At 39.2% G+C, this 115,343-nt stretch carries 88 protein-coding genes and 2 pseudogenes (2 of these 90 only partly in view); 31 read left to right on the top strand and 59 right to left on the bottom strand.

The window, feature by feature from the left end; genetic code table 11:
• The 3 genes from CEF22_RS02560 to CEF22_RS02550 form a co-directional block, all read left to right on the top strand.
• Positions 1-246 carry the 3' end of a hypothetical protein gene (locus tag CEF22_RS02560; protein ID WP_157843143.1) on the top strand. It extends 420 nt beyond the left edge of the window, so 246 of the gene's 666 nt are visible here — the last part of the coding sequence; the start codon falls outside the window, past its left edge; the stop codon is at positions 244-246.
• 21 nt (positions 247-267) lie between these two features.
• Positions 268-1,518: an efflux RND transporter periplasmic adaptor subunit gene (locus CEF22_RS02555; RefSeq protein ID WP_100401629.1), complete on the top strand. Its 1,251-nt coding sequence runs from the start codon at positions 268-270 to the stop codon at positions 1,516-1,518.
• 120 nt (positions 1,519-1,638) lie between these two features.
• A complete protein-coding gene (locus tag CEF22_RS02550; RefSeq protein WP_100401628.1) occupies positions 1,639-3,267 on the top strand; it encodes a M14 family metallocarboxypeptidase in 1,629 nt (542 codons plus the stop codon).
• Positions 3,268-3,336: 69 nt separating this feature from the next.
• Here the strand turns inward: CEF22_RS02550 and CEF22_RS02545 are convergent, their stop codons facing one another.
• The 3 genes from CEF22_RS02545 to serC all read right to left on the bottom strand — a co-directional run bounded on the left by CEF22_RS02545 (position 3,337) and on the right by serC (position 9,310).
• Complete coding sequence (locus tag CEF22_RS02545) at positions 3,337-6,828, bottom strand: S8 family peptidase (RefSeq protein WP_157843142.1); 3,492 nt, start codon at positions 6,826-6,828, stop codon at positions 3,337-3,339.
• A gap of 206 nt (positions 6,829-7,034) precedes the next feature.
• Positions 7,035-8,216 (bottom strand): phosphoglycerate dehydrogenase, encoded by a 1,182-nt coding sequence (locus tag CEF22_RS02540; RefSeq protein WP_095480287.1) that lies wholly within the window; start codon positions 8,214-8,216, stop codon positions 7,035-7,037.
• Positions 8,217-8,227: 11 nt separating this feature from the next.
• A complete protein-coding gene (gene serC, locus CEF22_RS02535; protein ID WP_100401626.1) occupies positions 8,228-9,310 on the bottom strand; it encodes a 3-phosphoserine/phosphohydroxythreonine transaminase in 1,083 nt (360 codons plus the stop codon).
• A gap of 568 nt (positions 9,311-9,878) precedes the next feature.
• Here serC and CEF22_RS02530 point away from each other — a divergent pair.
• Positions 9,879-11,282, top strand: coding sequence for an alanine/glycine:cation symporter family protein (locus tag CEF22_RS02530; protein WP_100401625.1), 1,404 nt, complete (start codon positions 9,879-9,881; stop codon positions 11,280-11,282).
• 221 nt (positions 11,283-11,503) lie between these two features.
• Positions 11,504-12,772: a uracil permease gene (gene uraA / locus CEF22_RS02525; RefSeq protein ID WP_095480284.1), complete on the top strand. Its 1,269-nt coding sequence runs from the start codon at positions 11,504-11,506 to the stop codon at positions 12,770-12,772.
• A gap of 99 nt (positions 12,773-12,871) precedes the next feature.
• Here the strand turns inward: uraA and CEF22_RS02520 are convergent, their stop codons facing one another.
• Positions 12,872-13,732, bottom strand: coding sequence for a CvfB family protein (locus CEF22_RS02520; RefSeq protein WP_100401624.1), 861 nt, complete (start codon positions 13,730-13,732; stop codon positions 12,872-12,874).
• A 286-nt stretch (positions 13,733-14,018) separates the two neighbouring features.
• Positions 14,019-15,512, bottom strand: a complete 1,494-nt coding sequence (locus CEF22_RS02515; RefSeq protein WP_100401623.1) for a S8 family serine peptidase — start codon at positions 15,510-15,512, stop codon at positions 14,019-14,021.
• A 279-nt stretch (positions 15,513-15,791) separates the two neighbouring features.
• Here CEF22_RS02515 and CEF22_RS18405 point away from each other — a divergent pair, with 279 nt between their 5' ends.
• From CEF22_RS18405 to CEF22_RS02500, 4 genes are all read left to right on the top strand, one after another.
• Entirely contained in the window at positions 15,792-15,950 is a 159-nt protein-coding gene (locus tag CEF22_RS18405) for a hypothetical protein (protein WP_157843141.1), read from the top strand.
• Positions 15,951-16,102: 152 nt separating this feature from the next.
• A complete protein-coding gene (locus tag CEF22_RS02510; RefSeq protein ID WP_100401622.1) occupies positions 16,103-16,783 on the top strand; it encodes a response regulator transcription factor in 681 nt (226 codons plus the stop codon).
• Entirely contained in the window at positions 16,780-18,786 is a 2,007-nt protein-coding gene (locus CEF22_RS02505; RefSeq protein ID WP_100401621.1) for a sensor histidine kinase, read from the top strand. The genes CEF22_RS02510 and CEF22_RS02505 overlap by 4 nt, the downstream gene beginning before the upstream one ends.
• A 162-nt stretch (positions 18,787-18,948) precedes the next feature.
• On the top strand, positions 18,949-19,233 hold the full coding sequence (locus CEF22_RS02500; protein ID WP_100401620.1) for a late competence development ComFB family protein: 285 nt from the start codon (positions 18,949-18,951) through the stop codon (positions 19,231-19,233).
• 53 nt (positions 19,234-19,286) lie between these two features.
• Here CEF22_RS02500 and CEF22_RS02495 read toward each other — a convergent pair whose 3' ends face one another.
• Positions 19,287-20,657 (bottom strand): aspartate kinase, encoded by a 1,371-nt coding sequence (locus CEF22_RS02495; protein WP_100401619.1) that lies wholly within the window; start codon positions 20,655-20,657, stop codon positions 19,287-19,289.
• Positions 20,658-20,917: 260 nt separating this feature from the next.
• On the opposite strand from CEF22_RS02495, the gene CEF22_RS02490 reads away from it, so the two are divergent.
• The 3 genes from CEF22_RS02490 to CEF22_RS02480 are packed head-to-tail and all read left to right on the top strand — an operon-like array spanning position 20,918 to position 22,950.
• A complete protein-coding gene (locus CEF22_RS02490; RefSeq protein WP_100401618.1) occupies positions 20,918-21,643 on the top strand; it encodes a hypothetical protein in 726 nt (241 codons plus the stop codon).
• 15 nt (positions 21,644-21,658) lie between these two features.
• Positions 21,659-22,045 (top strand): GntR family transcriptional regulator, encoded by a 387-nt coding sequence (locus CEF22_RS02485; RefSeq protein WP_100401617.1) that lies wholly within the window; start codon positions 21,659-21,661, stop codon positions 22,043-22,045.
• A 2-nt stretch (positions 22,046-22,047) separates the two neighbouring features.
• On the top strand, positions 22,048-22,950 hold the full coding sequence (locus CEF22_RS02480) for an ATP-binding cassette domain-containing protein (RefSeq protein WP_100401616.1): 903 nt from the start codon (positions 22,048-22,050) through the stop codon (positions 22,948-22,950).
• 99 nt (positions 22,951-23,049) lie between these two features.
• Here CEF22_RS02480 and CEF22_RS02475 read toward each other — a convergent pair whose 3' ends face one another.
• Entirely contained in the window at positions 23,050-24,681 is a 1,632-nt protein-coding gene (locus CEF22_RS02475; protein ID WP_332849158.1) for an amidohydrolase, read from the bottom strand.
• A gap of 15 nt (positions 24,682-24,696) precedes the next feature.
• Entirely contained in the window at positions 24,697-26,040 is a 1,344-nt protein-coding gene (locus CEF22_RS02470) for an APC family permease (RefSeq protein WP_100401615.1), read from the bottom strand.
• Positions 26,041-26,420: 380 nt separating this feature from the next.
• Here CEF22_RS02470 and CEF22_RS02465 point away from each other — a divergent pair, with 380 nt between their 5' ends.
• On the top strand, positions 26,421-26,897 hold the full coding sequence (locus CEF22_RS02465) for a competence protein ComK (protein WP_232726167.1): 477 nt from the start codon (positions 26,421-26,423) through the stop codon (positions 26,895-26,897).
• 264 nt (positions 26,898-27,161) lie between these two features.
• On the top strand, positions 27,162-28,145 hold the full coding sequence (locus CEF22_RS02460) for an S-layer homology domain-containing protein (protein WP_198508010.1): 984 nt from the start codon (positions 27,162-27,164) through the stop codon (positions 28,143-28,145).
• A gap of 19 nt (positions 28,146-28,164) precedes the next feature.
• Here the strand turns inward: CEF22_RS02460 and CEF22_RS02455 are convergent, their stop codons facing one another.
• The 3 genes from CEF22_RS02455 to CEF22_RS02445 form a co-directional block, all read right to left on the bottom strand.
• Positions 28,165-28,983 (bottom strand): YihY/virulence factor BrkB family protein, encoded by an 819-nt coding sequence (locus CEF22_RS02455; protein WP_232726044.1) that lies wholly within the window; start codon positions 28,981-28,983, stop codon positions 28,165-28,167.
• 48 nt (positions 28,984-29,031) lie between these two features.
• The gene (locus tag CEF22_RS02450) at positions 29,032-29,955 is read right to left on the bottom strand and encodes an alpha/beta hydrolase (protein WP_232726043.1); all 924 of its coding nucleotides are present in this window, start codon (positions 29,953-29,955) and stop codon (positions 29,032-29,034) included.
• Between the two features lie 83 nt (positions 29,956-30,038).
• The gene (locus tag CEF22_RS02445; RefSeq protein ID WP_100401611.1) at positions 30,039-31,490 is read right to left on the bottom strand and encodes an O-antigen ligase family protein; all 1,452 of its coding nucleotides are present in this window, start codon (positions 31,488-31,490) and stop codon (positions 30,039-30,041) included.
• Positions 31,491-31,748: 258 nt separating this feature from the next.
• Between CEF22_RS02445 and CEF22_RS02440 the strand changes: the two genes are divergently transcribed.
• On the top strand, positions 31,749-33,026 hold the full coding sequence (locus CEF22_RS02440; protein WP_100401610.1) for an AAA family ATPase: 1,278 nt from the start codon (positions 31,749-31,751) through the stop codon (positions 33,024-33,026).
• Between the two features lie 140 nt (positions 33,027-33,166).
• Complete coding sequence (locus CEF22_RS02435) at positions 33,167-33,493, top strand: helix-turn-helix domain-containing protein (protein ID WP_100401609.1); 327 nt, start codon at positions 33,167-33,169, stop codon at positions 33,491-33,493.
• An 88-nt stretch (positions 33,494-33,581) separates the two neighbouring features.
• Here CEF22_RS02435 and CEF22_RS02430 read toward each other — a convergent pair whose 3' ends face one another.
• Positions 33,582-33,713 carry an anti-repressor SinI family protein gene (locus tag CEF22_RS02430; RefSeq protein ID WP_095480267.1) on the bottom strand — a complete coding sequence of 44 codons (132 nt, stop codon included), beginning with the start codon at positions 33,711-33,713 and terminating at the stop codon, positions 33,582-33,584.
• A 392-nt stretch (positions 33,714-34,105) separates the two neighbouring features.
• Between CEF22_RS02430 and CEF22_RS02425 the strand changes: the two genes are divergently transcribed.
• Both CEF22_RS02425 and CEF22_RS02420 read left to right on the top strand, forming a co-directional pair.
• Complete coding sequence (locus CEF22_RS02425; RefSeq protein WP_100401608.1) at positions 34,106-34,432, top strand: helix-turn-helix domain-containing protein; 327 nt, start codon at positions 34,106-34,108, stop codon at positions 34,430-34,432.
• Between the two features lie 576 nt (positions 34,433-35,008).
• Positions 35,009-36,154 carry a response regulator gene (locus tag CEF22_RS02420; protein ID WP_100401607.1) on the top strand — a complete coding sequence of 382 codons (1,146 nt, stop codon included), beginning with the start codon at positions 35,009-35,011 and terminating at the stop codon, positions 36,152-36,154.
• 66 nt (positions 36,155-36,220) lie between these two features.
• On the opposite strand, the gene CEF22_RS02415 is transcribed toward CEF22_RS02420, so the two are convergent.
• From CEF22_RS02415 to CEF22_RS02385, 7 genes are all read right to left on the bottom strand, one after another.
• Positions 36,221-39,256: a hybrid sensor histidine kinase/response regulator gene (locus CEF22_RS02415; RefSeq protein WP_100401606.1), complete on the bottom strand. Its 3,036-nt coding sequence runs from the start codon at positions 39,254-39,256 to the stop codon at positions 36,221-36,223.
• 112 nt (positions 39,257-39,368) lie between these two features.
• Complete coding sequence (locus CEF22_RS02410; RefSeq protein ID WP_100401605.1) at positions 39,369-39,836, bottom strand: hypothetical protein; 468 nt, start codon at positions 39,834-39,836, stop codon at positions 39,369-39,371.
• 144 nt (positions 39,837-39,980) lie between these two features.
• On the bottom strand, positions 39,981-40,943 hold the full coding sequence (locus CEF22_RS02405) for an S-layer homology domain-containing protein (protein WP_100401604.1): 963 nt from the start codon (positions 40,941-40,943) through the stop codon (positions 39,981-39,983).
• A 328-nt stretch (positions 40,944-41,271) separates the two neighbouring features.
• The gene (locus CEF22_RS02400) at positions 41,272-41,484 is read right to left on the bottom strand and encodes a hypothetical protein (protein ID WP_100401603.1); all 213 of its coding nucleotides are present in this window, start codon (positions 41,482-41,484) and stop codon (positions 41,272-41,274) included.
• A gap of 108 nt (positions 41,485-41,592) precedes the next feature.
• Entirely contained in the window at positions 41,593-42,114 is a 522-nt protein-coding gene (locus CEF22_RS02395) for a VanZ family protein (RefSeq protein ID WP_232726042.1), read from the bottom strand.
• A gap of 193 nt (positions 42,115-42,307) precedes the next feature.
• Positions 42,308-43,591: a beta-N-acetylhexosaminidase gene (nagZ, locus tag CEF22_RS02390; RefSeq protein WP_232726041.1), complete on the bottom strand. Its 1,284-nt coding sequence runs from the start codon at positions 43,589-43,591 to the stop codon at positions 42,308-42,310.
• A gap of 41 nt (positions 43,592-43,632) precedes the next feature.
• Positions 43,633-45,012 carry a zinc ribbon domain-containing protein gene (locus CEF22_RS02385; RefSeq protein WP_100401602.1) on the bottom strand — a complete coding sequence of 460 codons (1,380 nt, stop codon included), beginning with the start codon at positions 45,010-45,012 and terminating at the stop codon, positions 43,633-43,635.
• 145 nt (positions 45,013-45,157) lie between these two features.
• Between CEF22_RS02385 and CEF22_RS02380 the strand changes: the two genes are divergently transcribed.
• Both CEF22_RS02380 and CEF22_RS02375 read left to right on the top strand, forming a co-directional pair.
• Positions 45,158-45,646, top strand: coding sequence for a zinc ribbon domain-containing protein (locus tag CEF22_RS02380; protein ID WP_100401601.1), 489 nt, complete (start codon positions 45,158-45,160; stop codon positions 45,644-45,646).
• 24 nt (positions 45,647-45,670) lie between these two features.
• Positions 45,671-47,290, top strand: coding sequence for a zinc ribbon domain-containing protein (locus CEF22_RS02375; protein WP_100401600.1), 1,620 nt, complete (start codon positions 45,671-45,673; stop codon positions 47,288-47,290).
• Between the two features lie 186 nt (positions 47,291-47,476).
• Here CEF22_RS02375 and CEF22_RS02370 read toward each other — a convergent pair whose 3' ends face one another.
• The 19 genes from CEF22_RS02370 to CEF22_RS02275 all read right to left on the bottom strand — a co-directional run bounded on the left by CEF22_RS02370 (position 47,477) and on the right by CEF22_RS02275 (position 69,109).
• The gene (locus CEF22_RS02370; RefSeq protein WP_100401599.1) at positions 47,477-48,499 is read right to left on the bottom strand and encodes a sugar kinase; all 1,023 of its coding nucleotides are present in this window, start codon (positions 48,497-48,499) and stop codon (positions 47,477-47,479) included.
• Positions 48,492-50,117, bottom strand: a complete 1,626-nt coding sequence (locus CEF22_RS02365) for an aldolase catalytic domain-containing protein (RefSeq protein WP_157843139.1) — start codon at positions 50,115-50,117, stop codon at positions 48,492-48,494. Before CEF22_RS02365 ends, CEF22_RS02370 begins: the two co-directional genes overlap by 8 nt.
• 40 nt (positions 50,118-50,157) lie before the next feature.
• Positions 50,158-50,895, bottom strand: coding sequence for a 3-deoxy-manno-octulosonate cytidylyltransferase (locus CEF22_RS02360; RefSeq protein WP_100401597.1), 738 nt, complete (start codon positions 50,893-50,895; stop codon positions 50,158-50,160).
• Positions 50,896-50,915: 20 nt separating this feature from the next.
• On the bottom strand, positions 50,916-52,304 hold the full coding sequence (locus CEF22_RS02355) for a hypothetical protein (RefSeq protein ID WP_100401596.1): 1,389 nt from the start codon (positions 52,302-52,304) through the stop codon (positions 50,916-50,918).
• A complete protein-coding gene (galE, locus tag CEF22_RS02350; RefSeq protein ID WP_100401595.1) occupies positions 52,291-53,319 on the bottom strand; it encodes a UDP-glucose 4-epimerase GalE in 1,029 nt (342 codons plus the stop codon). The genes CEF22_RS02355 and galE overlap by 14 nt, the downstream gene beginning before the upstream one ends.
• Entirely contained in the window at positions 53,316-54,359 is a 1,044-nt protein-coding gene (rfbB, locus tag CEF22_RS02345; RefSeq protein ID WP_100401594.1) for a dTDP-glucose 4,6-dehydratase, read from the bottom strand. Before rfbB ends, galE begins: the two co-directional genes overlap by 4 nt.
• Positions 54,360-55,433: a DegT/DnrJ/EryC1/StrS family aminotransferase gene (locus CEF22_RS02340; protein ID WP_100401593.1), complete on the bottom strand. Its 1,074-nt coding sequence runs from the start codon at positions 55,431-55,433 to the stop codon at positions 54,360-54,362.
• Positions 55,434-55,439: 6 nt separating this feature from the next.
• The gene (gene rfbA, locus CEF22_RS02335) at positions 55,440-56,309 is read right to left on the bottom strand and encodes a glucose-1-phosphate thymidylyltransferase RfbA (RefSeq protein ID WP_100401592.1); all 870 of its coding nucleotides are present in this window, start codon (positions 56,307-56,309) and stop codon (positions 55,440-55,442) included.
• A 25-nt stretch (positions 56,310-56,334) separates the two neighbouring features.
• Positions 56,335-57,840, bottom strand: coding sequence for a lipopolysaccharide biosynthesis protein (locus CEF22_RS02330; RefSeq protein WP_100403879.1), 1,506 nt, complete (start codon positions 57,838-57,840; stop codon positions 56,335-56,337).
• Positions 57,841-57,845: 5 nt separating this feature from the next.
• Entirely contained in the window at positions 57,846-58,814 is a 969-nt protein-coding gene (locus CEF22_RS02325) for a glycosyltransferase (RefSeq protein ID WP_157843138.1), read from the bottom strand.
• Positions 58,777-60,078 carry a glycosyltransferase family 4 protein gene (locus tag CEF22_RS02320; protein WP_100401590.1) on the bottom strand — a complete coding sequence of 434 codons (1,302 nt, stop codon included), beginning with the start codon at positions 60,076-60,078 and terminating at the stop codon, positions 58,777-58,779. The genes CEF22_RS02325 and CEF22_RS02320 overlap by 38 nt, the downstream gene beginning before the upstream one ends.
• A 79-nt stretch (positions 60,079-60,157) precedes the next feature.
• Complete coding sequence (locus CEF22_RS02315; RefSeq protein WP_100401589.1) at positions 60,158-61,405, bottom strand: O-antigen ligase family protein; 1,248 nt, start codon at positions 61,403-61,405, stop codon at positions 60,158-60,160.
• Between the two features lie 20 nt (positions 61,406-61,425).
• Positions 61,426-62,640, bottom strand: a complete 1,215-nt coding sequence (locus CEF22_RS02310; protein ID WP_100401588.1) for a glycosyltransferase — start codon at positions 62,638-62,640, stop codon at positions 61,426-61,428.
• A 1-nt stretch (position 62,641) separates the two neighbouring features.
• On the bottom strand, positions 62,642-63,769 hold the full coding sequence (gene wecB, locus CEF22_RS02305; RefSeq protein ID WP_100401587.1) for a non-hydrolyzing UDP-N-acetylglucosamine 2-epimerase: 1,128 nt from the start codon (positions 63,767-63,769) through the stop codon (positions 62,642-62,644).
• A gap of 2 nt (positions 63,770-63,771) precedes the next feature.
• The gene (locus tag CEF22_RS02300; RefSeq protein WP_100401586.1) at positions 63,772-64,881 is read right to left on the bottom strand and encodes a capsular polysaccharide biosynthesis protein CapF; all 1,110 of its coding nucleotides are present in this window, start codon (positions 64,879-64,881) and stop codon (positions 63,772-63,774) included.
• On the bottom strand, positions 64,814-65,899 hold the full coding sequence (locus CEF22_RS02295; RefSeq protein WP_100401585.1) for a polysaccharide biosynthesis protein: 1,086 nt from the start codon (positions 65,897-65,899) through the stop codon (positions 64,814-64,816). Before CEF22_RS02295 ends, CEF22_RS02300 begins: the two co-directional genes overlap by 68 nt.
• Before the next feature lies 1 nt (position 65,900).
• Positions 65,901-67,106, bottom strand: a complete 1,206-nt coding sequence (locus CEF22_RS02290) for a glycosyltransferase family 4 protein (protein WP_100401584.1) — start codon at positions 67,104-67,106, stop codon at positions 65,901-65,903.
• A gap of 565 nt (positions 67,107-67,671) precedes the next feature.
• Positions 67,672-68,376 carry a CpsD/CapB family tyrosine-protein kinase gene (locus CEF22_RS02280; protein WP_269799363.1) on the bottom strand — a complete coding sequence of 235 codons (705 nt, stop codon included), beginning with the start codon at positions 68,374-68,376 and terminating at the stop codon, positions 67,672-67,674.
• Positions 68,366-69,109 (bottom strand): YveK family protein, encoded by a 744-nt coding sequence (locus CEF22_RS02275; protein ID WP_100401582.1) that lies wholly within the window; start codon positions 69,107-69,109, stop codon positions 68,366-68,368. The genes CEF22_RS02280 and CEF22_RS02275 overlap by 11 nt, the downstream gene beginning before the upstream one ends.
• Positions 69,110-69,352: 243 nt before the next feature.
• Between CEF22_RS02275 and CEF22_RS02270 the strand changes: the two genes are divergently transcribed.
• Both CEF22_RS02270 and ptsP read left to right on the top strand, forming a co-directional pair.
• Positions 69,353-69,997, top strand: coding sequence for a Bax inhibitor-1/YccA family protein (locus CEF22_RS02270; RefSeq protein WP_232726040.1), 645 nt, complete (start codon positions 69,353-69,355; stop codon positions 69,995-69,997).
• A 182-nt stretch (positions 69,998-70,179) separates the two neighbouring features.
• Positions 70,180-71,895, top strand: coding sequence for a phosphoenolpyruvate--protein phosphotransferase (ptsP, locus tag CEF22_RS02265; RefSeq protein ID WP_100401581.1), 1,716 nt, complete (start codon positions 70,180-70,182; stop codon positions 71,893-71,895).
• Between the two features lie 126 nt (positions 71,896-72,021).
• On the opposite strand, the gene CEF22_RS02260 is transcribed toward ptsP, so the two are convergent.
• The 12 genes from CEF22_RS02260 to CEF22_RS02205 form a co-directional block, all read right to left on the bottom strand.
• On the bottom strand, positions 72,022-73,674 hold the full coding sequence (locus tag CEF22_RS02260; protein ID WP_100401580.1) for an SLC13 family permease: 1,653 nt from the start codon (positions 73,672-73,674) through the stop codon (positions 72,022-72,024).
• A gap of 106 nt (positions 73,675-73,780) precedes the next feature.
• Positions 73,781-74,491, bottom strand: coding sequence for a response regulator (locus CEF22_RS02255; protein WP_100401579.1), 711 nt, complete (start codon positions 74,489-74,491; stop codon positions 73,781-73,783).
• Positions 74,488-76,083 (bottom strand): DcuS/MalK family sensor histidine kinase, encoded by a 1,596-nt coding sequence (gene dcuS / locus CEF22_RS02250; protein ID WP_157843137.1) that lies wholly within the window; start codon positions 76,081-76,083, stop codon positions 74,488-74,490. Before dcuS ends, CEF22_RS02255 begins: the two co-directional genes overlap by 4 nt.
• 306 nt (positions 76,084-76,389) lie before the next feature.
• The gene (locus CEF22_RS02245; protein ID WP_100401577.1) at positions 76,390-77,154 is read right to left on the bottom strand and encodes a tyrosine-protein phosphatase; all 765 of its coding nucleotides are present in this window, start codon (positions 77,152-77,154) and stop codon (positions 76,390-76,392) included.
• Positions 77,155-77,268: 114 nt separating this feature from the next.
• The gene (locus CEF22_RS02240; protein WP_100401576.1) at positions 77,269-78,201 is read right to left on the bottom strand and encodes an LCP family glycopolymer transferase; all 933 of its coding nucleotides are present in this window, start codon (positions 78,199-78,201) and stop codon (positions 77,269-77,271) included.
• Positions 78,202-78,365: 164 nt separating this feature from the next.
• Positions 78,366-79,580, bottom strand: coding sequence for an ATP-grasp domain-containing protein (locus CEF22_RS02235; RefSeq protein ID WP_100401575.1), 1,215 nt, complete (start codon positions 79,578-79,580; stop codon positions 78,366-78,368).
• A 17-nt stretch (positions 79,581-79,597) separates the two neighbouring features.
• On the bottom strand, positions 79,598-80,821 hold the full coding sequence (locus CEF22_RS02230) for an ATP-grasp domain-containing protein (RefSeq protein WP_100401574.1): 1,224 nt from the start codon (positions 80,819-80,821) through the stop codon (positions 79,598-79,600).
• A gap of 56 nt (positions 80,822-80,877) precedes the next feature.
• The gene (locus CEF22_RS02225) at positions 80,878-81,987 is read right to left on the bottom strand and encodes a GNAT family N-acetyltransferase (protein ID WP_100401573.1); all 1,110 of its coding nucleotides are present in this window, start codon (positions 81,985-81,987) and stop codon (positions 80,878-80,880) included.
• Positions 81,984-82,604, bottom strand: coding sequence for a sugar transferase (locus CEF22_RS02220; RefSeq protein WP_100401572.1), 621 nt, complete (start codon positions 82,602-82,604; stop codon positions 81,984-81,986). Before CEF22_RS02220 ends, CEF22_RS02225 begins: the two co-directional genes overlap by 4 nt.
• A complete protein-coding gene (locus CEF22_RS02215) occupies positions 82,604-83,761 on the bottom strand; it encodes an aminotransferase class I/II-fold pyridoxal phosphate-dependent enzyme (RefSeq protein WP_100401571.1) in 1,158 nt (385 codons plus the stop codon). The genes CEF22_RS02220 and CEF22_RS02215 overlap by 1 nt, the downstream gene beginning before the upstream one ends.
• Before the next feature lie 19 nt (positions 83,762-83,780).
• On the bottom strand, positions 83,781-85,607 hold the full coding sequence (locus tag CEF22_RS02210; protein WP_100401570.1) for a polysaccharide biosynthesis protein: 1,827 nt from the start codon (positions 85,605-85,607) through the stop codon (positions 83,781-83,783).
• A 327-nt stretch (positions 85,608-85,934) separates the two neighbouring features.
• Positions 85,935-86,396 carry a YaiI/YqxD family protein gene (locus CEF22_RS02205; protein ID WP_100401569.1) on the bottom strand — a complete coding sequence of 154 codons (462 nt, stop codon included), beginning with the start codon at positions 86,394-86,396 and terminating at the stop codon, positions 85,935-85,937.
• A 122-nt stretch (positions 86,397-86,518) separates the two neighbouring features.
• On the opposite strand from CEF22_RS02205, the gene murB reads away from it, so the two are divergent.
• The 3 genes from murB (at position 86,519) to CEF22_RS02190 (ending at position 89,622) form a co-directional block, all read left to right on the top strand.
• Entirely contained in the window at positions 86,519-87,445 is a 927-nt protein-coding gene (murB, locus tag CEF22_RS02200) for a UDP-N-acetylmuramate dehydrogenase (protein ID WP_198508009.1), read from the top strand.
• A gap of 654 nt (positions 87,446-88,099) precedes the next feature.
• Positions 88,100-89,254 carry an RNA-guided endonuclease InsQ/TnpB family protein gene (locus CEF22_RS02195; RefSeq protein WP_100401568.1) on the top strand — a complete coding sequence of 385 codons (1,155 nt, stop codon included), beginning with the start codon at positions 88,100-88,102 and terminating at the stop codon, positions 89,252-89,254.
• 158 nt (positions 89,255-89,412) lie between these two features.
• A complete protein-coding gene (locus CEF22_RS02190) occupies positions 89,413-89,622 on the top strand; it encodes a hypothetical protein (protein WP_100401567.1) in 210 nt (69 codons plus the stop codon).
• Between the two features lie 48 nt (positions 89,623-89,670).
• Here CEF22_RS02190 and CEF22_RS02185 read toward each other — a convergent pair whose 3' ends face one another.
• Together CEF22_RS02185 and CEF22_RS02180 are read right to left on the bottom strand one after the other, a co-directional pair.
• On the bottom strand, positions 89,671-90,051 hold the full coding sequence (locus CEF22_RS02185; protein WP_095481007.1) for a cbb3-type cytochrome c oxidase subunit I: 381 nt from the start codon (positions 90,049-90,051) through the stop codon (positions 89,671-89,673).
• Between the two features lie 190 nt (positions 90,052-90,241).
• Complete coding sequence (locus CEF22_RS02180) at positions 90,242-91,627, bottom strand: purine-cytosine permease family protein (protein WP_100401566.1); 1,386 nt, start codon at positions 91,625-91,627, stop codon at positions 90,242-90,244.
• Between the two features lie 427 nt (positions 91,628-92,054).
• On the opposite strand from CEF22_RS02180, the pseudogene CEF22_RS19030 reads away from it, so the two are divergent.
• The 5 genes and pseudogenes from CEF22_RS19030 to CEF22_RS02160 form a co-directional block, all read left to right on the top strand.
• Positions 92,055-93,161, top strand: a pseudogene (locus CEF22_RS19030) (cache domain-containing sensor histidine kinase); the annotation flags it as partial.
• Positions 93,135-94,103 (top strand): methyl-accepting chemotaxis protein, encoded by a 969-nt coding sequence (locus CEF22_RS19025; protein ID WP_442857385.1) that lies wholly within the window; start codon positions 93,135-93,137, stop codon positions 94,101-94,103. The pseudogene CEF22_RS19030 and the gene CEF22_RS19025, both read left to right, overlap by 27 nt.
• 214 nt (positions 94,104-94,317) lie before the next feature.
• Complete coding sequence (locus CEF22_RS02170) at positions 94,318-96,012, top strand: DUF4855 domain-containing protein (RefSeq protein WP_157843136.1); 1,695 nt, start codon at positions 94,318-94,320, stop codon at positions 96,010-96,012.
• Positions 96,013-96,166: 154 nt separating this feature from the next.
• Positions 96,167-96,583, top strand: a complete 417-nt coding sequence (locus CEF22_RS02165) for a hypothetical protein (RefSeq protein ID WP_095480965.1) — start codon at positions 96,167-96,169, stop codon at positions 96,581-96,583.
• A gap of 343 nt (positions 96,584-96,926) precedes the next feature.
• The gene (locus CEF22_RS02160; protein WP_100401563.1) at positions 96,927-98,579 is read left to right on the top strand and encodes a DUF4855 domain-containing protein; all 1,653 of its coding nucleotides are present in this window, start codon (positions 96,927-96,929) and stop codon (positions 98,577-98,579) included.
• Positions 98,580-98,631: 52 nt separating this feature from the next.
• On the opposite strand, the gene CEF22_RS02155 is transcribed toward CEF22_RS02160, so the two are convergent.
• Positions 98,632-100,794 (bottom strand): 5'-nucleotidase C-terminal domain-containing protein, encoded by a 2,163-nt coding sequence (locus CEF22_RS02155; protein ID WP_100401562.1) that lies wholly within the window; start codon positions 100,792-100,794, stop codon positions 98,632-98,634.
• A gap of 284 nt (positions 100,795-101,078) precedes the next feature.
• Here CEF22_RS02155 and CEF22_RS02150 point away from each other — a divergent pair, with 284 nt between their 5' ends.
• Positions 101,079-102,764, top strand: a complete 1,686-nt coding sequence (locus CEF22_RS02150) for a methyl-accepting chemotaxis protein (protein WP_198508007.1) — start codon at positions 101,079-101,081, stop codon at positions 102,762-102,764.
• A 96-nt stretch (positions 102,765-102,860) separates the two neighbouring features.
• Here CEF22_RS02150 and CEF22_RS02145 read toward each other — a convergent pair whose 3' ends face one another.
• From CEF22_RS02145 to CEF22_RS02120, 6 genes and pseudogenes are all read right to left on the bottom strand, one after another.
• The gene (locus CEF22_RS02145; RefSeq protein ID WP_100401560.1) at positions 102,861-104,078 is read right to left on the bottom strand and encodes an S-layer homology domain-containing protein; all 1,218 of its coding nucleotides are present in this window, start codon (positions 104,076-104,078) and stop codon (positions 102,861-102,863) included.
• A 316-nt stretch (positions 104,079-104,394) separates the two neighbouring features.
• Positions 104,395-105,213 (bottom strand): methyl-accepting chemotaxis protein, encoded by an 819-nt coding sequence (locus CEF22_RS19020; RefSeq protein WP_442857384.1) that lies wholly within the window; start codon positions 105,211-105,213, stop codon positions 104,395-104,397.
• Between the two features lie 126 nt (positions 105,214-105,339).
• Positions 105,340-106,089, bottom strand: a pseudogene (locus CEF22_RS19015) (MCP four helix bundle domain-containing protein); the annotation flags it as partial.
• A 693-nt stretch (positions 106,090-106,782) separates the two neighbouring features.
• Positions 106,783-111,204 (bottom strand): S-layer homology domain-containing protein, encoded by a 4,422-nt coding sequence (locus CEF22_RS02130; RefSeq protein ID WP_198508006.1) that lies wholly within the window; start codon positions 111,202-111,204, stop codon positions 106,783-106,785.
• A gap of 650 nt (positions 111,205-111,854) precedes the next feature.
• Entirely contained in the window at positions 111,855-113,705 is a 1,851-nt protein-coding gene (locus CEF22_RS02125; protein WP_100401556.1) for an Ig-like domain-containing domain, read from the bottom strand.
• Between the two features lie 177 nt (positions 113,706-113,882).
• On the bottom strand, positions 113,883-115,343 hold the 3' portion of the coding sequence (locus CEF22_RS02120) for a VWA domain-containing protein (protein ID WP_100401555.1). It continues 1,407 nt past the right edge of the window; 1,461 of the gene's 2,868 nt are visible here — the last part of the coding sequence; the start codon falls outside the window, past its right edge — the gene reads right to left on this strand; its stop codon occupies positions 113,883-113,885.

The following is a 115,343-nucleotide window of genomic DNA, read 5'->3' as shown; positions in this document are numbered from 1 at the left end:
AGAACGTCGTCACCATTCACTTTAGGCGTACTTGCTCAATATGTCACGGATAATCAAATTGTCATTAGTTTCTTTAGTTTCATTTCATTATTTCAATTATGGGCCATCGCCTTGCAGTACCGCTTTTTAAAGAGCGTATCTACAAAAAGTTCGAGCTACGTTTTTTTATTAATCATCATCATTACATTAGTTTTTTGGGTATTCTCAGCACTATTTACGTCGATTCATATCGAGCGATTATTTTAACATGCGAGGAGGTGTCAAAGCATGAACATGAAACGACTCAAACGCAATGCTTTTATTATAGGAAGCATACTATTCATTGTTGGCAACTTATATTTAACATTTAAAGAAGATAGTAAAGCGGAACGCACACAGTGGGTCACTGAATGGAACCCCTCGGCTGTGAAGGACATTACTGAGTCCTTTCAAACGGCAGGTGTGATCACTACTGCTGAAGTGACCCCCGTCTATTTCAATCGCGATCAAGGAAGCTTTCAAAAATTTTTAGTCGAAGAAGGACAAGTCATTAACTCAGGCGATCCGCTATTTGAATACTCCTCTGTCGACCTTGAACGCCAATTAACAAAGCTTGAAGCAGAAAAAGCCGAAGCCCAACAAAAAATTAGATTCGTTGAACAACAAATCTCGCAATTTGAAGGGATTTTAAGTGATTTAGAAAGAGAAACACGAAGAACGAGCAAGAAGGACAAAGATAATAAAGACGAAGACAGTAGCTTAAGCGCCATTACGATGATGGAAAAGGAAATCATCGAGCAAGAAACCAAGAAGAAAAATCTCGAAGAAGAAGTTCGTAAGTATGAGAAGCTCGTTTCACAGCTGGAATCAAATAAAAGCAACTTAGTCGTAAAAAGTGAAGTTGAGGGCGTTGTTAAAAACATTGACGAACAGCTAAACAATCCACTGATCACGCTTCATTCGCCAAACCTAGCTGTCCAAGGCGTACTTACTGAACAGCAAATGAGAAAAGTATCGGAAGGGTTGCAAATAAAAGCGACTGTTGCTCCGGAAGCATTACAGTTAGAGGGATCGATCTCAAGTCTGCAGAAATTCCCGGAAAAAGAACCATCCGTGAACCGAAAAAGCCTATATCCATTTATGGGGCAGCTCAATCAAACAGGCAATGCCCAAACCGCTGACTTGCTTCCAGGAATGAAGTCAAACGTCACGATCATTACAAACGAAGCTCTTCAAGCGATCACGGTACCGAAGTCTAGCGTCGTCAAAACGAAGAAAAAATCCTATGTATATGTCCTAAACAAAAAAGGACTAATCGAAAAGAGAAACATTCAAACAGGACTGCTCGTGAACGGTGTCCAAGAAGTACAAAGCGGCTTACAAAAAGATGAAATTGTCATCACAGACCCGAGCAAACTACAAACAACAAAAGCCCACTTTACCACACCAGTCCAAAAAGATTTACTCAAAAAGAAGCCCTTTAAACAACTATCAACAAAAGAAAGAATCAAATTCATCCTCATGGGGGCATTGTCTTAAAAAAACAGAGCAAAATCGCTCTGTTTTTTTGTTTAGCTCCACTTTTCTTTTTTATTCCAACATATAAATATCATGGTAATATTATACTAGATTCATATTCTTTTAGCGGAGGTTACATATATGAACACAGGAATGAAACTGGTCATCGGCCCCCTTGCTCTACTTTTTTTATTGTGTTGTTACACCATTTCTTCAGCTACCACCATTGAAGAACGCTACATGAAGACGACGGCGCCAACCGATTTTTCACAGGTAGATGAAGCGACAGGAGAAACGGTGACTCAGCCTATTCCCATCGACACGATCGTCCGATTTTTATCTATTGACAATGATCGAACCCAAGTAGAATGGAATGGGCAAACAGGCTATATTCCTAGCCAATTTTTACAAGATATTAGCTTATGGGACGTACACCCAGATGCGAACCAGTTGCAAACAACAACAGATAGTGCACTTTATAAGAAAACAACCGGGGGCTACAAAAAAATGGCTCGTGTGTTATCAGGGGAAACCCTGCAAACAACGGGAGAAGAAGCCGGCTATATGATCATCGATTTCAACGGCCAACCCGCTTATATCGCTAAAAGCGAAACAATCCCTGTCATAGATGGTCAGCTTCCAGGCGGCGTTCAACCAGGATCTCCCATGAATAAACGTGGCGTGACGAAATATACTACAAATCTTCTATACTCTAAAAATGGACAATTAACACCAATGGCTCGCATACAATCTAATGAACCACTTTTATTTATTGCTAGCTATAGAGACTATTTCATCACAAAAATCGGTGGTAGAACCGCTTATGTGAATAAAAAAGATGTGCTCTTGCCATCAGGAAATTACGTCAATCCTCTCAAAGTGTATACATATGAACAAATGACTGCAGACTTAAAGGAAATCGTTCAGTGGTATCCAGGGCTTGCGTCTTTAGAAGTGATCGGCAAATCGGTTGACGGACGAAACCTTTATGCGTTAAAGCTAGGCAAAGGTCGAGAAGAAGTATTTATCAATGCTTCTCATCATGCTCGTGAACATATTACAACGAATGTCACCATGGAAATGATTGACCAATATGCCTATGCCTACGAAACAAATAAAAAAATTGATGGCTACGCGGTGAAAAATCTCCTTGATCGAGTGTCGATCTACTTTGTACCTATGGTGAATCCAGACGGTGTATCACTTGTACAAAAAGGAGCAAACAGCGCCAAGAATCCAGCAGCAGCCCTGAAAATCAATCGCAATCAACGGAGCTTTGCCGCTTGGAAAGCTAATGTACGTGGCGTCGACTTAAATCGCCAATATCCAGCTGGCTGGCCAACAATTTGCTGTGACCCAGGTAAGCCTCACCCGCAAAACTATAAAGGACCAAAGCCGCTAAGTGAACCAGAAACGAAAGCACTGTACGACTTTACACTGAAACATCGCTTTAAAGCTTCTGCTGCTTATCATAGCTCAGGACAAATTATTTTCTGGCACTTCTATCAATCAGGTGCCCAAAAAACACGAGATTACAATATTGCTAAAAAAATCAATCGAAAAACCGGCTATCAACTCGTGCCGCCGAAGAAGAAATATAGTGGCGGCGGATATACGGACTGGTTTATCCAATCACAGAAAAAACCAGGCTTCACGATTGAAGTCGCTCCTTATGTAGGTCACCGACCGGTCCCGATGACTTATTTCTCAAGAATTTGGAAGCAAAATCACTCCATCGGGCTGTTATTGGCTAACGAGAGAATAAAGTAAAGTTTTCCTCTCCACGACACACAAAAAACAGGTTCCGTCATCATTCCGGAACCTGTTTTTTAAATAACCTTACTTTACTGTTAATTTATACGATTGTGCCGAAGCTCTTCCTTGTGTTTCACTTACTTCGATAAAGTATTTGCCTTTTTTCAAGTTAATGGAGGCAATTTCTTCATCACCGCTTCCGTAGTGATCAAAACTCGCCACACGAGCACCTTTCTCATTGTAAATTTCCACTTTGCCATCGAGGCCACTTTCCATTTGGAGCGTAATGTCATAGCGTTTGTCTTTCGCTACATTTAAAGCAAAATGATCTACGTCACCAAATGGGATTTCAGCATTCATATAGCCATTTACATATAAATGATCCTTCGCCTTTTTCAAAGCAATTGGCTTTTGCGGCACATGGTTAACTACTTTTCCATCGCCATCTCTTAAGCTACTTTTCATTTCTGATAGCTTCACTTCATAAGGGAGTAAATTCGGTTGGGCAGACATAAGAGATCTAACCTCTACAAAGTAGCCTGTATGTTTCTTTGCTTTAAACGCCAGATCAACAGTTGGTTCAAAGTTCATTTCAAACAAGCTTGGGCCAAATGGAACTTGCTTTAATGCTTCCTCTTCATCAATCATTTTATCGCCGTTTGTATCCTCTATTAACATCCCGCTGAAAATCATTGGCTGGCGTAAATCATAAGGGATCGTCGCTTTTTGTGCAGCTGTGACATTGGACGGCTTAATACTTAAACGATGAATTTTCTCTGCTTCACCATTTTTAAAGTAGTAATAATCGACATCCCCAGTATGAATGAAGTAGTTTTTATACGTTGTTCCTTGTTTAATGTTTGCTGCTTTTTCTTGACTATTTTGATCTGTGTCAGACTCTTTAGGAACATCCGCGATCTTTTTTGTACGAATCGTGTACGGATCACCAGAAATATTATACGTCGAATTCGCCACGCGCAAGACATATTCCTCTCCTGCCTTCAATGCGACCGTCGTTTTATTCGTTTGCTGACCTCCACCTAACAACGCTAAAATCATGCCTAGGATGTCATCTCCACCCTCCGTAACCGGAAGTAAAGCATCGATGTCTTCATTATATTGTAAAATTGTGCCCATTGGCATCTGACTAGAGCCTTTCACAATATCTAATTCATACACACCACTCGTTGTTGGGACGAATTTGTAATAATCTTCATCTCCCTCGACTTGGAAGTATCCACTCTGCTCTTTTCCAAGTGTATAAGGAATCGACTTTTCTAAAATTTCTTTATCTATGTTATATTCTTCATCAATCATGTTTTCTGTAAAATCCGCTTGATCTTCAGCTTTTTCTTCCGCATACGTTTGTGGATCAATCGTGCCATTTTCTAAGCTTTCTTCTAAATCCTCTGCTATTGGCCAACCATCCTCATCAGCCGGAAGCTGTCTTTCCTCTACCTTGAATTGATACGGAAAGGCTGATGTTGTAGCAGGTCCAAGATCAATACTACCACCGCCCATTCCAAGCAGAGCTAATATAGAACCCATGTCTCCATCCATCATCGCTGCTTCGTTTGTAACGGTGATTTTATAATCAACTCCTGGTACGGCTTTAAACGACAGCACCTCACCTTTACTCGGTCCGTTGTCATTAGCCATCACCACTTCTTCTTCTCCGCCATCTTCATCTACCACCATCGATACACTTAATGCCGCATTCACACCTGGTATGTCTGATAATGAAATTGAAAGAACTTTCGGCTCGTCAACAGCAAAAGTGAAATAATCATGATCCGGCATTTCTGGTTCCGCTGGGAATAAAGTGAAATCACCTTTTGCGTATGGGAAAGAAGTAATTTCCACTGGATTCTCAGACGTATCAGCATCTGCTTGTAACGCGGTAATGGTGTTCGCCGTCAATGTGTATGTCGACTGACCCGCACGATGGTAATTGTCGTTAACATCCTTCACGCCAATCACAAGCGTCCCTTTTTCTGCAGCTGTATATAAATAGGCTTCTTTCTCACCTGCACGGCTTTTATTATGCTCGATGAACACGCCTTCTTCCGCACCTTCAGGGATAAAATAAAACTCCATGCCGTAATCGTAAGAATCAGCGCCTTCTAGCACTGTTTGTACATGTTCATTTTCATTTAAATCAACCTTGTACCAATGCACTTCACCTGGTGATTGAATATTACCTGTAAAACTATTCTCGCCATTCTTCAAAGGCTTCGCTGTTTTTAATACCGCTTCTTCTGAGTAATCAGGTTGTGCTGGAAGGCTCTTCGGATCTAGCTTCAAAGCAGCCACCGGATTAATCAGTCCGTTCGCGAATTTTGTGTCGTATCCTTTTGCTCCAAGGTCTGTCGCTGTTTTTTCTAATATATTCTCAACGTCATAAGACGTAAGATTTGGATATTTTGATTTTAATAGTGAGGCAACCCCTGCGACCATCGGAGAAGCCATTGATGTTCCTGTTAACGTTGCATAGCTAGAGCCCTTCCCTAACTCATAACCTGTGTTGTAAATGTCTTCACCGGGTGCAACGACATCAACCGATGGACCGAAGTTAGAGCTATCAGACAGCATTTTATCACGATCAACATTTCCCACACTAATAACACCAGGATAAGCAGCAGGATAAGCATACACATCTGTTGATTCATTTCCAGCGGCTGCCACAACAACGATCCCCGCATCAATTGCTTGCTGAATCGCGTCTTCCACTAGCGGAGAGGAGCCAAAGCCACCAAGGCTTAAATTAATGACATCAACTTTTTTAGAGACCGCATAAAGAATCCCTTCTGCGATCGTGTAATCATTGGCGCCTGCTTTCCCGTTAAACACATCAACAGGTAAAATTTTGGCATTCGGATTGACGCCATATCCGCCAAGTCCATTATTTGCTTTAGAAGCAATGATGCCGGCAACATGCGTTCCATGCATATCACGTGCTGGCGTTTTCGATGGGTCTGCTGCGTTATAAGGTGGAAGTAGCTGGCCTTGTAAGTCAGGATGTTTATAATCAACGCCTCCATCAACAACTGCCACGGTTACTTTATGTTTACCAGCTTGCTTGATTGCTTGATCAATATTTAACATTGGCAAATGATACATTTTAGATTTTTTCGGATCACCGAGTGCTGGAGCGAATTGCTTATATTTCACACTTGGGCTGATGGATTCAACCGTTTTCTCGTTTTGATAAACTTTTAACACATCATTGAATTTTTTTGATTTCGGTATGTAGATGACATCATAACCAAGCCGTGGCAGCGAGCGTACAAGCTTCACTCCTGCTTTTTTATGTACTTGCTTGGCGATTGGCTTATTGTACTTAATCACAAATGTATTAGAATTAATAAATTCTTCCATTTCTTTATTCGCTTTGTACATTTCAACCTTCTTCTTCGCTTCATTTCCTGGAAGAGAGGCTGATTTAGCCGCTTGCTGAAATTGCTTTACATCCTCCGCATGGATCGATGTGCTTGAACTCGAAGCCATCGCTCCTGCTGGAAATACCATAACTGCAGATATTCCCAATGCTAATGCGCGTTTCCAACTGTTTTTCATGAACATAACCCTCCTGCTGTTTTTGCTTACCTTTATCTTAACGTATGAGTTACAAAAAAGTTTCATTTTTTTAATATTTTTGTAATAAATTTAATCAAAAGTTAAACAATAGTAACATTTCAAAAATAAAAAGCCTGACTCTTATCCACCCAATCTACTTAAAGATTGAATAGTTAGAGTCAGGCCTTTACATGATATAACAGCGATTAAATCACGCGGAACGTTACCATTCCATCGATTTTGCTCATTTTTTCTTGTAAGCCAGGGATGACGTCGCCGTTTACTTTATTATCAATATCAATAATCGTATAAGCGTAGTCGCCTCTACTTCTATTTACCATGTCAGCAATGTTTAAGTTGTATTCAGATAAAGCGCCCGTAATTTGTCCTACCATGTTCGGTACGTTTTTATGGAACGCTGTTACGCGACGTTTGCCTGCGAAAGGTAGGGACGCGTTCGGTAAGTTAACAGAGTTTTTGATATTTCCTGTTTCCAAATATTCCTTCACTTGACGAGAAGCCATAATCGCACAATTCTCTTCTGATTCCTTAGTAGATGCTCCAAGGTGAGGAATTGGTACGACATTGTTCATTTTTAAGATATTTTCGTTCGGGAAGTCTGTAATATATTTGCCTACAATACCTTTTTCAATTGCTACAGCCATATCTTCTTCGTTCACTAGCTCACCGCGAGAGAAGTTCAAAATATGAACACCTGGCTTCATCATACCGAAAGATTCTTCATTGAACATGCCTTTCGTATTTTCTGTTAATGGCACGTGCACAGTAATGTAGTCAGCTACTGCAAACAACTGATCCATCGTCATCGCACGTTGCACGTTACGAGAAAGATTCCAAGCTGTATCAACAGAGATGAATGGATCAAACCCAATAACATCCATATCAAGATCAAGTGCATCATTAGCTACAAGTGCTCCAATCGCACCTAATCCGATGACACCTAATGTTTTTCCTTTAATTTCTTTTCCGGCAAATTGCTTCTTGCCTGCTTCAACAAGCTTCGGCACTTCATCGCCCTTGCCAGCTAATGTTTTCGTCCATTCTACACCAGCAAATAAGTTACGAGAAGATGCCATTAACGTCGTAAGAACTAGCTCTTTTACCGCATTGGCATTAGCGCCTGGCGTGTTAAATACAACGATTCCGCGCTCTGTGCAAGCTTCTACTGGAATATTGTTAACACCAGCTCCGGCACGAGCGATTGCTTTCGTGTTTTCGTCAATCTCCATGTTGTGCATATTGAAGCTGCGAAGTACAATCGCATCTGGATTTACACTATCGTTATCAATCGTAAAAGCGTCTTTATTGAATACATTTAAGCCACATTCGGCGATATTGTTTAATGTTTTAATTGTATACACGGTTATGGTCTCCCCTTTTACTTATGTTTGCTTTCGAATTGTTTCATAAAGTCTACAAGTGCTTGCACGCCCTCAACTGGCATCGCATTATAAATACTTGCTCTCATCCCACCGACAGAGCGATGGCCTTTTAACGTTTCTAAACCTGCTGCTTTTGCTTCCTTCACAAACGCCGCATCTAATTCTGCTGATGGTGAAACGAAAGGAATATTCATGATTGAACGGCTATCTTTTTTCACAGGAGAAGCAAACATTTCAGATTCCTCTAAGAAGCTGTATAAAATCTCCGCCTTTTCACGGTTGATCTTCTCCATTGCTTTCAAACCGCCAAGCTCTGTTAACCATTCAAATACAAGCTTTGCCATATAAATGCCATAAGTCGGAGGTGTGTTGTATAAAGAGCCGCTCTCACTATGCGTTTTGTAATCAAGCATCGTTGGAACGTCTTCTTTCGCAAAGCCAATTAAATCTTCGCGAATAATAACAACCGTTAATCCAGCCGGGCCGATGTTCTTTTGCGCGCCCGCATAAATCAAACCAAACTTCGACACATCAATTTCTTCCGATAAAATGTTAGAAGACATATCCGCGACAAGAGGAACATTTCCTGTATCAGGAATTTGCGTGAAAGCTGTTCCTTCTATTGTGTTATTAGTTGTGATATGTACATAATCAGCTTCTGGATCGATCATGCTTGCATCAATCGCTGGAATGTAGCTGAAGTTTTCGTCTTCGGAGGAAGCGATGACGCGAACTTCACCGTACTTCTTCGCTTCTTTAATCGCCTTTTTAGACCAAGATCCTGTATTCACATAATCTGCTTTTCCACTGTTGCGTAATAAGTTCATTGGAATCATCGCAAATTGTTGAGAAGCTCCACCTTGGATAAATAGCACCTTATAATTCTCTGGAATGTTCATTAGTTCACGAAGCAATTGCTCCGCTTTCGTAATAATATCTGTAAATAAGCCCGAACGATGGCTTAACTCCATTACAGACATGCCAGAATCAGCATAATTGACCAATTCCTTTTGAGCTTTTTCCAACACTGGTAGCGGAAGCATAGAAGGGCCCGCTGAAAAATTATACACTCTTTCCATGTTAACACCCTCATTCGTTTCTTATTTGTATATCAGAAAATTTACACGTATTAATATCAATGAATTATAAATTATAAACACCTACTTATCAAGAGGAAGAAAACCAAGACCAAAGCCGGATTCCACCTTGTTAACGCTTACAAAACTGATTTTATCGCATTCTTCAAAAGCGAACATTTTTTTATCTTTTTTATTTTTCGTTCGCATTTAAGGTTTTTTCTTGGGTTTTATCGAGAGAATATTTATTGTTTGAATAATATTATGTGAAATAGTGATCAAATTCTTCGAGATAAAAAAATTTACTTTCTCCCCAGCAGTAGCAAAGTTTTCTTCAATATTGAATCTTTCCAATTTTATAACTTCTATAGTTTTAGTGGCGGATTTTTAACATTTTGATATAATAAAAGAGCTTTAGTTGTTAATTTCGACAAAGTAAAATGTTTTCTTTTTTGTTTTTCGACAATTGTCTAGTTTTTTCGAAATGTTAAAATATATTTACCAACATACTGAAAACGTTTTCAATTATCGTAATATTAGAAAAATATCTCAACAAAGGGGGAGATGAAAGGTGTTAGAAGTTTTACAAAAGATTAATAGCGTGCTCTGGGGAACACCAAGTTTAATACTGCTAGTCGGTACCGGTGTCTTTCTTACTTTTCTTCTGAAAGGATTACAGTTTCACCGCTTGCTTTACGCTTTCAAGCTAGCGTTTTCTAAAGAAAAAGAAGAGGATGCAAAGGCAGAAGGTGATGTAAGTAACTTCAAAGCCTTAATGACGGCACTTGCTGCGACCATTGGAAACGGGAATATCGCTGGGGTAGCTACTGCCGTTACACTTGGTGGACCTGGGGCAATTTTTTGGATGTGGGTCGTTGGCCTCTTAGGAATGGCGACGAAGTATGCGGAAGCTTTACTAGCAATGAAATACCGTGTCAAAAACGCCAATGGGGAATACTCCGGCGGGCCGATGTACTATATCGAGCGAGGGCTCGGCCGTAAATGGAAATGGTTAGCGATGGCATTCGCAATGTTTGGGGCATTCGCTGCATTAGGGATCGGGAACAGTGTACAATCCAATACAATTGCTGATGTCATGCTGAAAAATTTCCATATCAATGGATGGATCACCGGAATCATCCTTGTCGTATTAACGGCTTTAATCATTTTCGGTGGAATTCAACGCATTAGTACAGTAGCTGGATTTTTTGTCCCCATTATGGCGGCGCTTTATATCGGTGGATCTTTACTAATTATCAGCATCAACTACGATCAAATTATTCCTTCTTTTCAATTAATCTTCCATCATGCTTTCAACCCAATTTCTGCTGTTGGCGGTTTTGCAGGAGTCGTTGTAGCTGAAGCGATTCGCAATGGAGTATCAAAAGGGATTTTCTCGAACGAAGCAGGTCTTGGTACCGCTGCCTTAATCGCTGGAAATGCTCGTGCTGATCACCCAGTGAAACAAGCACTCGTTGCGATGACAGGGACATTTATTGTGACGATTATCGTTTGTACCATGACAGGTCTCGTTCTTTTAATGACAGGTTTTTGGGACCCCACAGGTGGAACGCTTTCCGGTGTCACTCACAATGCGAACCTTGAAGGTGGGGCATTAACAACCGCAGCCTTTGGTTCTGTTCTTGGTACGGCTGGTGAATGGATCGTTTCTCTATCCGTTATCTTCTTCGGATTCTCAACTATCGTTGGCTGGTACATGTACGGAGAAAAATGCTTCGAATACATCGCTGGATTAAAATACATCTCTGCTTACCGTATCGTATACGTAACAGCCACAGGGATCGGGGCTATTGCAAGCTTAACAACCGTTTGGGCATTCGCCGACATGGCCAACGCTCTTATGATGATTCCAAACTTAGTCGGCATCTTACTCCTTTCCAAAGTCATCGTCAAAGAAACAAACGACTTTTTTCAAACAAAAGCGTACAAAGGAGAAAACAAAAAAGTAAGTTAAATGGAAAAGCGAAAGTCGCTAGCGCCTGTAGCTGGACAAAGAAAAGCAGAAGCAGCCGTTTCTGAATATTAACCAATAACAAAAACAGCGTTGTAGAGCTTTAGCTTTCGCAACGCTGTTTTTGTTTTTTAAAAATAAATAAATTTATGTAGAAAGCTGTCGGACGTTGCTGTATAATATGATCAATTTGTGTTCAATATTATGTTTAAAGGAGAGTTTGTATGCGCACTTATCAAGTTGATGAACGGCCACCAGCGTTAGCAATGATTCCGCTTAGTTTGCAGCATTTGTTTGCGATGTTCGGTTCGACGGTTCTTGTACCGATTCTTTTCGGTGTGAATCCAGCGACGATTTTATTAATGAACGGCATTGGAACGCTGATTTATCTCGCGTTATGTAAAGGACAAATCCCTGCTTATCTCGGTTCTAGCTTTGCCTTTATCTCCCCAGTTACGATTGTGTTAGCGGATAAAGGATATGGTGCCGCTCTTGGTGGATTTATCGCTGTCGGAATTATTTTTATTCTTGTTGCTTTACTCATTCGCTTTGTCGGGACGAAATGGATTGATGTCGTGTTCCCTCCTGCAGCAATGGGAGCGATTGTTGCTGTTATCGGGCTTGAGCTTGTCCCAGTAGCTGCTCAAATGGCAGGCCTCATTAACCCAGACCCAACAAAACCGTGGACACCTGATTCAGCTACAATTACCGTGTCACTATTGACACTCGGGATTACGATTATCGGAAATGTAATGTTTAGAGGCTTTATGAAAATTATCCCCATTTTGATTGGGATTGTTTCCGGCTATATTATTGCTTATTTTTATGGATTGGTTGATTTTCAACCGGTTCGTGACGCTAAATGGTTCGCCCTACCGGATTTTTACAAACCTGAGTTCGACTTAGCTAGCATGGCGATTATTATTCCAGCAGCACTTGTAGTCATTGCTGAACATATCGGTCATCTAGTCGTAACAGAAAATATTGTCAAGCGCGACTTAATGAAAAAACCAGGACTTGGCGTTTCGCTCCTAGGTAACGGGATTTCGACCGTCATTTCCGGATTTGTCGGCTCAACACCGAATACAACATACGGTGAAAATATCGGAGTCCTCGCCTTAACGAAAGTATATTCCACATGGGTCATCGGTGGCGCCGCTGTCATGGCGATCATTTTATCTTTCGTCGGCAAGCTAGCAGCGCTGATCTCTACGATTCCAACAGCTGTCATGGGCGGCATCTCACTCCTATTGTTTGGTGTCATTGCCGTTTCAGGTCTACGCATGCTCGTTGAATCCAAAGTAGATTATTCAAAAGCGACAAACATGATTTTAACAACGGTTGTACTCGTAATCGGTTTAAGTGGTGCCTCTCTAACATTTGGCGAAAGCTTTGCCTTAAAAGGAATGGCGTTAGCGACCGTAGTTGCCATTTTACTAAGTGTATTCTTCACGATTATTGATAAACTCAAACTCTCTAATGACTATGAATAAAAGGCTGCCCTCGGGCGGCTTTTTTGTTTAGTAAATGATGACACCCCCCATGCTAGGCACAAAAAACTGCCGAGGATTTCCCCGACAGCCCGCTTGCTATTATTCTTTTACGATACGAGTCCAACCGTCCTCTTGATACACTCTTCTTTCTTTCATTAGCTTACCAAGGGCTCTTTTGAAGGCGCCTTTGCTTAGGCCGAAGCGACTTTCAATTTCTTCTGGCAAGCTTTTGTCGCTATACGGCATGGAACCGCCGCGTTGCACAAGATACTCATAGATGTCTTCGGCGTCATCCTGTTGTACTTCTTGTCGACGCCCTAGAAGAGACACGTTAACAGAACCGTCTTCTTTGACGTCAACGATTCGACCATCAACTTTTTGACCGAGGCGTGGCTCTACTTTACGCTGAGAATCGTGAATGAAGCCACGATAGCCTTCAGCGGTAATGATAAATGTACCCGCTTTTGTTGCGCGGTACACAATACCAGTAATATCTTTATTGAAATCCTTTTTAGAAGCGGTTGCGAATTGCTCCTGCATCACTTCTTCTGTTGCTGGTTTCGCAAATAAACGGTCGTTACGATCAAGCTTCAGCGTACAGTAGAGAAGATCGCCAACCATCGGGCGAACCGAGAACATAAATGGCAAATCATCTACTGATACAAGCATGTCTTTTGTAATCCCAATTGAGACGAATACGCCAAGCTTTTCTTCGACACCAACGACTTCAACCCAAGCGTAGTTGTCTAAAGTGATTAGTGGCTTCTTCATCGTAGCGGCAAGTCGCCCTTGATGATCTTGGAATAAAAACACCTCGATTAAGGCATCCGGATCAAAGTCATCCGTCATTTCCGAGTGATGTAACAATACACTTTCCTCGCCATCTGTTAAAAACCAGCCAAATGGCGCTTCGTTTTTCACCTCAAGCGTACGAATCGTTCCAGCTTGTAAGTTCGTCATATATAATAAATCCTTCCTTTACCTTTAATTAATAATAAATTTACCCGAATCTGCCTTCATTATAACAGGAATTAAGAATACTATGCTCGAATTTTATTGTTTAGAGCCGTCCTATTCAGGGAAAATAGTAGTGAGGTGACGAAAAAGTGAAAATAAAGTCGATTGTGAAAGCTGCGATTAAATTTGCCCCTGTTGTTTATCCGATCGTTAAAAAAGTACTCAACAAACGCAAAATAGCAAAATAAACTAAAGGGCTGTCTCCAAACAAAGGAGACAGCCCAAACTATTAATTCTGAACTACTGTGACTGCCGCCTTCTTCATCATCGATTGACGGTTATCAGATACTCGGAACACGATTTTATACTCACCTGGTGGAGCATAAGAGCCGTCTTGAAGCTTGCCGTTCCAGTAAACAGCGAAGCCTCCTTTTTGCGGTGGCTGGCTACTAATTAACGTGTTCACATTATTTCCAGCCGCATCCTCCACATACACTGTTCCTCGCATATTTCCATAGACCGCTACACCTGCTCTAACATTCTTTTGGCCCGTGTATTCTTTAGAGGAAAGAACGATCGTTCCCATTGGCTCCTTCGTCATTTTAAGTGCTTGATAAGTGTCAATTCGACCGATTCCATAGTATGAGTCCCACCCTTTTTTCCCTAAATCACGTGTGGATGAGTAGATCATTTTTTTCACTTGACTTGGCGTTAAAAACGGGTTTTTCGATAAAATCAGTGCTGCTTCTCCCGATACCACTGGTGCGGCCATGGACGTGCCATCCATATAGGCATATGAATCATCAATAACCGTAGAAAGGATGTCTTCTCCAGGTGCCGACACATCAATGTAGCGACCATAGTTAGAAAAATAAGCGATTTTATCCTTAGAATTTGTCGCACTTACTGAAATGGCGTTCGAATGGGAAGCTGGATAAAGTGGTTTACTCGTCGATTCATTTCCAGCAGCAGCAACAACAACTGCTCCCTTCTTATAAGCGTAATTGACTGCATATTCCACGATGCTACTGTAGTCATAAGTACCAAAACTTAAATTCAACACATCTGCACCTTGATCAGCTGCATACATAATCGCTCTCGATACGTCATAGCTTTCAGCGTATTCTCCTTCAAATACATTGATCGGCATAATTTTCACACCTGGAGCAACACCAGTTGTACCGGCACCGTCCATAGCGGCTCCAATAATCCCTGCTACATGCGTACCATGGTCATCCGGTGGAAACGTTGTACTGTTTGTGACCGCATTATACGGCTTTACTAGTCGTCCTTTAAATTCCGGATGCCCCATATCGACTCCACCATCAATCACCGCGACTGTTAATTGCGAGCTTCCACGCGTCCGGTTCCAAGCATGAGGCGCATTGATTTTTGAATGAAACCATTGGCGACCATAATAAGAGTCATTTGGTTTATATTCAGATGCCATATGATAATTCGGCTCCGCACTAGCAATCTCTGTCTCTTGCACTAACGCTTGCGCTACCGCTTTTAGCTGGTGATAATCTTCAATCGTCACATTAGCAAAGAGTCCATTTTGCAACGTCGACTTCTCTGTTAATCCATATTTTTGATAAATCACTTCTCGCTCAGTTTTTGTCAGCAAGCGGTGAAATTGAATGTTAAGCTCGCCTTTTTCATAACTTCCTTGAATAGCTTGCGAGCTTAATTGTTCGGTAGCTTGTACGTGAACTGAACTGAATAATGTAAAAGCCATTGCTGCACTTGTCAAGATGGATGTTGCTAATCTTTTTTTCCCCATAAAGATCCCCCTGATTATTAAGCCTTTCTGAAAATTATAAAAGGAATATGTACGAGTGTATAGAGTGTTTTAAAAAGTGGTGTGATTTATTTGACTCACAACCTCATTTTACAGTCAATCCCAGTATTTCAATTTCATTAGGTCATTTAGTATGTTATAATAATATAGGATATCTTTTTGGTTCTATTGTGAATAACATAGTGCCTCTCTGTTGTTTTTTCTTAATTATTATCGGGTATATCAAAATATACCTACTATTTAGAACGGGGATGAAGAAAGATGAATGCAAAGAAAATCATTACTTATGGCGTACTGCTAGCAATTGTGTTACCAAAATTAAAAGAGCGTTTACAAACAAAGGAATTGCGCAAATCTTATCAAGAGTCACATCGAGTGCATCGCAACCATACGAGCATTTTAGACAAGCTATCTCAATAAGCTCGCCTTTCCTTCAGCAACGAAATTAGAAGAAGGCTGACCTCTATTTTTAGGTTAGCCTTCTTCTTTTTTAGTTCAAATGTATCATTCGATAATTCACGAAAAATTGGTAATATTATAGTAGAACTTTAATCAGAGAGGAAGTAACCAAAATGGAGCGCAAGCGCATCCTACTAATAGAAGACGAAGCAACGCTTGCTGAAGTAGGTCTTATGTATTTAGAAGCTGCTGGATACGAAGCTCGTTGGGCGGAAAATGCAGAAAAGGGTTGGGAGGAGATACAGCTTTTTCAACCTGATTTAATCTTGCTTGATATTCAACTTCCAGGAGAGAGTGGCCTTGCTTTAGCCAAGCGATATCGCAAGCAATATGACGGTGTATTAATATTCATCTCCGGATTCAGTGAAACATCAATCAAATTGCAAGGATTTGATAGCGGAGCCGATGATTATATTACAAAACCTTTTGACCCTCAAGAATTACTCGCACGGATCAAAGTTCACTTACGAAGACGTACCGACGAAACAGAAAATAACAAGTTGGTGTTTGGTACGCTCACGCTCGATTTAGAAAGTATGGAAGTTACCAAAAACGGGCAACCGATCGAATTATATGTGAAAGAAAGACAATTACTATTTTTCTTAGCGCAACATCCGAATAAAGTTTTTAGTTCGGAGCATTTGTTTAACTCCATTTGGGGGATTGATTCTGAAAGCGATGCTAACACAATATTTGTACACATTAGCAATTTACGAAAAAAAATTGAAGACATCCCGAAAAAGCCACATCATATTCAAACAGTTAGAGGTTTCGGATACAAATTCGTGCCATGAAAAGACGAGGAACCTATATTTCTGTCACGCTAGGCTTATTGCTTTTATTATTCATGTACAGCCACTTCACTAAACCTGCTCATATTTCTTTTGAAGCACAGCAAGGCACCTTGAATCTTCAACAACACTCCTTTGAAGCTACGCCGATCATCGGGTTAAATGGAGAATGGGCTTTTTCATGGAAGGATTTCAGTGGACAGTCTCCGATCTATGTAGACGTACCAAATGAATGGACGAATTATAAGTTGAACGGTCAAAATGTATCTCCAAATGGTTATGCGAACTATCGTCTAATTATGAAGCTAAACCCAGAATACGTTGGAAAACGTCTCGGATTTTACCTCCCAGAAATCGGATCAAGTTATATTTTCAAAGTGAACGGGGAAACACTTTATGAAAATGGTGTCGTTGGCACAACAAAAGAAGACTATGTCCCAGCCAACCGACCATCTTTTATTGCTTATCAACCAGATCAAGAAGTGTTGCAGATTGATATTTTAACCTCTAATTATATGTTCTATCATACAGGCTTGTGGCAAACGATTGAGTTTGGTAAAGAAACCGTATTACTCCCCCAATATAGTTTACGCCTGATGAAGGAATCATTTATTATTGGTGGAATGTTGATTCTAGCAATTTATCACATTGTTTTTTATATGAAACGTCGCAATGATTTGTCTTCGCTCTACTTTGGCCTTGTTTGCTTGGCAGTAGCGATTCGAACGTCCTCCGCTGGCACAATTCAACTTGACCTGCTATTCCCGTTTTTAAGTTGGACAACCATTTTAAGAATTGAACATGTTAGTACCTTTCTTCTTTTTATCGCTTGGTACAAATATTTTCATTATATGTTAATACAACCTTTAAAACCTCTTTATCTTAAAGTAGTCATTTTCATTTGTGTAACGAGCGCATGTATGTCGTTATTTCTGCCATCAAGTATCTTTACATACACGAAATTGCCTTTCGCCTTTTTCGTGCTTTGTGTGTTTATTTATATGACCATTTTATCCATTCGTTCCATTAAGAAAGGCGTAGTTGAAGCGTATTGGAATCTCGTTGGTTTAGTGTTAATCATCTATGGTGTCTTCAATGACATATTGATTCGACTAGATCTATTAGACGGAATGTACATCGCACTAATAAGTGTCCTCTTTTATGTGATCATTCATGTGGCTCTAAACGCAGCGAAATATGCTCGTTCCTACGCAATGGCCGAGCGCCTATCGAACCAGTTGAATATTTTAAATAAACAATTAGAGAAAAAGGTACAGGAACGAACAATGAAGTTAGAAAAGGCTTATCAAGAACTAGAGGAAGCAGAAAGTGCTAGAACTCATTTGATCTCAACGATTTCCCACGACCTTTCTTCTCCGTTATCGGTGCTGAAAATGATAGCTAAAGGAATATTAGACGGCATTCTTCCTTTAGGTGAAAGAAAATATATCGATAACCTTTATAAACAAGTGGGATTTATGGAGAAATTATTAGCTGATTTGAAGCAGCTCGTACTAATGGAAGAGAAACAGCTTTCTTTTGAGTTTCAACTCGTTGATTTTGAGGAATATATGTATAAGTTATTTCAATCGTATGAAACGAAAATCAAAGCTGAACAATTAACATTTGTTTATCAATCTTCGTTAGAGAAAGAGAAGCGACATGAAGTATGGCTTGATCCGATCCGAATTGAACAAATCTTTTCAAACTTATTATCTAATGCGGTGAAATTCACTCCACCTGGTGGAATAATAGAAGTGTCTGTTTGGAGAAATGAAGATATAATCTCCTTTCAAGTCAAAGACAATGGAATCGGCTTTTCAGAAGAGCATGCAGAAAAACTATTTGAACGTATGTATCGTACCACCCCGGTTCGAATTGAAAAAAACAGCACTGGCTTAGGTTTAGCCATCGCTAAAGAAATCATTAAAGCTCATAAAGGAACTATCACTGCTCACAGCCAACTACAAAAAGGGGCTCAATTCACTGTGACTTTACCAGGTTGAAAAGAAACATATTGATTGAAGAGATGCTTTATCCAGCATCTCTTTATCTCAAATTTAACCATTTAAAGAAAATATAGTAATATAATTAAAGTTTTTTTATTTTTATCCGATATAGCAAATAGTATATTTTTTTATATTCACTAAGGAAATGGAGGTCGCTGTATGACCGTCAAAAACGCCATGGAAGATATCGTTAAAGCGATCATCATAGAGCATAAAGACAACTTAAAGTTAACCTGCACATGCGATCGTTGTCTAGCAGATTTATTAGCTCTTTCACTCAATCATCTTCCACCAATGTATGTAGTCGATGATAAACATAAACCGTATGTCGCAGCAAAATATATGGTCAACACGCAAGAACACGCCAACATTTTAACAACTATTACTCGAGCAGGCGCTAAAATAGCTGCCAATCCCCACTGCCAAAATTATAAAAACCAGTGATGAAAGGTCCTTCCTTTCTCACTGGTTTCTTTTACAGTCGATATTTAATTAAGTCAAACACCTAGTACAGCGCTTGTGCTGAAAAATTCTTTGTATAGTTCTTTTAAAACATTATCTGTATCTTTTTCTTGAATACCAAATACAAGACTGACTTCCGATGATCCTTGGTTAATCATTTCGATATTAGCGCCAACACGAGAAATGGCTGTTGTTGCTCTTGCTGTCAGACCGCGTGTGTTATGCATTCCCTCTCCTACAAGTACAACCATCGCAAAATGATGTTCAATATACACATCATCCACTAACAACTCTTCCCGGCATCTCGAAATAATCCGTGCTTCTTTCTCCGGCGTTAATTGATGGCTACGCACAATGACAGATAAATCATCAATGCCAGATGGAGTATGCTCATAAGAAATATGTTCGTCTTCTAATATTTGCAATAAGCGACGACCGAATCCAAGCTCGCGGTTCATTAAGTATTTGCTGACATAAATCGTTGAAAATCCACCATCTGCCGCAATGCCACTCACTGGGCTATTCGAATATTCACGCTCAGCAACAATCATTGTTCCTTCTGCTGACGGGTTATTTGTATTTTTAATACAAACCGGCACAGAACGCTGGAAAGCTGGCATTAATGCTTCATCGTGAAAAACGGAAAAACCAGCATAAGAAAGTTCACGCATTTCTCGATACGTCATTCGCTTAATTTCAATTGGGTTGTCCACCACTTTCGGGTTAGCTGCGAACACCGAATCCACGTCTGTAAAGTTTTCATATAGTTCCGCACCGATCGCAGCGGCTAAAATCGAACCTGTAATGTCAGAGCCACCACGAGCAAATGTCATCATCACACCGTCACGTGAATAGCCGAAGAAACCTGGGAATACAACAACCCCTTTACGATCACGCAAATTACTTAAATTTTCATATGCTTCTGGTAAGGCACGAGCCCGACCTGGTTCATCGCTAACAATTAGTCCTGCCTCTTTCGGATTGACATATTCCGCTTCCATACCAATGCTTGAAAAATAAGCAGCAATTAACTTTGCATTGTTGTCTTCCCCACTCGCTTTGAGCTGATCAACGAATAAATCGCGATTCTCGCGATTAACCGTTACCCGCCCACGAAGGTCTTCTTCAATCACTTTGACAATTTGCTCATCTAAACCGAGTTCCTTAGCGATATCAGCATAGCGGTCCACAACCGCTTGTAATTCCTTCTCTGCTTCCCCTGTTGAAAGAGAAGCCTCTGCTAAATTAATGAGTAAATCCGTTACTTTAATATCATCACTAAAACGCTTTCCTGGAGCAGATACAACGACAATTTTACGCTTTGCATCTTCCCCAACGATCGCAGCCACTTTTTTGATCTGCTCAGCACTCGCTACAGACGTTCCACCAAATTTACAAACTTTCATCCAAATTCCACTCCTTGCTCACTGTTTAACTTTCATGATGAAAAAGATTTATTTGAAAGATTATACCACTCATACACAAAAAAAAGAAGAAATAATCTGATATTTCCCAAATTGAAAGAAATAAAGAAAACTTTGGCTTCCTTAGCACATGAACGTAATAAGAATTAGATGCCGGAAATTAATGGTTGCATTTTTTGTAAAGACCACTTATGATGTGTATATAAACACATATACACATTAACACTAGGAGGTTGACTAATATGAATTCTGTTTGGCGTGATGCTTGGTGGTTGAGTAAGTTTGAGTTCGTGAAAACAAGAGGATTATTCAAACTCATCATGTTTGCCCTCATTTTTTTATTTCTGCTAACAGCACTCTCCAATGGCTCTGTTAACTTGGCAACAAAAATAATTTTCGATTGGCTCTTTATTGTGGCTGTAACCTCTCTACCGTATTCCTTCCGCTCAAAAGAAGACCAATTAATAAGGGTGTCAGGAGATTTTTGGGGCTGCAGTTCTTTCAATTTTTTACAGGAGCAGCCCATTTCAGAAGAAGTGTTGCTAAAAAGCCGTTTTCTTTCTAACTCTTTTCAATCGCTCATCACAAATATGATTTTAATTGGATTATTGCTCGTTTTACCGTCGAAACTGAATTCTACCCTGTCATTAGGTGAATCTATCACTTTCCTATTTTTTTGGCTTCTGATTAGTTTAATGATGAGCTCGCTCCTCTCAGCTAGTGACGTGGGCGATATAATATCCATGACAAAAATAATCGTCTTTTCAATTATTATCTATGGATCGATCTTAGCAATGACGATAACTTACTATTTTTATGTAAAAACTAGCTTAGTCGAAGGCTCCATTTTTCTGATCAAAAATTACCCAGTAGTTACATTAGTATGTGCAGCACTTTTAACAATCGGAAGTTATCTTTACTGGTATCAGTACGCCGTAAAAAAAGTCCAGACCATAGATTATTTGTAAAGGGGAGAAATTACCATGACATTACCAATTCATATCTCCCAAGACAGTCGGGAACCAATTTATCATCAAATTGAAGCTCAAATAAAGGCTCTGATCTCTGGAGGCCAATTATCAGCTGGAACCGCTCTACCTTCCATAAGAGTACTAGCGAAAGAATTGGGATGTAGCGTGATTACTACGAAAAGAGCCTATAATGATTTGGAACAAAAAGGATTCATTGAAACGATTCGAGGGAGAGGAACTTTTGTGGCAAATGTAGCACTAGCAATCAAAGAAGAAGTAAAAGAAAAAACCGTCCATCAAGCAATTGAACGGGCTGTTGAAGTAGGATTGCAGCATGATTATTCCTTGCAGGATATCGAAAAAATGTTCACCCTCATAATCAATAAAAGGAGAGATTAACCATGAGTGTGATTAAATTCGAACAAGTATGTAAACAAATTGGAGAATTCGAACTCGGACCTGTTAACGTCGCCATTCCCGCTGGAAGTTCTGTCGCCATTATTGGTGATAACGGCGCTGGCAAAAGTACGCTGCTCAAAATGATCATGGGATTAGCAAAAGAAGACAGTGGCCATATCCAACTTTTTGATCAGAATCGAGTGTTAGGGGATAACAGTTGGAAAAAGCGAATCGCTTATCAGCCTCAAACAACATCTGGTTGTAGCAGCTTAAAAGGATCGGAAATGAAAAAGCTCATTGCCCATTTTTCTTCTTCCTTTGATGAAGAACGGTTCTCTCGTTATGTCCGTGAATTAAATATCCCACTTAATAAACGATTTGATAAGCTATCACAAGGGGTACAAAAAAAATTAATACTTGCTTTAACTTTAGCTCAACCACAGGATGTAATGATTTTTGACGAACCGATGGCAGCTATTGATTTAATGGCACAAAAATTAGTGATTGATGAGATGGTGCAGTTAATGGATGAAGATTTGGAAAGAACGATCTTATTCACGAGCCATCAGCTTCACGACATTCGTAAATTCGCCGATTACCTTTTAGTGATTCGCCAAGGGGAATTTTTAGGCATGTTTGAAAAAGACGACTTAGCCTCTAAGTTCACTCGGTTCTGGTTAGATCAACCTTTGCAACAGCCCATTTCATGTGTCATTCATACAAGCGGTGATGGACGAGAAGTCATTTCCTACAAGGAAAACATCACGGAACAAGAACTAAATAAAAGTAATACTCACATTATCCGCAAAGCTAACGTTGGACTTGACGAGATTCTTCCCGCCATTTTATCCGGAGAATTCGACTTGAAAAATTGCCATAACCAACATTATGCTGGCATCATCTAACAGCGCCCACCATGAAATACTAAATTTGAAAAGCCAACCAAATTATTCATATCCAAAGGTTGGCTTTTTCCATCTGATCTTTTTATTCAATCACTCTCTTCAGCAGTTCTCCATAGCTACTTGCGACTGACTCCAAACAATTTCTCCATCTACTAATGTCAGCTCGACTTTCGTTTCCAGAATTTCGTCTTCTGGTACCGCAAATAAGTTCCGGTCTAAGACGATAACGTCCGCTAGTTTTCCTTTTTCTATTGTTCCAAGCTCATGTTCACGAAAAACGCTATAAGCAGAAGCAATAGTATACGCTTTTAACGCCTCCGCCATCGTTACTTTTTCCTGCTCATTCCATGTGTCCTTCAGTGTAAAATCTTTACGCGTCACCGCATGATAAATCTCAAGCATCGGTTCAAGCGGCACAATCGGGTAATCGCTACTGTATGACACATCAGCCCCAGAGCGAACTAAAGAAGCATTCGGGTAAATATACGCTTGTTTTTCCTCACTCACTTGTGTCGTGTGACTTTCACGAGGCATTAACGCCATATGAAATGGCTGAATAGAAGGCATCACGCCAAGCTCTTCGAAACGCGGAATATCTTCAGGCGCAACCACTTCAATATGCTCAAGGGCATGGCGGGCATCACGCTTGCCATTTTTCTGCTGTGCCTGTTCATATAAATCCAATCCGAGCCGAACAGCACCATCGCCAATCGAGTGAAAACGGATTTGAAACCCCTCCTTGTCCGCTTCTTCCACCCATTGTCCCAATTGCTCTTTTCTATAAGCTGTCTCCCCTCTCGTTTCAGGACGCTGTTCATAAGGATCAAGCATAAAAGCGGTATAGCCCGTCACGACCCCATCAATAAATTGCTTTAATCCAGCCAACTGCAATTTATCAGAATGATACTGTTCACGTAATTTCTTCGCTTGTTCGATGTCCCCATTTAGCGGCGGATAAAGATGAAATCTTGCCGTCAAACGGCCTTCTTCCTCAATCTTTTGATACACATCATACGCTTCCAATTTTTCATGAGCCCGGCTGGCATACAAATCATTCACAGAAGTGACTCCTAATCTCGCTGCATGTTGTAAAAATTGCTCCACCATATCACGTAGTCTCTCTTTTGAGAAATCATAGGCATAATCCGTCGCTAAAGAAATCGCCGTTTCAATTAAAATTCCTGTTGGCTCCCCAGCTTCATCTTTATAAATAATTCCGTAATCCGGATTCTCTGTATCTTTCGTAACCCCTGCTTGTTCAAGAGCAAGAGAATTCACCCAGCCGTAATGCCCTTCCGCATGCAGAAGAATAACTGGACGATCAGCAAGCACTTGATCCAATTCATAACGAGTAGGGAAATTCTTTTCTCCCCAAGCGGTATGATCCCAGCCAGTACCGACAATCCATGCTTCTTCTAGATGCTCATCCGCATATGCTTTTACTTTCGCAAGCGCCTCTTCTTTACACTTCGCATCCACTAAAGACACACTATAATGACTGAACAAACTGCCGAGCATAATATGCAGATGTGCATCATGAAAACCAGGCATAATCAGTTGATCCCCAGCATCTACGACTTCTGTATGCTCTCCTTTGAAGGCTATCACCTCTTCTTTAGGACCAACCTCTATAATTTTATTTCCTTTAATCGCCACAGCTAATGGCTCTGGCTGATCACTTATTCCTGTAAAAACAGCCTCACTAATTAAAATCATATCTGCTTTCATCATGTTCCCTCTCCTCCCTTATGAATGATCCAATGATAGTTTTAATTCAGGCGGCTTTTGCTTAAATCCTTTCGTTAAAAAGAGCATATAAATAAAGCCAATCACAAACCAAATGCTACCTAGTACCTTAGAATGAATATCGAGATTAATGAGCAACCATAAATCTAGCCCAGCCCCAATCAACGGAATAATCAAATACATAATCGTCCCCTTCAATGAACGCTCTTTTTTTCGGACAAAATAATAAGCAATCACCGCAATGTTTACGCATGTAAATGCAAGAAACGCTCCAAAGTTAATAAATGAAGCAACAAGCGTTAAACTTAAAAACAAAGCAAGCAATGAAAAGCCGCTAATGACTAAAATATTATTGACTGGCGTTTCATATTTGGAGTGGAGCGCTCCAAAGAATTTTTTCGGTAGTTGACCATCACGTCCCATCGCATAAAGAACACGAGAAGCACTCGCCTGCGACGACATTGCTGAACCAAACGCGGCTACAGCATACACAGCAAGGAACAAGGAAGTAAATACCTTTCCTCCAACAAGAGCAATGATTTCATGAGCAGCCGAGTCTGCATTAGTGAATGTACTAAAATCTGGCCACACAAGGTGAGCAAAATAGGAAACGCTTACAAAAACAATCCCTCCAGCTAACGTAATAATAAATACGGCACGTGGAATGGTCTTTCTCGGATTGACTGTCTCCTCTGCAAACGTCGTCGCTGAATCAAATCCGAGAAACGAGAAGCACAGAAGAGCCGCTCCCGCTACAACAAAAGAAAAAGGCTGCTCTGAATTGTAGAACGGTTCTAGCGATAACAGTGTGCCACTACCTGTTCCACTGAGAATTTCTTTAATTGATAAACCGATAAACAGTACAATGAATAAAAGAGAAAAAATTGTGATGAAAGCATTCGCTTTTGCAGCCAGTTTTACTCCTTTAACATTGATAAATGTAACTAATGACAACATCCCTAACACCCACACATACGGCGGAACTGCTGGAAAAGCCGCCGAGAAAAAAATGCTGAACAACAAATAATTGACCATTGGAATAAACAAATAATCCATCAAAATCGCCCAACCAACCATAAATCCAACGTAAGGGTTAATCGATTTTTGCGTATATGCATAAGCAGAGCCTGCTGATGGAATAGCCTTTGACATTTGCCCATAACTATAAGCGGTAAACATCATGACGACCATCGCCAGCACATAAGCTCCTGGAACCATTCCGTTCGAAATCTCAGCTGCAATACCATACGTACTAAACACCGTTGCTAACGCCATAAACGAAAAACCAAACAATACCACTGGAACAAGCGTTAACGACCTATTCATTTCTTTTGAACCTGACATATAACAACCCCCTTAAGAATATCAAAAACACGCTTCGGTAAAATAATGCAAAAATTATACCATTCAGAATTTTCTGATTAATAAAGGGTTAAACCTCTACAAAAACATTACAAAATGCATAAATTATTCATATTTGCATATTGTAAGGAATCTGCGCCTTCTGCATTTTCATGATTTTTTCTGCGAGGTGGGTAATGGTTTCTAGTTGAGGATGATCACTCAATGAACCTCCCCCCCACCTACATCTCTGTTCTCCTTCCGTTAATTCAGAGTAAATAACAAAACATTAAAAAAATTTACATATTTTTAATATCATCCATTGGAATAATTTACATATAATGATTACTATAGTATTGATTACAAAGGAGGGGGAATTTTTGATGGTTTTTGTTGAGAGTTATCTGCCTTCTACAAGTACAATGGGGCTTGTAGAGCATCGTCAAAAGGGTTTTCATACGATTATTTACGACGAGAAAGGAACGTACTACACCCACGAGACAGCGAAACAACTGTTAAACAAAGCATGTTTACACCGTCTATTTACCTACGAAGGCCGTCTACAAGCAACTCGTAAGCAATTAAACTATTACAAAAAAACGCCATTGTTAATCTGCCATGAAGAACTAATCTATACCTTTCCTACGATTTCACCTGAAGAACCCGGCTGCTGCTGGATATTCCCACGCCATGTACAATCTCATTCTTCAATCAAAGGAAAAATGGTGGTCTGTTTTAAAAATGGCGTCAAATTACCCTTAAACTGCTCTCCTCATGTCTATTACAAACAATTAGACCGTGCCACAAATTGTATTACATACATGTTGAAGAATAAAGAGAGTAGCAAGATTGATTCATAAAGCCAGAACATTGTTATTAATTATTTCATAAAGAAAGTCTTGTTCATTGAATAGAACGAGGCTTTTTTTATGTTTATCTTTAGCCCTTCTTGACTGTCCTATTCAACATTTACTGCTTTTTTATAAAAAAGAAAGTTTCATATTCCTTATCACGCTATCAAACTAGTTAAAAATTACTATTTTGAAAATTTTTGTAGATAAAACTTCCATCTATTTGTTAAAGTAATTATGATTACAATTCTGAAAATTGAGAGGTGTTTACAATTGAAGGCAAGGTTTAAATCTTTATTAATAGCCCTTTTAGCCGTTATACTTTTCATTCCAGTAGCTACTCCATCCGCAGCAACTCTAGAAGGTAGTTTAAGCGGAAAGTACACTTACAATGATGGTCAAATGACCTACCAAGCGGCAAACTCTACTACTTTTAGAGATGTACCAAGTACATATTGGGCAAAACAAGAAATTGATTTTCTTGTTAAACATGGCATTATCCAAGGCTACAAAAATGGAAATTTCGGTGTGAAGGATCCTGTAAATCGTTGGCAAGCAGCCGTTATGTTAGCAAGAGCTTTAGGGATAGATAAGGAAACGGCTCCAAACCCTGGATTCCGTGATGTTCCAACATCTCACTACGCTTATAATGCCATTGCTGTATTAACTAAATACGGTATTTTCAGCAAAGCGACTTATTTCAAACCGAACGATAAATTAACAAGAGCTCAAATGGCGAAAATCTTAACAGAAAGCTTCGGTTTAAGCTATTCTTCGCCTACTAATTTCAAAGATGTGAAAAGCAACACTTGGTACTATAAATATGTTCAAGCGGTAGCATTCAACGGAATAGCTAACGGGGATAACAAAGGTAACTTTCTTCCAAGCAAAGCGACGAACCGTACAGAATTTGCTGTTTTTATCGCTCGCACGCTGAATGAACAATTCCGTTCAGGCGTTCAAGTTACCGTTACAGGCACACAATTACAGTCGGACGGACGCTTGAAAATGAACGTTGTGCTTTTCAACAATACGAACAATGAAGTATTCGATATTCAAGGAAAATATACACTTTACATCAATAACACACTCGTCGCTCAATCGACGTCATTGCGCAAATATCAAAATATAACATTAGCACCAAAACAGAAAAAAGCAACAGCTTTCTACTTCTCTCCTAGCGAAGTGAAAAATCGCATCAACTTTAATGACACAGCAGAGCTTGAATTCGAGCATAAGTGGTACTACTATCAATAAAATAAAAGCGTAGTCCTGATCATGATCGGGGCCACGCTTTTATTTTATTCATTTTTTCATACTCCGCATTGATCAAGCCTCCAAGCAATAACACTACAGAGGATAAATAAAACCACAGCATTAAAATAATGATCCCAGCTAACTGACCATAAATGCGCGTGTAGTTAACAGAACTGGCATATTCTCCAAACATGACAGATGCTACCTGCCAGCAAATAGCAGCGAATAAGGCGCCTGGAATAACATATCGAAGCGCCTGTTTACCATTCGGCAAAATTTTATAAAATAAGAGAAAAAAGAGAAACAAAAACAGCGTACCCAATCCCCATTTCACTACCGTCCAAATTTTAAAATACGGTGTCAGCACTTCAATCGTGCCGATTACTTCCGTAGAAATTAATAAATGAAGCAAGCGCTCTAGAAGAGGGATCATAAAGGAGACTGGAACAAGAAACATAAAGATTAAGGTCACTCCTAAATCTCGAAACAACCCGGTGAAAAAAGAGAGGCGCCGCTGAATACTATAGGCGTCGTTCAACGAACGAACGAGTGATTGAATCGCCATCGAAGATAACCAAAATGTAGAAAGAAAACTAATCGACATCGTCTGTCCTTGGCCTCCTGCCACAATCGCTTGAACGTTTTCCTTAATCAAGCTGTATGAGTTCCCTGGTGCGTAAGGTTCAAGAAACCCTAAGATATCGCCCTCCTTGATCGGAAAAAAACTCATTAAAGACAACATAAAAATCAAAAAAGGAACGACAGACACCAACAAATAATAAGCTGTTTGCGCCGCCTGATCAAAAAAACGCTCTGCAAAAAAACGGCGTACTACCACTCGAACTAGCCTCATGACCTCCCACTACCTTTCTCTTACAGCCCTCCCCTACAACCGCTCTTGAAGCCAATTCGCAATGTCTTCAATCACTTGTTGACGATTGGTTTCGTTGATCATTTCGTGTCGACCTTCTTTATATAGCTTGTAATCAATAGTAGTGAACCCTTGCTGCTTATATTGATCGATTACACGAAGAACTCCTTTAGAGTACTCACCAACGGGGTCTTGGTCGCCGCTAATGAAGAAAAAAGGTATGTCTTTTTCCATGCGGCTCACTTCGCCCGGCTGATGAATTGTCTCTAAACCGGTGAATAAATCATAAAAGAACCCCGAGGTCGGAATGAACCCACAATAAGGATCAGCCACATATATTTGCACTTGCTCACGATCTCTAGAAAGCCAATCAAACTTAGTTTGCACATCTGTGAACTTTTTATTAAAATCTCCAAATGATAACTTATCTAATAACGGACTTTTCGTTCTTTTTCCACGTATTTTCATTTCAGCTTTAGCTAACATTCTTCCCATCTTTCCTAACAGTCCACGATCACTTCCCGTTCCGGAAATAATCACACCATTGACCGTTCCAGAAAAGCGCTGTAAATAGCGACGAACTAAAAAAGAGCCCATGCTATGCCCCATTATAAATATGGGAAGGTCAGGATGTGTACAATGAATCTCATCATTAATCTCTTTTAAATCATCCACGACCCGCTCAAACCCATTTTCCTCAGCGAAAAAGCCGAGTAAGCCATTTTTCTCCCCTGTTCGTCCATGCCCTCGATGGTCATTGCCATAGACGACAAACCCCATCGATACTAAATGTTCAGCTAGCTCACGATACCGCTTACTATGCTCCGTCATACCATGAGCAATTTGCAACACCGCTTTAGGCTTCACTTCATCATTCATCCACTCCGTCAAAAACACTTCATGTCCATCTGACATCGTTAACCAATGTTCCTTTTCCAAAATCCCACTCCCTTTCTCCAAATTTCAAAACGCCATCTTAGAAAGAAAGCACCTCCAACAAGTTTCCTGGAGGTGCCTAGCGATCAATATTTATAGCGAACGTCTCGCTGATGATGTAACACATAGGCTAACATCATAAAATAATAAGTAGTAAATGTTTTATCTTCCCATATATTATACAACGTACCGAGGGCAAAAATGCCGAGTAAGATAGAAATCATCAAGAAAGAACCTTCTTTATTAACATGACGATTTTTCCACAGTGCGCCTAACATTCCTAGTAAAAATACAGCAAATGTAATGACACCTAATATACCCGTTTGCGCCATTACTTGAATGTATTGATTATCCGCATAGATATGGGAAGGTATTTCATATTTTTCATAAATCGGTGAAAGGTATGACTTCGTCGCTGAGTCACCAAATGTGGCAAAGCCTGTACCAATAATTAAGTGATCACGGAAAATCTCCAATCCTTTTGTCACAATAAATAATCTTCCAGAGGTTTTACTTAATTCAACTGTATTTTGATCAAACGTTTCTTTAAAACGCTCGCTTTGATCAACTCCCTCTTTTGGCACTTCAGTATTAGTTCCTGGAGTCTCCGGTCCCAAATCAAAGTTTGAATTGGCTACCCATTGAGTGATTTGATTCACCGGATATAAAACGACGACGAAACTGATCGCCACCATAGCCGCGATCCGAATGACCGTTTTCGTATAACGTGTCAACAGCCAATAAATCACTAGCCCGATGAAAAAAGCAATCGCCGTTCCTCTTGAATATGTTAATAGCGCGGTACCAGCAAAGAATACCGATAAGACAGCGAGGGATATTTTTTTGCCTTTAGACACACGGTCATAAAGATATAACACTGCTATGATCGCAAAAGATAAATACACCGCTAATCGATTCGGGTTATTGACCAAGCCATAAATGCGAGGGCGGTTTGTAGGAGATAACACCGTATTGACCCAAGTATCAGGCATTAGTAATGTTCTACCTGACATCTTTTCTACAAGACCTTGAACCACAACGACAGTTGCAACCACAATCGTGATCCAAAAGAACTTCTTAACATCCTCTTTATCAATATCTAAACGCTTTACGATATAGTATAAGAAATACGTGATCATAAATGCTCTAAGTTGAAAAATAATGGCGGGTATACTAACATCTGAAAAAAGCGCCGAAATCGAACCAAGTGCAAGAAACAAAAAGAAAGCCCATTCATAGATAGCAAATTGAAATAAAGACTTCACATCTTTTCGACCTAACCAAACAACGTGAAACAACGCTGCTAAAACTATAATATCGCCAGCAATCTTCATTGCAGGATTCACTTCTATAATAAACGAACGAAGAGGAAAATAGATGAGTAATAACGAAAGACCTACTTTAGGCCGGATGAAAGCAACTAAGGCAAGCATCGCAGATACAGCCAAACCAATTAATGATTGTTGAAGCAACAAACTAGTAAACATTAAACAAACAGAGAAAACAAATAAAATATTATTTCTGAAAAAATCTGCCATTCAACTAAACCTTCCTTTAGGTACTATAAACTAGAAGAATTATAGCATAATAATTAAGTCCCTCCAAAACATAACGGGATAAAAATTCACAGTTATCTTCCAAGTATAAAATATGTTAAAAGCCGCGTCAATTTTTCAATAAGGTTCTTCTCTCCACCTAAGTAGAGAAAAAACAATGCTTCTTTTTACTAATGAAAATAATGTTATAATATGGTTAAATTTTCTTATAGTACTACGATAGACGAAAGGACGTTATTTATGAAAACACCTCAAACATTAATTCCATTTGATAAAGTGTCAAAAGAGACGATGCCTCATTATTACGATTATGCCATTAACATTCATGAAATAAAAACATTATTGTTAGATAAAGCCGGACACAACTTTCATATGTATTCACATAAGGGAGAGGATGATCTTTGGGAAATTGTAGAGCAACTAATGATCCGTCAACCTGACGATATCCAAATTCTTGCCCATGTCTTTGATTGCTTAGAAACGAAGAATATTCAATACTCTACCATAACAGGTGAAAATAAGCATATGATTCAACCATCTCTTAACAACTCAATTTTGTATTTCCCTGCATACGAGGTAGCACTAGCGAAGCTTCCTATTTACCAAAGCCATGAGGATTATGAAGAGGATTTTATTTTTGCTGAAAGTGACGAGCGCTTACTTACATTTATTGATTATCTATATAAACAACAAAAAGAATTTATGAAAGGCTACATCAACATTTTTACTGATACAGAAGATGGCGTCGAAAAGCTCCACGAGAAAATCACTCATCAAGTGAGCCGCGAAGATGTCCTGCTAGAAGAGGAAATGAAAACGGAAATCTTTCGCTCCATTGATGAGTTCTTTCTGAACAGTGGCAGCTTCTTTAAAAAATATAATATTCCATACAAACGAGGGGTATTGCTTTACGGAGCACCCGGAAACGGAAAAACAACTCTTGTGAAGTCGATTGCTGGCAGCACCTCTGCACCTGTCGTTTACTGGCAAATTACCGAATACACGACGAGCTATTCGATTAAAGAAGTATTCTCTACGATTACGAAAATGGCCCCAATGATTCTTGTCATTGAAGACATTGATTCCATGCCTGAAGAATCTCGCTCCGTCTTTTTGAATACGTTAGATGGTGCGGTTTCAAAAGAAGGAATCTTCTTAATTGGGACGACGAACTACCCGGAGAAAATTGATCCGGCGTTGATTAACCGTGCCGGCCGCTTTGATCGCGCCTATGAAATTAAACTACCAAATGAACAAGCACGTAGCCAATATTTAAGAAAAAGAAAGATCGATCAATTCATGTCTGAAGCAGAAATGGAACGACTAGTAAAAAACACAGCTGGTCTCTCTATCGCTCAGCTGAACGAACTATATATGTCGATCGCCTTGCAATGGCATTACGAAGAAAAAATCGACATCGATAAAATTAGCAAGGACTTACTAACGAATAACAAAAAAACATGGCGCCAAGACTGGGATATCGATCCCCACAAGCCAACGATGGGCTTCGGTCGATAAGCCCCACATCTCTTTAAAGCGATAAAGCAACAAAAGAAATTTTCTCACCGTCACTAGTTTTTTTTGTAGTTTCTTGTCGTGTTGTGATAAAATAAAGTACAAGTATTTACTTTTATAAGTAAGCGGTAAGGGTGATATATATGGCTATCGGTAAGCGTATTCGAGCATTACGGATGGAACGAGGGCTATCATTAACGGAATTAGCCAACCGCGCGGGAGTAGCTAAATCCTATATCTCTTCTGTCGAGCGCGAAATCCAACTAAATCCATCCATTCAATTTTTAAGCAAAATCTCTACCGTATTAGACGTTAGTGTAGAGAAGCTAATAAACGATGACAACAATTCGATTGAAGTCGTTGATTCAGAATGGCTAGCATTAGCGAAAGAAGCGATGGACTCGGGCATTAGCAAAGAGCAATTTAAACAATTTTTAGAGTTTCAAAAATGGCAAAAAGCACATAAATAATACACTGCCTTACTGATTGAAATAAGATGATCTTCCATGCGAACAGTTTCCCCATCGTTCGCATGGAATTTCTTAAATAAAAGCAAACTTATTTGGCCTGTTGCAAACTAAACTTTTCCTCTTCTATAAACTGCTTCACTTCTTCAAGTGTCAATCCTAATTTTTTGGCTTCTAACATTAAATCAATCCACTCTTGGTCAATGAATCGAACATTTCCCATGAAAAAATCCTCCTAATTCTAGGGGGCTTAGCCCTCCTAACAGATTTCACTTAGACTGGTAGCTTTTCATCCGTATGACTCCATAAGTTTGCGATTTTCATGCTTCTCGATACTCCATCAACACCTGAAAAATTTTAATATTCTATTTTTTCAGATTTATATAACCAATCATTTTTCCTCAAACTTTATTAGACGATCGTTTACTCTTTAAGCACTTAAAAGGTAAACATTTCATAATTAGCATAACATATACTTCTTATTTAAATAATAGGAAATACTAACTAATAATCCTTTATAATGAACAAAAAATAAAAAATTTTATAAAAAAAACATACATTTCGACCTTTAGTGCGTTATAATGAACAAAAAGGAGCTGAAGGGAGCAATAATAGATGATCGGAGTTCGCATCAAACAATTAAGAGAGCAAAAAGGTTATTCCCTCACTAAGCTGGCAAAAGAAGCCCAAATTTCTAAATCTTATTTATCTAACTTAGAAAGGCAAACAAATACGAATCCCTCCTTATCCGTACTGTCAAAAATCGCTACAGCTTTAGACGTCACAACCAATGAATTAATTGAACCATCATCACCAAAAGAGGACGGACATGAACCATTATTAAAAGAAACACCCCACAAGAAAGTTAGAAAAGCAGATCTGCTAGAATTCCAGCAATTCATGCAGTCTCGAAAACACCAAAGAAGAAACACCTCTGATTAAACCGCAACTAGCGAGGGCTCTCCTCGCTTATTTTTATGTCATCATTCTTTAATGTTTATACTGATCTGTACACTGCTTTATTTCATCCATAAAAAGGCCGATCTTCTTAGCCTCTAACATCATCAAGATCCTAATCTACCTCTACCCCTATATCCCTATTATAGATCCTTATTTTACAGAATATTTCTTAAAAACAGTTTAAAAAAGTGGAATCTTCTTAAATTAATACTATTGTCATAGTTTAAATGGAAGATAAAAGTCTTTAAAAATAAAAAAGACCTACATGATTTTAGTCTTTTTAACATATATATATCTATTTTCCACTAACAATTCAGCACTTCTTTTTAGGAATACGGCAATATACACGAAATCCATTTAGTACATTTTATCCAATCTAGAAAAGTAATATGCATAACGAATAGCACATCCAAATTTTTAAATGGTTATATAAACAATATACACTATAAATCTCAACAAATTTTCAACATTTCGATTCATGTTTTTTTAAAAAATCATTAGTATAATGAACTATAAATGGTTGATATTAACTTATATATATCAATAGCAGGAGGATTCATGAATATTATTCTTGTAGACGATGAAAGCTTGGCACTGGACTATTTAGAAAGCCTGTTGAGGAAAGTTGGTAGCTTCAAAACGATTAAAAAATTTGATAACCCTCTCCTAGCAAAAGAAGCAATTGTACACGAGGATGTAGATGTTGTTTTCTTAGACATTAATTTACCAGAGATCAACGGGATTGAACTGGCTGAAATGCTAATCGCAAAAAAGCCAAATTTAACGATTATCTTTTGTACAGCTTATGAAGAGTATGCGGTACAAGCATTTGAAATCAATGCACTTGATTATATTGTTAAACCTGTGTCGATCGAACGATTAACAAAGACGATGAACCGAATACAAAAACAAGTACCCGTTGAAACAAACAATAGCAAAGTTGATGACGACGGCTTTATTTACATGAACATGTTTCAGACCGTATCTATTCAATCGAAAGATCGTTCTTTCCTTACAATCTCTTGGCGTACGAAAAAAGCAGAAGAGCTCTTTTTATATTTATTGCAGCATCGGAATCAACTTATCCACAAGTCTATACTTGTAGATACTCTTTGGCCTGAACATGATGAAGAAAAAGTGTACAATCAACTTTATACAGCGGTTTATTATGTAAGAAAAAAACTAAAAGATTTCGGAGAGCATTTTCAGCTAAAGAACACTTCAGATGGATACATACTCACATTAATTAATGTTACTTTAGATGTGGAAGAGTGGGAAACACGATATCAAGCTGCTCCACCATTACAAGAGGAAACAATCAACTATTATACTGATTTACTCACCTTGTATAATGGTGATTTTTTACAAGAATATGATTATTGGTGGGCAGAAAGCAAGCGTGAAAAATATAAGCAATGGTGGCTCTTGACGATCTATAAGCTTGCTCACTGGCATGAGGAGCATCAACAGTTCGATAAAGCTGTATTGTACTTTTCACAGATTGTACGTAAATATCCTGAAGAAGAGGTTGCCTACTTCCATTTAATGAAGCTATACGATGCTAACGGTCATCACTTACTCGTTAATCAACACTATGAGACATTGGCTACTTTTTTACAAGCTGAATTGAACACACAGCCGAGCTCTTACATTACTGAATGGTACCTCGACTTTAAAAAAGAACAAAAGAAAACCTTAGCATGAACGAAGGCAAATAGAAAAGATAAGCTAATCACTGCTCTATGTAGCGGATTAGCTTATCTTTTTCATTCATTTTCTAGGAATCGTGAAGCAGACCTCTGTTCCCTCATTTACAACGCTACGGATTTGTAATCCTTCCCCATAAAGTTGCTGTAGCCGCCTATTCGTATTAAATAAGCCGATCCCTCTTGATGAATCATTTTGTCCGCTAAGCACTTGCTCTACTCTCTTCTCACTCATTCCAACTCCATCGTCTTTTATACTTATTTCAGTATAAGCTACATAGTCAACAATTTTAATCCAAACCGTTCCACCTCGTGCTCTTTGCAACACACCATGCTTAACTGCATTTTCGACGAGTGGTTGAATGGATAAGGGAGGAATCTCCACTTTTAACTGTTCGTCAACCTCCCAATGAACTTGCAACCGATTACCAAATCGCTCCTTTTCAATATAAAGGTATGAGCGCAACAACTGTAGCTCATTCTCCAATGGCACAAACTTTTGTAAATTTTTCAGATCAAAACTAGCTCGTAAATACTGACCGAAGTGTTCGAGTAGCGACACCATTCGAGAGGTGTCTAGCGTACTTAATGACGCAATTGTGTTTAATGCATTAAATAAAAAATGCGGTTGAATTTGCGCTTGAAGCAAGGCCGCCTCCATGCGTAACCGATCACCGATAGCTAATTTAAAATCAATGAGGGCTTGCGTCCGTGCTTTTAACTCCAAAGCGTTCAGTGGCTTCATTACGTAGTCATTCGCTCCTGCTGCAAAGCCGGTCGCCACATCTTCTGGCTGACTTCTTGCTGTTAATAATAAGATCGGTAATTCTAAAATGGAGTAGCGTTTCCGAATGTTTTCTGTTAATTCATACCCAGACATATTTGGCATCATCACGTCAGTAATAACTAAATCATATTCTAGCTGATCTAATAATGACAACGCTTCTTTCCCGCTCATTGCCGTCACAACCTCATATTGTCTAGATGATAAAACACTACTTAACACTTTCAAATTGATCGGATCATCATCTACAGCTAATATCCGTGCCTTTTCTCCAGTGATCGGTTGGATGTTGCTGGAGCTAACACGATCACCCTTGCGCTCATCAGCTAAACAAAGCTCGCCTATCCCTTCTTCCTTGACCTGCTCTTCAATTGAATTCTCGGCAAGTGGTAACGTAAAATAGAAGTCCGACCCTTGATGAGGAACAGAATGAACAGCGATAGTACCTCCATGTAAAGCTACTAATTGCTGACAAATGCTCAGACCAAGCCCTAGTCCCCCTCCGATATCTAGAGAATTCAAATCTCCTCGTTCGTAAGGGTCAAATACTTTCTTTTGCATCTCTTCATCGATGCCAATTCCTGAATCCTTCACATGAATAACAGCCATCTCGTTCTCCATGCGAGCTTGAACCACAATCGTTCCTTCATTTGTATATTTAACTGCATTATGCAATAAATTAAAAAGAATTTGAACAAGTCGGTCTTTATCTGCCCACACAGGGGGAAACGAATCAGGTATATCAGATACCATTTGAATTGGCTTTCCTTCCATTAAAAACTTTAACATATCAATTACGCCAACTGTCACCGCTTGCACCTTCACACTTTTAGGCTGTATACGCATGCCATTCTCTTTTAAACGAGTCACATCAAGAAGATCATTGAGCATAAAGGACATCCGCCGGCCAACTGTGATCAATAATTCTAGATTTTTTTTATTTTCTTGACCTAATGAAGCTTTATCGCTGTCTAATACTGTTTGAGCAATATTGATAATTGCATTCAAAGGGTTTCTTAATTCATGAGAACTATTCGCTAGAAAATCATCCTTTGCCTTATCCGCTTTCTTCAATTCAGCGACCAATTCCTCTACCCGAGTTGTCGTCATAAAGAAACACTTAAACCAGAAAGCAGCTACACCGAAAAAGGAAAGAATAATATCAAATGGATAATAGGGCAGAGTTGGCCAAACGTATGTCTTGATTAACCCCCACGTTGCACTTGAGAGCATACATAGTGAAGAAAATACCAGCCAAGGCCCTTCCCCCTTCTCATGAAAACCTGGTGAGAAGACGAGCAAAGATACGAAAATTACGATATACAATACAAGAAAGCTCAGAAAGATCAGAACTAACATATTAGACTGTGGGGGCATTATTAACACCAATAATGCATAAACCCCATAAAAAATTGCCGTTCCCTTCACGACTTTATCCTTTTTATCAACTGATAAAAATTCTTTTACAAATTGCAGTAAAAAAAAGGCTACACCTAAATAACTTAATTTAATTAATCTCATAAACCATTCGTAGTTCAGCGGTAACCATTGAAGCAAAACTTTACTATCTTCAACTAATGTAGCTAATGTCATACAAAACAGGACAGCGGTAAAATAAGATACATCTTTTTTGCTTTTAAAGAAAAAGTAAATATAAACAGTACCAAAACCATGTAGGACTAACACAACCGCAACAATCACTTGCAATGCTTCATCGAATTTTTGCTCGTTGATAACAGAGTCAGCAAAACCAAATTTTATAGATTTTTCAATGCCCACTGTGCTAAGACTTTGAAAATTGGATACTTGTAACACGATGTCAATAGCCTCTTGATCGGCTGAGAATAAAGCAGTATAAGGTAATACTTGCCCTTGATGCGTTGCTTGGCCTGTGTCTACTATTTGACGACCATTAATAAACAACTTTGACACCATCTCAGATGATTGCACTCGAATCCCATATACTCGTTCTATATCTGATGGGAGTAAGATTTTCAACCGATACGTACCGAATGGATAAGGTACATCTTCATGTCCTTTTTTAGGAACTGACACTAGCATCCTTCGATCCTGTGATGGTTCCTCTAACTGAGGCGTCCACAACGTGTCAGAAAAGAACTCCCATTCCCCATCCAAAACAATCGTTTGATTCTCAGATAACTCGTAATTTCGAAGATCTAACACTCCTTGATGAGCTGTAGGTTGATCTGGCCCCATTTGATAAGCAATCCATATCATCCGAATCCCTGTTAACATAAGCAAGATGATAAAAACAAATAATAATTTCTTTATTTTCACGTATTGGAAATTAAACAATGTATTTTTTCATCCCTTATCCACACCTAGTATTTCCCTCTATTTTAACATGAATGTTTGTTTTTAACAGAAATAAAAAAGCTGACTCCTTGATCGAGACAGCTTACTCCATCTACTCATAATCCCATAAAATCAGCCATTTCCCCTTATGCTCTGTAACAAACACTTCTTGATGCAAAGCAAAATTCCCAAACTTCCCTTGATACGCTTGCGTCACCGGGACTTGATACACCGTTTTAAGCGGCGAAGAGTTCTCCGTGTCTTTCCAATTCTCGACCTTCTTCACTTTTCCAAGAGAAAAAGAAAATGTCTCTACCCCAAAATGACTCATAAATACATGAGCACGTTCTTGAATGTAATCTCCTTTAGGAAACCGCTCCTTCATCAACGGATGAAACAGCCCCCACGACTCTGAAAACCGCCCTTCCTGTTCGAACTCGTAAAACGCACGGACTACTTGCTCCGCCTGTTCACTAGGCGATACCCTTAGCGTACCAATCACGCCCCACACCACTACGACCAAAACAAAGACGACCAATAATCGTCCACTCCACTGATGACGTCGAAACCCTCTCCGCAACACATCATCTCCCTTGGGGGCAGATTTCCACTGTATTAAAACGTTCGTTAGTAAATCTTATTCATATAAGAAAGCGATATGTATGGCGAATGAAATGCAAAAAAAAGCCAGCCCCCTTTAACAGAGGTGCCGGCTTATGATTAATTATTGAATCCCTTTAGACATATGAAAAATTTTAAAATAGATTTTACTAAATTCTTTAGCTTCAGGTGAATTTAATTGTCCGTTCATGATATAGGGGCTTTCATTTGGCCCTTGATAAAAATAATGATAATCCCCTTTAATTTTCAAAGGATCATAAGGTGCGCCTTGATATTCCGCCATTTTAGATTTATGAATTTTACGAATTGATCCTACAAATAACTCCTTCTTTTGATTCGTTGTATCCTTATAATAAATTTCTGTCGCATACACGTAATCTTTTACCTTTTTATCTTTAATCGTGATCTTATCTTTCATATAATTCGGCAGCTGAATCTTATACACTAGCATCTGACTAGAGTAAGTAAATGTTTTAAATTGATTGTCTCTCGCTTTTGCTAGGAAAGTAGCAAACTGTGCTCTCGTAACAGCAGTGTTTGGACGAAATGTTCCATCCGTATACCCAAGCGTAATATTATTGCTTGCTAGTGCAATAATAGGCTCATAAGCCCAATGCTTAGATGGTATATCTTTAAAAGGATTCTTGCCAGATGCTTTTAAATCAAACCCCTCAGCTAGCATATTAGCCATATAATCTCTCGTCATCGGTTTATACGGATCTAAATAATTACTTTTTTTAGGGAAGAGTCCTTCATCCATCACAGCCGCTACATATTTATAGCTTCCGTGCGAAGGCGGCATATCTTTAAACCCTGGATTCGGTCGATTAGACAAATCGAGCTTCAATGCTTTTGCTATCAAAATTATCGCTTGCACACGAGTTAGCTGCTCTTGTGGGCGAAATGTTCCATCCGTATAGCCATTAATCACTTTATTTTCTGTTAAATACGTAATCTCATCAAACGCCCAATGTCTGTTACTCACATCTTTAAACGCTGCCGAAGCCATCAAAGCACTACTAAAAAACAACATCATCGAAAAAAGAACGGCTATGTATTTTTTCATTATTACCCCTCCTTAATTCCAATTATATCAAACAATTCCACATAGAGGCATGTAATTTGTAAAAAAATTTACAAATTACATGCCGTGCCACACATAAAAAAACCTCCACCATATAAATGATGGAGGTTTCCATTGACTAGCTAATCGGATCGTTCTAGGACAGTCGGCTCCGCTTTTCTTTTGTCCAGCTGCAGGCGCCAACGACTAGTGGACTTCCACGTTCCTCCTTGCGATAAGTCAACATCGATTCACTAACGTTCATCGTGTTTCCTTTATCTCGTGCGGACCGCTCCAGTCCATACGTCGCTGAACGGCCCCTTCCGCTTTTCTATTTCAATACTCTTAAAATTCCTTCTGCCGCTGCTATTCGAATGGAAGGGTCATTTGACATTAGCTCTTTCTCTAATACTTTCCAAGCACGATCGGCTAGTTCTTTATAGTTCTTTGAATCGCCCTTATTGAATAACAGCCGATCTAATTCAATGCGATCAAATCGTTGTTGAAAATGAGACGCAATAGGCACTTCTTTTTCTGTGACCATGACAAAAGCCCCCTCAAAAGTTAAACATGTTCACCTCTGTCTATATCGTCATTTTACAACAAACCAAACACTTTATAAAGAACTTTTTGTTCATTATAAAGAACTTTTTCACAAAAAATCATCTAGTTTCATGACTTCTACCTTCCCTTCACGTCGCTTCCACAAATAAAAAGGCACAACTATAAGCAACGCGATCAATCCACCAGTCAAATCAAGCAACACGTCTGTCACGCGCGGGCTTCGTCCACCCGTTAGCATTTGGTGAAACTCATCAGCAGCGGCATATAGGCCTGTGCCGATAAACGCCCAAACAATCGACTTCCACACTTCATTCGGTCGCCAAGCAACTAGTATCCCAAATAAAGTAGCTGCCAAGCACCCAAACAAAAACAAATGAGCAAACTTGCGAATAAAAAACTCGATAAAGTAGTAATAACCAATGGACTCCACTGAAATAACCGTCCCAGCATAAGAAAGCTCTAAGCGTCCCAGCAAATCAGCGAAAGGTTCACGCGGTAACGCCCTTCTCATAAAGGGAATCAGCGACTGCTGATCATATGTTTGTGAAGAAAAACGAAAAATCAATCCTGCTACAACCAACAACAGACCGAATCTCAAAATGTTCTTCAAAGTGAGCTCCTTCAAGTTTTTTCTATATCTTAACAGATCAGCAGATTTAACGCATGCAAAAAAGCCCTAATGCAGAAGATATGGACTTTGCTCATTACCACATCTTCTACAAAAGGGGCTTGATCATAAAGAAAAATATCAGATTAAGAAATATGAATGCCTACTACTACCAGGTTATAGATACCCTAACGATTCACTTCACAACAGACTGAATATATTGAATATGTTCTTGATGTTTAACGATAGAAGACGCTTGTTCAGGGTCAACTTGTGTTTCTTTTATATTCATTAGTTTATGCAAAACGATTCTCTGTGCTGCTTCGTTTATCCGCTCTTCAGAGATTTCTTCTTTTTGTACAGCTTCAACTAGTCCATTATAGACTTCTAATTGATGAGAATATTCATGACATACAAGTAGCAGGTCAGCTCCTGCTTGTATAGCTTCTTTTCCCATATCTTTATAAGAATAATACTTATTCACTGCTCCCATCTCTAAATCATCCGTTACAACGAGCCCTTGATAACCCAATTTTTTTCGAAGTAAATCATTAATAATAACAGGTGATAAGCTAGCAGGCTTTTCTTTGTCATAAGCAGGATACTTCACGTGAGTTACCATGACAAAAAAGTTGTTATCATCTTTTTGTTGAATCATTTGTTTAAATGGATAAATATCTGAGTTTTCAAGATCTAACTGATCAGCTTGCACTGATGAAGTCTCTACATGAGGATCTACATTGCTTCGTCCATGTCCAGGAAAATGCTTAAGTGCTCCTGTCACACCAGATGCGTTTAATCCCTGTACGACACTCGATCCAAATTCATATGCTTTGTTCTTGTCTACTCCGAATGACCGTGTATCATTCGCTGATAAATCAAGAACAGGTGAAAAATTGATATTAATCCCCATTGAATTTAATTCTTTTCCATTTAACTTCGCAATTTCATATATTTCATTTGCCATTGCTGTTTGACCAAGCTTTTGCTGTGAAGGGAGCGGCGATACCTCTTTCCTCATTCGGACAATATCTCCACCTTCCTGATCTACAGCCGTCATCAATGGCAGTTGAAAAGTTGAATCGGCTACTAGAGACTGCAATGAGTTGGACAGTTCCGCCACTTGTTTCGGTGCAGTCATATTACGATCAAAATAAATGATTCCACCTATATGCTTATTCAGGATCATTGCTTCCACTTCACTACTGACTTTTGTTCCGTGAAACCCAATCATTAAGACTTGTCCAACTTTCTCCTCTAAAGTCATAGTATTTACTATTTTTTTTGCTTTCTTATCTAAATCTTTCTCTTGTTCAATTTCCTTTAATAAATTAGGTTTAATAGCGGGCTTTTCTATTTCTTTTTCTATTTCTTTTTCCTCAACTTCAGACATCACTTCTTTGGCAGGTGCCGGCTTTTCTTCGGGCTTTTGCGCTTTGTTCACCATCAACAACATCACGATAACTGTGAAAAGGAACAATACAACTCCCCATGAAAGTAATTGATATTTTTTATTATCCATTATTCAATTTTGGCATTCAGTTTTTTAATTTCTGATTTGGACAACTTCCATCCAGTAGACTCTTTCACTAAATACCATTTTCCTCCCCATGTTTGAACTAGTGTACTTCCATCAGCTTGATAATCATGGGAGACCATCTCAAAGGAAGCCACTGCCTTATCACCGTTAAGTTCCTCTACTGTTGCATAATTAACAGTGTTTCCGATATTTTTATCAAACCCTTCAGACCATTTACTCAAACTCATTTTTCCTTTTCGACCTGAGCTAAAGAAATCATAAGCATACCCATAATCTCCACTTGAAATCCCTGAATAATGGTTATATATAACATCTCTAATCTCTGCTTCTTCAGAGACACGATTCGCTGCTCTTTCTGCCTCCTCTTCTGCTGCTCTTTCCTTTGCTTCCTGAATTACTGTATCATCAACCCACAATTCAACTTCATCATCCTTGTATGCTTCTGTAATGACAATCGGCTCACTTTTCAATAATTGCCCATCTTCTTTAACTTCTGCATGAATCTTCATCGAACCATCTACCGGAACGGGCCCTAGTGTATCTATATCTGCTACCGTTTTATTCGTGCTTTTTCCATTGATAAAGACTGTAGCCTGATCATAATTCGATGTTAAATAAATTTCTGCGCCACTTAGGTCGAACTCAACATCAATTTTGTTACTAGCTTCATCTTGTGGATGAATTATTTTACTGTCATCAACAACTGTATATGTACTTTTATAAGATGCTTGTAATTCATGTGGGATAGGAAGAAAAGGTCCTAATGTTTGTATTTTATTCTCTTCAACCTTTCCTTGGTCCTCACCATCAATCACTAACTTTGCACTAGGCTGATTAATGGACACTTTGAAGTAGACCTTCTGGAAATCTAATCCATAAGAGGGTAGGAACAACCACTTCCTCCCTGATTCTACAACTGATAACATATTCTCTTTTTGCTTGACGCTCATCCCATCTTCAAGTTGCTTAGCCTGCATCCTTAAAGCTTCTTTGGTTTCTCCTAACATAGAAGGATCTTCTTTAAAATAATCAATCAATCTGCTAGCAGCCGCTTCATTTACTGGCATCTCATCTTGACCAGAGTTTAGCAAACTGGCTAGTGTCTCTTTATCCCCACTCTTTACAGCTTTTTCAAACTGTTTAACCACTTTGAATGGGCTGTTTATTGCCTCTGCAGTTTTCCATCCAACAATCCCTATAATGACGAATAGTACACTTCCAATAATCAATCCTTTTTGCAACTTAGATAACGACTTTTTCTGAACTAGTTCCTCTGTAACCTGTTGTACTGTTTGTCCACAACTGGTACAAAATGATTGACTAGACTCCAGGGCTTCTCCACAGTTTTGACAATGCCGCACACTCTTCCCCTCTTTCCATTTAAGTTAAATGATAACTTTAGTTCCATCTTTAATAATATTATACAAAATAGTGGATAAAACAGCACATTATTTTTAAATATTATGGTAAATTTATAAGTATAAAGATTGATAGGAGTGATAAATAGTGAGTGATTTGCAAACAAAGCTAGGTGGCGGATTGAATAAGATTCAAGATGGCCTCCAATTCGGTAAACAAAAGATTCAAATTGTTCAGGAGGTTAGTCAATTAAAGAAGCTGATCCAAGAATCAAACCTAGAACGCAACGAACTTCTTATCCAATTAGGAGAAGAAGTGTACAAGAAAATACGTATGAAAGAATTATCAAATGAAAATTGGTCAACAAAAGTAGCTGCCTTATCCATTGTCGACTTGAAGATTTATCAAGCTCAACAAGCTATTACAGAAATAAATAAAGCATCTGTTCAACAGAATGCCTGTCCAAACTGTCAGAATCCGATAACTTCTGAAGATAAATTTTGTGGAAGTTGCGGAACAAAAGTAGAACAAGAGAAACCTGTAGATAATATCGAAACTGTTGATTGTACTATCTGCGAAGAGCAAATCCCTATTTCCTCTAAATTCTGTCCGTGTTGCGGCACACAGAGGGTATAACACTTTAGAAAGGAGCAAAGAAAAATGTTTTGTAAAACATGTGGCACCTCCAATCCTGATTGGAGCAATTATTGTCAAAATGACGGCACTCCCCTCCGCGATTTATCTAATCTTACTCGACTAAAGTCTATGAAGAGAGAAGCGGAATTTTGTGCTGAGTGCGGTGAAAAAACAACGGGTGATGATAACTACTGTGGTTCTTGCGGACAATCCCTTTTTACGTACTCTAAAGAAAAACCCTTTAAAGAAACTGAAACCGTTGTCGTTCCTATTCAGACCCGTTCTTTTTCTCTATCATCACTTTTTTCTAAACAATTGTTCCAAAGAGCGTTACTTCCAGCTGTTGGTGCTTTTCTAATCATGTTAGTAGCAAGTTTTCTGATTTCTTCTTCAGTTAATAAATACTACGACTCTCTGTTTACTGAATCATTTGACTTAACTCCAGATGAAATGATTGAGTCAATCGCTCATGAAACAGAGCTAAACTTAAAAAAGCCTGGCGATCTATTCGGATTTACCGATTTTGCAATGACTTCGCATTTAATTACTCCGACATACAAGTTAGTAGCAAAAGAGTTTAGTGATTATGAAGAAATCAATACTGTTGGCAAACTTGACTTCAATATGTCCTTTATTATCTTAATGTTTATCCCTATACTAGCTTTATTTCTAGCAGGGATCTTTTATAGAAGACAAACGCAAGAAACATCCATAGCACAATTGTTTGCGGGTGCGATGGGAATTAGCTTAATCTATGGAATATTATTAATGATCTTGTCCTTTTTCAGTGGTTTTTCATACGATTTAAATGTTAAACAAGTGGATGAAAAAATCAATGCCTCCTTTGACACGAATTACTTTTTCTTAGCGGCCTTTTTTAAAGGTTGGGGAATCGCAGTGGTATCTAGTTTACTAGGAATGTTATTTAGCTTTAACTACCGTCATATTACGAGGCACTTAGAACATTTGATTTCTTATGGACAAGCTATTCATCAAGGGTTTTCTGCATTTGTTCGTGGATTTTCTGTATTAGCAATGACCATCGTCATCTTACTCGGTGTCAAATTCAATGACTGGAAAGAAGGACTAATATACATATTCAACGATAGTGACATACTTGATAAAACATGGACGTTTGTCGCTTATTTCGGCGTACAATGGTCTTCAATGCTCTATAGTATGCTTCACCTTTCTCCCATTACCATGAGAATCGAATCTATAGGTAATAGCATCGAATTAAAATACTCCATTTTTGGTGGGTTTGACGATTCAACTCTTAGCAGTATGGCAGTCGAACTTTTATTTGATATGAACAATGTAAATCTTTATTTACAACTAGCTGCACTTATTCCAGTTGGGTTTCTTTTGTGGGCAGGATACTCACTTGCAAAGTCAGGTCATGCAGACGTAAAATCGATTGTTGTCTTAAGTCTAGTTTACAGCATTTTCACTACGCTCCTAACTGCGGCAAGTAATATTCATTTAGCGGGTGAGATTACAGAGAATACCGAAGGATCATATTCAGTTGAGTTCATAATGGCCGTCAGCTCTTTACAAGTATTTATCATTGGCTTTATCTTAGCCGCTCTTTTAGCTTTCGCTGGAACATCTATTTATAAATACTTACCAAATAAACAAAGATAGACAACAAAAGCCCCCTCCTAGTGTCAGTGATAGTACATAGGAAGGGGCTTTTAGATTATAAATCGTCCATAATCATATATCTATTTTAAAAAGTATGTTCATCAATAATGATTGAACAAGTAACCCTATGAATTCAATTGAAACCGTTGAAAAAATCGAGTAACAGAGGTCCGACCTCCAATTACTTTATCTTTTAACTCTCCCAGCCTCATCTCCATTCATTAAATTTTCTATTTCATCGACAGTACTTAAATTAAAATCATACTCCATCGTATGCTTTAAACAAGAGGCAGCAACAGCGAAATTTATTGATTCCTCCCCCGAAAAGCTGTTAATGATTGAATAAATTAATCCTGCTGCAAACGAATCACCCGCTCCTAATCTATCAACAATATTTACATCATACTTTTTCGAAAGGTGATAATGTTCTCCATCGTATAATAAACCTGACCATAAATTTCTATTAGCTGAAAGACTTTCTCTGAGAGTTAACGCTACCATCTCGAAATCAAATTTCTCCATAAGTATTTCTGCGACAGATCGATAAGAATCGTAATCTACAGATTGAAAGTGTTCATCCGAATGACCGCATTCAATATTAAACACCTTTTCTGCGTCTTCTTCATTACCTATGCAAATATCCACATACTTCATTAGTCTCGTCATCACATTCGAAGCTTGTTCCTTAGTCCACAATTTGCTTCTATAATTCAAATCACAACTCACTTTTATATTCCTTCGCTTCGCTTCCTTGCACGCTTCATAACAAATAGCAGCTACATTTTCATTTAAAGCAGGTGTGATTCCAGAAAAATGGAACCATTGAGCATCCTGAAATATTTCACCCCAATGAAAATCCTCCAATACAGCGGTAGCTATTGCGGAATGTTTCCTATCATAAATCACCTTAGATGGTCGTTGTGATGCTCCTTTTTCTACAAAATATATCCCTAACCGCTCTCCGCTCCTATTAATAAAACCAGTGTCTACTCCAAATTTTCTAAGTGAATGAATGGCTCCTTGACCAACTTCATTATCCGGAACGCTCGACACAAATGATGAAACCAGCCCTAAGTTCGCTAAAGAAACGGCAACATTTGCCTCACTTCCTGCATAACTAACATGAAATGTATCTGCTTGCAAAAATCTAAGATTGCCTGAAGGGTTCAGTCTCATCATAATCTCCCCAAAGCATACAATCCTACCCATTGTTAACTCCCTCCATTTGCCAATCCTTTAACTGAAGGTATTTAGTTGGCGTAATAAATGTTAGATCCATTTCATTCTTTAGCTCTTCTAATACCGATGCAATTCCTATATTCAAATGTTCAATCACTTGATTACTCGTGGATAACATCATATCTTTGTTCACATAATTTTGAGTATGATCATAGGAATATCCATCAAGCCCAGCTAAAAATACTTTTTTTACATTTAGCTTATTTAAAAGCTTCAAAAGCATAAGCGTAGAGTTATCTTTAACAGCTGACGTATTATTTAATAAATCCATATAATTAACAATTATATGTTTAGCACTATTGTTATAAATATTAGAGGTAAGAATTACATTCATATTTCTGGAGTTTACTGTCTCATTTTGAGCCAATAAATCAAACCTTTTTTCATTACTTATAAAAATATAATCCACATTAAATTGCTCTGGTATAAAGTTTACGCTAATGGCAATCGTGTCTTCGTGATGAATTAGACCCCTAATTTGTTCTTGATGCTGCTCTATACTTCTCCCCGGAGCAATCACTATAATATTTTTTCCGCTAAAGCTTTTATTTAATTCGAAAATAATATTAGAATCATCAAAATAATGTTTTTGATAACTTAAATATAAGTTTTCAATATACTGTTTATCAAAACTGAACTTTTTTTCTGCTGAAATATTAAATAGTATTTCACTAATCGATTTAACGGTTAATGTATTTTTTTCTGCTAAGTAAGATGCATAATTAGGATGACAGTTGTTAACTGCAGACAAATAGTGCGGTAATGAGTATCCCCAGTAATTCATGGAGTATACTCTATTTAAAATCTCATCAATGATTTGTAATAGAGGATATATTTTATATTGCGTGCCTAGTGAATCATTGAGGAATTGTAGAAATAATTCTGTATTAAGATTTCCAGCTCCTCTGCCCATACCAAAAACGGAAGAGTCTATAATTCTGGTTCTTTGAGTATTCACTTCAACAAATGATTGAGCATTTGAATAAGCTAATTGGAGATTATTATGTGAATGGTAACCTATCTTTATATCATGATTTAAATTATGATCAATCAAGTAAAACATTCGAAGCAAATCCTTCTTTTTCATCACCCCAAAGCTATCTACTATATAAAAAGCATATGGACTAATATCATTCACTTCTTTAACTAATTTAATTAATTCTGAATCGGTATAATTAATCGTAACCATGGGTTGAATAAAGAGCATATAGCCTTTTTTAGCAAGTTGGCGACAAAATTCTATTGCTCCATCTACTTGATGGATATGAAAAACTACACGAATTCCATCAATCACATTACTATTAAAGGGAGGAATATCGTCAATGTCATATTCACCATAATTAATCATGCATACGTATTTACTATTCTTTCTTTTTTTAGGGATGAATTCATTCAATCGATCCATAGAATCAAAAACAGACCGGTCTCTATCATATATTCCTTTATTGCTTAAGTATCCGCATTCGATCATATCGATTTCGGAACTTGTAAGATAACTAATTATTTTCTTAATGTTTTTTTCTCCAAAATTCCAATCATTAATATATCCACCATCACGAAGAGTACAATCTAGAACTTTCACATTCATACTTATCATCCCCTCAGTTGTATTCCCTTAATCGACGCATCTACAATGTAATATTATTTGCTTCAACAAACTCTCTAACTTTGTTCAAATCATTGGGTGTATCGACGGCTATAGTATCAGAATCAACCTCAACAAATTGTACATTTATTCCATTCTCAATAAACCTTAATATCTCTATATCTTCAATCTTTTCAATTTTCCCTCTATCTGTCTGACAAAAGAAAGATAACGCCTCTGGTGTGAATCCATATACACAAACTTGTTTATAATACTGGAAATTTATATTTCCTTTTGGGTAAGGCGAGGCACTTCTCGTAAGGAAAACACCTATATTTTGATCGTTAGTAATGACTTTAGGCACAGTATAATTAACAACTTCTACGGGATCTTTAATGACCGTCATTAAATTAGACACTTGCAACTCGCGATCTTCAAAAAAAGGGAGGACGGCCTTTGAAATAGTGTCTGACTCTATTAAAGGCTCGTCCCCTTGAATATTAATATATAAATCAGCTGGAATTTTCCGGGCAACTTCCCCCACCCGATCCGTTCCTGTCTGATGCGCTTCTGATGTCATAACAACATTCATTCCTAATGTATGACAAACTCGCTCGATTCGTTCGTCATCCGTTGCCACGTATACTTCTGTTAGTTCTTTCACCTTTTTAGCCTGATTGTATACCCACCAAATCATTGGTTTTCCTGAAATATCAGCTAATGGTTTTCCTGGAAACCTTGAAGATTGATGTCTTGCAGGTATTACTCCAATAATCCTCATCTACAACTCCCCCTTTTCTATTAAGAAACTACTTTTAATATGTGTTCTAACTCTTCAAATTTATATATTTTCGTGATTTTAGGATCCTGCAAACTTGGAAATTGATTAAATTCAAATATATCCGATTCATTAAGTAAAATAGCGAGCGATTTTGAGTCATTATACATCGCTTCTAATAACACAGTAGACTTTCTAGCCAAACAAATATTATTGGTAATGGCCTGGTCGAAATCCTCAATAAATTTTATATTTAAATTAGAATAGTTTTCTCTTCGATCTCTTGGGTGAAGCTTCACGTAAAATTGAATGTTTTTATCTAAAACTATTCTTTCAATTTCTGAAATGATTTTTTGATTTAATTCAATCCCTGACGCCTCAGTGAAGAAGACCACATCCCTGGTTAATTTTTTATGATTTTTTGACATGATCCTTCTCGTTACATTCTCAGAGAATAAAAACTTATCGGTATCGTACAGTTCATTTAAATATGCTGCACCTACTTCAGAGTAAGCATAGAATACATCCCCTACGAACATATGCGGTAAAGAAAAGCCATACTCAATCCCATGGGGAATATTTATGAACTTAACATTATTTTTCTTACATATTTTTTCTTCAATCAAGCCATATCTATCTAAGTTATTGCCGGAATAAAATTCTGTAACATTTCCTGAAGAAAGTAGACAGTCTAAAATGAATTCATACAGTACAGAGTGTGGCACTCTTGTTGAATAATAATAAAATAAATAATAACGTACAGAATCTCCCAGATGTTGTTTACAATAGTAACTAATAAATTGGTAGTCACGAATGATATTCATAATAAAAAAAGGAAGCAATCTTAAGAAATCCTTGATCTTAACAGATGAATAAAACTCATTGTTAAATCTAATTTTTTCTCTGACTAAACTGGCATCTAAATTTTCTTTAAACCACTTGAATTTAGAACTAGCTGCTTTCGTCCTCTCAAAAATCACTTTATTCTTCATATTTGTTTTCTTTGAAAATAGCGAGTTACAAAACACAAACAGCAAAAGCCCTATAGGTATGAAAATAAGATTCAATACAGATAGGACTAAATAGCTCATGTTCTTAACGTAATAGTTGACATTCATTTTTTGTTGAACATTTTTAAAACCTAATTTTTTATTTATAGAAAAAAGAATGGCTTGATCTTTTGCTCCTATCTCGTCATTAATTTCATACCCATTAATATTCTTTATTCTTTGGTATATGGCCATGTATGGTCTATAGTAGCTAAGAAATAGCTCGTTAATTAGCTTATTCGAATACTTTGATTGCTTCATTGCTGCTTTATTAATTTCTTTATTTATATTGGAGTTAAATAAGTTATCAACATCTAGGAACTCACATTTAATAAAATGACCTACTTTTTTATAAAACTTCATCTTTAATACCGCCTATACGACTAATGTGTTGTTGCCATCTCCATGCATCACGGCACATGTCCGATAGTGTTTTTTCAGCTTTCCAGTGTAGTTCTCGTTCGGCTTTTGACGGATCAGCATAACACGAGGCAATATCTCCTGAACGACGGTCAGCAATGTGATACGGTACTGTTGCACCGGTAACCTTTTCAAACATGTTAACAACATCAAGTACACTATACCCCTTTCCTGTTCCGAGGTTATAAGCTTCGATGCCTGTTACACGTTTCACCTTTTCCAACGCTTTAATGTGACCTGCGGCTAAGTCACTTACATGGATATAATCACGGACGCCGGTCCCATCCCAAGTAGGATAATCTCCGCCATATACAGAAAGCGCCTCCCGTTCTCCAATCGCTACCTGCGTAATATAGGGCATTAAGTTACTAGGAATACCTGTAGGATCTTCTCCTATCTCCCCACTTTCATGGGCACCGATTGGATTAAAATATCGAAGCAAAGCGATACTCCACTCCTCATTCGCTCGATACACGTCCTGTAAAATTTCCTCAATCATCAATTTCGTTCGTCCGTATGGATTTGTCGAATGTAACGGAACATCTTCCGCTATCGGAACTTGTTCCGGGATGCCATACACGGTTGCCGAAGAACTAAAAACGAGGCGTCGCACCCCGAATTTATCCATCACTTTACATAACGTGATCGTTCCGCCGATATTATTCTCGTAATAAAATAATGGACGATCAACCGATTCAGAAACAGCCTTCAACCCAGCAAAGTGAACGACCGCTTCAATCGAAAACGTCGCAAATACTTTCTCAAGTGCTCGCTCATTCCTCAAATCAACTGCCCGAAACGGAATGGGGTGTCCAACTAGTCTCTCTAACCGCTCAATCACTTCGATCCGGCTATTGGAAAGATTATCAACAATCACTACATCATACCCTGCTTCTAATAAAAAAAGAGCCGTATGACTTCCAATGAAGCCCGCTCCTCCCGTCACAAGTATCGTCATCTCAAATCACTTCTTTTCAAAGAAAATGCTTCTACATAATATGAAATCGTTTCTTTTATTCCTTGGTCGAACAAGTACTTTCTCTCAAACTCTAGCTCTCTTCGCAATTTTGAATCATCAATCGCATAGCGAAAATCATGCCCCGGCCGATCGGCCACGAAGGAAATCAACTGCCGATAACTAGTGATTCCCTTCTCATTCAGCTGGACAGGTTGTTCTTGATCGAGAATATCACAAATCGCTAACGCTATTTCCATATTCGTCTTTTCACAATGGCCACCAATCAAATATGTCTCCCCGGCTTTTCCCGCAAAAAACACTCGTTCAATCGCCCGACAATGATCCAGCACATACAACCAATCACGGACATTTTGACCATTTCCATAAATCGGAATGGTGTGTAATGCGAGTGCTTTTCGAATGATCGTTGGAATTAATTTTTCCTCATGCTGCTTCGGTCCGTAGTTGTTCGAGCAGTTGGTCGTCACGACATTCATCCCATACGTATGAAAATAACTCCTTACCATCATATCGGAGGAAGCTTTGCTCGCCGAATATGGACTATTCGGTGCATAGGCTGTCTCCTCTGTGAAAAATCCTTCCGTCCCAAGCGTTCCATACACTTCATCTGTTGAAATATGGTGAAACCTTGCCTGTTGAAACGCTGGCTTATACTGACCAATTCCCTCCATCCAAAACGTTCGAGCCGCTTCCAGTAAGTTAAACGTACCTAGCACATTCGTTTCCACAAAGCTTCTCGGATCACGAATTGATTGATCGACATGAGACTCGGCAGCAAAATGAATGACCCCGTCAATTTGATGTTGTTCAAACAAATGCTCCACTAGGAAGCGATCACAAATATCACCATGAACAAATGTATGGCGTGGATCATCCATGATCTCCTGCAAATGCTCTAAGCTTCCCGCATACGTTAATTTATCCAAATTTACGATGTGAATATCTCGATGCTGCTTTAACATATGCTGAACAAAATTAGAACCAATAAACCCGGCACCGCCTGTCACTAATACATTCATTTATACCCTCTCCAATATGCATGTCGCTATTTTTTTCACATCTTCTATTTCTAATTCATGATAAAGTGGTAAACATACTATCCTTTTCGCCACATCTTCAGAAATCGGACATGAGCAAGAAGCATTTAAATAGGGCAACGTATTTAAGGATGGATAAAAATATCGCCTTGCATAAATTTGCTTCTGACTTAGTCGCTCCATAACAGAAAGCAACTGTTGCTCCGTTTGAAACATCACTGGATAGTAAGCATAATTGTAAGAAACATCATTAGAAATGGACGGCCTTTCCACTCGATTTTCTAGTAAACGATCGTATACTTCACATAAAGTCTTTCTTTTCATCATCAACTCATCAACATACTTTAAATTACACAACCCCATTGCCGCATGAAGCTCTGAATTTTTAGCGTTCGTCCCTACCAACTGATAGTCCTCTCCAACAAAACCAAAGCTTCTCAACAATTTGATCTGTTGTTCGAAAGCCGCTCCATTATGATGAATGACCGCTCCACCTTCCACTGTGTGAAACAACTTCGTCGAATGAAAACTAAGGGTCGATACGTCCCCGTAATTCAACACGGATGTTCCTTTATATTTCACCCCGAAAGCATGAGCAGCATCATAGATCACTTTGAGATTGTGTTTTGTAGCAATTTCCTCGATCTTCTCTACATCACAAGGAATACCAAATACATGCGTGGCTAAAATTGCTTCCGTTTCATCCGTAATTGCTTCTTCTATTTTTCCAGCATCGATACACAGCGTCTTTGGATCAATGTCAACAAACACTGGCTCGCAATCCTCCCACAAAACGGCTGTAGTTGTCGCTATAAACGAAAACGGAGTCGTGATCACTTTCTTCTTTATTTGTAGAGATTTGATCGCTAGTTGAAGTGCCGTCGTCCCATTATTGACAAAATGAAGAGCCGGGACATTCAAGTAAGTCATTAGCTCACGTTCTAACCGCTGAACAAACTCCCCGTTATTGGTTAGCCATTTCGTATCCCACAGTTTAGAAATGAATTTGTTGTACTCTTCCATCGGAGGTAAGAAAGATTGCGTCACTGGAATCATCTTCGATCAAAACCTCCCCGTGACCAATTCATTTAAGTAGGTGCGATATCCATTTTTATACTGAGCAGCAATATCCAATAACTCTTCAGCTGAAATCCATTGATTACGGTAGCTAATCTCTTCTAAACAAGCGATTTTAAACCCTTGCCGTTTCTCAATCGTCTCCACATACTGCCCTGCCTCTAGTAAGCTTTCAAATGTTCCCGTATCTAACCAAGCAAACCCTCGACCAAGCAGTTCTACTTTCAACTGTTGCTGCTTTAAGTACTCCTTATTAATATCTGTGATCTCTAACTCCCCTCGGTCCGATGGTTTCACCTGTTTGGCGATCTCAACGACTCGATTATCGTAAAAATATAAGCCTGTCACCGCATAATTTGACTTCGGCTGAGCAGGCTTTTCTTCTATTGATATCGCATTAAGGTCAGCATCAAATTCAACGACACCAAAACGTTGAGGGTCAGTGACTTGATAGCCAAACACAACCGCCCCTTCTTTCAATTGTGCCGCTCGCTTTAACACAGGAGAAAATCCTCCACCATAGAAAATATTATCTCCTAACACAAGACAGACCGAGTCATTACCAATGAATTCCTCTCCAATAAGAAAAGCATCCGCTAAGCCGCGCGGATGCTCTTGCACTTCATATTTCAGTTCAATGCCCCAAATCGATCCATCCCCTAGTAAACTTTTGAAAAGGGGGGCATCTTTCGGTGTAGAAATAATCAAAATCTCTCGAATCCCCGCTAACATCAAGACAGATAAAGGATAGTAAATCATTGGTTTATCATACACTGGCAACAGTTGCTTAGATATCGCTTGGGTAAGCGGACTTAACCTTGTTCCATTCCCACCAGCTAATATAATCCCTTTCATTCCAATCACCTTTCTTATTATCATCTTAACGCCCTTTGCCTTTTAAAAGGACAGAAAATGGCTTTTTCCTTACCATCGCTTGAACAATGGGCGCTATCATTTCATAAATCATTGCGAGCTCTTTGATTTTAAACATTCGACTAAAGGCGACATACAGAACAACACCTGTACTAATTTGTGCACCAAGCTTCAGAAGTGGCTCATCAGGCAACACACTGCCTAACAAATATACAATCCCCCCCATACCTATTGAAATTAACAGCATCGGAAATACATCCTTCACTTGATCCATAACAGAATAAGAAATCTCTCGCGCTGAAAAATAAGCATTTAAATAAAAGGACAAATACGAGCTTACAATCGCTGCTCCGATTAAGCCGATAATCCCTAACGAAAGGAATAGTGAAATAGCAATTAAAATCGTTATCAATACTTTTTTAATGATTTCGAGTATTAAAAATAGATCAGATCGTCCCTTCACTTGCAGCATATTCAAGTTAATCGCATGTAACGGATATAGCATGCCAGCGATACATAATAATTTAAAATAAATAATCGATTCGAACCATTGTTCTCCAAAAATCAATGGGATAAGCGTGTCGGCAATCGTCATTAATCCAATCATGACGGGGAACATAAGATAAGCAGATGTTCGGATTATTTTTTGAAAACCTAAGCTAAGCCGCTCTTCCTCCTCTTGAATACTACTTAAAACGGGATAGGTCACACGCTGCAACGCACTCGTTGCGGAAATAACAATGACATTACTAAGTTTCGATGCATTTGTATAAAATCCCAAACGAGTAGCTGAGTACATCCGTCCAATGATCATCGCATACACTTGGTTATATATAGTATCAATTATCCCTGAAATTAATAACTTAGAACCAAAGCCAAACAGCCGTTTAAACGATTGAAGACTAAACACAAAGGACGGCATCCATTTATTCGAGAACCATAACAGCGCCGTTTGCATCATTTGTAACGTTAAGGTTTGCGCCACTAAACTCCAAACGCCAAACCCTAGGAAGGCACAACTAATCGCTACTATACTAGCCACAACAGCTGATAACAAATTAATTTTTGTTTGTGTTCGAAAGTTAATTTGTTTAATCAAAATGATTCGTTGAATGATCCCTAAGGAATGAATAATCAATCCAAACGACAATACTCGCAAAATAGGTATTAACTGTTCTTCATGAAAAAAACCGCTAATCAGCGGTGCCAAACTATTTAAAAGACTACACATCACAATAGCCATCAACAATTGAAAGAAGAAAACGGTCGAATAATCCTCTTGAGTAGTATTCGTTTCGCGCACAAGTGCTTGTGTAAACCCACTGTCGATGATAGCGTTAGATATGCTGATAAAGATCAAAACCATTCCAATCACACCAAAATGCTCCGGTGATAATAGTCTCGCAAGAATCATTAAGACAACAATCTGAACACCTTGGTTCATAAACATATCCATGAAGCTCCAAAGCAAACCGAAAATCGTTTTTCTTTTTAATTGGTTTTCATTGGGCATCAGCTTCACTTCACTTTTTGCAAAGTAGAGTAAATCCGAGGAAAATAACATCTAGAGTAGATTTTCGCCTTTTCTACTGCACTTAAGCCGTCAAATATTTCTTTGAATCTTTCGGCTTTCAATTCATATAATTCACCTTTCAACACATGAATTTGAAACTCAAAAATCTTTTTCACACGGTCAATATCCTCTGCATATTGAAAATTAGAGTATTCATTAAAATAATCGTATAAGTCAATAAAACATTGATGATGCTGAATTTGCTTTTCTATCGTATGATTTTCCTTATTCCACCTAGTCGTAGCGGAATTAGACAATCCGAAGCGATAAGCACACATTTTTTCATCTATAAAGTAGGCATATCCATGACTCGTCGTAATCAGTTTTACGGAATTATCATCGACGATCACACGAAAATACCAATCAGGACGATCATCCATTAACTGCTTAGGGAATAAAAAAGAAGCGGTTGGAATATAGCCAAGTAAGGCAAGCTCCCCCGCTAAATATTTATGGTTTTCTCTGTAGTAATAGGGTACATTGTTTTTCAACCAAGGTACAACACTCCGTCCTTGTGACTGTTTATTCTCATCTACCACTTCACCATTCGTAAAGCAAAATGTACATTCAGGATGACTTTCCATATAATCAACTTGCTTTTGCAATTTATATGGATCAATCCAATAATCATCTCCTTCACAAAAAGCGACATATTTACCTCTCGACTGTTCGTGAAGGCGGATTAAATTTTGCCTCGCTCCTACATTATGTTCAGAAGTAATCAATCGAATGTGATCTGGGTATAAACGAACATATTTTTCTACAATTTCTCTTGTACGATCCGTGCTGCAGTCTTCTCCAATGAGGACTTCAAATTCAAAATTCGTCTTCTGCATCATAAAGCTTTCGATGGCATCCGCAATATAATTTTCATGATTATACGTAATGCACTGAATACTGACTAACGGGTTCATCCAAATCATCTCCTTTCACGCTAGCTATTTGAAAATAGATCTCAAGCAACCTTTCATCATTCATTTCTCTGTTGTGCAAAGCTGCTGCTTTTCTTTTCGCATATTTAGAAAGCTGTAGCGCCAGCTGATCATCGGCAAAGATTTCACATATGTAATGTGCCAACATATAAGGTGCGTCCGATGGGTACACAAACCCTTCTTCCTGATGACTTAATAAATCTGTCACCCCTCCAACATGTGAGGCTATAGAAGGCACACCAAGTAGCATCGCCTCCCCTAATGAGTTTGGACTATTTTCAATAGAGGAAGGACACGCAAACACATGTGATGCCAAAAACCGGGCACACATTTGCTTTTCATTTAACATCCCAGTAAAAATAACCTGGCGTTGCAAGTTATACTTTTCGATTAATTTCTTTATATATTTCCCATAAGAGGAAATCTTTAATTTCGCCACCCACGTATCGGACTTTGTTATGTCATGCCCTCCTACATAAAGCTTTGCATTAGGAAAACGTTTCAATACAAGTGGCATCGCCTCGATCGCGAAATGTAGACCTTTAATAGGATACGATCCTTGACTCAAAAAAATGGAATACCGCTCACAATGATCGATATCCCATTCATGCTGATAAAATTCATTTCTTAACGTTTCATTGCAATAATGATACGTAGCCGCTGGATTAATAAACGATGTACAAGCTCGGTCCCACGTCGTCCGTCCGATAATATGCTCAGCCTTTTGAATTGCCTCTACTTCCCACTTGCCAAGCTTGATAAAGCGCTTTTGTCGCTGCTTAATATTATCTAGCTTGAGTATATCTCTAACAGTAAAGCGGTATTGCACATGATGAGGTAAACCTAATGTATAGTGCTTTGCAATGACCGATACGAGCCCTTGAATAGAAATAACGACTTGAACGCCCGCTGCTTCACAAACATTGACCATCGCAAGCGTATGAGCAAATTCCGTCCCAAAAATATGGACAATATCTGGCTTCGACCGTTCAATGACTTTTTTCAAGCTCTCCACTTGGTCGGGTGATTGTATAGGCGCAAATGCATAGTACTGAATGTTCTCCCCTCTCACCTCCTGCACACCACCTGTTCTATTTCTCGGAAACGAAACAGATAGCTTGACATCGGGACGCTTCGAAAGTGATTCTGAGGCATAGACTAACCATCCACCAAAAGGCAAAACCTCTTCCTGGAATAAACGACTCGCCTCAGGCAACGGAATATTAACAAGCCATAAAATATTCATTGGTTCCTCCATTAGAAATTCTATTATGAACTCATCTTTCGGCGCTCTTTATTTCTCAAAAGTTAACTACTCGAAGTTGTTATAGTTTAACTTTAGAAATACCGAAAGCTACCAACACATATAAAATTTCATTGTAGTTTAGCAACTGGGTATTTATAGTCAACATCACTGCAAGAAAAATCATAAATGCTCCTATTTTAGAAAGGTGAGACTGTCTGAATAAATTGTAAAGTCCCATGATAAAAATCAACGAAAATATAGCTCCCAAAGTAGAGAAAAGCGCCCCTATTGTACTAGTATTATGAGTAGTCGAAAAAGCAAAAGATTTCTCCATTTGACTCTTAATAATTGAGAAAGCATTTATCCCACCACCAAAAATAGGGTGTTCTAGCCAAAAGCTAAAATTCGCTAAAATGGCAACCATTCTTCCTTGATACGAAGACTCCTTTTCCGTCAATTTTTCTACAGTATTTGTAAACATATAAGAAAAGTTATCACTCATAAAATAGAAAATAAAACCAGATGCAGCCAAAATAGAAACAAACCAAGCAATCTTTTTTTTATTTGCTTGAGCTATTTGGGACTCCCGGTCTTTTGTTTCAAAAAAATAGACTCCTAACACAATCATTGCTGTAATATACCCTGGAGTCGAAAAGGTTGTCACAATGCTCAAGCATAAGATCATGACTGTAAAAACACTTATTTTTGTCTTTTTAAAAAATAGTTCAAAGATTAATGCAAAGTTTAGAAAACACTGGTAAACACCAGGTTCCCTAAAGATCCCAAAATTCCTTAAATAGTCAAGTTGATTCAAAACGACCGCAAACCTCATATCTATAAAAGAAATACCTGCTTCATTCGTTATAACAGGCGCAATAAAAGCTGGTAAATGAAATATTAGTGGCTTGAAAGTGTAGGTAACTAATAAAGAATAAGTTGCTAATAAAGTAATCACCTTTACATATGAACCCACAAATTGAGTGACTGTTAAGATATGAGAAAACATATAGCCAATCACTATCGCTAAGATAATCTGCCCAAAACCCCCGGAAAAATCTTGATTAGCCAGCATAGTAGAGAAAAGTGAAATGATTAAAATGATCACCCAAAATGTACTTCCTACATTTAGCCTTTGACCTTGAAAAATCATATGATATAAAAAATAGACTCCTGTAATACAAAAAAGATAGTAGATTATTTCTCCTGGACCACTATAAAATAGATAGGGCATCGACTCATTGCTATAGAATATAAGAATAAACACTAATAGCATGGATATAAAGCTAGTAGCCTTCTCGATTTCCTTGTCTTTATCATTGATCTCCATCGTATCTTCCTTTTTAATATTTAATTAAGAACCTCTCGCTGAATCAACTGAACAATTTTGGAAGCTTGAACAGCGCTATTCTTATTTTTTAAAATGAACTGTCTAGCAACCTCTCCCTTCATTTTTAATTCACTTGGCGATTTGTTAATAATGTTATTAATTGTATTTTTTAAATTGTTATTTTTATCAACTATATATAGGTAATGTTGATATTCTTCTGGAATACACTTTAAATTTGTTGTTAGAAAAGGTGTGCCAGAAACCATATACTCAAAAGTTTTAGATGGAAAGGAATACATTGTATATTCATCTTCAGGATTTCGCGCATTAATTAATAGTGTCGCTCGCTTTTCATATTCAAACACTTCGGAACGAGGCTTAAATCCAAAAAATTTAACTCTTCGGTCTCTCATCGACAGCTGCTCAATGTACTCTCTCATATCCCCATCTCCAAATAACCAGAGCTCTAAATCATCATCATGAATTTGTTCAAATGCATCTAAAATATTCTTCACTCCATATTCGAAAGCAAGCGTTCCTGCATACATAACCGCCTTACTTTTTGGCGCTTCAGACAAATCCAAATCATTATTAAAAATACCTTCCATCACAATGAAAGGTTTATTTTTAGGATTCACTTTTTTATTCATCGGCTCAGTAAATAGAACATAACCATCATATTGATGTTCAACAAAATTCACTAATTTCATATAGAGAGGCAGTATCATCCTTTTAAACCATGGCATGTCTTTTTGCCTTTTTAAAGTCAGTATATCAGTTGACATATCTGTAAAAATGTTCACTCGCTTAATACGTAATAGCTTAGCAGCCACAAGTATTCCTAAAGATAGCGGCGTGTAATTAAATGGCGTTAAGATTAGCTTCTGCTTATTTTTACGCTGTTTTATTGACCAGTTGGTAGTAAGAAGCATACCTTGAAAAAAAGAATAGAATTCTTTAATTAAAGGTAAGTTGATTCTAGGTATATATCTAACTGTATCTTTTTGGTTTAATTTTGTTGTTCCTCCTTTAAACTTAAGGAATTTTCCTTTTGGATAGTATGGTTCTTGATATAAATAATGTATATCTATCTGTATATTTTCATACTTTGAAAAGCCCTCTACTAAAGCTGTTTCAAACATGAATTGGGCTACTCGAGAAGGTGTTCTGTTATTATTACATACTTGTTCAAACCATTCTTTGTCACAAAGACTTCCAAAATATAATATATTCATTTCACCTCTTCCCCCAAACATCCCGATTAATCATCCCCGTATAACTCTGTATAATCTTCACAACCTTCACCGACACGTTCTCATCATGATAATCATTGGCCACATACGTCTTTTCATTGTTCTCTCTCATTGCACGGCTTAGCTCGACCGCTTGGACGATTTCTTTCTCTGTAATGCCGCCGATCACAACCGTTCCTTTATCCAGTACTTCTGGACGTTCAGTAGAGGTGCGAATTAAGACACCTGGAAACCCAAGAATGGCGGATTCTTCTGATAACGTGCCACTATCAGATAAAACAGCGAACGCATTTAGCTGTAGTTGATTGTAGTCAAAAAAGCCAAACGGACGTAATTGGCGGACGAGTGGATGGAAGCTAAATCCCCGCTCCTCAATTTTTTTCCAACTGCGCGGATGGGTGGAATAAATAATGGGCAACTGGTACTTTTCAGCAATATGATTGATCGCATTCATCAGCGATAAAAAATTCGCTTCGTGATCAATATTTTCTTCTCGATGGGCTGAGATTAGAATGTATTGTCCTGCTTCTAGTTTCAAATGGTCTAGCACTGGACTGTCGGTAATGCTCGCCATATGTTCGTGCAATACTTCAGCCATTGGTGATCCGGTCACAAAAATATGTTCTTTGCGAATGCCCTCTGACAGCAAGTACCTGCGACTATGTTCTGTATAAGGAAGGTTAATATCGGATACGTGGTCAACAATTTTGCGGTTAATTTCTTCCGGTACGTTTTGATCAAAGCAACGATTTCCTGCTTCCATATGAAAAATAGGGATTTTCAGCCGTTTCGCTGCAACTGCTGAAAGGCAACTGTTCGTATCTCCAAGAATAAGTAAGGCATCTGGCCGTTCTTTTGCCAACACTTCATACGATTTAGCGATAATCTTGCCCATTGTATCTCCAAGATGGTCACCAACTGCATCTAAGTAATAGTCCGGCTCACGCAAGCCTAGCTCTTCAAAGAACACTTGATTTAATGTATAATCCCAGTTTTGTCCTGTATGGACGAGAATATGATCAAAATAACGCTCACACGCTTTCATCGTTTCTGATAAGCGAATGATTTCCGGCCTTGTGCCGACGATCGTCATCACTTTCATTTTCGTCATATCTATACCTCCAAATAGTACGTATCTGGCTGTTCAGGATTGAAAATTTCACAAGCCCAGAATAACGTAATCACTTCATCGTCACCGACATTTTCAATCGAATGTGTGTAGCCGGCTGGAATATCAACGACCTCTGGAATCTCGCCGTCCACTTTGTACTTGATCACTTCATCTGCATCAATTTTACGAAACTTAATGAGCGCTTCCCCTTGAATGACAAGGAACTTCTCTACCTTCGTATGATGCCAGTGGTTTCCTCTCGTAATTCCTGGCTTCGTCTTTGAAATAAAAATTTGGCCCATGCTGTCTGTTTTCAGAAATTCTGCGAGCCAGCCGCGTTGATCGACATTTTTCTTTAGCTTATAAGAAAAATTATCTTCTTCTAAATACGATAAAAAAGTGGCATATAGCGCTCGGTCGAAATCATTTTTCAACGAAGGCATCACTAGCGTTTCTCTATTTTTCTTAAATGCATACAGTTTGTCAGCGAGCTCACCAAGCGTGACTTGATAGGTGACAGGTACATAGCAGAAAGGCTCCTCTCTCGTTGTCCTTCCTTCTAATGCTCGTAAAAATTCGGCCAACACATCATCTATGTAGCATAACGTCAGCTCCGTACTAGGATCATTCACTTGAATCTCTAAATCTCTAGCAATATTATGACAAAAAGTAGCGACGACGCTGTTGTAATTAGGCTTGCACCATTTTCCAAAAAGATTGGGTAGTCGATAAATGTAAAACGGACTATTCATTTCGTCACCGTGAGCGAAAATAAGTGCTTCTGCTGCTCGTTTACTTTGACCATATGGATTGTCTTTTTCCGCTTGGATCGATGAAGTAAAAAGGATTGGTGCAGAGTTATGATTACTTTTTAAAGATTCCAATAATTTAACGGTGAAAACGAAGTTCCCTTCCATAAATTCTTTGTCATCTTGCGGTCGATTGACTCCTGCCAAGTGAAAAACAAACTCACATTCCTTAGTATATTCGTCTAAAAGAGCCGGGTCCGTTTCACGCGTATATTCGAAAATCTCGGTATAGCCCTTATTTTTTAACTCCGCCACTAAGTTCTTGCCAATAAACCCGTTTGCTCCCGTTACTAGTATCTTCATGATTTCCCCAGCCTTTCAATTCTTCTTGGATAAACTCTAGTGTCAGTAACTTCTGCTTCACTTGTTCGATAGTTAACCGCTCCGTATTATGAGAGTTATATTCTTCTGCGATCATGAGCATTTGGTTTCCTTTGGCAAAATACTTATCGTAGTTGAGATCTCGTTGATCAGCAGGTACTCGAAAGAACCCTTCTAGATCATTCGCTACGACATGCTCTTCTCTCGTTAGAAGTGTTTCATATAGCTTTTCACCGTGGCGAGTACCGATGACTTGAATTTCATTGTCAGCGTTAAATAACTCTTTAAGCGCTTGAGCTAAATCGCCGACTGTACTGGCTGGTGATTTTTGCACCATAATGTCCCCTGCTTTCGCCTGATGAAAAGCAAATACAACCAGCTCCACAGCTTCCTCTAAACTCATTAAAAACCTCGTCATATTTGGGTCGGTAACTGTCAATGGCTTGCCATTTTTAATCTGCTCAACAAATAATGGAATGACAGAACCGCGAGAAGCCATCACATTGCCATATCTCGTTCCACAAATTAGCGTTCGTTCTGGAGAGACTGTTTTCGATTTAGCCACAAATACTTTTTCCATCATTGCTTTAGAAATTCCCATCGCATTAATCGGATAAGCGGCTTTATCAGTCGATAAACAAATCACCTTCTCGACCCCATATTCGATGGCCGCTGTTAGCACGTTTTCCGTTCCGATAATATTCGTTTTCACTGCTTCAAGAGGAAAGAACTCGCAGGAAGGTACCTGCTTTAGAGCCGCTGCATGAAAAATAAAGTGGACACCATGCATCGCATTTTTCACACTAGCTAAGTCGCGCACATCTCCTATATAAAACTTGAGCTTGTCATTTTTATAACGTTTTCTCATATCATCCTGCTTTTTCTCATCACGAGAAAAAATTCGAATTTCTTGAATATCTGAATCTAAAAACCGTTCCATCACCGCATGGCCAAACGAACCTGTGCCACCAGTGATCATTAATGTTTTATCTTTAAACACTTCATCTCACCCCCGCTAATAAATGCTTTAACAAAATATCTGCTGCTTTCCTCACATCATAATGTTGCTCCAAATACAATCTTCCATTACCTCCCATTTCTTCTCGCAATCGTTTATTCATCGCAAGTCTTGCAGCATACATCATAAAACTCTCGAGATCACCGCTTTCACACCAAAAGCCACTATTGGATTCTATCAATACATCCTTTAAATCCGTCTGTCGATCCGTCGCAGCTAAGATTGGGAGCGAATACTCCATGTAAGACAAAACCCTTGAAGGAAAGTTCGGAATCGTAAACCTATTGTCTAAAAAAATCAAACCAACATCCGTGATTTGTAGCAATTGATCGTATTCCTCTTTAGGGAGATAGGGCAATAAAGTGACATTAGGGTTGTTCAATACTTTAAGAGCGGCTCGAACCTTTTCATACTCCGTCCCAGAACCAACAATGATTAGATGGCCTGCATCAAAGTGAGCTGCCACTTCTAACAAAAAGTTGATCCCTTGTGGCTTCCCTAAATTTCCTCCATAAATAAACAAAGTAGAATGTTGAGGGATTTGATATTTTTCCAACAGGTGGCTATGTTTTGTTTTCCTGACGATTCTGTTGATCGGATCAATACAGTTAGGAAAAATCTCTAACTTTTTCTTGTCGATGTTGTTATACCTCGCAATATAGTCGACATTCGCTGGCGACATACAGCCAATGTGATCTGATAGCTCATACAGCTTTTTTTCTTTGTTTCTGAAATACCGCCACATGAGTCCACCTTTTTGCATCAACTCGATATCGACCGCATTTTGAGGAAAAATATCTTTCAATAGTAAATACGTCTTACTTTGATGATGCCCCTTAAAATACCGCACCACCTTTTCAAACGTAATTGGCGGAGTGGAATACATCACTAAATCAAACTCAATGTTTCCAAAGTGCTCTTGAATCGCTTGAAGATATTGCCTCTCTATACTTAAAGTAGACAGCCCTTTTTCGATCAAATTCGTTTTCGTTATATTTCCAGTTTTCACTTTTAATAGATAAATATAGTCTTCTCTCACTAACTCCGTCGGTAAATTCTTTCTTTTTTCCCTCGGAGTCACCACATACATATGGACACCTCTATAAGCAAGCTCTCGAACAAGATCCGTGTAAATTCCCCTCTCACTCACACTCTCCATACTCGATAACGTCAAAAACAAAACATTCACCCTACCACCCTCTTCCCTCAACTAAAATCACATAAAAAAACTACTAATAAAAACGCACAAAAAATGAGCTTTTATTAATAGTTTTGATCGAAAAGCGGAGCCGACTGTTTAGACACGAAAAGCAAATGACGGAATGACGAAATGGCGTTCTTCAGCCATGCAGTCAGGCTGGCATTTGACTCGAGTGTCTAGGAAGCGTAGCTGGACATCCGAAATGCGGAAGGCGCTTGCTCATCGGCGACAAGCAAAAGACGAGCCGGCTGAAAGGTTGTTCTTTAACCTTTTGGACGGATTGGTTTTTGACCTCAAGCCGATAGCGCCTGTAGCTGGACAACTCGAAATACGGAGCCGACTGCTCAGACACGAAAAATACATTCAAAAAATGGGCATCTAACCCGTCCTCACGCTATACTATCGACGACTCGCGTCTAAGGCGATGATTCATACTCGCCCACAGTATAACCGAGTGCCTCCATTGATAGTGGTGAGGAGACATTACCAGTTATTGCTTTTCGTTTAAAGTATGCTTAACGAAAAGTCTCTCTTCATAGACATGTATCCTGCTCTACTTTTGGCTATAATAATAATCGTAGCCAGATTTCTTGTTGCTCATATTATTTAGCACAACACCGAGTAATTTCGATTGGGCTGATTGCAATACTTCCTTTGCTTTCATGGCTGTATCTGCGTTTGTTTGTCCACTGCTCACAACGAGAATAGAGGCATCACATTGGTTCGCTACCACTTGCGCATCTGTCACTAATAAAACCGGAGGAGTATCGAATATAACCACCTCATATTCTTGGTAAACCTCTTGAAGAAACTCTGCCATCATATAAGACCCGAGTAATTCGGCTGGATTTGGTGGAATGGGACCAGAGCATAGAATATGTAACTGATCCAGCTGTGATTGCTGCACGGTAGCCGATAACGCTTTTTGCTTCGTTAAAACGTTCGTTAAACCTACACTATTAAAAATATTGAACGTATGATGCATCGTTGGCTTTCGCAAATCAGCATCCACTAATAACACCTTTTTCCCTTGCTGAGCAAAGACGATAGCTAGATTAGCTGCCGTTGTAGATTTTCCTTCTCCCGGACTTGGAGATGTCACCATTAATGAACGAATTTCCTGACCGATAGAGGAAAAAGTAATATTCGTCCGAATTGTGCGATATTGCTCGGAAATAGGTGATTTAGGATTTAAAAACGTCACTAATTTACGTCGGATGACATCCAGATCATTTTTTTTTCGTCTGTTAAAAATCAATCGACTCACCTCTTACTAGCTTATTTTTTGAACGGAGCTTCTTCATTTGTCCCTTAGGTGTTGCAATATTGGAAATCATTCCAATGACCGGTAAACTAAGGGCTTGTTCTACATCTTGCTCAGACTTCATCGTTTGATCTAAATATTCGAGTAAAAAGGCTAGTACAACGCTGATCATTAAGCCAATAACAAAACCAATTGCAATATTTAACAACGGCTGTGGCTTCACAGGTGCTATTTCCTTTGACCCTTCCGCTTTCGCTAAAATACTGACATTATTAACGTTCATAATTTTTACAATTTCTTTTTGAAACACAGTAGCCACTTCATTCGCAATCATAGCTGCTCTTTCGGGATCGGGATCTTGAACCGTAATATTCACTACCTGCGAATAGGTTTCATTTTGGACATTAATTTGATTATTCAATTCACTAGATGTCACATTGAGCTTTAAGTTCGCTATCACCTTGTCTAAAATAGCTGGGCTTTTAATGATGACATTATAGGTATTAATGAGTTGCAAATTTGTTTGCACAGATGCTGGTTCATACAACTGCTGTTCCGTTTTTGCTTGATTGACGAGTAATTGCGTAGACGTTTCATACACAGGAGTTAAAACAAAATAACTAATTACACCACTCAACAAAGTAAACAATATAGTAATGCTTAAAATTAACTTCACACGCTTCCAAACAATATTGGTCAATTCACGTAAACTAATTGTTTCCCCCATACTTTCGCCTGCCCCCAACTTTTTGATTTTTCTCCCGGCGTCGTTCATTTAAAAGAATATTTTGTTCTTTATTTAGAACAACTTTATAAGAGGAGTATATCATAATCAATAGGATTAAATAATAGGTAGATCGGCTTATTTATTCGTTATAAAGAACAACGTTCAGTTTTTAATCTCTTCATTTAAAAAGCTGAAACCTTCTCTCTTTCCCAATCGTATGTAAATAAAAAAGGAGGAAATTCCATGTCACAATATGCATTTGAAGCACAAACACCGAACCTTATGGGTTCTGTTTTGAGAACATTTGTATTTTCTTTAACGATTGCCGTCATTGGAATGCTCATGGGAACGATGGTTCCGCCAGCATTGTTTCTGCCATTAGTTATCATTGAAATTGGTATGTTACTGGCTGCTTTCTTTTTACGTAAAAGAAAAATGGTCGGATATACGTTTTTATATGTGTTCACCTTTATCTCGGGGATCACAACCTATCCGATTGTTGCTCATTATTTAGCAACTTCCGGCGCACAAGTAGTTGTAGGTGCGTTCGCTTCAACGGTTGTCGTTTTCGGAGTGATGGCGATTGCCGGATTGAAAACGAAGAAAGACCTTTCATTTTTGAGTGGCATTTTATTAACGGTTTTATTAGCTTTAATCACATTGTCGATCATGAATCTGTTCTGGCCGTTTTCTTCTACTGCCATGTTCGTTTATTCATTAATTGGGACGGTGCTATTTTCCGCTTATATCATGTACGACTTTAACCAAATGAAACGGATGACTATTACAGAAGAAATGATTCCGCTACTTGCCTTAAATCTGTACCTGGATTTCATTAATTTATTTATTAACCTTTTACGAGTGATTGGATTTTTGAGCAAGGATTAACAAAAAGAGGTGTACCCAAATCTTTGGAATTGGGTACACCTCTTTTAAGGTTTAAATAAGTTTATATGGAAAGAGTATGATTATGCGGTAAACTATAAGGAAGAGACAAGGTTGATAAAGGAGGAATTGGGTATGACCATCCAATCAACGGCAAAAATGATACAAAAGAAAGGCTTTTTCTCATGAGCAAAAAAGAAATTGCAGGCATTGTGGCATCAAACGGCATCGCCATTGCCAAAGCCTTCCGATTAGAAAGCCCAGAGTTCATCATTGAAAAAATAGCAGTAGTCGATACATTAGCTGAAGTGACGCGCTTTGAACAAGCGGTTGCTACATCCATATCGGACCTAGAAATCATTAAAGAGCATACTCATAAACAACTAGGTGAGGAGCAAGCAGCGATTTTTGCCGCTCAGCTGCTCCTATTAAGTGATCCAGAATTCATTGATCCAATTAAAGAAAAAATCACTTCCGAGCAAGTTAATGCCGAGTTTGTTTTAAACGAAGTCTCTTCCACATTTGTTCACTTGTTCGAATCGATGGAAGATGCCTATATGAGGGAACGGGCAGACGATATTCGTGATGTCACCAAGCGCGTATTGGCTCACCTTTTACACGTAAACTCTACTGATTTAAAGACGATTACGGAAGAGGTCATCATTGTTGCTAAAGATTTACCTCCCTCCACCACTGCACAATTAAATCGACAATTTGTCAAAGGCTTTATAACGGATAATGGTGGACGGACTTCTCATTCTGCGATTATGGCTCGTTCAATGGAGCTTCCAGCGGTTGTTGGTACGAAAAGAGGCACGACACGCATCCAACATGGGGACATCGTAATTGTCGATGGGATCGACGGAAAAATTATCGTGAACCCAACAGCACAGATGATTAAAAAATATGAAGAAAAAAAATTAGCCTATGAAGCCAAAAAAGCGAAATGGGCACAACTTATACATGAACAAACGGTATCAGCTGATGGGCATCTAATCGAATTAGCGGCCAACATCGGGACGCCAGCCGATGTGAAAGGGGCACTCGAAAACGGCGCTGAAGGTATCGGGTTATATCGGACGGAGTTTTTATACATGGGGCGCGATAGCTTTCCGACAGAGGAAGAGCAATTTGACGCTTATAAAACGGTGTTAGAGCGCATGAATGGAAAACCCGTGATCGTTCGGACACTAGATATCGGTGGCGATAAAGAGCTACCATATATCTCTCTTCCTAAAGAGAAAAACCCCTTTTTAGGATTTTGCGCCATCCGCTTCTCTTTAAGTATGCAAGATATGTTTAGAACTCAATTACGAGCACTATTACGGGCGAGCACATATGGTCATTTAAAAATTATGTTCCCGATGATCGCCACACTAAATGAATTGCGACAAGCCAAAGCCATTTTAGTAGAAGAAAAAGAAAAACTGCAAGCCGAGGGCATCAAGATAGCGAAGCAAATAGATATCGGCATCATGGTTGAAATTCCCTCCACCGCTATCATGGCCGATCTATTCGCCAAAGAAGTGGATTTCTTCTCAATCGGAACGAATGATTTAATTCAATACACACTAGCAGCGGATCGCTTAAACGAAAACGTGTCCTATTTGTACCAACCTTATCATCCGGCCCTTCTGCGCTTAATCAAACATGTGATTGATGCTGCCCACAATGAAGGGAAATGGGTCGGCATGTGTGGAGAGATGGCAGGAGACGAACTAGCGATTCCAATTCTGCTTGCATTAGGTTTGGATGAATTCTCGATGAGTGCGACTTCGATCTTAAAGGCTCGCTCACAAATCATGCAGCTTTCTAAAGTTAATTGGAGCGAGCATATCGAACATATTTTGTCGATGTCGACAGCGGAAGAAGTGGTAGCGTTTATTAAAGAACAATATTGACGCTTGAATTAGCTTTCCGCTTAGCCAAGGGTCCTCGGTGTAACCGTAGATACGTTATTTTTCCTGAATAACACAACAAGAGCATGTTTTGAACAATAGTTATTCAAAACATGCTCTGTCTACTCTTTATCGAAAATTCATCGGAAAGGCATTCACGTCTACATCGAAAATGACCGGTAAACCAATATAGATGGCTCCAACAATAAGGACAATCGCAATAATATTGACCCAAAAGCCGGCTCGCATCATTTCGCTAATCTTAATTTTTCCTGTGGCAAAAATGATCGCATTCGGCGGTGTACCAACTGGTAGCATGAACGCACAGTTCGCAGCCATTGCAGCGGCCATCATTAAAGCAAATGGATGAACATCAATCGCCATCGCCAATGCCGCAAGAACTGGCATAATCATCGTAGCCGTAGCAGTGTTTGATGTAATCTCTGTTAAGAACAACACAAAAGCTGTCACGAATACAAGAACAAGGAATAGCGGAAACGCCTCTAATACCGTCAACTGATCACCAAGCCAAGTGGCAAGACCCGTCTCTTTAAATCCAGCAGCAATCGCTAATCCGCCACCAAACAGTAAAAGAACACCCCAAGGTAAGTCGCGTGAAACCGTCCAGTCTAACAACGCTCCACCTGTTCGTTTAGAGGGTAAAATGAATAATAATATTGCAGCGAAAATAGCAATCATCGTATCACTAATGCCCGGAATCACAATAAAGTTTTCATTTTGCCATAAGAACGTTCGCGTCACCCACATGAAAGCAGCAAACAAAAAGACTGAAAGCACAAGCTTCTCTTCTAAGCTCATTGCCCCTAACTTTTTCTTTTCTTCACGAATCAACTCCATACCGCCTGGTAACTCTTTAAATTTAATCGGAAAGGCAATATTTACTAAATAAAACCAAGTGAAAATTAATGAAATCAATACGACAGGAGCCGCCATTAACATCCAATCAGCGAATGAAACTGTCACACCGTAAAAGCTTTCAATCGCGCCTGCCATAATAATATTGGGTGGTGTTCCGATCAACGTCCCTAACCCACCAATCGTTCCTGAGAAACCAATTCCAAAAATCACTGTTTTTTCAAAGCTTTTAATATCAATCGACTTATCGCCAGACTGTTTAACGATTTGAGCTGCTTGATATGTAATCGCTGTTCCAATCGGTACCATCATCATCACTGCCGCTGTATTCGATACCCACATCGATAAAAAACCAGTCGCAATCATAAAACCTAGCACGATTCTTTTCGAGTCTGTTCCCATAACCGAAACAATATTCATCGCAATCCGACGATGCAAATCCCACCGTTCCATCGCCATCGCAATTATAAAGCCACCGAGGAATAAAAAGACCATCGGATCACCGTAAGCAGCCGTTGCTACTTTACCATCCACTGCTTCGGTAATCGGTAATAAAATCAGTGGCAATAGTGACGTCACTGGAATAGGAATCGCCTCTGTAATCCACCAAGTAGCAACCCATACCGTTGTTGCAAGAACCGCTCGAGCTTCAGTCGTTAGTCCTTCTGGTAAAAAAAACAATTGAATTAATGTAAACAATAACGGTCCAAGGAACAAACCAACCCATTGGACTTTCGTCATCGACCGTCTATTGGGCTCATTCGGCTCTCCTTGCTTCGTTGAAGATGAATGATGTTGCATCTCTACTACTTTACTTTCTTTTTTTGCCGAGAAAAAAAGAAGCTGTTTTATTTTATCATGTGCATTCCAGCATTCTTGCCAAACCATCGCTGTTAACTGACTCATCGGTGACCCCCCTCTTAATATCTAATTTAAGAGTAAAGGATTTCACAGAAAAAAAGAGATTAAATAAGCAAAGAAATAGTTTTGAAAATAAAAAAAGCAAACGCTTTCAATCTATATACGATCGCACTTGATCCTGTTTTTGCTTCAAAATTCGACACCTTGTTTGCGGACGACCAACCGACCCGTACGAAACCCGCTCTTCTAACACGCCGATTTCCTGCAAAAACGATAAGTATTTACGAACAGAGACTCGTGATACACCTGAATGAAAGGAAATGTCATCAGCTGAGAAATCGTCCTCTGTCCACTTTTCCACCGACAACCAAACAAGCTTTAACGTTTCTTTCGTCAGCCCTTTCGGTAATACTTTTCGAATAGCCTTCTTCTCTTTTGAAAAAAAGAGCTCATCAATCTCTCCTTGATTCACTTCACTCGAACGCACATACATCTCATATCGACGTTGATAAGAAAGAAGAGCTTGCTGGAAACGGTCAAATTGGAAAGGCTTCATTAAATAATCTACCGCCCCATACTGTAACGCTTTACGAACACTTGCCATATCATTCGCTGCACTAATCACAATGACATCAATACTTTTATTCAATAGGCGAATGTTCTTCAACAATTCCAACCCTGTCATCCCAGGCATATATATATCTAGTAAAATTAAATCTGGACGATTCGCCTGTATCTCTTGTAGAGCCGCTTCCGGCGCATTAGCAATCGCTTGCACGTGAAACCCCGGAATTGCCTCGACGTATTGTTGATTAATTTGCGCGACCATTGGATCATCTTCTGCAATTAATACTTGAATCAACGCTCTCTACTCTCCTTTCTAATCGGAACATTCACTTCTATAATCGTTCCTTTTCCCTTTTCAGACGTCACATAAATCTGTCCTTGTAGCTCTTGAATCGTTTCTTTTACAAGATATAGCCCGAAGCCATGTCCTTCTCCTTTTTCAGACATGCCTTTTCTAAATGCCTCATCGACGTGATCCATCCCTTTTCCATGATCTTTCACTTCGATTGTGAGCACTTCTTCTTCATACCCGAGAAACACCGTCACAGGTCGCCCCTGCTTCGGAGTCGCCTCCAATGCATTGTCCACTAAGTTGCCGATAATCGTAATTAAGTCATGCGTCAACGAAGAGCTAGAAATATTCGGCATAAAAGAATCTTCCGTTAACATTAATTCTTTCTCTTGTTCATGACAATAACTCATTTTCGCTAGTAAAAATCCGGCAATCACCGGATCTTGAATCCGTCTTGATAAATAACCGATGCTGTCTTGATAACGCACATTCAACTCTTCAATATAAGCAGGAAGCGCATCATATCTCTCCATGTGCACCATTCCTAAAATGACGTGCAGACGATTCATAAATTCATGCGTTTGCGCACGTAACGCTTCCGCATACATCTCAGTCCCACTTAATCGCTCCGCTAATTTCTTCATTTCAGTTTTATCACGAATCGTCGCGACTGCGCCGATAATTTGACCATCCACATATAATGGAGAGCGATTCACAAAGAAGACCACATCGTTTACTTCTACTTCTTCATCCACAATCACCTGTCCATTGGTTACCGTTTGCCCTAAATTCATCTTCGGTAACATCGTTCGTTCCGATTGTCCAACGAAAGGGCCTGTCACACCTGCTTTTTCGAGCAGGCGAACCGCTGCTTCATTCATTAATGTCACCATGCCATAACGATCGACCGCCACAATCCCTTCATGCGTCGATTCAATCAATATCTCTCGTTCCTCAAGCAATCTAGCAATTTCCATCGGCTCAAGCCCAAACATCACCTTGCGCACACGGCGGCCGAGATATAAGGCCCCACCAATTCCAACGATTAAGCCGGCTCCTAGCCCAACGTAAATCACTTGTTGGTCAGAGTGAATAGCTTCCTGTATATGGACTAGTGTCATTCCAACAGCTACCGACCCTATTTGATTCCCTTCTTGATCAAAAACAGGTGTAAAATAACGCAACGATTTGCCAAGAGACCCTTCAGCAATGGATAAACACTCTTCTCCATTTAATGCTTTTTGCACATCATTCCCTTGAAAAGGCTGACCGATTTTCTCCGGGTTCGGGTGGGATTTACGCATACCTTGCTGATCAAATACTGTAATGAAATCAACATTTAATTCTTTTCGTACCTGTTCCACATGAGGTTGAATTTGTTGCTCTTTCGCTTGATTTGCTAACCCTTCGCGAACGACCGTTGATTCGGCCAATAACCGCGACGTCATCGTTACCGTCTTCTCAATTTGCTCCCTCGTTTTCTTCTCCGTCTGATGGGCAATTAGTCCATTCGTAATCGTTAGCGCCAATACGACAACGACCACAACGAGACCGACAATGAGAGCTCGTAACGTCAATTTCTTCTTGATGTTCAAAATCATTTCCTCCATTAAACAAATCCACTTACTCTGTCCTCAAAGTATGAGAAACACTTACTTTTTACTTTCCTATATTATAACACTCGTACCGTTCAAAATTATAAAGAACATTTGACGCTTATTTTACTTATTCAACAGGAAAAAACATTCTCAGGCAAGTCGGGAAAATGCACCTTTGATTCAGCAGAAAAGTGCGAGATACATAAAAAAAGCATTCTGTTCTATAACAAAATGCTTAGTTGCATATGAAGGATTTAACAAAGACAAAATGAAGAATACCTACAAAAACAAGAGTGTTAAGCTCTAGAAAAGCCCAAGGAACTTCTTTTTAAGACGTACTGGTGGTTCTTTCTGAATATGTTGACCGCTTATAATCATTTCGGCATTTTCTTGAAAGTAAAAACGGTAATCGCTCCCGAGTTGTGATTGTAGTTTTTCATATGCCTCTGTTAGATGGAAAGGGCGAGTGGTCGTGTTGTGGGCATCCGATGCGATGAAGTGAGTTAAGTTGGCTTCGATAAGTTGTTCTGTAAATCGTTTAATTCTTTTTCCAAAATAACCGATATAAGAGGAAGCGGTTATTTGCGTTAAGGTACCATTTTTGACAAGCTTGTACAACTTATCAGGATGCTCAAGAATTTCTTGATTCCGCTCAGGATGAGCAATAATTGGAAGAAGTCCTTTCATATGAAGATCAAATAGCAATTTTTCCGCGTATTGTGGAATATAACCAGAAGGAAATTCAATCAGTACATATTTGGAATTTCCACCTACAGTAAGCAACTCATTATTTTCGAAATCTTCAATTATTTCTCCATACATTCGAATCTCTTGTCCAGGTAAAATTTCTACATTCACCCCTGCATTCTTTAATTCATGATTTAAGTTAGCAACGTGAAGTAAAATATTAGTTTTCTTATTTTCATAGATACCATTTTTATGATGTGGGGTCGCAACAATCTTTGTAATTCCTTGTTTCTCGGCCATTTTAGCCATCGATAAACTACTCGCATTCGATTTAGCGCCATCGTCTAAACAAGATAGAATATGACAGTGAAGATCGATCATAGCGTTTTCTCCTCCCTTACTCTTATGTAACTTTGTGAATAAACTAAAGTAAGCTAGTAAATAGAAAACACACAGCTTATAGGCCGTGTGTTTTTCGTCTAGGTGTGGTTGATGTTATTGAATGCCTAAGTGTTGTTTCAACATATCAGAGATTCGTTCTTTTTCTTCATCAGACACTAGGTAGTAATAGACACCGTTCATTTTTTTGTTTGTTCCTTCAATTGTTTCTTGTTGGATGTTGTTTCTGGCTGAAGCATAGTTCTTCTGGATGTTCATCATTTCGTCTACCGTTAAATTCGTTTGCACATTCTTTTGCAGAGCACCTAAAATTTCGTTGTATTTTAACACCGATGTCATGCTAGCCCCTTTGTCAAGAATGCCTTGAATCACCTGGCGTTGGCGAGCTTGTCGACCGAAATCACCTTGTGGATCTTCATAGCGCATACGTGTATATTTCAGCGCCTCTTCCCCCGTTAAAGTGATCATTCCTTTTGGAAAAGTTTCACCATCATAAGTAAAAGCAAATGTATTTTCTACTTCAATGCCACCAACAGCATCGACTAAATCTTTAAAACCATCCATATTGATTTCCACATAGTAATCAACGGGTACATCGAGAAATTGCTCCACTGTTTTTGCCGACATATCGACTCCGCCAAAAGCATAGGCATGATTGATTTTATCCTCAGTTCCTTTGCCTACGATTTTAACACGCGTATCACGTGGGATGCTGAGCATTTTCACAGAGTTTTCTTCACCGTTAACGGACATCAGTAACATCGTATCTGAGCGTCCTCGGTCACCTTCTCGCTCATCGACCCCTAACAGTAAAATGGTAAATGCATCTTTATTTTTCAAGGAAACTTCTTCTTCACGCTTTTCAGATTTCTTCAGCGCATGTTCATTGACAATGCCGTCTAAAGCGTTGTTGATCACCGAATATGCTGCAAAAATTGCGCCTCCCCCAATCGCCAATATAAGCAACAAAACAATAAGAAAAAGCTTTTTCTTACTTTTCTTCCTTCTAGACCTTGATCTTCTTTCCATCCAAATTTTGCTCCTTTATTAATGTACGTACCTATCCTTTAGAATAGCATGAAAATGGAAATGAGAGAAGGAAGGTGCCTGTCACTCCCTGGTTTTTGTCAATTTATGTAGATGATGAGGGTACGACTGAATGTGACTATTTCTTAACTGATTAGTCAAACGAGCTACCACACATTAGCAGTACAAACAATGTGTTTTTTTAATTCATGAATAAATTGTCGGCATTTATTTTCCGCTTCCTTGACATTGTTTCCGGTGAAGATGACATGGCCATAGTGGTCGATGCTCGATTGGAGTTTGGAGATTTCCTGATTTTCTGAAAACTTTAGAGCGAAATCTGCTGGGTGATATTTTTTATGAAGTAGAGAGAGATCTCCTGTTTTTTCGAGAATGCCATTTTCGTCAAAATGGATAAATTGAACGGCTACTGCTTTCGTTTGGGTGACAGGTGAGCAGTTAGGCTTTTGCCCGCTCGCTAATTGCACAGTGAGAGAGACAAGATCAATTCCTGAATGTAACTTGATGAGTTCAGGTATTTGATGAGCAGCCAGTCTAGCCCCGATTTCAACAATGAAGGGTGTGCCGTCAGCAGTCATCATGATATCAAAATGGCAAGGACCATTTTTGATACCTAAACTATTGAGAGCCTTTTCGCATTCACTTTGCACTCTTTTCACCTGATTCTTAGATAGAAGTGATGGAAACGAGTGACCGATTTGGACCATTTGTTTCACTTTGTCATTGTGAAGAAAACAATAAACCATTTCTCCATCCACACTAAACGACAAAGCCCCAAATTCAAACCCTTGGACAAACTCCTCAACGATTACATTTCCACTAGGGCTGAACTGCATCGCATATTGAACAGCTTGATCTAATTCAGTAATGTTTGTAATTTTACTAATTCCTCGACTACCTGAGCTATCCGTCGGTTTCACGATATAGTTTTTTGTTTGTATCGCTACTTGTAATTGAGTCTTCACCCTTATTAAATCGACCGAATGACTAATTTTATAAAATGGAGGAGTGAACATTTGATGAGCGGCAAACTTTTTTCGCATTTCATATTTGTCAGCCACAACATGTATAAGTCCTTCCCCTTGCATGGGCAAATTCAACTTTTCATTCACATAGCAGCTAGTAGGCACAGCTAAGTCATTGGACATCGTCATCGATCCGACTACCTTATATTTACGCGCCACCCGTTCTACTCTACTAAAATCGGTTATATCGACACACTCGAAATAATCGGCTTTACTCGCTCCAATGCAGCTCGGATCATTAGAAACGACCACCGCATGCATCCCAAGTGCTTGAGCTTTCTCAATTGCGGGCACTTGCCCCACACTACCTCCTAAAACTAAGAGGTTCTTTTTCATAGAATCCCCCTCTGTTCTTACAAAACTTGAGTTTCAATTCGACAAATATCGAGTAGTGACAGGCACTCTGTGATAAATTGGGTGCATTTCCCTTCTACTTCAACAACGTTTTCTCCAATGAAGATGACATAGCCGTAGTGATCTTGACTGGATTTGAGCTTAGTTATTTTTTGCTTTTCTGAAAGGCGAAGCTCAAAATCTGCTGGTTGATATTTTTGAATGAGTGAAGAGAGATCGCCGATTTTTTCAATAATACCATCCTGATCGAAAGTGATCATTTCTACTGCTACTGCTTCGTTTTTAGTCACTGGCGGACATTCTACTTTTTGTCCGCTCGCTAATTGCACAGTGAGAGTAACTAGATCAATTCCTGAATAAATTTCAACAATTTCAGGTAATTTATGAGCGGACAACCTAGCACCTGCTTCAATGATAAAAGGGATACCATTAGAGTCGAGCATAATATCTAAAAGGCAGGGACCATTTTTTATCCCTAGACTAGCTAGTGCCTTTTCGCATTCCTTTTGTATCTTTATCTCTTGATCACTAGAAAACATATGAGGAAAAGAATGACCGATTTGAACCATCTGTAAGACTTTATCATTGTGAATGAAGCAGTAAATCATTTTTCCATCTACACTAAATGTAAGCGCTCCTAGTTCAATTCCTTCGATAAATTCCTCTACAATTACCTTCTTACTGGGGCTAAAACTCATCGCATGCAGCACGGCTTCATCTAATTCATCAATCTTTGTAATTTTTCTGACTCCACGACTCCCTGAGCTATCGTTAGGCTTTACAATAAAGCTTTTCGTTTTCAAAAGAGGTTGCAGTTCATGCTTAATGAAAGCTAAATGATCAGAATCACTTATTTGATAAAACTGAGGAGAATTCACTTGATAAGCAGCGTATTTTTGGCGCATACGATATTTATCTGCTACAACGTATGTAATCTCTTCTCCTTGCATTGGCAGATTCAATTTTTCATTTACATAGCAACTAACCGGTACAGCCACATCATTCGACATCGTCATCGATCCGACCACATTATATTGGCGGGCTACTTGTTCTACGCCCTCGAAATCTGTAGTATCTACACACGCAAAATAATCCGTTACACTTGCTCCAATACAATGTGGATCATTAGAAACGACCACTGCATTCATCCCGAGTTCTTGTGCTTTCTCTATCGCAGGCAACTGTCCGACACTACCACCTAGAATTAAAAAATTATCCTTCATAAGTTATCTCCACTCCTAGTCGATTTTCATTAGCTATTTGGAGAAAAGTATCATTTTTATTGATTCGACAAATCTCGGGGAGTGACAGGCACCTGTCGATATTCTGGGAAAAATCCAGCTTGTTCTCCTTGTATGAGGCTCGTTTTTGCGCTAGCTAATTGGTTATAGATTGCTTGGTTGTGAATTTTCTTGCCGATGTGAAATTGCTTTTCTGTATTGGAGAATTGTTGTTTGTATTTGTAAAGGGAGTCTCCTTTTTCTTTTCCTCCTCCATGGTCGACGATGTGGTAGCCACTTCTTTTAGCCCACAGGATGCATTCGTATCGCAAATAGCAATTAGGACATAAATGAAGATATTCTTTGAAAGAAGCACTTAAGTGAATGGTGACGAATCCTTCACTTTTTAATAGTAGATTGGCAGAGATGACTTGATCTTCGTGTAGAGCGAACGCTAGAGTAATATAACCTTTAAGTGCTTGGAAATAAGCTTGAAAAAATTCTAACGAAAAGTAATAAAAGGACGACGCTTGTTTCTTATCCATCGTTTCTGTATAGATGTCATAGAACATTTGGACCTCTTTCGGACCAATGTCCTTTCCGTCGATAAACTTTATCTCCACTTGGTTTCTTTTACTCTTTTTAATTCGCCGCTTTTTGCTTGACCCCACTTCACGCCAAATCTCCTCTTCCACCTTAGTGACATCATTGTAAATCATCTCACCAACAGACGTGATATGGACATAACTCGCTAGCCCTGCTTCCGTTTCTAAATAAGAGTGAAAGCGAATAAACTCACTCACAATGCCCTCCGCTTCACAATAATGCTCAAAGCTTCGTCTAAAATCCCTAACAAAATCATCATCACTTTTTAATCTACTAAGAGAATATAACGGCCCTCCGTATCCATAAGGAGTGGTGATATCATAGTATATTCGACTATCAACACGATCTGGAATCTCCCGTTTTAAAAAAGGGTAAATCACAAATTCCTTCTCAGACTTCTCATAAACAAATAAATAGCCATTCCCTTCTCCACGTTCTTCATACATTTGCACATATTGCGGAAGGTAGAAGACATCATATGTTTCACATTTCGTGACGAAATAGAGCCACTCATCCTTTTGATTTAGATCAAGGATCTTATATTTCACATTTTGCTTGATCATGAAATTTTCCCGCTCCTTTTTTGGTCATTACCGTATATATTCTCTCTCCGAATAATTTTATTAACTGTTAAAAAAATTATTTTCATATCGAACCATAAGCTGAAATGCTTAATATAGTGGACATCATATTCGATTCTTTCATCCCAGCTTAAAGCATTTCTCCCCATCACTTGCGCGTATCCAGTAATACCAGGCACCATATCAAAGCGAATCTTTTTATCTGGAGAATACTCCTCAAACTTATACGGATAATAAGTAACCGGAGGCCTCGGTCCGACAAAACTCATCTCACCTTTTAAAATATTAAACAGCTGAGGTAGTTCATCGAGACTAGTGATACGTAAAAAACGCCCTATTTTTGTGATCCGATTATCACCTTGATCTTGGAGGAATAAACCGTCACCTAAATGTTCTGCTCCCTCTACCATCGTTCTGAATTTATAAATATTAAATACTTTCCCATTTTTTCCAAGACGAGATTGTTTGAACAAAATAGGTCCCTTAGAAGTGACTTTAATACAAATGCCAATGACTATAAAGACGATGGATAAAGCGATAATTCCCACGAAAGACAAGACTACATCTAGCATTCTTTTCACTCGTAATTGTGTTGTCATTACACGATCCCTCTTTTATTAACTGAGCGACAAACGGAATCCACAATCTCAATCACTCGATCTTGATCTTGCTCAGACATGCTCGTTCCAGATGGCAAGCAGAGTCCTTTCTCAAACAACTGATCAGAAACGCTTTTATATTCCAAGTGAGGATAATATCGATAACCTGAAAAGACGGGCTGCGTATGAAGCGGCTTCCACACTTGTCTTGCTTCAATGTTTTCCTTTGCTAATGCATTAAGAATTTCCTCTACTTTTTCCTTGTCATCAATCGTGAACGTCGTTAACCACCGATTCGATTTTGTGCCTGCAAGCTCTGGCATAAATTGAATGCTATCAATATGATGAAGGGATTCTTTATAACGAACAAAGAGAGCACGCTTCGCCTTTACTCTCTCATCTAGCACCTGTAATTGGGCAATGCCAATCCCTGCAAGAACATTGCTCATACGATAATTGTAGCCGATTGTTTGATGTTGATAAAAAGGCAGAGGATCACGTGCTTGTGCAGCTAAATATTTCGCATGGTTCAATCGTTCGACATCATCAGAGACGAGCATCCCGCCACCGGATGTTGTAATAATTTTATTACCATTAAAAGAGTAGATGCCAAAAGAACCTAAGCTCCCGCTTTTTCTCCCTTGATACTCTGAACCTAAAGATTCGGCTGCATCTTCAATGACTGGCACGTTGTATTGATGACAGATTGCTAATATTTCATTCATTTTGGCACTTTGACCAAATAAATGCACGATAATTACCGCTTTTGGAAGCTGTCCTTTTTTCTTTGCTTCATGTAATGCTCGCTCTAAGGCTAAAGGAGACATATTCCAGCTTTCTTCTTCAGAATCAATAAAAACCGGCTCAGCCCCTACATAAACAATTGGATTGGCCGTAGCAACGAAAGTCAAGGTGGAACAAAATACAACATCTCCTTGCTGGACATTCAATAACAGCAATGCTAAATGAATCGCTGCTGTTCCCGAACTTACAGCAACGCTGCCATTCGTTTGTGCATATTTGGCCATGTTCTCTTCAAATTGATGAACGTTTGGTCCTGTCGGAGCAATCCAATTCGTTGCAAATGCTTCATTCACATATGTTTGTTCGTTTCCACTCAAGTGAGGAGGGGATAGAAAAATCCTTTTTTCAGTCATTTTGTGATACACCTCATTTTTAAGTATTAATAGCTACTGGCTTCTGAGAAATCACCGTCCGATGATGAGCAATATCTAATAATAGATGAGCGAGTGTATGACCATCCATCGTCATAAATCCAGCTAACAAATAATCGACAGCTTCTAGATCTTGCATCACTGCTTTTCCGATATGAATTTTTGGATGAATTTGTTGTTCGTGAACTTCATTGTCGTTGAGCAGTTCTTCATACAGCTTCTCTCCCGGTCGGATTCCGGTAAATTGAATGCTGATCTCTTCCATAGTGAAGCCCGATAATTTAATTAAGTTTTTTGCTAGGTCAACAATTTTAACTGGTTCGCCCATATCTAATACAAAAATCTCTCCCCCGTTCGCTAATGTCCCCGCTTGAATCACAAGCCGAGACGCTTCGGGGATTGTCATAAAATAACGCTCCATTTCAGGATGAGTGACTGTTACAGGCCCACCTTGTTCAATCTGCTTCTTAAACAAAGGGATCACACTTCCGCGACTGCCAAGAACATTTCCAAATCGCACCGCTACAAATTTTGTCTGCGCCCGGCCATTCATATTTTGCACAATCATTTCGGCTACTCGTTTTGTTGCGCCCATTACACTCGTTGGATTGACGGCTTTATCCGTTGACACCATTACAAAGCTTTCCACTCCGTATTTGGCGGCAGCCTCTGCAACGTTTTTTGTTCCGATAATATTATTTTTGACAGCTTCATGCGGATTTTCTTCCATTAAAGGAACGTGCTTATGAGCCGCTGCGTGATAAATGATGTTTGGCTTATATCGTTTCATCACTTGTAACATACGTTCTCGATCTTGAATGTCTGCTATAACAGGAATAATATGTATAGCTCCTTTGCATTTTCCCTTCAGCTCCATCTCGATCGTGTAAATGCTATTTTCACCATGCCCGAGTAGAATCAACTGAGCAGGATTGAAATGAGCAATTTGGCGGCAAATCTCCGAACCAATCGACCCACCTGCTCCGGTGACGAGCACGACCTTTTGGTTAATCGTTTCTGTAATATGATCCGTCGCTAACTCTATCGGTTCCCGTGCTAACAAATCCTCTGGACGAACGTCTTGCCATTGATGAACAGAGAGCTTTCCGAGAATGAGATCTTCTATTTTGGGAATAATTTGCGTTTTTCTATTTGTTTGCGAGCACGTTTGATAAATGGAATTGATCTCTTTTTTATTAAGAGAGGGAATCGCAATAATAATATGTTCAATGTCATAAGCTCGAACGATTTTTTCAATGTCGGCGATGCTTCCCACTACAGGAACACCCAATATTTCCAGTCGATGCTTTCTTTGATCATCATCTACGAAAGCCACTGGCAGTAATTCAATGTCAGCTTCTCTCTGTAATTGGCGAACGACCATCACACCAGCTGCTCCAGCTCCAACAATTAACGTTCGTTTTTTACTTTTATCTGTCAAGAGGACTCTATCCCGCAACACCCGGATAGAAAATCGCGAGCCGCCGATGAACAGCATCAGTGCCATCCAAATCACGACATACAGCCGCGGATTTACTTGTTGCGTCATGATGAAATCAATGGTCATTATGCTAATCACAGATAAAGTAATCGCCTGCAACAGAACAATTAACTCTCTAATACTAGCAAAGGACCACGCCTTCTTATACAAATGACTTTTCAAAGCAAACACTTGATAACTGCACACCAAACCAGCAATGATCACCAAAGTAGATAAGTTATCAAACTCTAGTAGACCTCCAACCACCAGCTGCCCGAACACCACTGCCACAAACACCAACAACACATCCATGAACACCAACGCCGTCACTCGCCTTTGATAAACCATACAACTCCCCTCCTTTTTAGGTACCTGTCACTCCCCGAGTTTTGTCGAACAAAAAATAGGAAAGACACCTTAAAGCTTATGAGCAAATTACTGTTCTCTAGCATCATAAAAACAGATGGTCAGCTATTCCAATATTCTAAAAAGCACAGGAAATCCCACACACAACGTTCAATATAACAAACAAATCGTTCTCTATAAAGAATATTATATAGAACACCCTCTTTTTTGTAAACACAATCTTTTCGGGGGGTGCCTGTCACTCCCCGAGTTTTGTCGAAACACAAAAAGCCACAAGATTATCAATCAATCTTGCGGCTTTTCGTTTGTTTAGTTGTGTTCATTGATTGGTCCATGTTGTTGCTCACACCAGGCAGCTAACTGCTTCTCGAAGATCTCGTTGTCTGCTTTTTTTCTCTTTCTTGGTCCCTTCAGTCGACCGCCTGCTTGACGAATTTTCTTCGCTGTGTGTCGGCTATGTAGCAGTTGGTCAATATTGTCTGCTGTATAACTTCGACCATTTTGGTCAATCGCCGCTCCTTTTTTAGCCAGCACCATCGCGGCCAATCCGTAGTCCTGTGTCACGACAAGATCCCCTTTTTCCACCCGGTTGACGAGCACAAAATCAACCGCATCTGCTCCTTTTGATACGGTAACCGTTTCTGCTCCGTCACGTGTCATATTATGAGCGGTATCACAAAAAATCAGCACTGGAAGATCAAAATACTTCGCCACCTTGCACGTTTCATCGACCACAGGACACCCATCGGCATCAATTAATATTTTCATCAACAACACCCTCTTTTTTCATTTCTGACAATATTTTTTCCCTAAAAGTTGAAATGCTTTAGCAAAATCATCATACTTTAATAAAAAAACTGCTATAATTCATTATAGTGAAAATGTGAAAAGGAATGATCAAAGTGACTGATTATCGTCAATTTTACGATAAATTACAAACTGTGGTGAATAAAGAACATGTTCACCTTGATGAATATTTAAAAAGTCATACGTACACAAGATTAGGTGGCAAGGCGGATTTGTTCGTCACACCATCAACATATGAAGAGGTGCAACAAGTCGTCAAATTTGCTAACGAGAACGAGATCCCGCTAACACTGCTCGGTAATGGATCAAATTTAATTGTCCGAGATGGCGGCATTCGCGGTATTGTCATTAATTTGGAGTTTTTACACAAGATTTATGTTTCAGAGGATGATATGCTTGTTGCTCAAAGTGGGGCGGCGATTATTGAAGCCTCCAGAGAAGCGTTGAAGGCCAAGTTAACCGGACTAGAATTTGCTTGCGGTATTCCCGGCTCAGTTGGTGGCGCCTTATTTATGAACGCAGGAGCGTACGGTGGAGAAATTAAAGATGTTCTTGACTATGCGATCATCGTTAACCGCGAAGGTGAACTGTTAAAGCTTGCGGCAGCAGATTTGGATTTATCGTATCGCACAAGCAATATTCCAACGAATGGATACATTGTGCTTGAAGCAGGCTTTAAATTGAAGCCTGGAAACTATGACGAGATCAAAGCGGTGATGGATGACTTAACGAACCGACGAGAAACGATGCAGCCGCTTGAATATCCATCTTGCGGGAGCGTCTTTAAGCGCCCACCTGGATACTATGCCGGTAAGCTGATCCAAGATAGCGGCTTGCAAGGAACAAGAATTGGTGGCGCCGAAGTGTCAACAAAGCATGCTGGCTTCATCGTCAACATCGACAACGCCACAGCGACGGACTACATTACCTTGATCAAACATGTCCAAAAAACAGTCAAGGAAAAATTCAATGTAGAATTAGAACGAGAAGTAAAGATTATCGGTGAAGAATAAGTGGGACGGAGGGACAGGTCCCTTGTCCCTCTGTCGCAAAGGAAGCCTCATATGTAAGAGGCTTCTTTTTTTAATTAGAAAGAGAAAATGCTTTTTCGCTGATCGTTTCGCAATATTGGAGCTTTTTTTCCTCCGGCGTGCCTCGGTAATCTTCTAGTAGAGAAGCAATATTCATATAAGGGGGATTGAGTAATGCAGGCAACGGGCAGTGGCAGTAAATGAAGAAGCAATGCGAGTAACCTCCTTTAATAGAACAAAATGTGAGCCAAAGCGACCCACAATTCACATATTTGACACCCTTATGTCAAACCCTTTTTAGCAAGGAAAAATTATTTCGACAAAAATTGAGGAGTGACAGGCACCTCCTATATCAAAAACATAGATAATCAAGTACAAATATGGACAAATACTCTAAAAAACAGTTAGTCTTAAATTGTTTCTAGTCGCATCGCGATCACCTAATTCAATGATTTCGAAATAGGTATTCCTATTCCTTTAGAGTATTCTCTCCATTGCTTAAGTCATTCATGATCAATGGCGCTACGGATAGGACTCCTTGTTTTCTCATCATCATCATAGATACTATACAACTAATGTTAATTTATCCCAATCAATATCGGTTATATAGTATAATGAATGTAAGGTGGTGAGTAAATGAAGAAAGCCTATTTGATAGAGATTCAGCCGACAACCAAGCAGCAAACGAAAATACACCAAACGATCGGCGTTTGTCGATACGTGTATAATTTTTATCTAGCGAAGAACAAAGAAGTGTATGAAAAAGATGGTTCGTTTATGAGTGGGTTCGACTTTTCCAAATGGCTGAATAACGTTCATACGCTCGAAAAAGACTTGTGGATTAAAGAGGTATCTAGTAAAGCGGTTAAACAATCGATTATGAATGCAGACAAAGCTTTTAGAAATTTTTTCACAGGGAAAGCGAAATTTCCGCGGTTCAAAAAGAAAAAGAAGCAAGATGTGAAATGCTATTTTCCAAAGAACAATAAAACGGATTGGACGGTTGAAAGACATCGAGTGAAAATCCCTACGCTTGGTTGGATGCGTTTGAAGGAATTTGGATACATCCATAAAGAGGCCATTGTAAAAAGCGGAACCGTCTCACAAAAAGCAGGAAGATATTACGTTTCGATTTTATGTGAAGTAGAGCCTCAAGGAAAACAGCCTGCTGTTAAATATGAAGGGTTGGGCATTGACTTAGGTATCAAAGATTTCGCCGTGTGCAGTAATGGTTCGGTGTATAAAAACATCAACCGTTCTATACGAGTAAAAAAGCTAGAAAAGAAATTAACACGTGAACAGCGCTCTTTGTCACGCAAATACGAAAACTTAAAAAAGAGAGGTGAAAAAGCTGTTGCTAAAAGAGCAAACATAAACAAAAATATTCTTAGAGTTCAAAAGCTTCATGCTCGTTTGGCAAATATCCGATTAGAGTATGTCAAGTCTGTCGTAAGTCAAGTGGTGAAAACCAAGCCACGTTTTATCACGATAGAGAATTTGAATGTAAAAGGGATGATGAAGAATCGTCATTTATCAAAAGCCGTTGCTCAGCAATGTTTTTACACATTTAAAACTTGGCTCACAGCGAAATGTAAAGAGTTACACATTGAGCTGAGGCAAGTGGATCGGTTTTATCCGTCTTCGAAATTATGCTCTTGTTGTGGAGAGAAAAAGATGGATTTAAAGCTATCGGATCGTACTTATACATGTAAGTGTGGTCATGTCATGAATAGAGATTTGAACGCAGCGGCCAACCTTTTACAAGCAAAAGAATACATCATTTTAACTTAAATAGACTGATGTATGATAGGTGGGGCTACCCCCGAAATCACGCCTGTGGAGTGCTACATCAACCAGAGTAGCTCGTAGTTTAGCGAAATGGGGTACGAAGAAGCAGGAAAATTCTAAGGTTAGACTTTTGTCTATGTTTTAGTAGCAGTGTAGATAGAATGAAAAAGAGAATGACTTTTGCCGTGCCAATTATGATTGTTGTCGGGATTCTAGCCACATGGATGCTAGCGAAAGATTATGCCATGGTTGATTTGACAACACGCGTGTTAATCATCGCTAGTGCCGTCGTTTTATCGGGTGGTATCTCCTTCTTCCTGTTGGGCAACGAAAACGATAAAATCGATCCGCCGCCAACTAAAAAGAAATAGAATCGACAAAAACCGGGGAGTGACAGGGCACCTCCCCCGGTATTATCCTTATTTTGATGGTGTGCTTTTTAGGTTAGTTAGTAGGTTATAGGTGAAGAGAAGGATGCCGAGTACGGTTAGTGTGGATCCGATAGCTACCCAAGCTGTGAGAGCTTCGTTTTTTGTTGTGAGTAAGAAGGCTAAGGCGATCATCATAATAGGAAGGCCAATATTATGAAGCCAAAAGTGAGCTTTAGCTATTTTTCCAAAAGTAAGTGATGGAAATAGATAATAAATAATCCCGGCAAACATGAACGCTACCCAACCGAGTAAAAGCAAGTGCACATGAACACCTGTTAACTCATAAGAGTGCTGAATAGACATATAATAACCAAGCAAAACCCCCAAAGCAAAGTACACAACGGAAATCTTGATGAATTTAATAGCCATGTTGATCCCTTCTTTCTTAAAAATAATAGAGTGAAACTTCAATCAGTAGGGAATCGATCTTACTACCCGTTATTGCGGGATAAAACACCTCCCCACACTCTCAATATATGAACAAAATCAAACCATAGACCAAAACCCTGCGGAACATTTTTCCGCAGGGTTTTGACAAAAATCGGGGAGTGACAGGTACTCAAGCTATATATTCATCTGAATCGATGTCTTCGGCTGTTTTTTTGCTGTAGTATTTGCCTTTTGTGGCGACAGCAAGGACCACCGTTAAGATGAAGGCAAGGACCGCAGCGAAGAAAGCAGCGATGTTTTGTAGGAAGACACCCATATATCCAAAGGCTGCGATCGACCCGACAACACTAGCGATGATGAGCGCGCCAACACCGACTGGATTCCAAGCATATAAATATTCTTGCCGATGCTCAAAATATCTCGGTCCAATTTTGAGCATTCTCTTCACAACTATAGCGTCTGATAGTAAAACAGCTGCCCAGGATAAAAGAAATACACCTTGGAAAGTGAGCAAGCTTCCGATATGATTTAACACGCCACCTAACATTAAAATGATAGCCACAATCGATGTAAACACAACCCAAAAGTTTCGACTCGGCTTAAAATTGAAGACGTTTTCAAAAAAGTTCGCCAATGATAACGAGCTGCTATATAAATTAGTAATGTTAATCCGTAATTGCGTCAAAATAGTAAATAACGCCCCACCAATTCCGAGGATTTGTACGAAATAAATACCAGGATTCTCTTCACCCATTTGCACGCCAAACCAAACACCAATACTTCCCATCACTAAGAAACAAACAAGCTGTGGCAAAAAGCCAACTGCAAACACCCCAATTTTAAATTCCTCTTTTTTAATAAATCTCGCATAGTCAGACACAAGCAGCGCCATGATCCCAACAAGCCCATTCATAATTCCGATACAAGCCAGTAGCGAAGCACCGCCAACCTCTCCTCCTTCTGGAAGGAACGTCCATATACTTCCTTCAAAAGTCGAATTTTTAGAAACAAGGAAAAACCCTGCACCAAGTAGAATAACAAATAGCGGCAATGACCATTTCTGTAGCTTGTCTAACTGCTTAATCCCAAACCAGTTCAACGGGATAACGATCAAGCCAAAGAACACCATTAAAGCCCAAACCGGAATGAAAGATACATATTCATGAACAGCCGCCGCCATAATCGACCCTTCAATCGCACAATACATGATGAAATTGGTCGCATATATTAATGAAGTAATCGATGCACCAAAATAGCCAAATCCTCCACCCCTAGCCATTAAATTGACGTTTAAGCCAGACTTGGCCGCATAATAACAAATGCCTATTCCTAGTACTCCAGCGACAATTGTCGCATATACTTCGGCGATTAATGCATTGACTGCCCCAAATTGCATCGCCATTAAACTCCCCATTTGAATGAATAGCATCGCCGTCGCTACCCCTAAAGTGACATTGGTAATGCTCAACCATCCCATCGACCGCCCCTCAACCGGTACTTTCTCTAAAGCAAAATCATCCTGCTTCTCCTCATGAGGCTTTAAAATTTCCACCATATGAGTATGCCCCCCTTTGTTTTTTTTGACCTATGACTAACCCCATTAAAAACCAAACTTCCCCCTTATTCAGCTAACTGCCAAAGAACTGATAATCATTGACGCTTATATACAAGCAATTATTATGCCAAAATACAGAATTATCAAAATAATCAATCATACACTTCTCCTAATCCGTTTTCAAAAACAAATACCTCACCTTTCTACCAACCAAATCTAAGCAAAATTACAATCCAACTTGCAAAATTGCAAGATCGGACAACGCGGACAAAGAGGGACAGGGGGACAGGTCCCTTGTCCCATTCGACAAAAACCGAGGAGTGACAGGCACCTGTCGAGAGAAAGAATCTTAACAAAAAGAGTGTATTTTCTCCTACTTAATTCATGGTAATATGGTTTCGAAAATGATAAGTGGAGGTCTTATTGCATGAAGTTTAAGAGTGTCAGGATAAGAACTTTGGTATTGATGTTACCTGTGTTGATCTTTATCGTGGTATCGATCATGATGTTAACGTATTGGAAGACAAAAGGCGCTCTTGAGAAGGAAATTCAAACGAGTATGGAAAATAAACTCGATCACTCAATTGAAGTGATTGAAAATGATTTAACGACCCATGCGAAAATTCCAGAATTACTCGCTAGAGAATTAGACATTGTCACAAACACGTTAACAACAAAGCAATATGAAGAAATTTTAAAGAAATCATTTGCCACCCACGACAGTACATATGGTGGAGGCGTATTTTTTGCGCCGCACACGTACAAAAAAGATCAAAAATTCTTTTCCACTTATGCTTACAAAGAAAACGGTAAAATAAAAACGACAGATGCTTATAACGACCCGAAATTTAATTACCCAAATCAGGATTGGTATAAAATAGGAGAGAACACAAAAGAAAGTATCGTCTTTTCAGAGGCTTATCGTGATGAAGCCGTTGATGTGACGATGGTGACAGCAACCGCTCCATTTTATAATAAAAACAATCAATTTTCCGGTGTGGTGACCGGTGATATCGACTTAAGTAATCTGACAGCGTTAGTGAGTCAGCTAAAAATAGGAAAGGATGGTCATGCTTTTTTGCTTGATCAACAGGGAAACTTCTTAGCCAGCCCTGTCGAACAAGAAACGATCGATCTCCAAATAGAAAATCATCCAAATAAGTCGCTAGCAGACATTGGAAAAGATATAGTAGCTGAAGAATCGGGTCAGCTGCAATATGAAGACAAAAACGGGATGAACGAAATCTTTTTTCAAAAAATCCCCGAAACAGGCTGGACGATCGCACTTGTCGCTCCGAAAAAGGAACTTTATAGTAGTTTAACGTCATTAATTCAATTATTAACTGTCCTTTCCGTTATTGGCATCGTGCTGATTGTGGGTCTTATCGTCGTTTACACAAATGGAATTGTGCGAAACATTAAAGAAGTGAATCGTTTGGCTGAAGCGGTCTCGCACGGGGACTTAACTCAGTCCATTCAATCCGATAGCCAAGATGAATTTGGTCAGATGATCAGCTATTTAAATAAGATGAAAGACAACTTAGCAGACATGGTGTATCAATTAACCGACCAAGCGAGTCAAGTAGCGGCCACGAGTGAAGAACTTTCGGCAAGTGCGATGCAAACGAGCAAAGCGACCGAGCAAATCTCTAGCTCGATTCAGGAAATAGCTCACGGAGCGGAATTGCAAGCGAACAACGTCCATACTTCTCACACGATTACGGTGGAGATGACAGAACAAATGGAGCAAGCGAAACAGTCAGTTACCTCGATCACCGATGCCATCGAGCAGACAAATAAGACAGCCGAATTAGGCTACGGAAAAATTAACGAATCATTGAAACAAATTCAGCATATAGATGAAACTCAGTCGGCGACGGCAAACAAGATGAAGGAACTTGGTCAAAAATCCGAAGAAATCGGTCAAATCATTGACTTTATCACCACGATTTCAACAGAAACGAACTTACTGGCGTTAAATGCCTCGATTGAAGCGGCCAGAGCCGGTGAGCACGGCAAAGGCTTTGCGATTGTGGCGAATGAAGTGAAGAAGCTAGCTGAGCAATCTGCTCAGGCGGCTGACAGCATTAAAAGCTTGATTGTGGATATTCAAGACGTTTCCATAAATGTCATAGAGGCGATGAACACAAGTACAGCGGCCGTGAAGCAAGGATTGAGCTTATCCAATGAAACAGGCGTATATTTCAACGACATCGTCGACAGGATCAAGGAAGTGAAGGAGCAATCCGCCGCTGTCTCAACGATGATCAAGCAAGTCACTGATCGCACGCACCAATTACATCAAGGAATGGACGAAATTCATCAACTCGGCAGCCAATCCGCCGCCAACACTCAAAACGTGGCCGCGGCGGCTGAAGAGCAAAATGCAGCCATGGAAGAAATCTCAGCTAGCGCTCATTCACTGAGCCAACTAGCTGATGAACTGCAAGCATCTGTTAGCCGATTTAAAATGTAATATAAACATTATCCTCTCCCTTCCTTAGTAGAACGGAGAGGATTTTTTTGTGAAAAGCTCTTCTCTCAGCAAGCATTCGACAAAAACTGAGGAGTGACAGGCACCTGGTTCCACTGTCCCACGACCGAATCAGAAAAATATGGTAGAATAATATATAAAGCCTGTGGTTTCTACATGCTTGGAGATAAAATTTGATCGTTGGAGGGGTTATTTGTTGTTTTTAAAGAGATTATTAGTGGCGATGGTTGCACTTTGTTCTATTTTTAGTGTGGTTTCGAAGTCAACGGCTCAAGCATCTAGCTTTACTGATATCACACCAAAATATTGGGCTTATGATGATATACAATTTTTGTCATCCTATAACGTAATTAATGGGTATGAAGACGGGACGTTCAAGCCTTGGAAAGTAATTACACGAAAAGATGCAGCTGTAATGATGTCCCGAGCTCTAGAGATCCTTGAAGCACCTGAAGAAGAGATCACCTTCACAGATGTCACACCGAATTCTCCTGGATATAAAGAAATCTCTATCGCAATGTCCAATGGTTGGTTCACATTGACCGAAGAAGGTGCCTTTGAACCAGATAAAGAATTAACGAGGGATGAAATGGCGAAAGCTCTTGCCGTCGCTTTTTCATACGAAGGCAAAGAAACATCAAACTTTGTTGATGTTTCTAAAGACGACCCTTATTATCCATACGTCGATGCCATTGCATATTATAACGTAACAAAAGGATATAACGGCGAAGAAGGACAAGAGTTTCGACTGAATGAACAAGTGACACGCGCTCAATTTACTTCCTTTTTATCTCGAGTTTTCAAACAGCCCGCTTCTTATGAAGTGAGAAATGCCGGAGGGGCTGTCGCGAATCATACTTCCCTAGAAGCCGCGTTAAAAGAAGCAGCTAATTATCCGCAAAGTACGATTCACCCAGCTAGCACAAGATATCGCAAGTTCCCGGATGAAATTGCGAAGGAAGATCGAACAGGTATTAAATCTAGCGTACTTATTTATAACGGTACAAATGAAAAAGAAACATTTACAAAAGAATATTTTGATAAATACACAAAATACAGTACACCTGATGGAAAAACAAGCAACTTTTTCAACACATTTGTCATTTTAGCTCTGCGCTATGATGGCGGGCGATTCGAAGAAACGGAACAAAATGAGGCAGACTATATCGACTGGCAGAAGTACATAAATCGCACATTCGCTAAAGATGGAGCCTTACAACAATTAAACGCATCCGCTCGTGATCAAAATAAAAAAGTCGATGTGTATATTTCCATTCCATACCCTAAACGAACAGGATCGATTTTAAAACTTGATGATGAAGTAGTGGAAAATAGTTTAGAAGCGCGTATGGAAATGGTGAATTGGTATATTTCAGAGGTATCTCGTACTTTCGAAAAACATAACTTAGATCACTTGAACTTTAAAGGCTATTATTGGCTAAATGAGACGATTCGAGTATACGAAGATGAGCAGCTTTTGTCCGCTGTTTCTGACCGCATCCACCAAGATGGTAAGTATTTCATTTACGCACCGCATGCAACATCAACAAATTTTCATAAATGGAAGTCCTACGGCTTTGATGCGGCATTTTTACAACCAAACGCTTTCAAGACTGGTGTCCAAAATAAAGAAGAACGCCTTCACCTAGCCTTCTTAAAAGCACAAATGTATGGAACAGGCATTACTATTGAAATTAATTCCTACTCTCAAAGCCAAGCGCACTTAGGAGTAGAAGCATTCGACCTGTACATGGACTACTCCAAACGCTATGGCCTAGATAAACACGGCATGATGTTTTACCAAGGCGTCAACATGGTTGAACGGATGGCCACATATGACCATCCAATCTTCCAAAACTGGTACCGCCAGTTGACAGGTACTTTTTTCTAGGTGCCTGCCCCCGACTTTTGTCTCTTTTTTACATAGAGGCTAACTCCGCAGAAACGACTCTGCGGAGCTTTTTTGCGTAAAAAATTAAAAGAGGCACACATAGGCGGTTCACGCATACATTGCAAATAGACAGGATGAAAGGAGATTCAAACGTATGGATTACACAGATTACTCTCAATATTACCCATTCCCGTTAGAAGATGATGAGTACAGACAAAACCCGTTTCAAGGACCACCAGGACAACAACCAGGCTTCCCAGGTGGATTTGGACCTCCGGGACAACAACCTGGTTTTCCATCTGGAGGTGGACAACAAGGAGGAGCCCCTACTTCTCCACCGCCTTCCTTTACTCCTCAACCTCAACAAGCAACGACATTTGCTGTTGATCCAGGTGCCATCAGAGGCTGTTTATTCCGCAATACTTATGTCTGGCTCCGCAATGGACGCAGCTTCTGGTTCTACCCAACCTTTGTCGGTCGTACATCAGTAGCTGGCTGGCGATGGAGAAACTGGCGATGGACGTATTATGGCACAGATTTAAACAGAATCCGCTCCTTCCGATGCTTCTAAACTTATTGTGCAGAGAGCCGCAGAGGCTACTCTGCTTTTTTAGTAAGTTGAATGTACTATGTAATTACCGTTTGGCACCATGTAAAAAGAAACCTTGACTCCGCACAACCAAGCATCTTTCAACAAAAAAACACATTCAAGTCACCATAAAAGTAAACCACCTATAAAAAGCATTCACCACTCATCAAAAGACCTATATCTATCACCCCCCTCTTCCACCACAATATGGAATAATGATACAATAGTCTTACGTTCGACAAGTGACAGGCACCTGCCTGCATGAATCGACACAAAACGGGGAGTGACAGGCACCTTCTCTCTCCCACAACATGGAGGTTAGTTTATGTTAAGGGTTTTTAGGGTTTTGTTATTGGTGTGTTTAAGTTTTGGTTTGTTTCATTCGTCGGTGAGTGCGGCGTCTTTTCGGGATGTGCCGTTTGATCATTGGGCGCATGATGAGATTCGATTTTTGACGGATAAGAAGGTGATTCGCGGGTATGATGGCAATCAGTTTAAGCCGCTTGTGACGTTAACTCGCAAGGATGCAGCGGTGATGATTACACGCGCGATGAAGTTACCGGCAGTGTCTAATCCAAAAGTGAAACCTAGTGATTTAAGACCAACGATGGCTGGCTATAAAGAAATGATGATTATCGCCAACAAAGGGATGGTTACTCTTCAGAAAAATAAATTCCAGCCAAATAGTCCATTGACGAGGAAAGAAATGGCGCGCATGCTCGCCGTTGCTTATGATTACAAAGGAAAGAAGACATCGACTTTCAAGGATGTCTCGAAATCTCATCCATATTATCGATATATCGATGCTCTCTCTGAAAATGACATTACCTCTGGATATAAAGATGGCACGTTTAAACCAGATGTATCCGTCAACCGAGCTCAATTCTCTACTTTTTTATCACGAGTATATGACCAACCTCATCACTATGTTGTGAAACGAAAAGGCCAAACGATTCACAAAGGAAGATCAGTCGAGGAAGCGATCACTTTAGCGGTCAAATATGACGACGCAACTGTTCACCCTGTCAGCAACTCGCTTATGACCTATGCTAATCAGCCAGCTAAAATGAGCGGAACTGGCATTCATAACGGCGTACTTATTTACAATGGAGCAGAAGCACCGCAACAAGGTAGTGAATTTTTTGCTCCTTATTTGAAAAACAACGAGAAAAACTTGTTCGATACCTTTATTTTTCTAGGCCGCACCTACACAGGAGGCGAGTTTGCCGAAACACCAAAAAATAACGCCAATTATAAAGAATGGAATTGGTACATTGATCGGACATTCGATCCGTCAGGCTCCCTTTCCTCATTAAACAAAGCAGCAGCCGAAGCGGGCAGAACAGTTCAAATTTATCTTTCTATTCCGTATCCAAAAAGCAAAGGAACAATCGTGAAGCTAAATGGAGCAAAGGAAGCAGCCACACTTCAAGCTCGAGAGAACATGGTCAAATGGTATATCCAAACGGTGCAAAGCCGCTGGAATAAAGCTGGCTATAAAAATATGAAACTAGTTGGTTATTACTGGTTGAATGAAACAGTCATCAATGCGAACGATGAATTGCTCGTTACAAAAACGGCACAGAGCATACATTCAAACAAGAAAAAATTTATTTATGCTCCCCATTCTCTTTCAACCAACTTTGACAATTGGAAATACTATGGGTTTGATGGTGCCTATTTGCAGCCAAACGCCTTTAGGCTCAATTTGAACGACCCAGAAGCAAGACTACATAAAGCATTTCTAGAAGCACAAATCAATGGCAGTGGGATCACGCTTGAAATAGACACGTACTCGCCTCATCAAATGGCTGCTGGTCTACCAAACTTTGAACGATATATACAATTTGCTCACAAGTATCAACTAGTCGGCCAAAGCCTTCTATTCTATCAAGGAACAGACATGGTTCATCGTATGGCTAACTATCGCCAATCACCTTATGAGGAGGCCTATCAAAAGCTGACTAGCCTTTTCTAAATGAAAAAACGCCCTGTAGAGACGTTACTCTCTACAGGGCGTTTTCAAATCGTTATTTCGCTACATCGACAATACGGCCTTCAATTTGCGGATTGACTGTTCCTAAGTTTGCCACATGGTCTCTTAAATTCTCCCAATCTGACAACCCAAGATCCGTTACACGACCTTCTTCATACGCTTTCTTGAAGACATCATAGCCATCTCCACCTTTAGCTGTGAAGGCATTCGTTGCTACTGTGTACGTCTCTGTATCTTTAATTTCAGCATAAGTGCCATCTGCTTGCTTATAAGAGATGGACACGACACGTTCACCTGCTGGTTTAGAAGAATCATATTCTATCTTTGCCCCTGATACGTGTAAGAAGCCACCGTTTTCACCTGGTACGGATTTCACACTAATTTCAAACGCTTCTTTCAGCTCAGCTCCTGTCACGTCCATTGTTGCCAATGTGTTTCCGAATGGAAGTACAGTAATGACTTCGCCTACTGTGATCGGCCCTTGATCAATTGGTACGCGAATGCCGCCACCATTTTGCAGTGCCATCACAATGTTTGAATTGTACTCTTTCGCTTTGTTAAGCATACCATCTGTAATTAAGTTTCCAAGTTCTGTTTCATTTTTACGAACACTTGGTTTTGTGTCATCACCTGAAGTACGTGGGTTATCTAGAGCTTTTTCTGCCGTTCCTCCCGTAGGTGTGTTTTTGATTTCATTTATTTTCTCTGTGTATGGTGCTAATAGTGCCTTTGCTTCTGCATCTTCCGCTTGCTCTTTAATTTCAATTAACTGACCAGCGTGGCCAATCACTTTTCCAGCCTTGTCGAATTCAATATCTAATGTACCTAAAACTTTATTGTATTGGTCAGCCTGAACAATGACCGTTGGATCTTTCGCTTTGCCAGCTTCGTCTTTGTTCACAACAGTCGGCTCACTTAATTTCGTATGGCTATGTCCACCGACAATCACATCGATTCCGTCTACTTTAGCAGCTAATGTTAAATCATTATCAACTGCCTCGTTATCATCATATCCGATATGGGAAACGGCTACAATTTTGTTGACACCCATGCCTTCAAATGCTTTTACCGCTTTTTCCGCTTCTTGAAGGTAATTTTCAAAGGCTACTTTATTCGGGCTAGAGATATCCTTCGTATCTTCTGTTGTCAAACCGAAGAACCCAACCTTTTGACCATCCACTTCTTTGATGATCCCATTATAGATTTTTCCTTTTTCAGGCTCACTTGAAATGACATCACTGAATAATCCTTTGAATTTGTCATCTCCGGAGAAATCCACATTAGAGCTGACAAACGGGAACTTAGCCCCTTTAATAAAGTCCGCTAATGCTTGATGGCCCTCTGGACTAGAACCAAGATCGAATTCATGATTCCCAAATGTCATCACATCATAGCCCATTAGATTCATAAACTTCAAATCTGCTTGACCTTTAAATTCATTGAAATATAGTGTACCAGAGAATACATCTCCCGCATCCACTAATAACGCATTTGGCTTTTCCGCACGCACTTCTTTAATTGCTGTCATTTTTTTCGCTGCGTTGTCCAGGTTTCCATGCGTGTCGTTCGTATGCATTAAAGACAAAGTAAAATTGTTCTCTAGCTTTGAAAGCTTATATAAGAAAATCGCATATTCACCGCGCGTAATATCGTGGCTTGTCCCAAAAGTAGTAGCTGTTTTACCAGAAGTAATGCCATTTTTCACAAGTGCGCTTACCGCATGTTTGTAAAGAGCAGAAACATCTTCAAACGGTAACTTCGCATTGTCTCCTTGCAGCTCATACGCCTTCGCTAACATGAGGGCTGCTTCCCCACGCGTAATATTTTGATCAGGAGCGAATGTCGTCGCTGTTTTTCCACCGATAATTCCCGCTTTCTTTAGCGCATTCACATACGCTGTCGCACGAGCTGGCACATCATCAAATCCAGAATCTTCCACATTTTTAATATCGAGCTTTAACGCTTTCGCTAGCATAACTGCAGCATCGACGCGCTTAATAGAATGAGTTGTCCCAAATGTTGTATCCGTCATGCCATTAGTGATCTTATTGCTAACGAGGTAATCTACAGCCTCTTTATAATCCTTCGAGACGTCTGAAAATGAAGCAGCGAACGCAGGGGTAACTGCTGTCGCTACAAGCGTTGCTGTTGCAGCAGTTGCGATAAATTTACGATGCGATTTAGATAGGTAAGCCATACACTGAATTCCTCCAATTTTAATAAATGTAAGTTTGATCGTGTACTCTCTTAATAAAACATTCCAATTATATAGAAAACTATCCAATTAAAACCGTAACATAAACAACACATCAATATTGTAAAAATATTATATAAATTTTGTGAATTTTATTAACCTACCACTCCTTGATCCCCCGCATCCAATTGAAAAATCTTTACAATTACTTTACAATTAAGATGAAAGACTCATCAATTCACATAGTTCTTTTTCACCAAAAACATGAACAATCAGGAGGGCTTGTTTTGTCAATTAAACTAAGAAGCTTTCTCTCTTTTGGTCTCATTTTTCTATTGTTACTTTTCCTTGGCATATATCAACAGAAAAATGCTAGTTCTCAAGTTGAGCAAATACAAATGATTAAAGATCGGACTTTGCAAACGTCCCTGTTATCAGATGAACTGAAATTATCTGTTGTACAGGTGCAGCAATATTTATCCGATATTAGTGCAACTAGAGGACAAAACGGATTAAATGATGGATTTGAGCAAGCAGAAAAATATAGTAATGTTTTTTACCGCGATATTCAAACACTGAGAGAGCTGAATCCAAACGATGTTGAAAAGTTGGACTCGATTGAACAGTCTTTTCAAACTTACTATGCTTTAGGACAGAAAATGGCCAAACAGTATATACAAGGTGGCCCACAAAAAGGGAACCTAGTCATGCTTGAATTTGACAAAGCGGCAACAGATATTAATGAGAAAGTCGATCTATTCCAGCAAGAAAATGCCAAAAAGATTAACCAATCTATCCAAGATATTGAACAGCTCGTTCAAAAGAACACAACCGTGTTCAACTGGATCGTAGTCATCATCTTTGTCATTGGCGTCATCGTTGCTATTTTGTTAAGTCGATCAATCATCGTCCCGCTTCATCACTTAATCCTCTCCACAGAGGCAATTGCGAAAGGTCATTTGCATGAGCCTATTCAATTGAAATCAAAAGATGAGATTGGAAAGCTAGCACAATCTTTTGAGCAAATGAGACGACAACTGAGCAAATTAATCGAAAAAATTGATATGACTTCAAAAGAAATTGTCACCTCGTCCGAACGATTAACAACTAGTGCAGAAAAAAATGAAAAGGCGACAGAAGAGATTACTTCTGCGATGCAGGAAGTCGCCTCTGTAACCGAGCAACAAGCAGCCGATTCTTCTAACTCTTCCCGCTTTATTTCAGAAGTGTCTCAAGGAATGACGCAAGCGGCTCACGCAATTCAGACGGTGACAGACTTAGGTCAGCATGCGAAAGAGAATGCTCAAAAAGGAAATCAAGTTGTGGAGGAAACACTAGCGCAAATGAATCAAATTCACCAAAAAGTGGATCATACATTCGAGGTGATTCGCCGACTTGATCAAAAATCAAGGGAAATTGACCAAATCATTTCGATCATTACCGATATTGCTAGCCAGACGAATCTACTGGCATTAAATGCGGCAATTGAATCGGCACGAGCAGGAGAACACGGAAAAGGGTTTGCTGTTGTAGCAGGAGAAGTAAAAAAATTAGCGGAACAATCGGAGCAATCTGCTAATGAAATTAGAAAATTAATCGAAGAAATTCAAGCGGAGTCTCAAAATGCGATCCAATCGATGAAGGAAGGCATGACCGCTGTTCAAGATGGCATGGATTTAACCACCCAAACAGATAATTCCTTCCATGAGATTTCCAAAACCATTGAAGATATTTCCGTTCAAAACCATGAAGTATCAGCTGTCGTCGAGCAGGTGAATGCAAGCACAGATGGCATTGTCGAGATGATTCAGCGAATGACCTACACATCAGAGGAATTAGCAGCTAATACACAAAACGTAGCGAGTGCTGCAGGAGAACAACATACATCAATGAAAAACATCTCCTCCTCCGTTGAAGTGCTTAACAACCTGGCCAATGACTTAAAGAAACTAGTCAATCAGTTTAAGCTGTAGCACTGCACAACATATATCGACAAAAAACGAGGAGTTACAGGCACCTCATTAAACAAGCTCTGTAGCGATGTTTCGCTGCAGAGCTTGTTTAATGCATTATTCCTTTAACGCCGCATCTGTCGGGTTAATTTCAACAATGTAGTCATCTAAATTCGTTTTAATTGAAAATTTATAGTAACCTTTGCTTGTTCCTTCATGTTTGATCGCCTTGACATACTCGCGTTTATTTTCCCAAGTCCATGGATCTTCAATAACTGATTTCAAGTAATGTTCCGCTTGTTTCACTGTTAATTTGAATGGAGCTTCTTGAATCGAATACTCTTCCCAGTCTTTAATTTTCCATTTGCCATTAACATTTACTAGCGTCCAAACAGCAGTATAAGCATCGTTCATTTCAGCTGGGTAACGTACTTTCACTTTAATTTGGCTGTTGCTACGTTCCATAATTTCATACGGCAGTCCTGTATCATAAACTTCATCATACATGATTATGTCACAATTTATGCATGCTTCATTATAAAATTCCTTCATAAAACTATCCACAAGCGCTGTTTCAGCATAAGGAAGCAACTCTGCTCGTACTTTAGAGAATGCTGGTTTCTTAGAAGCAAGCATGTAATATTCCATAACCATATCTGCTTTGTTCTGTACTTCTCTAATTAGATTAAAAATTTCCTCATCGTTGTATTGGCTTACTGGCTTCTTCTGATGAGCACGGTACAAGAATAAAGCCATTTGCTGACGTGTCAACTTCCCATTTGGTGAAAAAGTAGTAGCTGTTGTTCCAGTCGTTACACCGCTACGAACTAACGCATCAATATAAGGCACCGCCCAATTTCCTTTAGCCACATCCTTAAATGGAATGACTGCATTTGCATTCGTTTTGTATTTAAAGCTTAACGAAATCATCTTCGCCATTTGCGCTCGCGTTAAAACCTCATTTGGTTTAATAGTACCATCTTTAAATCCAGCAATGATGCCTCGCTCCGCTAAAGCGGCCATTGAATCATAGTGCACATTTTCTTTCGTTACATCTCGAAATCCTGGATGATCACTTTCTAGCTCTAATCCAAGCATCGCAGTGATCATATCAGCTGCATCTGCACGTGTCACCAATTTATTAGGTGCTATCTTTAGTGAATTATCATCTTCTGATACAAGTACTCCTTTTGCCGTCAAACTCCAAATCGGCTCATAAAAACGATTGTTCGACTTGATGTCCTTAAACGGCTCAGCTGCTGCTTGCGCTTGGTTCATAGGTACAACCGTACAAATCAGCAAAACTGACAGTATAAAACTAATTACCTTTTTCAACCTTACCCCTCCAAAGAATTTTTTATCAAACTAGTAAAAACATTACAAGTAAATTATACCCATAAAAAAATAAAAATTCCACATATTTTTCCAAAAACATAGAAAAAATGATAGGATATACCATAAAACTAGTCTACTATGCATTCGCGTAGAAGTCCTTATCCTTCATGATGTCTATACACTAATCTGATCAAAATAAAAAAGCCCTGCAGAGATTTCTCCACAAGACTTTTCCAAAAATAGATACCTAACTTCTAATTACCAAACTAGTATTTTGTTATTATTCGACAAAAACCGGGGAGTGACAGGCACCTACCTACAACTTAAACTGATTAACTAATTGCACTAATTCTTCTGATAGTTCGTTGAGTGTTTCCGTACTAGCTGCGATTGCTTCCATAGAGGCTAGTTGCTGTTGGACAGAGGCCGATGTTTGTTGGACGCCAGCAGCTGCTTCTTCTGAAATCGAAGAGAATTCTTCGTTATACTGGCTGATTTTGTCTCCTCCCTTTTTCACTTCGCTGATGCTTTGAACAATGTTTTCAATCGATGAAACCATGTCGGAAACAGACGTTGAGATTTGTTTAAATGTTCCACCTGTCGATTTCATCTGCTCATTGCCTCGCTGCGATTGCTCTACTCCATCCTGTAAAGTAGCCACGATTCCTTTTGAATCGTTTTGAATCCCTTCAACAATCGTCGCAATTTCATTCACCGATTGACTGACCCCATCCGCTAACTTGCGGACTTCATCAGCTACAACAGCAAAACCTTTTCCATGCTCACCCGCTCTAGCTGCTTCAATTGCAGCATTTAAAGCTAATAAATTCGTCTGATTAGAAATTTCCTCAATCACATTGACCAATTTAGAAATCTCTGTATTTTTACGATCGAGCTCTTTCACTTTATTCATTGAGTCAACGACAATGCTCGTAATATTCTCCATATCGGTAACAGATTGATTCATTAACTCACGACCATTCGTAGCATCCGTATATACTTGCTTAGACTCCTCTTTTAAATGGAGGCCGCTTGCTTCAATATCACTAATTTCCCGATTTAAGCCATTCATCGTTTCCGAAGCATCTTGTGCAGAGCTCGCTTGCTCTTCTGTGGCACCCGCTAATTCTTGCATCGTGCTGGAAATTTGCTCACTACCAATTTTCACTTCATTAGAAATTTGCGTAAGCTCTTCGCTTTGTTGATTAACCGTTTGCGAAATATCAACAATTTTCGACACCATGAGCGCCAAATGGTCCCTCATTTTGTTGACTGAGTTGGCTAAAATCGCTGTTTCGTCCTTATTATTTACCACTACTTTTTCCACTAATAAATTGCCTTTGGCAATCTCTTGAATACCGTCCGTTACGACGCGTAAAGGTCTCACAATATTTCTCGTTAACCCAAAAGAAATAATAACTCCAAGCAACAGTGCTACGCCGAGAAAAAGAAAGGTTTGCATTTTCGCACTTTGATAACTAGTTTTCGATTGCTGTGCTGCTTTATCCGCTTGCTCTTCATTTAATGCTACGAGGAAATCTACGTTCTCCTGCATCGCATCAAATATCACTCGATCCTTTTGAAAGTTTAATTGAGCAAGTTGCTTCTTCCCTTGACTGCTTAACTGAATTGTTTTTTCATTGTCGGTTACAAGTTGACTCCAGTTCGACTTTAGCTCACTAAACTGTTGACGATCTTCATCTAAATAAATCGTTTTCTCATAAGCATCCATCACCGTTAAAATACTATCATTCATCCGAGCAAGCTCTTGTTCTAATTGCTGCTGCTCCTCTTTATTTTGCGATTGCATATGCATCAGTGTGAGACTTTTTACATACTCGGTCTCATAATTAATGTTGTTAATGCTCGCTAGGCCAGGCATCCAGCTATCAACGATTAACTCTGACTTCTCATTCATTACCCCCATCTTCATAAGACTTAAAGATGACACAACACATAGCAATAATAAAATAACTGCAAACCCCATCGTAATCTTCTTCCCAACCGACAATTTCAAACAAATTTCCCCCTTTTTTTCAACTATTTAAATATTTTATCGGAGACAAAATCAAAACATTAATATCTTTTTAAAAAATAGCCTTCTGGGCATTTAAGGTAGTAGATACAGATTAAATCCAATAAAAAAAGCACAATCAAGTGTGTCTCTTCATTGCGCTCTTCCCCCCCTTAAAAAATGTTCACTTACTTGTCTTTTCCTTACATAATTTCACCTAAAGCCATCTTAGGCGCTTGTTGATTGTATGTCGTTTTCACCCAACCGTCAGGCTCTATATTTTATCCATACAAATTAGCGCCTTTTCTCAATGACTTTCTTGTCTGTACAAAACCGATACTAAAGACCCCTTTATCCTTAGTTCTATTATACTATACAACATACCCTTCTCACTCTATTTTTTTCGACATTTTCCAACAAATTCATATCATTTTAATGTTACTTAAAGAGCAGTATCATCCAGACTATAACACGATCATTGATGATGTTAATGGCGTTTATTACATGATTAATCATAATATTAAAGAAGCGCTTCATTAGCACTCACTCAGATCGACTTTATTTTTAAGGCAAATTGTTATAAAAAAATAGCCAACTATCCTTATAGACAGTTGACTATTTTAAAAGAAGAGGGTCAAACCCCTCTACCCTTGACTTCACTACATTAAAGTAGTCGAGGTCTGACTCCAATTACATCATAGTACCATCTTGAGCTGAACCAACAAATGTTGCGATTGCCGCTTCAAGAGTAGTTTTTGCATCGTTTACTGATTGTACTGTTGCATCTTGAGCATCTTTCGCTGTTGTTGCATCAGTAATTGCTGTTTGTAAAGTAGTAACAGCTGCTGCCGTTACCCATTTAGCTGTTGTAGCTACATCACTACCATCAACAGATACAGTGTAATCTACAGAGTTAATAGTTACTGAAGTCGCTGGATCTCCAGTTACAGTTACTGAATTGATCACTCCTTGTAATGCAGTCTTTGCATTTGCAAATGCTACCGCTGCCTTCGCCCCATCTTCAGTAACCTTTACATCAAGAATAATTTCTTGACCACCAGCAAGCACGCGTACTTTTGTATCACCAGCTTTAACAGCTGTGATTGTCACCGTATTTGTCGCTTCTGCTTCTTTCACGATAGCTGCATTGTAAGAAGTTGAAATGACTGTTGGTGTTGCGAAATCATCACCAAATTGGTCTTTACCTGAGAATGTTACATTAATTTCACCGTTAGCTTCTCCGTCTTTATCATCACCATCAAGATAGATTTGAATGCCAGCTTTATCTGGATCTGCATCAAGAGTTGCAACATTGTTAGCTATTAATGTACCAGCTACAAGTTTCGGAGCTTCTTTAGACACAGTTAATGTAATGTTTTGTTTTTTGCCAAGGAATTCTGCTGTGATTGTTACCTCAGCCGTATTTTTACCTTCAGCAAATTCTGGATTAGCTTCTACCGTAACAACACCGTTTACAACTTTAGCTACAGCTTCATTGCTAGATGTCCAGATGATATCACTTGGATCAAGAGCGATAACTTTACCGTTTGCATCTACGCCTTTAACCACAAAAGTTGTTTCGTCTGTTGCTTTGAATGCGTATTTCGCTGTACCGTCTTGATTGACATCATCACCTGTAAGAACAAGTGACTGAACAAGTTCAGAACCTGGTGCAACCGCTACGTTTACTGTTTCAGTTACCTCACCATTTTTAATTGTGATTGTGTGGTTACCATTATCAAGAGCTTTCGCTGTAAATGTGTACTCACCAACTGCATCTTGAACTTGCTTGATGTTTCCAAATGTGAATGCTCCTTCTGTTGACTCAACTTTCCATTCACCAGTTACAGCAAATGGTTTACCATATTGATCAACTGCATTCAATTTGACTGTCGTTGTACCGCCAAGAGCGATTGTTTCAGATTTTTGTGTAGCTGTGATTGTTTTCAATTCACGTGCTTTGTCGACTTTAACTGCTAATTGAGCTGTAGCTAATTCGTTTTTAGCAACTTGTTCTGCACCTTTTTTGTATGCTTTGACAATGAATGTTGTGTCTGCGTCATCACCTTGTGCAGATACTCCAATGTGAGTCAGAACATCACCATTTGCATCCCAAGTTAAAGCATCAGCATCGCCGTTTTCAACAGATTTCATAAGCGTTGTTTTCGGCGCTTTAGCAGCTTCAGAAGTTGTTACGACAACATCATAGTTTTCGAAGTCTACTTTTACATCATTGCCGTATTGATCTTTGAAGCTAACTGGTACTGCTGTGTAAACATGGTTCGCATCACCAGTGTTCACAACAAACTCGTCGTCTTTCACTTCTTTATCGCCATCACGTGATAATTTATCATCAGCAATAACAGATACGGAAGATTTACCAAGCGTTAATGACTTCACAAGGCCTGCCTCTACAACTTTTGCTGTAAAGCTTGTAGATGCTGTACCTGAAGTAAGGAGCATATCATATGTTCCTTCAGCATTAGCTGCTGCCTTCAGACGAATACCTTTTACGATATCATTAGCTGAAGTCGAATCTACTAGCTTACCGTCTTTATCAGTTGTTAAAAGGACAGTGTTTTCATTTCCAGCACTACCGTTCACTTTTGCTGAATTGCTTGAAGTTAATGTCACTGCAGAACGTTTCACATTCAGCTCTTCACCGTATTGGTTTTTGAACGTAACGGCTTTGTTCACTGAACCAGTAGCTGTAAGTTCGTTTTCACCAACAGTTACTGGGCTGATTGTTTTAACAGCTGAGTCGATTTTCGAATTAACAGTAAATGTCTTTTCTGCTACACCTTCAACTGTTGATGTTACTTTAACTGTATAATTAACACCTGTTCCATAGTCTCCAGCCTTTTCCTCAGTTGAAAGAACTGCGCGGTTAGAAGTTACTTTCAATCCAGTTAAGTAGCCGTTCGTATCAACAACTTTCTCAACTTTCACATCTTCCGTCGCAAAACCAGTTGGAGCTACTACTTCAAATGCTACATCACTAGCTTTGACAGGGATCGTTGCATCATTTGCATTTTCAAACTTAAGCGTGCTGCCTTCTTCCGCATTAACGTCTACGTTTGCTTTTGCCACTGTTGCTTTATTTGTTACATTGGCTGTTACATCCGTTGTGATCACTTCAGCTAGTTTACCTTGTCCAACTGTGATTTCGAATGCTTTAGATGCAGAACCGTCTGGAAGATAAGCAGTGATTGTTGCTTTACCTTCTTTACCTAGTGTTAGTTGGATTTTCTTAGATCCTGCTTCGCCATCAACAAATGTTGCATCTAGGCTACCCGTGAAAGCAGCAATAGATTTATCGCTTGTTGTCCAGCGAAGTTTTTTACCTGTCACATCGCCTGCATTGCCAAATTGGTCAAGTACAGTCGCTGTCAATTCAACTGTATCGCCCGCTTTTAAATCACTTGTATCAGCTGGAGTTGTGATTTTCACATCAGAGATAGAAGCAAGCTTAGTAGCTTCAGCCACCACTTTAAGTGTTGCAGATCCTACTTCAACACGTTTTTCCTCTACAGTTTTATAAACTGTTAGATTGATATCACGTCCATCTACAAGAGCTGAGTTATCAATTGTAAATGAGTGACCTGTGTTAGTTACAGCTGTTGCCACTGGGAAATTATTATATTTAGCATCAAGTTGCAATGAATGATCAGCAACCGTCATTTCCTGACCGTATTGGTCAACTATTTTAAAGTTTACATTCGCATCGTTGCCATTTTGTTTACCATTTGCATCAACGGATACGTTAAGGGCAGTAGAAGTGAATGTTACTTTTTCAACAGCTGAAGCTTCTTTTGTCACAGCGACTTCTGTTTCAGCTAGTTTGTTTCCAGCCACATCTTCTAAGCCGCTGATTTTTACAGTGTATGTGCCAACTGCATATCCAGCATCGTTTTTAATTGTGACAGATTGACCATCTTTAGACAGCGTACCTTTTACATCTGTTCCGTTTACTGTTACGACAGGTGTACCTGTTACTTCTTCAGAAAGATTGATTGTAATCGTTTGATAGTCTGTTACTTCCGCTTTGTCAACGATCGGAGCTGTCACATCAACGTTGAATTCAACGCCATTTACTGTCCATACACCTTCAGCTACGTCTTTAAGAGCTGTTTCAAACTCAAACGTTGCTTCTGTTGCACCAGCTTTAAGGTCTTGCGCTTTAACCGCTACTGTTTCGCCAGCTGGGTTTTTCACTTCTACTGTAGCACCAGCGAAGTCTTTCTCTAATTCAGGGAACGTAACTGTAACACTTGTTTCGTTAATCGCTTTTACTTCTTCTACTTTTAATGGAGCCTCTGTATCTGGCTCTTCATAGTTTACAGTTGCTGTATACTCTTTACCTTCATAAGTAAACGTAACTGTGTTTTCACCATCAACTAATGGTTGCTCAAGTGTGATTTCAACCGCTTCTTCCATGCCTTCAAAAACAACTGAGATCGTTATCGCATCGATAGCCGTTGCTGATTTCACAATAAGATCTTCAGATGGAGCTTCAAGCATTTCCGCTTTAAAAACGAATACAGCAAAATCACCGCGAGTAATATTATCAACTGTTCCGAATGTCGTAGCAGTTTTACCTAATGTGATTTCGTGTTTAATGAGAGCATTCACCGCAGCTGTATAGTTTTTGCCTACATCTGTGAAAGAATGTTGTGTGCCTTCTCCATCTAACTTGTACGCACGAGCGATAATGATCGCCATTTCACCACGAGTTAGTTTGTCAGTTGCACCAAACTTTGTTTCAGTTTTACCGTTTAAAATGCCAGCAGCTTTAAGGGCATTTACCGCACCTCGCGCACGAGCTGGAACATCTGTAAATCCAGCATCCGGAGCGTTTGTCGTATCAAGCTTAAGGGCATTAGCGATCATAACTGCTGCATCGGCACGAATGATTTCTTTATTCGTTCCGAAAGTGGTTGCAGACGTACCGCTTGCAATTCCGTTATCCACTATGTAATTTACCGCATCCTTCACGCGATCATTTACATCTGTGAACTCTGCTGCAAAAGCTGGGGTTACCGCCGTAGCTACAAGAGCTGCCGTTGCAGATGTTGCGATGAATTTACGATAAGACTTTGCTTGGAAACCCATATTAAAACCCTCCAAATAGTTTATTAAATACATATTTTTATATGTATTTTTTTCCATAATAAGAATAATTATATCTTACTTAAAGAATAAGGAATGGTGACCAATATTACATTTTTACCCTACCATCCTTGCATTTATATTCCTTACTCTCCACTAAAATATAACCCTAGCAGAGCTAATTTTCTATATTAAACTAATGGATTTATTTCCAATTTATGCATTGGTCTAATTTTTACAAAATTTAATTTTATATTTTTGGAATTTATGGATAAACAGAGAGGCGGGTAGCTTGTCCCTCTTTATTAACTGATGACAAAAATAGAATGATACAAACTTTTTAATGAAGAAACGCTTGATCATGATGATATTCTGTTATTGGAGACAATGAACCTGTTCCCTCATCCCAACTAAATACCTAATTGAAATTTATTACTTTTTATACTTTTATTCAATAATACGATCGTTTATAATTGTTGAAATCAAACGACTGTAACATTTGTTTGGTTAATCGCACTTTCGGGCTGGCTTATCGTCAGCTCTTTTTTTATTTATCAAATACTAAAAACACCCATCAAAGAAAGCCTAATGAAGAGTTAATCTGGCTCTCCATTAGGCTTTCTTCTACTCAATCGATCTTCAATCAATAATTATTACTGTATTGAAAAATTCATTTTCACCGAATTTTTCAACCCTTTACCTTCTTTACTTGAAATTTTCTTACCTATATATAGCGTATATGTTTTACCCGATTGATAAGGCTGAAGCGGTGAAATCGTCACGGATTTTGTTGCTGCTGAATAAGTAAAAGTTGTTTCAACTAGGTTCTTATCTTGATCTAAAACAATGATATCAAGTTCTGAAAGTGTCTTCTCATCTAGTGCCTTACTGAATTGGATCTTCCATTCTTTCATCAGATCCTTCTCTTTCACACTTTCCTTCTCCTCAACTGCATCGTCCTGTTCAATCTCTTTTGTTACTTTATCTTGAATTTGATTAATTGTCAGTAATACAGCTCCCACTTCTGATTGAAGAGCTTTCACCCGATCATAACGCTCAGTCAAAGCGACTTCATCTATCGCTTTAGCAGAAAGAGAATCTAACCGATTAGTTACAGCATTTAAGCGATTTTGTAACGCTTTAAATTTCCCAGAATATCCAGGGTTATCTTCTAAATCATTTTCTACATCATCTGATTCATCATCCGCATCATCTGTGTCTTGATCCGTATCATCCACTTGATCTGCATCTTCTTCATCATCTGTATCTTGATCCGTATCATCCGCTTGATCTGTATCTTCTCCATCATCTGTGTCTTGATCCGTATCATCCGCTTGCTCTGCATCTTCTACATCATCTGTGTCTTGATTCGTATCATCCGCTTGATCTGCAACTTCTACATCATCTGTGTCTTGATCCGTATCATCCGCTTGCTCTGCATCTTCTACATCATCTGTGTCTTGATTCGTATCATCCGCTTGATCTGCAACTTCTACATCATCTGTGTCTTGATCCGTATCATCCGCTTGCTCTGCATCTTCTACATCATCTGTGTCTTGATTCGTATCATCCGCTTGATCTGCAACTTCTACATCATCTGTGTCTTGATCCGTATCATCCGCTTGCTCTGCATCTTCTACATCATCTGTGTCTTGATTCGTATCATCCGCTTGATCTGCAACTTCTACATCATCTGTGTCTTGATCCGTATCATCCGCTTGCTCTGCATCTTCTACATCATCTGTGTCTTGATTCGTATCATCCGCTTGATCTGCAACTTCTACATCATCTGTGTCTTGATCCGTATCATCCGCTTGCTCTGCATCTTCTACATCATCTGTGTCTTGATTCGTATCATCCGCTTGATCTGCAACTTCTACATCATCTGTGTCTTGATCCGTATCATCCGCTTGCTCTGCATCTTCTACATCATCTGTGTCTTGATTCGTATCATCCGCTTGATCTGCAACTTCTACATCATCTGTGTCTTGATCCGTATCATCCGCTTGCTCTGCATCTTCTACATCATCTGTGTCTTGATTCGTATCATCCGCTTGATCTGCAACTTCTACATCATCTGTGTCTTGATCCGTATCATCCGCTTGCTCTGCATCTTCTACATCATCTGTGTCTTGATTCGTATCATCCGCTTGATCTGCAACTTCTACATCATCTGTGTCTTGATCCGTATCATCCGCTTGATCTGCATCTTCTGCATCATCTGTGTCTTGATCCAAGTCCTCATCGTCCTCATCAATATCATTAAGCTTCATTTTGTATTCCATAAGTATTCTTTCAATTTTATCTAACTGTTTATCAATCGATTTAAGTTGGTTTACTTGACCTTGATTTTTAACTTGATCAACCAACTCTGTATTAGGACCTTTCGCTTTCACATTATACGCTACATCTTGACTATCTTTAGGTGCGGCATATGCCGTTCCTGAGAAAATCGTTCCTGTTGCAAGAGCTGCTGCGATGACGGGCATTATTTTTCTTTTCATTCCTTTTCCTCCTTATTATTCAATCAATATATGTATTTCCCTAATTATTATATCGGATTATTCCTACATTTCTTTCAGTTCAAATAGATCAATCGCTATGAAAGACCGAAAAAAACCCAGTGGAGACGACGATATACTTGCCTTCACTGGATTTTACTGGGACAAGAGATCTGTCCCTTATCTCACTGAAAATCTCAATTCTTCTAATGAGTAATAATTTAACAGTGTGTTGAAGAAAATCGGGTCGTTCATTAATTGCTGGATGGAATAATATCCGTATGGAATTGCTCCATTTGGAGAGTAGTCTACCGGGTACGTTGTAGATACTCGCTCAATTTCATCGCCCGCTGCATTATAGACAAATACTTCGATATAATCTCCATATGTCAGCCCCGCTCGATTAAACAAGTATTCATTCGTTCCTACCGACGGTGCAGGTAACTGCTGATTATTGACACGCACTTCCACTCGACTAGCAGAAGCAGAGGTTTTAATTCTTCCACTCACAAGGTTACCGGCAGTAGTAAATTGCACAGATTGGATGTGTGCTCCTGGTACAACGATTCCGATCTTAGTCGGATCGTATAATGCCATAATCTTGTTGTAGCGATCAGAATCTGATACTAAGTCTGCTAGCGTATCAATCCCTTCTAATAGATCATAAGGTTTTGTCACCTCTACATGAACGGAGTCCTCATATCCTCCATCTTCCGTTTCTGCAATGATCGTCGCTTCTCCTACTCCAACAGGGGTGATAATTCCACTCCCGCTAACCGTTGCAACGGCTGGGTTCGTACTTGTCCAAGTCACTTTCTGATTCGTTGCATTTTTCGGATACACCGTATAGCCAATCGTCGCCTTTGATGGAGTGAAACTGCTTGAACTGTTCATCATAAACGTTTGTTCCGCTCGATCTAACACAATGGAGGTTACCTTGCCACCCGTCTCGCCGCCTACTTTTACACCAACCTTATACAATTTCGTCGTCTTCCCATCATGAGCCGTTACTAACACTTTCACTTGTGCTGTTCCATCATCACCAATCGTATTGCCCATAATCTCCACTTTTGCATTGCGATAATCTTCTGCTTGAGCATCGACTTTTAATTGACGAAGCGGACCTGTGACGGTACTTGCCGGCACCGCATGATCTGAATAGTTCAACACAGCCGGATTAAAATTGTGAACCGGGATATCTTGAATCGTAAGACTTTTTAAATTGGCATTCGCTGATTTATCATTTTCAATTAATTGATTCCACTTCACTTGACCAACACTCGTATAATCAACGATTCTTCCTTGTACTTCTAAAATATTAAAACGCGAGCCTGTTCCTTGCATTTCAATTGTGCCTTTACCCGTCAACAATACTTTATGTCGACCATCTCCAACGAAATTAAAACGACTATAATTTTGCTCATAGTTTTGTGAGCGGTCACTATAGGTTGGGTGGAACTGCTTGTCCCCTTTTTGTCGAAAATCGCCATCAACTTGTAAAATACCATCTGTTAAATGTGCTTGGTCATGCATCGGTTTTCCTAAATAGTTGTACAATCTTTCCGCATGATTACGAGGACTTTCCATCGTAAAATCGCGGTACACATGGACATAGTCTCCATCCCGATCCATATCATTAGA

Origin of the sequence: Bacillus sp. FJAT-42315, from assembly GCF_002797375.1 — a bacterium.
Classification (GTDB): Bacteria; Bacillota; Bacilli; order Bacillales; family Domibacillaceae; genus Bacillus_CE.
Note: the sequence above shows the minus strand (reverse complement) of the source record. Positions and strands in the feature narration are given on the sequence as shown.

Bases quoted from the DNA above. Each gene is read 5' to 3' on its own strand.
- CEF22_RS02275 (WP_100401582.1), bottom strand. From the start codon at position 69,109: ATGGGGGAAACAATTAGTTTACGTGAATTGACCAATATTGTTTGGAAG.
- CEF22_RS02270 (WP_232726040.1), top strand. From the start codon at position 69,353: ATGTCACAATATGCATTTGAAGCACAAACACCGAACCTTATGGGTTCT.
- CEF22_RS19020 (WP_442857384.1), bottom strand. From the start codon at position 105,213: ATGCAAGAATTAGCGGGTGCCACAGAAGAGCAAGCGAGCTCTGCACAA.
- galE (WP_100401595.1), bottom strand. From the start codon at position 53,319: ATGACGATACTTGTGACGGGAGGAGCGGGCTTCATTGGAAGTCATACG.
- CEF22_RS02490 (WP_100401618.1), top strand. From the start codon at position 20,918: ATGAATTCTGTTTGGCGTGATGCTTGGTGGTTGAGTAAGTTTGAGTTC.
- CEF22_RS02320 (WP_100401590.1), bottom strand. From the start codon at position 60,078: ATGAATATTTTATGGCTTGTTAATATTCCGTTGCCTGAGGCGAGTCGT.
- CEF22_RS02360 (WP_100401597.1), bottom strand. From the start codon at position 50,895: ATGAGGATTATTGGAGTAATACCTGCAAGACATCAATCTTCAAGGTTT.
- CEF22_RS02485 (WP_100401617.1), top strand. From the start codon at position 21,659: ATGACATTACCAATTCATATCTCCCAAGACAGTCGGGAACCAATTTAT.
- CEF22_RS02480 (WP_100401616.1), top strand. From the start codon at position 22,048: ATGAGTGTGATTAAATTCGAACAAGTATGTAAACAAATTGGAGAATTC.
- CEF22_RS02315 (WP_100401589.1), bottom strand. From the start codon at position 61,405: ATGGAGATCAATGATAAAGACAAGGAAATCGAGAAGGCTACTAGCTTT.
- CEF22_RS02190 (WP_100401567.1), top strand. From the start codon at position 89,413: ATGAAAAAGAGAATGACTTTTGCCGTGCCAATTATGATTGTTGTCGGG.
- CEF22_RS02445 (WP_100401611.1), bottom strand. From the start codon at position 31,490: ATGGCAGATTTTTTCAGAAATAATATTTTATTTGTTTTCTCTGTTTGT.
- CEF22_RS02375 (WP_100401600.1), top strand. From the start codon at position 45,671: ATGTTTTGTAAAACATGTGGCACCTCCAATCCTGATTGGAGCAATTAT.
- CEF22_RS02330 (WP_100403879.1), bottom strand. From the start codon at position 57,840: ATGCCCAATGAAAACCAATTAAAAAGAAAAACGATTTTCGGTTTGCTT.
- CEF22_RS02505 (WP_100401621.1), top strand. From the start codon at position 16,780: ATGAAAAGACGAGGAACCTATATTTCTGTCACGCTAGGCTTATTGCTT.
- CEF22_RS02545 (WP_157843142.1), bottom strand. From the start codon at position 6,828: ATGAAAAACAGTTGGAAACGCGCATTAGCATTGGGAATATCTGCAGTT.
- serC (WP_100401626.1), bottom strand. From the start codon at position 9,310: ATGGAAAGAGTGTATAATTTTTCAGCGGGCCCTTCTATGCTTCCGCTA.
- CEF22_RS02160 (WP_100401563.1), top strand. From the start codon at position 96,927: ATGTTAAGGGTTTTTAGGGTTTTGTTATTGGTGTGTTTAAGTTTTGGT.
- CEF22_RS02230 (WP_100401574.1), bottom strand. From the start codon at position 80,821: ATGAAGGATAATTTTTTAATTCTAGGTGGTAGTGTCGGACAGTTGCCT.
- CEF22_RS02400 (WP_100401603.1), bottom strand. From the start codon at position 41,484: ATGGTCACAGAAAAAGAAGTGCCTATTGCGTCTCATTTTCAACAACGA.
- rfbA (WP_100401592.1), bottom strand. From the start codon at position 56,309: ATGAAAGGGATTATATTAGCTGGTGGGAATGGAACAAGGTTAAGTCCG.
- CEF22_RS02355 (WP_100401596.1), bottom strand. From the start codon at position 52,304: ATGAAGTTTTATAAAAAAGTAGGTCATTTTATTAAATGTGAGTTCCTA.
- CEF22_RS02300 (WP_100401586.1), bottom strand. From the start codon at position 64,881: ATGAAGATACTAGTAACGGGAGCAAACGGGTTTATTGGCAAGAACTTA.
- CEF22_RS02405 (WP_100401604.1), bottom strand. From the start codon at position 40,943: ATGAAAAAATACATAGCCGTTCTTTTTTCGATGATGTTGTTTTTTAGT.
- CEF22_RS19025 (WP_442857385.1), top strand. From the start codon at position 93,135: ATGATCAGCTATTTAAATAAGATGAAAGACAACTTAGCAGACATGGTG.
- CEF22_RS02550 (WP_100401628.1), top strand. From the start codon at position 1,639: ATGAACACAGGAATGAAACTGGTCATCGGCCCCCTTGCTCTACTTTTT.
- CEF22_RS02365 (WP_157843139.1), bottom strand. From the start codon at position 50,117: ATGAATGTGAAAGTTCTAGATTGTACTCTTCGTGATGGTGGATATATT.
- CEF22_RS02370 (WP_100401599.1), bottom strand. From the start codon at position 48,499: ATGGGTAGGATTGTATGCTTTGGGGAGATTATGATGAGACTGAACCCT.
- CEF22_RS02520 (WP_100401624.1), bottom strand. From the start codon at position 13,732: ATGACGAACTTACAAGCTGGAACGATTCGTACGCTTGAGGTGAAAAAC.
- CEF22_RS18405 (WP_157843141.1), top strand. From the start codon at position 15,792: ATGAATGCAAAGAAAATCATTACTTATGGCGTACTGCTAGCAATTGTG.
- CEF22_RS02515 (WP_100401623.1), bottom strand. From the start codon at position 15,512: ATGGGGAAAAAAAGATTAGCAACATCCATCTTGACAAGTGCAGCAATG.
- murB (WP_198508009.1), top strand. From the start codon at position 86,519: ATGATCAAAGTGACTGATTATCGTCAATTTTACGATAAATTACAAACT.
- CEF22_RS02470 (WP_100401615.1), bottom strand. From the start codon at position 26,040: ATGTCAGGTTCAAAAGAAATGAATAGGTCGTTAACGCTTGTTCCAGTG.
- CEF22_RS02155 (WP_100401562.1), bottom strand. From the start codon at position 100,794: ATGGCTTACCTATCTAAATCGCATCGTAAATTTATCGCAACTGCTGCA.
- CEF22_RS02180 (WP_100401566.1), bottom strand. From the start codon at position 91,627: ATGGTGGAAATTTTAAAGCCTCATGAGGAGAAGCAGGATGATTTTGCT.
- CEF22_RS02495 (WP_100401619.1), bottom strand. From the start codon at position 20,657: ATGAAAGTTTGTAAATTTGGTGGAACGTCTGTAGCGAGTGCTGAGCAG.
- CEF22_RS02215 (WP_100401571.1), bottom strand. From the start codon at position 83,761: ATGACTGAAAAAAGGATTTTTCTATCCCCTCCTCACTTGAGTGGAAAC.
- uraA (WP_095480284.1), top strand. From the start codon at position 11,504: ATGCGCACTTATCAAGTTGATGAACGGCCACCAGCGTTAGCAATGATT.
- ptsP (WP_100401581.1), top strand. From the start codon at position 70,180: ATGAGCAAAAAAGAAATTGCAGGCATTGTGGCATCAAACGGCATCGCC.
- CEF22_RS02235 (WP_100401575.1), bottom strand. From the start codon at position 79,580: ATGAAAAAGAACCTCTTAGTTTTAGGAGGTAGTGTGGGGCAAGTGCCC.
- CEF22_RS02440 (WP_100401610.1), top strand. From the start codon at position 31,749: ATGAAAACACCTCAAACATTAATTCCATTTGATAAAGTGTCAAAAGAG.
- CEF22_RS02245 (WP_100401577.1), bottom strand. From the start codon at position 77,154: ATGATCGATCTTCACTGTCATATTCTATCTTGTTTAGACGATGGCGCT.
- CEF22_RS02510 (WP_100401622.1), top strand. From the start codon at position 16,103: ATGGAGCGCAAGCGCATCCTACTAATAGAAGACGAAGCAACGCTTGCT.
- CEF22_RS02130 (WP_198508006.1), bottom strand. From the start codon at position 111,204: ATGGGTTTCCAAGCAAAGTCTTATCGTAAATTCATCGCAACATCTGCA.
- CEF22_RS02340 (WP_100401593.1), bottom strand. From the start codon at position 55,433: ATGATTCCAGTGACGCAATCTTTCTTACCTCCGATGGAAGAGTACAAC.
- CEF22_RS02210 (WP_100401570.1), bottom strand. From the start codon at position 85,607: ATGGTTTATCAAAGGCGAGTGACGGCGTTGGTGTTCATGGATGTGTTG.
- CEF22_RS02465 (WP_232726167.1), top strand. From the start codon at position 26,421: ATGGTTTTTGTTGAGAGTTATCTGCCTTCTACAAGTACAATGGGGCTT.
- CEF22_RS02555 (WP_100401629.1), top strand. From the start codon at position 268: ATGAACATGAAACGACTCAAACGCAATGCTTTTATTATAGGAAGCATA.
- CEF22_RS02125 (WP_100401556.1), bottom strand. From the start codon at position 113,705: ATGAAAAGAAAAATAATGCCCGTCATCGCAGCAGCTCTTGCAACAGGA.
- CEF22_RS02220 (WP_100401572.1), bottom strand. From the start codon at position 82,604: ATGACAACACAATTACGAGTGAAAAGAATGCTAGATGTAGTCTTGTCT.
- CEF22_RS02500 (WP_100401620.1), top strand. From the start codon at position 18,949: ATGACCGTCAAAAACGCCATGGAAGATATCGTTAAAGCGATCATCATA.
- CEF22_RS02475 (WP_332849158.1), bottom strand. From the start codon at position 24,681: ATGATGAAAGCAGATATGATTTTAATTAGTGAGGCTGTTTTTACAGGA.
- CEF22_RS02225 (WP_100401573.1), bottom strand. From the start codon at position 81,987: ATGATCAAGCAAAATGTGAAATATAAGATCCTTGATCTAAATCAAAAG.
- CEF22_RS02325 (WP_157843138.1), bottom strand. From the start codon at position 58,814: ATGAACCCGTTAGTCAGTATTCAGTGCATTACGTATAATCATGAAAAT.
- CEF22_RS02430 (WP_095480267.1), bottom strand. From the start codon at position 33,713: ATGGGAAATGTTCGATTCATTGACCAAGAGTGGATTGATTTAATGTTA.
- CEF22_RS02185 (WP_095481007.1), bottom strand. From the start codon at position 90,051: ATGGCTATTAAATTCATCAAGATTTCCGTTGTGTACTTTGCTTTGGGG.
- CEF22_RS02420 (WP_100401607.1), top strand. From the start codon at position 35,009: ATGAATATTATTCTTGTAGACGATGAAAGCTTGGCACTGGACTATTTA.
- wecB (WP_100401587.1), bottom strand. From the start codon at position 63,769: ATGACGAAAATGAAAGTGATGACGATCGTCGGCACAAGGCCGGAAATC.
- rfbB (WP_100401594.1), bottom strand. From the start codon at position 54,359: ATGAATGTATTAGTGACAGGCGGTGCCGGGTTTATTGGTTCTAATTTT.
- CEF22_RS02195 (WP_100401568.1), top strand. From the start codon at position 88,100: ATGAAGAAAGCCTATTTGATAGAGATTCAGCCGACAACCAAGCAGCAA.
- CEF22_RS02310 (WP_100401588.1), bottom strand. From the start codon at position 62,640: ATGAATATATTATATTTTGGAAGTCTTTGTGACAAAGAATGGTTTGAA.
- CEF22_RS02425 (WP_100401608.1), top strand. From the start codon at position 34,106: ATGATCGGAGTTCGCATCAAACAATTAAGAGAGCAAAAAGGTTATTCC.
- CEF22_RS02260 (WP_100401580.1), bottom strand. From the start codon at position 73,674: ATGAGTCAGTTAACAGCGATGGTTTGGCAAGAATGCTGGAATGCACAT.
- CEF22_RS02240 (WP_100401576.1), bottom strand. From the start codon at position 78,201: ATGGAAAGAAGATCAAGGTCTAGAAGGAAGAAAAGTAAGAAAAAGCTT.
- CEF22_RS02435 (WP_100401609.1), top strand. From the start codon at position 33,167: ATGGCTATCGGTAAGCGTATTCGAGCATTACGGATGGAACGAGGGCTA.
- CEF22_RS02165 (WP_095480965.1), top strand. From the start codon at position 96,167: ATGGATTACACAGATTACTCTCAATATTACCCATTCCCGTTAGAAGAT.